This is a genomic window from Tropicimonas aquimaris (assembly GCF_042676185.1).
GTDB classification, from domain to species: domain Bacteria; phylum Pseudomonadota; class Alphaproteobacteria; order Rhodobacterales; family Rhodobacteraceae; genus Tropicimonas; species Tropicimonas aquimaris.
In genome coordinates, this window is sequence record NZ_JBHTJT010000031.1 from 1 (window position 1) to 110,374 (window position 110,374).

General features: G+C 65.7%; 112 protein-coding genes, 1 tRNA gene and 1 riboswitch (1 of these 114 cut by a window edge). Of the genes, 65 read left to right on the forward strand and 48 right to left on the reverse strand.

The genetic code is table 11. The features are described 5' to 3' along the window. Positions 1-621 precede the first annotated feature (621 nt). From ACFQ2S_RS14635 to ACFQ2S_RS14660, 6 genes are all read left to right on the forward strand, one after another. Positions 622-1,053 carry a methylglyoxal synthase gene (locus ACFQ2S_RS14635; RefSeq protein ID WP_386075537.1) on the forward strand — a complete coding sequence of 144 codons (432 nt, stop codon included), beginning with the start codon at positions 622-624 and terminating at the stop codon, positions 1,051-1,053. A 91-nt stretch (positions 1,054-1,144) separates the two neighbouring features. Continuing rightward, positions 1,145-2,431 (forward strand): lipoprotein-releasing ABC transporter permease subunit, encoded by a 1,287-nt coding sequence (locus tag ACFQ2S_RS14640; RefSeq protein WP_386075539.1) that lies wholly within the window; start codon positions 1,145-1,147, stop codon positions 2,429-2,431. Beyond that, positions 2,424-3,107, forward strand: a complete 684-nt coding sequence (locus ACFQ2S_RS14645) for an ABC transporter ATP-binding protein (RefSeq protein WP_386075540.1) — start codon at positions 2,424-2,426, stop codon at positions 3,105-3,107. The genes ACFQ2S_RS14640 and ACFQ2S_RS14645 overlap by 8 nt, the downstream gene beginning before the upstream one ends. A gap of 19 nt (positions 3,108-3,126) precedes the next feature. Beyond that, positions 3,127-3,600 (forward strand): c-type cytochrome, encoded by a 474-nt coding sequence (locus ACFQ2S_RS14650; protein ID WP_386075542.1) that lies wholly within the window; start codon positions 3,127-3,129, stop codon positions 3,598-3,600. Next, on the forward strand, positions 3,597-4,007 hold the full coding sequence (locus ACFQ2S_RS14655; RefSeq protein ID WP_386075544.1) for a c-type cytochrome: 411 nt from the start codon (positions 3,597-3,599) through the stop codon (positions 4,005-4,007). Before ACFQ2S_RS14650 ends, ACFQ2S_RS14655 begins: the two co-directional genes overlap by 4 nt. Before the next feature lie 137 nt (positions 4,008-4,144). Beyond that, entirely contained in the window at positions 4,145-5,005 is an 861-nt protein-coding gene (locus ACFQ2S_RS14660; RefSeq protein WP_386075546.1) for a MipA/OmpV family protein, read from the forward strand. A 59-nt stretch (positions 5,006-5,064) separates the two neighbouring features. Here ACFQ2S_RS14660 and ACFQ2S_RS14665 read toward each other — a convergent pair whose 3' ends face one another. Further along, positions 5,065-5,772 carry a DUF1194 domain-containing protein gene (locus ACFQ2S_RS14665; protein WP_386075548.1) on the reverse strand — a complete coding sequence of 236 codons (708 nt, stop codon included), beginning with the start codon at positions 5,770-5,772 and terminating at the stop codon, positions 5,065-5,067. A 206-nt stretch (positions 5,773-5,978) separates the two neighbouring features. Between ACFQ2S_RS14665 and ACFQ2S_RS14670 the strand changes: the two genes are divergently transcribed. Then, a complete protein-coding gene (locus tag ACFQ2S_RS14670; RefSeq protein WP_386075550.1) occupies positions 5,979-6,908 on the forward strand; it encodes a hypothetical protein in 930 nt (309 codons plus the stop codon). 397 nt (positions 6,909-7,305) lie between these two features. On the opposite strand, the gene ACFQ2S_RS14675 is transcribed toward ACFQ2S_RS14670, so the two are convergent. Beyond that, a complete protein-coding gene (locus tag ACFQ2S_RS14675) occupies positions 7,306-7,731 on the reverse strand; it encodes a hypothetical protein (protein WP_386075551.1) in 426 nt (141 codons plus the stop codon). Between the two features lie 13 nt (positions 7,732-7,744). After that, complete coding sequence (gene parE / locus ACFQ2S_RS14680) at positions 7,745-9,706, reverse strand: DNA topoisomerase IV subunit B (RefSeq protein ID WP_386075553.1); 1,962 nt, start codon at positions 9,704-9,706, stop codon at positions 7,745-7,747. Between the two features lie 100 nt (positions 9,707-9,806). Between parE and ACFQ2S_RS14685 the strand changes: the two genes are divergently transcribed. Both ACFQ2S_RS14685 and ACFQ2S_RS14690 read left to right on the forward strand, forming a co-directional pair. Next, on the forward strand, positions 9,807-10,442 hold the full coding sequence (locus ACFQ2S_RS14685; protein WP_386075554.1) for an SAM-dependent methyltransferase: 636 nt from the start codon (positions 9,807-9,809) through the stop codon (positions 10,440-10,442). 67 nt (positions 10,443-10,509) lie between these two features. Further along, a complete protein-coding gene (locus ACFQ2S_RS14690; RefSeq protein ID WP_386075556.1) occupies positions 10,510-11,877 on the forward strand; it encodes an MATE family efflux transporter in 1,368 nt (455 codons plus the stop codon). Between the two features lie 10 nt (positions 11,878-11,887). Here the strand turns inward: ACFQ2S_RS14690 and ACFQ2S_RS14695 are convergent, their stop codons facing one another. The 3 genes from ACFQ2S_RS14695 to ACFQ2S_RS14705 all read right to left on the reverse strand — a co-directional run bounded on the left by ACFQ2S_RS14695 (position 11,888) and on the right by ACFQ2S_RS14705 (position 14,645). Further along, a complete protein-coding gene (locus ACFQ2S_RS14695; RefSeq protein ID WP_386075557.1) occupies positions 11,888-12,832 on the reverse strand; it encodes a hypothetical protein in 945 nt (314 codons plus the stop codon). Between the two features lie 45 nt (positions 12,833-12,877). Further along, the gene (locus ACFQ2S_RS14700; protein WP_386075558.1) at positions 12,878-13,288 is read right to left on the reverse strand and encodes a hypothetical protein; all 411 of its coding nucleotides are present in this window, start codon (positions 13,286-13,288) and stop codon (positions 12,878-12,880) included. 154 nt (positions 13,289-13,442) lie between these two features. Then, positions 13,443-14,645, reverse strand: a complete 1,203-nt coding sequence (locus ACFQ2S_RS14705; RefSeq protein ID WP_386075560.1) for a pyridoxal phosphate-dependent aminotransferase — start codon at positions 14,643-14,645, stop codon at positions 13,443-13,445. Between the two features lie 98 nt (positions 14,646-14,743). On the opposite strand from ACFQ2S_RS14705, the gene ACFQ2S_RS14710 reads away from it, so the two are divergent. The 3 genes from ACFQ2S_RS14710 (at position 14,744) to ACFQ2S_RS14720 (ending at position 16,002) form a co-directional block, all read left to right on the forward strand. Next, complete coding sequence (locus tag ACFQ2S_RS14710; RefSeq protein ID WP_386075562.1) at positions 14,744-15,145, forward strand: helix-turn-helix domain-containing protein; 402 nt, start codon at positions 14,744-14,746, stop codon at positions 15,143-15,145. Beyond that, complete coding sequence (locus tag ACFQ2S_RS14715; protein ID WP_386075563.1) at positions 15,142-15,417, forward strand: succinate dehydrogenase assembly factor 2; 276 nt, start codon at positions 15,142-15,144, stop codon at positions 15,415-15,417. The genes ACFQ2S_RS14710 and ACFQ2S_RS14715 overlap by 4 nt, the downstream gene beginning before the upstream one ends. 87 nt (positions 15,418-15,504) lie before the next feature. Continuing rightward, complete coding sequence (locus tag ACFQ2S_RS14720) at positions 15,505-16,002, forward strand: MarR family winged helix-turn-helix transcriptional regulator (RefSeq protein WP_089234315.1); 498 nt, start codon at positions 15,505-15,507, stop codon at positions 16,000-16,002. Positions 16,003-16,022: 20 nt separating this feature from the next. Here the strand turns inward: ACFQ2S_RS14720 and ACFQ2S_RS14725 are convergent, their stop codons facing one another. The 4 genes from ACFQ2S_RS14725 to ACFQ2S_RS14740 form a co-directional block, all read right to left on the reverse strand. Then, entirely contained in the window at positions 16,023-16,733 is a 711-nt protein-coding gene (locus ACFQ2S_RS14725; RefSeq protein WP_386075566.1) for a DUF1194 domain-containing protein, read from the reverse strand. 13 nt (positions 16,734-16,746) lie between these two features. Beyond that, positions 16,747-17,175 carry a VOC family protein gene (locus ACFQ2S_RS14730; protein WP_386075567.1) on the reverse strand — a complete coding sequence of 143 codons (429 nt, stop codon included), beginning with the start codon at positions 17,173-17,175 and terminating at the stop codon, positions 16,747-16,749. Positions 17,176-17,261: 86 nt separating this feature from the next. Next, the gene (locus tag ACFQ2S_RS14735; protein WP_386075569.1) at positions 17,262-18,668 is read right to left on the reverse strand and encodes a surface lipoprotein assembly modifier; all 1,407 of its coding nucleotides are present in this window, start codon (positions 18,666-18,668) and stop codon (positions 17,262-17,264) included. A gap of 6 nt (positions 18,669-18,674) precedes the next feature. Continuing rightward, positions 18,675-19,745: a hypothetical protein gene (locus ACFQ2S_RS14740; RefSeq protein ID WP_386075570.1), complete on the reverse strand. Its 1,071-nt coding sequence runs from the start codon at positions 19,743-19,745 to the stop codon at positions 18,675-18,677. Between the two features lie 218 nt (positions 19,746-19,963). Here ACFQ2S_RS14740 and thyX point away from each other — a divergent pair, with 218 nt between their 5' ends. Beyond that, positions 19,964-20,869, forward strand: coding sequence for an FAD-dependent thymidylate synthase (thyX, locus tag ACFQ2S_RS14745; protein WP_386075572.1), 906 nt, complete (start codon positions 19,964-19,966; stop codon positions 20,867-20,869). A gap of 834 nt (positions 20,870-21,703) precedes the next feature. On the opposite strand, the gene ACFQ2S_RS14750 is transcribed toward thyX, so the two are convergent. Further along, positions 21,704-22,336 (reverse strand): acyl-homoserine-lactone synthase, encoded by a 633-nt coding sequence (locus tag ACFQ2S_RS14750; protein WP_386075574.1) that lies wholly within the window; start codon positions 22,334-22,336, stop codon positions 21,704-21,706. A 375-nt stretch (positions 22,337-22,711) separates the two neighbouring features. On the opposite strand from ACFQ2S_RS14750, the gene ACFQ2S_RS14755 reads away from it, so the two are divergent. From ACFQ2S_RS14755 to ACFQ2S_RS14765, 3 genes are all read left to right on the forward strand, one after another. After that, a complete protein-coding gene (locus ACFQ2S_RS14755; protein WP_386075575.1) occupies positions 22,712-22,999 on the forward strand; it encodes a hypothetical protein in 288 nt (95 codons plus the stop codon). Then, positions 22,996-23,412 (forward strand): hypothetical protein, encoded by a 417-nt coding sequence (locus ACFQ2S_RS14760; protein WP_386075577.1) that lies wholly within the window; start codon positions 22,996-22,998, stop codon positions 23,410-23,412. Before ACFQ2S_RS14755 ends, ACFQ2S_RS14760 begins: the two co-directional genes overlap by 4 nt. 680 nt (positions 23,413-24,092) lie before the next feature. Next, the gene (locus tag ACFQ2S_RS14765) at positions 24,093-24,479 is read left to right on the forward strand and encodes a hypothetical protein (RefSeq protein ID WP_386075579.1); all 387 of its coding nucleotides are present in this window, start codon (positions 24,093-24,095) and stop codon (positions 24,477-24,479) included. Between the two features lie 188 nt (positions 24,480-24,667). Here ACFQ2S_RS14765 and ACFQ2S_RS14770 read toward each other — a convergent pair whose 3' ends face one another. Beyond that, a complete protein-coding gene (locus ACFQ2S_RS14770) occupies positions 24,668-25,309 on the reverse strand; it encodes a helix-turn-helix transcriptional regulator (protein ID WP_386075581.1) in 642 nt (213 codons plus the stop codon). Between the two features lie 111 nt (positions 25,310-25,420). Here ACFQ2S_RS14770 and ACFQ2S_RS14775 point away from each other — a divergent pair, with 111 nt between their 5' ends. The 4 genes from ACFQ2S_RS14775 (at position 25,421) to ACFQ2S_RS14790 (ending at position 29,589) form a co-directional block, all read left to right on the forward strand. After that, positions 25,421-25,912: an autoinducer binding domain-containing protein gene (locus tag ACFQ2S_RS14775; RefSeq protein ID WP_386075583.1), complete on the forward strand. Its 492-nt coding sequence runs from the start codon at positions 25,421-25,423 to the stop codon at positions 25,910-25,912. A gap of 124 nt (positions 25,913-26,036) precedes the next feature. After that, on the forward strand, positions 26,037-26,690 hold the full coding sequence (locus tag ACFQ2S_RS14780; protein ID WP_386075584.1) for a protein-L-isoaspartate O-methyltransferase family protein: 654 nt from the start codon (positions 26,037-26,039) through the stop codon (positions 26,688-26,690). A 61-nt stretch (positions 26,691-26,751) separates the two neighbouring features. After that, a complete protein-coding gene (locus ACFQ2S_RS14785) occupies positions 26,752-28,155 on the forward strand; it encodes a TolC family outer membrane protein (protein WP_386075586.1) in 1,404 nt (467 codons plus the stop codon). A gap of 123 nt (positions 28,156-28,278) precedes the next feature. Next, the gene (locus ACFQ2S_RS14790; protein ID WP_386075588.1) at positions 28,279-29,589 is read left to right on the forward strand and encodes a hypothetical protein; all 1,311 of its coding nucleotides are present in this window, start codon (positions 28,279-28,281) and stop codon (positions 29,587-29,589) included. 443 nt (positions 29,590-30,032) lie between these two features. Here ACFQ2S_RS14790 and ACFQ2S_RS14795 read toward each other — a convergent pair whose 3' ends face one another. After that, positions 30,033-30,353, reverse strand: a complete 321-nt coding sequence (locus tag ACFQ2S_RS14795; protein ID WP_089234303.1) for a DUF6280 family protein — start codon at positions 30,351-30,353, stop codon at positions 30,033-30,035. A gap of 215 nt (positions 30,354-30,568) precedes the next feature. Between ACFQ2S_RS14795 and efp the strand changes: the two genes are divergently transcribed. Beyond that, positions 30,569-31,132, forward strand: a complete 564-nt coding sequence (gene efp / locus ACFQ2S_RS14800; RefSeq protein WP_386075590.1) for an elongation factor P — start codon at positions 30,569-30,571, stop codon at positions 31,130-31,132. Positions 31,133-31,198: 66 nt separating this feature from the next. Here the strand turns inward: efp and ACFQ2S_RS14805 are convergent, their stop codons facing one another. From ACFQ2S_RS14805 to ACFQ2S_RS14820, 4 genes are all read right to left on the reverse strand, one after another. Further along, on the reverse strand, positions 31,199-32,014 hold the full coding sequence (locus ACFQ2S_RS14805; RefSeq protein WP_386075592.1) for a fructosamine kinase family protein: 816 nt from the start codon (positions 32,012-32,014) through the stop codon (positions 31,199-31,201). Beyond that, the gene (gene ygfZ / locus ACFQ2S_RS14810) at positions 32,002-32,757 is read right to left on the reverse strand and encodes a CAF17-like 4Fe-4S cluster assembly/insertion protein YgfZ (RefSeq protein WP_386075593.1); all 756 of its coding nucleotides are present in this window, start codon (positions 32,755-32,757) and stop codon (positions 32,002-32,004) included. The genes ACFQ2S_RS14805 and ygfZ overlap by 13 nt, the downstream gene beginning before the upstream one ends. A 116-nt stretch (positions 32,758-32,873) precedes the next feature. Further along, the gene (locus ACFQ2S_RS14815; RefSeq protein ID WP_386075595.1) at positions 32,874-34,679 is read right to left on the reverse strand and encodes an ABC transporter ATP-binding protein; all 1,806 of its coding nucleotides are present in this window, start codon (positions 34,677-34,679) and stop codon (positions 32,874-32,876) included. Then, positions 34,676-35,371 carry a tyrosine-protein phosphatase gene (locus tag ACFQ2S_RS14820; protein WP_386075597.1) on the reverse strand — a complete coding sequence of 232 codons (696 nt, stop codon included), beginning with the start codon at positions 35,369-35,371 and terminating at the stop codon, positions 34,676-34,678. The genes ACFQ2S_RS14815 and ACFQ2S_RS14820 overlap by 4 nt, the downstream gene beginning before the upstream one ends. 159 nt (positions 35,372-35,530) lie before the next feature. On the opposite strand from ACFQ2S_RS14820, the gene ACFQ2S_RS14825 reads away from it, so the two are divergent. Continuing rightward, on the forward strand, positions 35,531-36,727 hold the full coding sequence (locus ACFQ2S_RS14825) for a pyridoxal-phosphate-dependent aminotransferase family protein (RefSeq protein ID WP_386075599.1): 1,197 nt from the start codon (positions 35,531-35,533) through the stop codon (positions 36,725-36,727). Between the two features lie 4 nt (positions 36,728-36,731). Here the strand turns inward: ACFQ2S_RS14825 and ACFQ2S_RS14830 are convergent, their stop codons facing one another. Continuing rightward, positions 36,732-36,917 (reverse strand): hypothetical protein, encoded by a 186-nt coding sequence (locus ACFQ2S_RS14830; protein WP_386075600.1) that lies wholly within the window; start codon positions 36,915-36,917, stop codon positions 36,732-36,734. Positions 36,918-36,995: 78 nt separating this feature from the next. Then, positions 36,996-38,102 (reverse strand): pyridoxal phosphate-dependent aminotransferase, encoded by a 1,107-nt coding sequence (locus ACFQ2S_RS14835; protein WP_386075601.1) that lies wholly within the window; start codon positions 38,100-38,102, stop codon positions 36,996-36,998. Between the two features lie 99 nt (positions 38,103-38,201). Between ACFQ2S_RS14835 and ACFQ2S_RS14840 the strand changes: the two genes are divergently transcribed. The 4 genes from ACFQ2S_RS14840 to ACFQ2S_RS14855 all read left to right on the forward strand — a co-directional run bounded on the left by ACFQ2S_RS14840 (position 38,202) and on the right by ACFQ2S_RS14855 (position 42,313). Continuing rightward, positions 38,202-38,966 (forward strand): alpha/beta fold hydrolase, encoded by a 765-nt coding sequence (locus tag ACFQ2S_RS14840; protein ID WP_386075602.1) that lies wholly within the window; start codon positions 38,202-38,204, stop codon positions 38,964-38,966. Continuing rightward, positions 38,963-39,940, forward strand: coding sequence for an alpha/beta hydrolase (locus ACFQ2S_RS14845; RefSeq protein ID WP_386075603.1), 978 nt, complete (start codon positions 38,963-38,965; stop codon positions 39,938-39,940). Before ACFQ2S_RS14840 ends, ACFQ2S_RS14845 begins: the two co-directional genes overlap by 4 nt. A gap of 131 nt (positions 39,941-40,071) precedes the next feature. Further along, on the forward strand, positions 40,072-40,785 hold the full coding sequence (locus ACFQ2S_RS14850) for an alpha/beta fold hydrolase (RefSeq protein WP_386075605.1): 714 nt from the start codon (positions 40,072-40,074) through the stop codon (positions 40,783-40,785). Between the two features lie 73 nt (positions 40,786-40,858). Further along, complete coding sequence (locus tag ACFQ2S_RS14855; RefSeq protein ID WP_386075607.1) at positions 40,859-42,313, forward strand: aldehyde dehydrogenase family protein; 1,455 nt, start codon at positions 40,859-40,861, stop codon at positions 42,311-42,313. Between the two features lie 9 nt (positions 42,314-42,322). On the opposite strand, the gene ACFQ2S_RS14860 is transcribed toward ACFQ2S_RS14855, so the two are convergent. After that, positions 42,323-43,309, reverse strand: coding sequence for an aldo/keto reductase (locus ACFQ2S_RS14860; protein WP_386075608.1), 987 nt, complete (start codon positions 43,307-43,309; stop codon positions 42,323-42,325). Positions 43,310-43,354: 45 nt separating this feature from the next. Here ACFQ2S_RS14860 and ACFQ2S_RS14865 point away from each other — a divergent pair, with 45 nt between their 5' ends. The 3 genes from ACFQ2S_RS14865 to ACFQ2S_RS14875 are packed head-to-tail and all read left to right on the forward strand — an operon-like array spanning position 43,355 to position 45,741. After that, positions 43,355-44,095 carry a glucose 1-dehydrogenase gene (locus ACFQ2S_RS14865; RefSeq protein WP_386075609.1) on the forward strand — a complete coding sequence of 247 codons (741 nt, stop codon included), beginning with the start codon at positions 43,355-43,357 and terminating at the stop codon, positions 44,093-44,095. A gap of 17 nt (positions 44,096-44,112) precedes the next feature. Next, positions 44,113-45,114 carry a P1 family peptidase gene (locus tag ACFQ2S_RS14870; protein WP_386075610.1) on the forward strand — a complete coding sequence of 334 codons (1,002 nt, stop codon included), beginning with the start codon at positions 44,113-44,115 and terminating at the stop codon, positions 45,112-45,114. A gap of 57 nt (positions 45,115-45,171) precedes the next feature. Then, positions 45,172-45,741, forward strand: coding sequence for a hypothetical protein (locus ACFQ2S_RS14875; RefSeq protein ID WP_386075612.1), 570 nt, complete (start codon positions 45,172-45,174; stop codon positions 45,739-45,741). A 109-nt stretch (positions 45,742-45,850) separates the two neighbouring features. Here the strand turns inward: ACFQ2S_RS14875 and ACFQ2S_RS14880 are convergent, their stop codons facing one another. From ACFQ2S_RS14880 to ACFQ2S_RS14920, 9 genes are all read right to left on the reverse strand, one after another. Beyond that, positions 45,851-46,660: an alpha/beta hydrolase gene (locus ACFQ2S_RS14880; protein WP_386075614.1), complete on the reverse strand. Its 810-nt coding sequence runs from the start codon at positions 46,658-46,660 to the stop codon at positions 45,851-45,853. A 65-nt stretch (positions 46,661-46,725) separates the two neighbouring features. Next, a complete protein-coding gene (locus ACFQ2S_RS14885; protein ID WP_386075616.1) occupies positions 46,726-47,661 on the reverse strand; it encodes a 2-hydroxyacid dehydrogenase in 936 nt (311 codons plus the stop codon). Further along, entirely contained in the window at positions 47,658-48,806 is a 1,149-nt protein-coding gene (rodA, locus tag ACFQ2S_RS14890) for a rod shape-determining protein RodA (RefSeq protein ID WP_386075617.1), read from the reverse strand. Before rodA ends, ACFQ2S_RS14885 begins: the two co-directional genes overlap by 4 nt. Then, complete coding sequence (gene mrdA / locus ACFQ2S_RS14895; RefSeq protein WP_386075619.1) at positions 48,803-50,722, reverse strand: penicillin-binding protein 2; 1,920 nt, start codon at positions 50,720-50,722, stop codon at positions 48,803-48,805. Before mrdA ends, rodA begins: the two co-directional genes overlap by 4 nt. Continuing rightward, the gene (locus tag ACFQ2S_RS14900; RefSeq protein ID WP_386075620.1) at positions 50,719-51,258 is read right to left on the reverse strand and encodes a rod shape-determining protein MreD; all 540 of its coding nucleotides are present in this window, start codon (positions 51,256-51,258) and stop codon (positions 50,719-50,721) included. Before ACFQ2S_RS14900 ends, mrdA begins: the two co-directional genes overlap by 4 nt. Continuing rightward, positions 51,251-52,183 (reverse strand): rod shape-determining protein MreC, encoded by a 933-nt coding sequence (mreC, locus tag ACFQ2S_RS14905; protein WP_386075622.1) that lies wholly within the window; start codon positions 52,181-52,183, stop codon positions 51,251-51,253. The genes ACFQ2S_RS14900 and mreC overlap by 8 nt, the downstream gene beginning before the upstream one ends. A gap of 44 nt (positions 52,184-52,227) precedes the next feature. Next, the gene (locus ACFQ2S_RS14910) at positions 52,228-53,265 is read right to left on the reverse strand and encodes a rod shape-determining protein (RefSeq protein WP_386075623.1); all 1,038 of its coding nucleotides are present in this window, start codon (positions 53,263-53,265) and stop codon (positions 52,228-52,230) included. A gap of 194 nt (positions 53,266-53,459) precedes the next feature. After that, positions 53,460-54,362: a helix-turn-helix domain-containing protein gene (locus ACFQ2S_RS14915; protein ID WP_386075624.1), complete on the reverse strand. Its 903-nt coding sequence runs from the start codon at positions 54,360-54,362 to the stop codon at positions 53,460-53,462. A 346-nt stretch (positions 54,363-54,708) separates the two neighbouring features. Continuing rightward, a complete protein-coding gene (locus ACFQ2S_RS14920; protein WP_386075626.1) occupies positions 54,709-56,274 on the reverse strand; it encodes a 2-isopropylmalate synthase in 1,566 nt (521 codons plus the stop codon). 675 nt (positions 56,275-56,949) lie between these two features. Here ACFQ2S_RS14920 and ACFQ2S_RS14925 point away from each other — a divergent pair. Further along, positions 56,950-57,291, forward strand: a complete 342-nt coding sequence (locus ACFQ2S_RS14925; protein ID WP_386075627.1) for a hypothetical protein — start codon at positions 56,950-56,952, stop codon at positions 57,289-57,291. Positions 57,292-57,624: 333 nt separating this feature from the next. On the opposite strand, the gene ACFQ2S_RS14930 is transcribed toward ACFQ2S_RS14925, so the two are convergent. After that, a complete protein-coding gene (locus ACFQ2S_RS14930) occupies positions 57,625-59,070 on the reverse strand; it encodes an MORN repeat-containing protein (RefSeq protein WP_386075723.1) in 1,446 nt (481 codons plus the stop codon). Positions 59,071-59,278: 208 nt separating this feature from the next. On the opposite strand from ACFQ2S_RS14930, the gene ACFQ2S_RS14935 reads away from it, so the two are divergent. After that, a complete protein-coding gene (locus ACFQ2S_RS14935; RefSeq protein WP_386075629.1) occupies positions 59,279-60,952 on the forward strand; it encodes an NAD+ synthase in 1,674 nt (557 codons plus the stop codon). 36 nt (positions 60,953-60,988) lie between these two features. On the opposite strand, the gene ACFQ2S_RS14940 is transcribed toward ACFQ2S_RS14935, so the two are convergent. Next, a complete protein-coding gene (locus ACFQ2S_RS14940) occupies positions 60,989-61,318 on the reverse strand; it encodes a 5-aminolevulinate synthase (RefSeq protein WP_386075630.1) in 330 nt (109 codons plus the stop codon). Positions 61,319-61,626: 308 nt separating this feature from the next. Here ACFQ2S_RS14940 and ACFQ2S_RS14945 point away from each other — a divergent pair, with 308 nt between their 5' ends. Continuing rightward, positions 61,627-62,526, forward strand: coding sequence for an HD domain-containing protein (locus ACFQ2S_RS14945; RefSeq protein ID WP_386075632.1), 900 nt, complete (start codon positions 61,627-61,629; stop codon positions 62,524-62,526). A 213-nt stretch (positions 62,527-62,739) separates the two neighbouring features. After that, positions 62,740-63,015, forward strand: coding sequence for a hypothetical protein (locus ACFQ2S_RS14950; RefSeq protein ID WP_386075633.1), 276 nt, complete (start codon positions 62,740-62,742; stop codon positions 63,013-63,015). A gap of 90 nt (positions 63,016-63,105) precedes the next feature. On the opposite strand, the gene arsC is transcribed toward ACFQ2S_RS14950, so the two are convergent. The 4 genes from arsC to ACFQ2S_RS14970 all read right to left on the reverse strand — a co-directional run bounded on the left by arsC (position 63,106) and on the right by ACFQ2S_RS14970 (position 66,260). Then, complete coding sequence (arsC, locus tag ACFQ2S_RS14955; protein WP_386075635.1) at positions 63,106-63,570, reverse strand: arsenate reductase (glutaredoxin); 465 nt, start codon at positions 63,568-63,570, stop codon at positions 63,106-63,108. Beyond that, a complete protein-coding gene (locus ACFQ2S_RS14960; protein WP_386075637.1) occupies positions 63,549-64,496 on the reverse strand; it encodes a 1-phosphofructokinase family hexose kinase in 948 nt (315 codons plus the stop codon). Before ACFQ2S_RS14960 ends, arsC begins: the two co-directional genes overlap by 22 nt. Positions 64,497-64,777: 281 nt before the next feature. After that, positions 64,778-65,698, reverse strand: a complete 921-nt coding sequence (locus tag ACFQ2S_RS14965) for an MBL fold metallo-hydrolase (RefSeq protein WP_386075639.1) — start codon at positions 65,696-65,698, stop codon at positions 64,778-64,780. 157 nt (positions 65,699-65,855) lie between these two features. After that, on the reverse strand, positions 65,856-66,260 hold the full coding sequence (locus ACFQ2S_RS14970) for a metallopeptidase family protein (RefSeq protein ID WP_386075641.1): 405 nt from the start codon (positions 66,258-66,260) through the stop codon (positions 65,856-65,858). Positions 66,261-66,341: 81 nt separating this feature from the next. Here ACFQ2S_RS14970 and gltX point away from each other — a divergent pair, with 81 nt between their 5' ends. Together gltX and ACFQ2S_RS14980 are read left to right on the forward strand one after the other, a co-directional pair. After that, positions 66,342-67,661, forward strand: coding sequence for a glutamate--tRNA ligase (gene gltX / locus ACFQ2S_RS14975; RefSeq protein ID WP_386075642.1), 1,320 nt, complete (start codon positions 66,342-66,344; stop codon positions 67,659-67,661). Between the two features lie 538 nt (positions 67,662-68,199). Further along, complete coding sequence (locus ACFQ2S_RS14980; protein ID WP_386075643.1) at positions 68,200-69,714, forward strand: malonate--CoA ligase; 1,515 nt, start codon at positions 68,200-68,202, stop codon at positions 69,712-69,714. 92 nt (positions 69,715-69,806) lie between these two features. Here ACFQ2S_RS14980 and ACFQ2S_RS14985 read toward each other — a convergent pair whose 3' ends face one another. Next, positions 69,807-70,916, reverse strand: coding sequence for a CaiB/BaiF CoA transferase family protein (locus ACFQ2S_RS14985; protein WP_386075645.1), 1,110 nt, complete (start codon positions 70,914-70,916; stop codon positions 69,807-69,809). Positions 70,917-71,067: 151 nt separating this feature from the next. Between ACFQ2S_RS14985 and ACFQ2S_RS14990 the strand changes: the two genes are divergently transcribed. The 17 genes from ACFQ2S_RS14990 to urtE all read left to right on the forward strand — a co-directional run bounded on the left by ACFQ2S_RS14990 (position 71,068) and on the right by urtE (position 85,997). Beyond that, positions 71,068-71,721 carry a 3-oxoacid CoA-transferase subunit A gene (locus ACFQ2S_RS14990; protein WP_386075646.1) on the forward strand — a complete coding sequence of 218 codons (654 nt, stop codon included), beginning with the start codon at positions 71,068-71,070 and terminating at the stop codon, positions 71,719-71,721. Position 71,722: 1 nt separating this feature from the next. Then, a complete protein-coding gene (locus tag ACFQ2S_RS14995) occupies positions 71,723-72,376 on the forward strand; it encodes a 3-oxoacid CoA-transferase subunit B (RefSeq protein ID WP_386075647.1) in 654 nt (217 codons plus the stop codon). 65 nt (positions 72,377-72,441) lie between these two features. Beyond that, a riboswitch (TPP riboswitch) is annotated at positions 72,442-72,536 on the forward strand. Positions 72,537-72,582: 46 nt separating this feature from the next. After that, positions 72,583-73,371 carry a hydroxyethylthiazole kinase gene (gene thiM / locus ACFQ2S_RS15000; protein WP_386075649.1) on the forward strand — a complete coding sequence of 263 codons (789 nt, stop codon included), beginning with the start codon at positions 72,583-72,585 and terminating at the stop codon, positions 73,369-73,371. Continuing rightward, the gene (gene thiE, locus ACFQ2S_RS15005; protein ID WP_386075651.1) at positions 73,368-74,006 is read left to right on the forward strand and encodes a thiamine phosphate synthase; all 639 of its coding nucleotides are present in this window, start codon (positions 73,368-73,370) and stop codon (positions 74,004-74,006) included. The genes thiM and thiE overlap by 4 nt, the downstream gene beginning before the upstream one ends. Beyond that, the gene (gene thiD, locus ACFQ2S_RS15010; RefSeq protein ID WP_386075653.1) at positions 74,003-74,818 is read left to right on the forward strand and encodes a bifunctional hydroxymethylpyrimidine kinase/phosphomethylpyrimidine kinase; all 816 of its coding nucleotides are present in this window, start codon (positions 74,003-74,005) and stop codon (positions 74,816-74,818) included. Before thiE ends, thiD begins: the two co-directional genes overlap by 4 nt. 18 nt (positions 74,819-74,836) lie before the next feature. Next, positions 74,837-75,772: an ABC transporter substrate-binding protein gene (locus tag ACFQ2S_RS15015; RefSeq protein WP_386075655.1), complete on the forward strand. Its 936-nt coding sequence runs from the start codon at positions 74,837-74,839 to the stop codon at positions 75,770-75,772. Further along, positions 75,769-76,494: an ABC transporter ATP-binding protein gene (locus ACFQ2S_RS15020; protein WP_386075657.1), complete on the forward strand. Its 726-nt coding sequence runs from the start codon at positions 75,769-75,771 to the stop codon at positions 76,492-76,494. Before ACFQ2S_RS15015 ends, ACFQ2S_RS15020 begins: the two co-directional genes overlap by 4 nt. Next, a complete protein-coding gene (locus ACFQ2S_RS15025) occupies positions 76,494-77,231 on the forward strand; it encodes an ABC transporter permease (protein WP_386075725.1) in 738 nt (245 codons plus the stop codon). The genes ACFQ2S_RS15020 and ACFQ2S_RS15025 overlap by 1 nt, the downstream gene beginning before the upstream one ends. A 101-nt stretch (positions 77,232-77,332) precedes the next feature. Next, positions 77,333-77,572 carry a hypothetical protein gene (locus ACFQ2S_RS15030; RefSeq protein ID WP_386075660.1) on the forward strand — a complete coding sequence of 80 codons (240 nt, stop codon included), beginning with the start codon at positions 77,333-77,335 and terminating at the stop codon, positions 77,570-77,572. 29 nt (positions 77,573-77,601) lie between these two features. Further along, a complete protein-coding gene (locus tag ACFQ2S_RS15035) occupies positions 77,602-78,735 on the forward strand; it encodes an AI-2E family transporter (RefSeq protein WP_386075662.1) in 1,134 nt (377 codons plus the stop codon). 3 nt (positions 78,736-78,738) lie between these two features. After that, complete coding sequence (locus ACFQ2S_RS15040) at positions 78,739-79,044, forward strand: hypothetical protein (protein WP_386075664.1); 306 nt, start codon at positions 78,739-78,741, stop codon at positions 79,042-79,044. Between the two features lie 13 nt (positions 79,045-79,057). Beyond that, on the forward strand, positions 79,058-79,519 hold the full coding sequence (locus ACFQ2S_RS15045) for a phage holin family protein (RefSeq protein ID WP_386075666.1): 462 nt from the start codon (positions 79,058-79,060) through the stop codon (positions 79,517-79,519). Positions 79,520-79,907: 388 nt separating this feature from the next. Continuing rightward, positions 79,908-81,182: an urea ABC transporter substrate-binding protein gene (gene urtA, locus ACFQ2S_RS15050; RefSeq protein WP_386075667.1), complete on the forward strand. Its 1,275-nt coding sequence runs from the start codon at positions 79,908-79,910 to the stop codon at positions 81,180-81,182. 73 nt (positions 81,183-81,255) lie between these two features. After that, positions 81,256-83,238 (forward strand): urea ABC transporter permease subunit UrtB, encoded by a 1,983-nt coding sequence (gene urtB / locus ACFQ2S_RS15055; RefSeq protein ID WP_386075668.1) that lies wholly within the window; start codon positions 81,256-81,258, stop codon positions 83,236-83,238. Positions 83,239-83,329: 91 nt separating this feature from the next. Then, on the forward strand, positions 83,330-84,562 hold the full coding sequence (gene urtC / locus ACFQ2S_RS15060) for an urea ABC transporter permease subunit UrtC (protein WP_386075670.1): 1,233 nt from the start codon (positions 83,330-83,332) through the stop codon (positions 84,560-84,562). Beyond that, a complete protein-coding gene (gene urtD, locus ACFQ2S_RS15065) occupies positions 84,559-85,299 on the forward strand; it encodes an urea ABC transporter ATP-binding protein UrtD (RefSeq protein ID WP_386075672.1) in 741 nt (246 codons plus the stop codon). The genes urtC and urtD overlap by 4 nt, the downstream gene beginning before the upstream one ends. Positions 85,300-85,301: 2 nt before the next feature. Continuing rightward, positions 85,302-85,997, forward strand: a complete 696-nt coding sequence (gene urtE, locus ACFQ2S_RS15070; RefSeq protein WP_386075674.1) for an urea ABC transporter ATP-binding subunit UrtE — start codon at positions 85,302-85,304, stop codon at positions 85,995-85,997. Between the two features lie 10 nt (positions 85,998-86,007). Here the strand turns inward: urtE and ACFQ2S_RS15075 are convergent, their stop codons facing one another. Together ACFQ2S_RS15075 and ACFQ2S_RS15080 are read right to left on the reverse strand one after the other, a co-directional pair. Beyond that, positions 86,008-87,003, reverse strand: a complete 996-nt coding sequence (locus tag ACFQ2S_RS15075; RefSeq protein ID WP_386075676.1) for an aldo/keto reductase — start codon at positions 87,001-87,003, stop codon at positions 86,008-86,010. 46 nt (positions 87,004-87,049) lie between these two features. Continuing rightward, a complete protein-coding gene (locus tag ACFQ2S_RS15080; RefSeq protein ID WP_386075677.1) occupies positions 87,050-87,754 on the reverse strand; it encodes a GntR family transcriptional regulator in 705 nt (234 codons plus the stop codon). Positions 87,755-87,854: 100 nt separating this feature from the next. On the opposite strand from ACFQ2S_RS15080, the gene uxaC reads away from it, so the two are divergent. From uxaC to galK, 5 genes are all read left to right on the forward strand, one after another. Then, complete coding sequence (gene uxaC, locus ACFQ2S_RS15085) at positions 87,855-89,261, forward strand: glucuronate isomerase (protein WP_386075678.1); 1,407 nt, start codon at positions 87,855-87,857, stop codon at positions 89,259-89,261. Positions 89,262-89,354: 93 nt separating this feature from the next. Further along, positions 89,355-90,179, forward strand: a complete 825-nt coding sequence (gene kduI, locus ACFQ2S_RS15090) for a 5-dehydro-4-deoxy-D-glucuronate isomerase (RefSeq protein ID WP_386075679.1) — start codon at positions 89,355-89,357, stop codon at positions 90,177-90,179. Beyond that, on the forward strand, positions 90,176-90,907 hold the full coding sequence (gene kduD, locus ACFQ2S_RS15095; protein ID WP_386075681.1) for a 2-dehydro-3-deoxy-D-gluconate 5-dehydrogenase KduD: 732 nt from the start codon (positions 90,176-90,178) through the stop codon (positions 90,905-90,907). Before kduI ends, kduD begins: the two co-directional genes overlap by 4 nt. Continuing rightward, positions 90,897-92,321 carry a mannitol dehydrogenase family protein gene (locus ACFQ2S_RS15100; RefSeq protein ID WP_386075683.1) on the forward strand — a complete coding sequence of 475 codons (1,425 nt, stop codon included), beginning with the start codon at positions 90,897-90,899 and terminating at the stop codon, positions 92,319-92,321. Before kduD ends, ACFQ2S_RS15100 begins: the two co-directional genes overlap by 11 nt. 159 nt (positions 92,322-92,480) lie before the next feature. Beyond that, positions 92,481-93,596, forward strand: a complete 1,116-nt coding sequence (gene galK, locus ACFQ2S_RS15105) for a galactokinase (RefSeq protein ID WP_386075685.1) — start codon at positions 92,481-92,483, stop codon at positions 93,594-93,596. Between the two features lie 10 nt (positions 93,597-93,606). Here the strand turns inward: galK and ACFQ2S_RS15110 are convergent, their stop codons facing one another. The 3 genes from ACFQ2S_RS15110 to ACFQ2S_RS15120 are packed head-to-tail and all read right to left on the reverse strand — an operon-like array spanning position 93,607 to position 95,668. Beyond that, the gene (locus ACFQ2S_RS15110) at positions 93,607-94,398 is read right to left on the reverse strand and encodes a metal ABC transporter permease (RefSeq protein WP_386075687.1); all 792 of its coding nucleotides are present in this window, start codon (positions 94,396-94,398) and stop codon (positions 93,607-93,609) included. Next, on the reverse strand, positions 94,398-95,168 hold the full coding sequence (locus ACFQ2S_RS15115) for a metal ABC transporter ATP-binding protein (protein ID WP_089234243.1): 771 nt from the start codon (positions 95,166-95,168) through the stop codon (positions 94,398-94,400). The genes ACFQ2S_RS15110 and ACFQ2S_RS15115 overlap by 1 nt, the downstream gene beginning before the upstream one ends. After that, positions 95,168-95,668: a Fur family transcriptional regulator gene (locus ACFQ2S_RS15120; protein WP_386075688.1), complete on the reverse strand. Its 501-nt coding sequence runs from the start codon at positions 95,666-95,668 to the stop codon at positions 95,168-95,170. Before ACFQ2S_RS15120 ends, ACFQ2S_RS15115 begins: the two co-directional genes overlap by 1 nt. A gap of 74 nt (positions 95,669-95,742) precedes the next feature. Here ACFQ2S_RS15120 and ACFQ2S_RS15125 point away from each other — a divergent pair, with 74 nt between their 5' ends. From ACFQ2S_RS15125 to ACFQ2S_RS15145, 5 genes are all read left to right on the forward strand, one after another. Further along, complete coding sequence (locus ACFQ2S_RS15125; protein WP_386075690.1) at positions 95,743-96,762, forward strand: zinc ABC transporter substrate-binding protein; 1,020 nt, start codon at positions 95,743-95,745, stop codon at positions 96,760-96,762. Between the two features lie 285 nt (positions 96,763-97,047). Beyond that, entirely contained in the window at positions 97,048-98,148 is a 1,101-nt protein-coding gene (locus ACFQ2S_RS15130) for an ABC transporter ATP-binding protein (protein ID WP_386075692.1), read from the forward strand. A 74-nt stretch (positions 98,149-98,222) separates the two neighbouring features. Then, positions 98,223-99,296 (forward strand): ABC transporter substrate-binding protein, encoded by a 1,074-nt coding sequence (locus tag ACFQ2S_RS15135; RefSeq protein WP_386075694.1) that lies wholly within the window; start codon positions 98,223-98,225, stop codon positions 99,294-99,296. A gap of 97 nt (positions 99,297-99,393) precedes the next feature. Next, positions 99,394-100,695 (forward strand): ABC transporter permease, encoded by a 1,302-nt coding sequence (locus ACFQ2S_RS15140; protein ID WP_386075695.1) that lies wholly within the window; start codon positions 99,394-99,396, stop codon positions 100,693-100,695. A gap of 89 nt (positions 100,696-100,784) precedes the next feature. Continuing rightward, complete coding sequence (locus ACFQ2S_RS15145) at positions 100,785-101,696, forward strand: ABC transporter permease (protein WP_386075697.1); 912 nt, start codon at positions 100,785-100,787, stop codon at positions 101,694-101,696. Between the two features lie 67 nt (positions 101,697-101,763). On the opposite strand, the gene ACFQ2S_RS15150 is transcribed toward ACFQ2S_RS15145, so the two are convergent. From ACFQ2S_RS15150 to ACFQ2S_RS15180, 7 genes are read right to left on the reverse strand one after another with little or no spacing between them, the layout of a single operon-like run. Next, the gene (locus tag ACFQ2S_RS15150) at positions 101,764-102,699 is read right to left on the reverse strand and encodes an AEC family transporter (RefSeq protein ID WP_386075699.1); all 936 of its coding nucleotides are present in this window, start codon (positions 102,697-102,699) and stop codon (positions 101,764-101,766) included. Between the two features lie 3 nt (positions 102,700-102,702). Then, positions 102,703-103,500 carry an MBL fold metallo-hydrolase gene (locus tag ACFQ2S_RS15155; protein WP_386075701.1) on the reverse strand — a complete coding sequence of 266 codons (798 nt, stop codon included), beginning with the start codon at positions 103,498-103,500 and terminating at the stop codon, positions 102,703-102,705. Beyond that, positions 103,500-104,303, reverse strand: a complete 804-nt coding sequence (locus tag ACFQ2S_RS15160) for a TatD family hydrolase (RefSeq protein WP_386075703.1) — start codon at positions 104,301-104,303, stop codon at positions 103,500-103,502. Before ACFQ2S_RS15160 ends, ACFQ2S_RS15155 begins: the two co-directional genes overlap by 1 nt. 10 nt (positions 104,304-104,313) lie before the next feature. Further along, positions 104,314-105,456, reverse strand: a complete 1,143-nt coding sequence (locus ACFQ2S_RS15165; RefSeq protein WP_386075705.1) for a DNA polymerase III subunit delta' — start codon at positions 105,454-105,456, stop codon at positions 104,314-104,316. Then, the gene (gene tmk / locus ACFQ2S_RS15170) at positions 105,456-106,109 is read right to left on the reverse strand and encodes a dTMP kinase (RefSeq protein WP_386075707.1); all 654 of its coding nucleotides are present in this window, start codon (positions 106,107-106,109) and stop codon (positions 105,456-105,458) included. Before tmk ends, ACFQ2S_RS15165 begins: the two co-directional genes overlap by 1 nt. A 4-nt stretch (positions 106,110-106,113) precedes the next feature. Continuing rightward, positions 106,114-107,271, reverse strand: coding sequence for a D-alanyl-D-alanine carboxypeptidase family protein (locus tag ACFQ2S_RS15175; RefSeq protein ID WP_386075708.1), 1,158 nt, complete (start codon positions 107,269-107,271; stop codon positions 106,114-106,116). Between the two features lie 18 nt (positions 107,272-107,289). Then, positions 107,290-108,222 (reverse strand): SPOR domain-containing protein, encoded by a 933-nt coding sequence (locus ACFQ2S_RS15180; protein ID WP_386075710.1) that lies wholly within the window; start codon positions 108,220-108,222, stop codon positions 107,290-107,292. Between the two features lie 399 nt (positions 108,223-108,621). Between ACFQ2S_RS15180 and ACFQ2S_RS15185 the strand changes: the two genes are divergently transcribed. The 3 genes from ACFQ2S_RS15185 to ACFQ2S_RS15195 all read left to right on the forward strand — a co-directional run. Beyond that, positions 108,622-108,711 (forward strand) — tRNA-Ser (locus ACFQ2S_RS15185). 146 nt (positions 108,712-108,857) lie between these two features. Then, the gene (locus tag ACFQ2S_RS15190) at positions 108,858-110,060 is read left to right on the forward strand and encodes a tyrosine-type recombinase/integrase (protein ID WP_386075712.1); all 1,203 of its coding nucleotides are present in this window, start codon (positions 108,858-108,860) and stop codon (positions 110,058-110,060) included. Continuing rightward, positions 110,050-110,374, forward strand: the beginning of a protein-coding gene (locus ACFQ2S_RS15195; protein WP_386075714.1) for a hypothetical protein. 638 nt of this gene lie beyond the right edge of the window; 325 of the gene's 963 nt are visible here — the first part of the coding sequence; the start codon lies at positions 110,050-110,052; its stop codon lies off the right edge, out of view. The genes ACFQ2S_RS15190 and ACFQ2S_RS15195 overlap by 11 nt, the downstream gene beginning before the upstream one ends.

Below are 110,374 nucleotides of genomic sequence, written 5' to 3' on the forward strand. Positions count from 1 at the left end.
TGTCGCCATAGACCTCGTCCAGCGAGAAACTCAGCGAAATCGTCGCGGACTTCAGCTCGAGGGCCTTGCGGTGGGAGATGTCCATATAGTCGCCGGACACCCCGGAGTACTGGCGGTCGTACATGCGAGACAGAACGGGGGTTGCCCCGGAGGGAAGGGAGGTCGTGGTCATGTCGCGGCCTTCGTTTCGATCCTGTTGGCGCCCCCCGGCCGAACCGAATTCGCATCGAAAAGCGGAGAAAATATGGCAGCATGTGTGCCACTTGGGTTGGCGGTGTTGAATGGCTTGCCAGGTAAATAGAAGCGATTTCAGTGGCTTGAGGGCTAATGCCTGTGGTGGTTCGACAGGTCCGGTCGTTTGGCGGGGGCAAGCCTTTGGTAGCGGATCACGGAAGAAATCGCCCTTGGGGGTGGGACTGTTGATGGAGGGGAAACCTGCGGCCAAGGCGCGACGCGCGGATTCGGAGGCTGCCTCGGGCGGGCGGTGCTGTCGCAGTGAATGGCGTCGAATGGCGGTTGCGCGGGCCATGATGACGGGGCGATATGGCGCTGCACCGTGCACACCTTGAACGGCGCGGGCCGCCGGGTACTCCGGCAGGACAGTTGGCAAAGGAAGATCCGATGACCCGAATGGCAGCGCGCAAGCGGATTGCGCTGGTGGCCCACGATGCGATGAAGCCGGCCCTCGTGGCCTGGGCTGCTCGCAACCGCGAGATCTTGGCGAAACACGACCTCTGGGGGACCGGGACGACCGGTGGCCGGGTGAGCGAGGGGGCCGGCCTGGCCGTGGCGCGGCTGAAAAGCGGCCCGCTCGGCGGGGACCAGCAGCTTGGTGCGATGATCGCCGACGGCAAGCTCGACATCCTGATCTTCTTCACCGACCCGCTGACCGCGATGCCGCATGACGTGGACGTGAAGGCGCTGCTGCGGATCTCGACCCTGGAGCAGGTGGTGGTCGCCTGCAACGCGGCCACGGCAGATTTCGTGCTGACCTCGGGATTGCTCGACGAGGATTACGGCCCGCAGGCCGACGAGACCGGCAGCGCGGGCTGAGGCCCGTCGCTGCTCGCGCAAAGGTGGGGCAAGGAGTGTTGACGCAACCGCGTAACGCCGCCATGGAGGGCGCAAAACGCGGGAGCAGACCTTGGCCCAGAGCCCACCCCCCTTTGCCTGCTACGAATGGATGATCGCTTGGCGCTACCTGCGCGCCCGTCGCGCAGAGGGCGGCGTGTCGGTGATGACCTGGATCAGCCTCGTCGGCATCACGCTGGCCGTCTTTGCGCTGATCGCCACGCTCTCCGTCCGCTCGGGGTTCCGGGCCGAGTTCGTCGACACGATCCTCGGCGCCAATGCCCATGTGACCGTCTACCAGTCCGTCGCCGTGACCGAGACCGGCCAATCCAGCCGGGTGATCGACGATTACGCCGAAATGGCCGAGCGGCTGAAGGCCGTGCCGGGGGTTACCCGCGTGGCGCCGTTGGTGAAGGGGCAGGTGATGGCCAGCTTCGGCACCCGCAACGCCGGCGTCGAGGTGTTCGGGATCACGGCAAAGGACCTTGCGACGGTGCCCCGGATCGCGACCCCGGAGGATTCGCAGGGCGACCTGGCGCGGTTCGAGGAAGGCATCGCCATCGGCTGGGGCGTGGCGCAGCAGCTCGGCGCGGCGGTGGGCGACCGGATCAAGCTGATCTCGCCTAACGGGGTCAAGACGGCCTTCGGCACATCGCCGCGGGTGAATGCCTACGAGGTCGTCTACGTCTTCCAGGCGGGCCGCTACGACATCGATCGTACGCGCGTATACATGCCCTTCGCGGAGGCGCAGAGCTATTTCAACCGCGAGGGCGTCGCCGACGAACTCGAGGTGATGGTGGCCGACCCCGACGGCGTCGACCAGATGACGACCGCGCTGCTGCGGGCCGGCGGAGAGCGTACGCTGCTCTGGACATGGCGCGATGCGTCGGGAGCCTTCCTGCGGGCGCTCGAGGTGGAGGACAACGTGATGTTCGTGATCCTGTCCATCCTCGTGCTGATCGCGGCGATGAACATCATCTCGGGCCTGATCATGCTGGTGAAGAACAAGGGGCGCGATATCGGCATCCTGCGCACGATGGGGCTGACCGAAGGCTCGGTGATGCGGGTGTTCTTCATTTGCGGCGCATCGGTCGGCACGGTCGGCACGATTGCCGGGGTGATCCTCGGTTGCCTCTTCGCGATCTACATCGACCCGATCTTCAGCTTGGTGAATTACGTCTCGGGGGGCGGGGTCTGGGATCCGTCGATCCGGGGGATCTATGCGCTTCCCGCGAAGCTCGAGGCGGGGGACGTGGTCTCTGCCGTGGCATTGTCGCTCGGACTGTCCTTCATCGTCACGATCTTTCCCGCGCGTAGGGCGGCACAGATGAACCCGGTGGAGGCGCTGCGCTATGAGTGAACCGGTTCTGGAACTCATGGGGATCGAGAAGACCTACAACCCCGGCACCCCGGGGGCGGTTTCCGTGCTCGGTGGCGTCGATCTGCGTGTCGATGCCGGCGAGATCGTGGCCCTTGTGGCGCCCTCGGGGGCGGGCAAGTCGACGCTGCTGCACATCGCCGGCCTGCTCGACACCGCGGATGCCGGGCAGGTGCGGCTCGCGGGGCGGGAGATGACCCGGTCGGGCGACGTGGCGCGCACCACGGCGCGGCGGCGGGAGGTCGGCTTCGTCTACCAGTTCCACCATCTGCTGCCCGAATTCTCGGCGGCCGAGAACATCGTGCTGCCGCAACTCGCCAACGCCGTGCCGGCCGCAGCCGCGCGGGCGCGGGCGGGAGAACTGCTGGAGTCGGTCGGCCTGACCGCGCGCGCCGGTCACCGGCCTGCGCAGCTTTCGGGCGGCGAGCAGCAACGCGTGGCCTTCTGCCGGGCGCTTGCCAATGCCCCGCGTCTGCTGCTCGCCGACGAGCCGACCGGCAACCTCGACCCGGCCACCTCCGACACCGTTTTCGCCGCCCTGATGCGGCTGGTCCGCGAGACGGGGCTGGCGGCGCTGGTGGCCACGCACAACCTCGAACTGGCCGGAAGAATGGATCGCGTGGTAAGGCTGGAGGGTGGCCGGATTGTCGCCGGCTGACGGCGGTCGTCCGGGACTCATGACCCAGATCAATGACATCGGGGTTGGTCAGGCGGAGGATCCCGTTGTCGGATCGGAGCCTGCGATGAACCCTCTCTTTACCGCCTTTGTCTCTGCTTGTGTCCTGCTCGTTCCTGGAAGCGGGCGCGCCGAGGAGGCTGTCCCTCCGCCGGAAAGTTATGTGGACGCCTGCCTGGGCTGTCACGGCGCGGACGCGCGCGGCAACGGGCCGAATGCCGGATTGCTGACCGCAACCGTCCCGGACCTCACCACCTTCGCGCAGCGCAACGACGGCGTCTTCGATGCGGCGCGGGTCGTCCGGCTGATCGACGGACGCGAGGGGCTGGCCGCGCATGGCGGGCCGATGCCGATGTTCGGCGGCCTGCTCGCCGGCGCCTCGGTGGTGATCGACGGGCCGCAAGGCAGCCCCGTCACCACCACCCGGCCGATCCTCGAGATCGCCGAGTGGCTCGAGACGGTGCAGGTCCAATGACGCTGCGCGGGATCATGGTTCTTGGCTGCCTGCTGGGCTCCCTGGCAGGGGCGGCGGCGCAGGAGGCTGTCGATACATCCTCGGGAGAGGCGCTTTACGCCCGCTACTGCGCGACCTGTCACGGCCCCACGGCCGGCGGCGACGGCCCCACGGCCGCCTTCCTGACGGTCCAGCCACCCGACCTCTCTGCCTTGTCGGAGGCCAACATGGGGAAATTCCCCGTGTCCCGGCTGATCCGGCGGATCGACGGCCGGGAGACCGTCGTGGCCCACGGCAGCCCGATGCCGATCTATGGCGCCTTCTTCGACGGCAGCCCGGAGACGATGGTCGACACCGAGTCCGGGCAGGATTCGGTGAGCCTTCCGGTACTCGAGATCGTCGAATATCTCAGAACCTTGCAAAGGTGAGCGCAAATCGCGGGAAACACGTGTCAAATCTATGACATCCGGGGAAAAGCGGTGCCACCGGGGGTTGCAGTAAAACGGCCTCGGTTTAGGTTGATTCTGGAACTAGCTCGGCACTGCCGATTCGGGGGAAGAACGAAATGCACAAGCGAGCCCTTGCTGCCACGGGTTTCGCGGCCATCTGGCTGGCGACCGCGGCAATGGGTCAGGATCTCGGCACGACAGACGTGTCCGATGTGCCTGCTGCGCCGATCACGGCCGGCGAGCCGACGCCGCTTGCACGGATCGACCCCAACAAGAACGTCGTCCTGAAGTTCGACGTCCGCGCCGGCGTGACGACGCGGCCGGCGTACTTCGGGTCCGATGAGTATACCGTCGGGCCGGATTTCGCGGTCAAGTTCGACTACGCCAAGATCCGGGGGCTGGGCGACTACGGCAGCCTCGACGGCAGCGCCCCGCCGAGCGCCTTCGGTATCCGCGGCTCGCTGCGCTTCATCGGCAAGCGCGACGATGAAGATTACGATGAGCTGGACGGGCTGGAGGATATCGACCCCTCGCTGGAACTGGGCCTCGGCCTCGTCTACCGAGAGCGCAACTTCGAGGCCTTCGGCGACGTGCGCTACGGCGTGATCGGCCACCAGAATTTCGTCGGCGAACTCGGCATGGATGCCATCGCCTATCCCACCGACAACTGGGAATTCCGCGTCGGTCCGCGCTTCTCCTTTGCGGACGGCGATTTCGCCGATCTCTACTTCGGGGTAGACGACTCCGAAGCTGCGGCCAGCGGGCTGAGCACCTTCAAAGCCGATGGCGGGCTGCTGGGGGCGGGCATCGAGGCGACGGCACGCTACAGGTTCAACGACCTCTGGGGCCTCGAAGCCGCGATCCGTGCCGACCGGCTGCTGAACGACGCGGCGGATTCGCCGATAACCGAGGCCGGCAGCGAAGACCAGTTCCGCTTCCGCATCGGCATCACCCGGGAACTGGTGCTCCAGTTCTGATCTGACGAACATCGGGACGACAGGGGCGGCCAGGGGCCGCCCTTTCCATGTCCGGGGGGCTAGCGGGCGGCGAACGTCTCGCCCGGCATCTGGCCGGAAATCTCAAGCACCAGCTTGCGCCGGATCGCGTCCGCGAGGTCGGTATCGCTCTCGGCGGTCACCACGAAGGCGCCCATGCCGCCGATGATCCGTTCCTCGTAGATCGCCCCTAGGTCCGGGTAGCGCGTGGGCGTGTCGCAGAACCGGCAGAGGATCGGCAGGCCGTTGATGGTGATCCCGGCGGCTATCACTTCGGCGCGGGCGGCTTCGATCGTGGGGCCGTTGTAGCTGTTGGGGCTGTCGCCGGAGATGTCGATCACCTTGCGCCAGCCCTCGTGGGCGTTGGTCTCGATCAGGTCCTTGCCGAAGAGCAGCGCCGAGCCGATGGCGTTGCGCCCGAAGGCGCGTCGCGGGGGCAGGGGGAGCGCCGCGGCAAAGGCGGCGGCGCTGGCCTCGTCGTGGATCACCGTCCACGGCACCACCACGTCCTCCTCGCCGGCGGAGGCCCACTCGACATAGGTCACGGCAATACGGCCGTAAGCCGAGGTCCGGATCGCCTCGAGTACCTGCGGATGGGTCACCGCTTCGGCATAGCCCTGCCGCTGGAACCGGATCTCCTCCGGACTGATCGATCCCGAGGCATCGGCCAGCAGAACCAGTTCCACCGAGACCTCCTCGGCAGGGGCGGGGAGGGCGAGACTGGCGAGAAAGGCTGTGAGGATGCGCATGAAGCGAGCCTAGCGCATCTGCGGATTTGAGCAACGACCGCGCCGCGCCGGCCGATCACAATGCTTTCACCTGCCTCGATCGTGCGCATTTGACGCCGCTCGCGTGATGGACTTCGCAGGGCATAGCCGAAACAATCCGATCGGCCGGGCATGCCCGCGCCCCAACACTTCCTCGGTTTGACCGGAACGCCAGCGAGGGTGCGAGTATGAGAGCGAAGGTCCATATCGGAACGCAAAAGACCGGGACCACCACGTTGCAGGATTTCCTGCAGGTGAATCGTGCGGCGCTCCAGGGGCAGGGGTTCCTGTTCCGTCGGTATGGACGGCAGGGCAATCAGCCGGAACTGACCGTCGCCACCTTCGACCGATTGGAAGAGCTGCTGGGCGACGATGTTCTAAAAGTGGCGCTCGGCATTCGCGATCTCGAAAGCCAGACGGCGTTCGCACGGAGGTTCGACGCGGAGATCAGGCGCGACACGGCCCGCCACCCGGACGCGACGGCCCTGTTTTCCTGTGAACTGCTGGGTGCGCCCCGGCGCAATGCGAATTTCGTGGAAGCCTTTCAGAACTGGGCGCGCGGGCATTTCGAGGACGTCGAGATCATCGTCTATATCCGCAGGCAGGATCGCTACGCGGAGAGCTGTTACTCCCAGTATCTTCGCGGCGGCGGGAGCAAGCCTTTCGACCGGTACTTGGCCGATTTCCAGGCGCCCAACTACAACCGGCTGGTGCGGCTCTGGGAGACCCAGTTTGGCGAGGACCGCGTGACCGTCAGACGCCTTCAACGGAAGGATATGGTCGGCGGCGATCTGATCGAGGATTACTGCTCCGTCGTGGGCATCGACGCCGCGGGGCTGGAGCGTCCGAAATCCCTCAACCAATCCTTCACGCTGGCCCAAGCCGACTGGCTGCGAAAGGCGAACGCCCGGATTCCGGTAGTCCTTCAGCGCGGGCAGGCCGACCGCGCGGTGCGATGGGCGATCCGATCCCTCGCGGGCGTCGTGCCGCCCTCAGGGGGCCCCGCGCTGCGCATGAGCGACAAGGCCCGGAACGATTTGATGGGCCGTGTCGCGGCGTCCAACGAGCAATTGCGGCAACGGCGCTTCCCGGAGGATGAAACGCTGTTCGAGGAGTGAGCGCAGGGGATTTCGCGTCCAGCTCAACACTAGCTCGCGTCCGCCGCCGTTCCGGGCACCACGCCGATCACACGGTGGCCCAGGCGACCAGCCCGGGCCGCGCCCGACCCTCCCCCCGGGAGGGCGCGTTGGCGATGTCGGAAGCTATTTGGACGTGGTTTGGGGCTTCAAGATAAATCGTTTGGAACTGGCGTTGCGAGGCGCCGACCCTGGTTCGGGCGCGGCCCTCCGTTACACATCTGTTTGTTTGGCCCGGCAGTGAAAAGCGGCACAAAACCTTTAGCTTTTTCTGGCGGCCTAGAGGCCTAACCAACAAGCGACACCATTTGGGAAAAAAACTGCGAAGAATCCGATCGTCAGGGCCGGAGCGAAAAAAACACAAAACTCCCGCATGAGATCAAAAAACTTCAATCCAGGCCTGTCTTTTCCTTTGATAGCTATCGCTTTTTTCGCGCGCTTCGGAGGCTTCGATCCACCAATCGTCCGGCTCCAAACCTTCCGTTGCAGGATCGAATGAATCGATCTCCTGAGCAACCTTGCCTAAGGAATCTGCTCTGTTTCTCAGTGCCCTTGATCGGATCTCGGTGCCATGAGAAAGGTAGAACTCTAAGGTGAACCAAGAAAAAACATAAAGAAAATATCCGGTCACAACCCTTAGTAGCACAACGACATTTTCCTGCGAGGCTTGAATTTCAAGGCCTAGGAAGTCGAGTGCGCCGCCGGAGATCTCCAGGGATGCAAAGAAAACCGTTAAAGTTGACGAGATCAATAATGCCCTTCGGGCAGCTTTTGGGGATTGGTGTTCTAGAAATATCGACAGCATGGCTCAAACCGCCTCAAACATCCAACTCCTCCACGAACCTCGCATTCTCCTGGATGTACTGGAACCGCATTTCCGGCTTCTTGCCCATCAGGCGCTCCACGAGGTCGCCGGTCTCCCCCGGTTCGTCCTCGTCGATGCTGACGCGGATCAGCTTGCGGGTGGCGGGGTTCATGGTCGTGTCCTTCAGGTCCTTGGCGTCCATCTCGCCCAAGCCCTTGAAGCGGGAGACGTCGATCTTGCCCTTGCCGCCGAGGCCCTTGGCGAGCCAAATATCGCGCTCCGCCTCGTCGAGGCAGTAGACGCGTTTCGCCCCTTGCGTCAGCCGGTAGAGCGGCGGGCAAGCCAGGTACAGGTGGCCCGCGTCGATCATCGGGCGCATCTGGGCGAAGAAGAAGGTCATCAGCAGCGAGGCGATATGCGCGCCGTCCACGTCGGCGTCGGTCATGATGATGACCTTGTCGTAGCGCAGGTCGTCGAGCACGAACCTGGTGCCCATGCCGGTGCCGAGCGCCTGGGTGAGGTCGCTGATCTCCTGGTTCTGGCCGAGCTTGGAGGAGGCGGCGCCGAGCACGTTGAGGATCTTGCCCCGGAGCGGCAGCAGCGCCTGGGTCTTGCGGTCCCGCGCCATCTTGGCCGAGCCGCCGGCCGAGTCGCCCTCGACGATGAAGAGCTCGGTGCCCTCGCGGCTGGTCGCCGAGCAATCCACCAGCTTGCCGGGCAGGCGCAGCTTCTTGGTGGCGGTCTTGCGGGCGGTTTCCTTTTCCTGCCGGCGCTTGAGCCGCTCCTCGGCGCGCAGCACCAGGAAATCGAGGATCGCGCCGGCGGCCTTGGTGTCGGCGGCGAGCCAGTTGTCGAAGTGGTCGCGCACGGCGTTCTCGGTCATCCGGGCCGCGGCCTCGGTGGAGAGCCGGTCCTTGGTCTGGCCGACAAAGGCAGGCTCGCGGATGAAGCAGGAGACCAGCGCACAGCCGCCGGAGATCAGGTCATCCCGGGTGATCTGGGCCGCCTTGCGGTTGCTGGCCAGCTCGCCATAGGCGCGGATGCCCTTGAGGATCGCGTTCCAGAAGCCCTGCACGTGGGTTCCGCCCTCGGGCGTGGGCACGGTGTTACAGTAGGACTGGATGAACCCGTCGCGCACCGGCGTCCAGTTGATCGCCCATTCCACGGATCCCGGCTCGCCGAACTTTTCCTGAAAATCCACCTTCCCGGCGAAAGGCGAGGGGGAGTAGGTGCTGGCTGTGCCGAGGGTTTCCTTGAGGTAGTCGGCTAGCCCGCCCGGGAAGTGGAAGGTGGCCTCCTGCGGCGTCTCGCCGTCGTCGATCTCGGACTTCCAGCGGATCTCGACGCCGGAAAAGAGATAGGCCTTGGAGCGGATCGATTTGAAGAGCCTTGCCGGCTTGAAGCGGTGCGAGCCGAAGATCTCCTCGTCGGCGTGAAAGGTCACCGTGGTACCGCGCCGGTTGGGGGCGTTGCCCACCACCTCGACAGGCCCCAGCGGCTTGCCGCGGGAGAAGCGCTGCTCCCAGAGCTGCCGGTCACGGGCGACCTGCACCACCATGGAATCGGAGAGCGCGTTGACCACCGAGGCGCCGACGCCGTGCAGACCGCCCGAGGTCTGGTAGGCCTTGCCGGAGAACTTGCCGCCCGCGTGCAGCGTGCAGAGGATCACCTCCAGCGCCGACTTGTCGGGGAACTTCGGGTGTGGATCGACCGGGATGCCGCGGCCGTTGTCGCGGATGGTGATCGCGTAATCGGCGTGCAGTTCCACCTCGATCCGGTTGGCGTGGCCGGCCACCGCCTCGTCCATCGAGTTGTCGAGCACCTCTGCCACGAGGTGGTGCAGCGCCCGCTCGTCGGTGCCACCGATATACATGCCGGGCCGCTTGCGGACAGGCTCCAGCCCCTCCAGCACTTCGATGGAGGAGGCATCATAGGTCTGGGACTGCGCGCCCCCGGACAGGAGATCTTCGGGCATGGGACTGCTCATGGCGTGGTGTTCTTTTCGGTTGCCGGGTATTCTGTCAGGATTGCGCGGTAGGGGGAAGGGACTTTGCCCCCGCGGCTTCGCACCCGGCATGACCGGTGGCGCTCTGGGAGGAGCAATACACAAGATGTGGAACGCGCGATACGACCGCGAGGATTACCTGTTCGGCACCGAGCCCGCGGGCTTCCTGGAGGCCCATGCCCACGTGCTGGCGCCCCGCTCCCGGGTTCTGTGCGTGGCGGACGGTGAGGGGCGCAACTCCGTCTACCTCGCGGGGCGCGGCCACCACGTGACGGCGTTCGACGCCTCGCACGTGGGGATCGCCAAGGCCCGCAAACTGGCCGCTCAGAGGGGCGTCACGGTCGATTTTCGCGAGGCGCGGGTGGAGGAATGGGAATGGACGCCGGGTGCCTGGGACGCGGTGGTCGCTGTCTTCATCCAGTTCTCGCCGCCCGATGTTCGGCGGAAGGTCTTTGAGGGGATCGCCTCCACGCTGAGGCCCGGCGGGCAGCTCCTGATGCACGGCTACGCCCCGCGCCAGGTGGAATACGGCACCGGCGGCCCGCCCCAGGCTGGGAACATGTACACGCTCCCGCTGCTCGAGGAGGCCTTCCCCGGCTGGCATGTGCTCGACAAGGCCGATTACGACGCCGAGATCGAGGAGGGTGAGGGCCATGCCGGCCTGTCCGCGCTGGTGGATTTCGTCGCGCTGAAACCCGCGCGCTGATGACGCCCGCGCGGGCGTCATCACGCGCTGGCTTGCCCCGCCTCGCGCGCCGGACTAAGCGGCGTGCATGACACCGCTTTCCCCCTACGCGTCGCACCTGCGGTCCCTGCTGGTGCTCGGCCTGCCGCTGATCGGCGGGCACCTGGCACAATTCGCGATCCAGGTGACCGACACGATCATGCTCGGCTGGTACGACGTGGAGGCACTCGCGGCTCTGGTTCTGGGCAGTTCGTTCTTCTACGTGCTCTTCCTGATGGGCGCGGGTTTCGGATTCGCGGTGATGCCGCTCGTCGCGGCCGAGGTGGATAACGCAGACGGGGATACCCAGATCCGCCGCGTCACCCGCATGGGGATCTGGCTGTCGATGCTGGTCGGCCTGGGCTCGCTGGTGCCGCTGCTGCTGGCCGAACCGATCCTGCTGGCCTTCGGTCAGGAACCGGCGCTGGCCGGGCAGGCGGCGGTCTATCTCGGGATCGCCGGCTGGGGCATCGTGCCGGCCCTCGGCGTGATGGTGTTGAAGTCCTACCTCGCGGCGATGGAACGGGTCCAGGTCGTGCTCTGGGTCACCATTCTCGCGGCAGCGATGAATGGCGGCATGAACTACCTGCTGATCTTCGGCAAGTTCGGCTTCCCCGAACTCGGGATCCGCGGGGCCGCCATCGCCTCGGTTGGGGTTCACGTGATCTCGCTCATCGGCCTCGTGATCTATGCGTTCCGCCAATTCCCCGAGCACGAGCTCTTCGTCCGGCTCTGGCGGCCGGACTGGTCCGCCTTCTTCCAGGTGTTCCGACTTGGCTGGCCGATCGGCCTGACCAACCTGTCCGAAGTCAGCCTCTTCGCGGCCTCCGCGGTCATGGTGGGCTGGCTCGGGACGATCCCGCTCGCCGCCCACGGGATCGCGATCCAGCTGGCGACCGCGACCTTCCTCGTGCACCTCGGGCTCTCCAACGCCGCCACCATCCGCGCCGGGCGCGCCCTGGGGCGTCGGGACGGGCCGAACCTGCGCCGCGGCGCGCTGGTCGCGGTGACGGCTTCGGTGCTCTTTGCAATGGTCACCATCGCGATCTTCCTCACCTGGCCCGAGGCGCTGATGAGCCTCTTCCTCGACCCCGACGACCCGAGAAAGCCCGAGATCATCGCGATCGGTGTCGGCCTGGTGGCGATTGCGGCGCTGTTCCAGATGGCCGACGGCGGCCAGGTCATGGCCCACGGGCTGCTGCGTGGGGTGCAGGATACCCGGGTGCCGCTGGTGATCTCGGCGGTGGCCTACTGGCTCGTGGGTGTCTTGTCCGGCTACGTCTTCGGCTTCGTTCTGGGTCACGGAGCCATGGGCGTGTGGAGCGGGCTGGTGCTGGGGCTTGGCGTGGCCGTCGCGGCCCTTATGTGGCGTTTCTGGCGCAAGGCTCTGCCAAGGGCCGTGCCGGCTACCAGCTGACCCGCTCGGCCTAGCCGCGCTGCCGCGCGATGTAGGTGTCGAGTAGTTCGGCCATCGCATCGGCCTGCGGATCGAGGCTCTCGCTTTCCGGCAGTTCCGCCGGATCCTGCAGTTTCAGCCCGAGCTTTTCCAGAACTTCCCTGCGGGCCTCCGCGTAGCGCGAGATATCCTCGGGTCGGAAACCGGCCACCTGGTATTTCGGCCCTTCCAGCCCGATCAGACGCTGCATCAGTGCCTCCGGCCGGTCGGCGGAGCCGAACGGGAACAGCCGGTTGTACGCGTAGAGCGCCCGCACCGCGTTGGCCGAGATCCCCTCGTTGGCGCGGATCTCCTCCAGCCCCAGCGAGGCAAGCGTCGGACAGCCGAGCTGCTTCAGAAAGCTGTTGCAGATCCCGTCGACGATAGCGTCCTCGAAGCGGAGGAAGACGGAATTGTCGGCCCCGAATACCTCGCCGATCCGAAGCGGCATGGCGGTCACACGTTCGATCGCGATTGAAAACGGCGTGGGCCCCGAATTGCGACCGGCCTTGGCCATCTGCTGCGAATCCGAGGCGATCCAGGACAGCATTTCCCGGTAAAAATACACGGCTACGACCCGCCCGTGCCGCCCGAACCAGTCCCGCATGTCGGCCATCTCGGCGACCGACAACTTGGACAGATACTCGCTCGAAACGATCACCCTGTCATTTCGCGAATGGCGTATGCTGCGGTCGAGCTGGTCCAGCGTTTCTGCATCTCGCGCGCGGATCTCTTCCTCGCTGAGGCCGTTGTGCCGGTTGTAGATGAAGTCGCTCTTGCGATGGAGAAAGGCCGAATAGAGATGCGGATAGGGCCGGCCCGGCCCGAGAAAGGTCGCTCCGGCCTCGTTGAGCGGCTTGCGGAAGGCAGCGAGAGACTTCTGCAGCGTGGTCGAGCCGGTCTTGTGCGTGCCCATGTGGAGCAGGATCGTCTTCATGCCGATCTTATCCTTCTGCCTGCCGTTGCCGCGCTCGTCGCCGAGTCACTCCTGCGGCTGACCCTTCGTGATGCGATCGGCCTTTTTGCGCACCAGCATCGACCGCAGGTCATGCATTGCCATCAGCAGCGCGTCGGTCACTTCCTCGAGCTGCTCGTCGGTCGCCTTGGACTGCACCCATTGCGTGGTGATATTGAGATAGTCGATGGCGCGGAAGAGGTCGTCGATGTCGCGACGGGCCAGCACCGCGCGGCGCTCTTCCATCCAGTCCTGGATCGCTGCCATGTCGGCCTCGCTCAACTCCTTTGAGCCCTGCGGCTTGATCTCTCCGTTGCGGATGTTGAGCACGGCGATCTGGTCCATCTCGATCCGCCGGTTGCGGGTCTCGCTGTCGACCCGGAACACCGCCGCGCCGTTCTCGCGCACACGGAAATAATACTCGGGAAGCTCGGCCATCTCGTTGGATCCAGTCGCATCGGGTCGCGACACCCTAGGAATCGGCGCGCATACTGTCAAAGGGCGGATCGGCCGCATCTGCGCGCCACCCGCCCCTTCACCTGTCCGGAAATATCCCTGGGGGTCCGGGGGCCAGCGGCCCCCGGCTTCCGCCTCAGGAGAGGCTGGCGCAGAACTGCTGGATCCGCTCACAGGCCTTCTTGAGGTTTTCGTCCGAGGTCGCATAGCTGACCCGGAAGCAGGGCGAGAGTCCGAAGGCCGCTCCGAACACCACGGCGACGCCGGTTTCCTCCAGCAGAGCCTTGGCGAAGACCTCGTCATTCTCGATCAGGGCGCCGCCGGCGCTGGTCTTGCCGATGCAGCCTTCGATCGACGGATAGACGTAGAATGCCCCCTCCGGCGTCGGGCAGGTGATGCCCTCTGCGGCGTTCAGCATTTCCACCACCATGTCGCGGCGGCGCTTGAAGACTTCATTGTTGGCCGGGATGAATTCCTGCGTACCGTTCAGCGCCTCGACCGCGGCCCACTGGCTGACCGAGCAGGGGTTGGAGGTCGATTGCGACTGGATCTTCCGCATCGCCGCGATCAGCGGCTGCGGCCCGGCCGCATAGCCGATCCGCCAGCCGGTCATCGCGTAGGCCTTGGAGACGCCGTTGCAGGTCAGCGTGCGCTCGTAGAGTCCGGGCTCGACCTCTGCGGGGGTGCAAAACTCGAAATCGTCGTAGACGAGGTGCTCGTACATGTCGTCCGACATCACCCAGACATGCGGGTGCTTCATCAGCACATCAGTCAGGGCCTTGAGTTCGGCGCGGCTGTAGGCCGCACCGGTCGGGTTCGACGGCGAGTTGAAGATGAACCACTTGGTCTTGGGCGTGATCGCCGCCTCGAGCGCTTCGGGCGTCAGCTTGTAGGCGGTGTCGGCGCCGGCTTCGGCTATGACGGGCTCGCCGCCGGCCAGAAGCACCATGTCGGGGTAGCTCACCCAGTAGGGTGCCGGAATCACCACCTCGTCACCGGGGTTCAGCGTCGCCATCAGCGCGTTGTAGAGGATCTGCTTGCCGCCCGTGCCCACGCTCACCTGCGCCGGGGTGTAATCCAGGCCGTTGTCGCGCTTGAATTTCTCGCAGATCGCCTTCTTCAGCTCGGGAATGCCGTCGGGCGCGGTGTACTTCGTTTTGCCGGCGTCGATCGCGGCCTTCGCCGCGGCCTTGATGTTCTCGGGCGTGTCGAAATCGGGCTCGCCGGCGCCGAGGCCGATGACGTCCTTTCCGGCGGCCTTCAACTCGTTCGCCAGGGTTGTGACGGCGATGGTGGGCGACGGTTTCACCCGGTCGAGGGTCGCGGAGAGAAAGGACATGAACGGCCTCCGATGGCTGATTGTGACATAAGGTCCGCGCGCTTCTTAGGCTTGCGCATGGGGCCGTTCAAGGATTAACCGACCCCATGGAGGCCACCATGAATGACACGTCCGATTGGTTCAGCGCCGAGACAGCGACGTTCGGAGACCGCGTCGCGGGCGCCCGCGAAGCCCTCGGCATGAGCCAGCCCGATCTCGCCAAGCGACTTGGCGTCAAGGTCAAGACCGTTCGGGGCTGGGAAAACGACATCAGCGAGCCGCGCGCCAACAAGCTGCAGATGCTGTCGGGCGTGCTCGGCGTGTCGCTGATGTGGCTGCTCAACGGAGAGGGCGACGGGCTGGACGGCCCAGCCGAGGACCGCGAGGCCCCGGTGCCGGAGATCCGTTCGTTGCTGCTGGAAATCCGCCAGATCCGCTCCGAGATCGACGATGCGGCCGACCGGCTCGCTCGCGTGGAGAAACGGCTGCGGGCCTCATTGCTGGAGACTGGGACCGAATGATCGAATCGAACGAAGACCGCCTGAAACGCCTGCGCATGCGCTCCTGGCGCCGCGGGATCAAGGAGATGGATCTGGTGCTCGGCCGTTTCTCGGACGACCAGCTGGCGTCGCTCTCCGAGGCGGATCTGGAGACCTACGACGCGCTGCTGCACGAGAACGACCAGGACATGCTGCGCTGGATCACTGGCCAAGACCCGGTGCCGGAGCGCTTTGCGGAGCTCTTCGGTCGCATCTCCCAGCATGCCCATTCGCGCGGAACGGCGGAAAGCTGAGGAATTCCCACGAATTCGACTCGGTTTAACCGCTTGTTTGGACATTTCGCCTTAGCTCTTCCCCAAGTTGCCAAGGCGGAGGTCTGCATGAGTATCCACAGCAATCTGCTCGCCGGTCAGGAACGCGGGTTCATGACCGGTTATCTCGAGACGCTTGCGCTGGTGGAGCGTCTGCACCGCCTTCTGCTCGACGTGATCAAGGACGAGTTCGAACGGGTGGGGATCCTGGACATCAACGCCGTGCAGGCGCTGCTGCTGTTCAATATCGGTGACAACGAGGTCACGGCGGGGGAGCTGAAGTCCAGGGGCTACTACCAGGGGTCGAACGTCTCCTACAATCTCAAGAAACTGGTGGAGACGGGCTACATGCACCACCAGCGCTGCGAGATCGACCGCCGGGCGGTGCGCGTCCGGCTGACCGAGAAGGGGCGCAATATCCGCACCGTGGTGAACGACCTGTTCGAACGACATGCCAGGGGCCTGCTGGACCGGGAGGTCATCGGTTTCGAGGGGCTGGAGGACATCACCTCCTCGCTGCGCCGCATGGAGCGCTACTGGACAGACCAGATCCGCTACATCTACTGAGGTTTGCGCCCGGCCTGCCTCTAGGGTCGCACGGCGTGGCCGAGCACCACCACATCGAGTTCCCGCAGGAGTTTGCGCCGCATCGCCCGGGCGTAATCCTCGTAACCCTCGGCGGGCTCCACGAAGGCGCCGGGGCCGGAGATCACCTCTTGCCGGAAATATCGCAGGAGATTCTCGTGCTCCCGCCCCATTGCGCCGATGGCGTTGCCCCGCGGCGGGCCGATGACCAGGGCGTTGACCTGCACGTTCCCAAGCTCCTGGCGCACGTCCTGCGGGCGGTGGCCGTCGTTGTTGCGCCCGTCGCCGGAGATATCGATCACCTGGCGGGCACAGGCAGGGGGGGTGGCGAAGCGGGCCTTGCCGAACGCCAGAGCGGCGCCGACGGCCGTGCTCACCGGCGCGTCACGCCGCGTCGTGCTGCGCAATTGCCCGGCGACGGCGGCAACGTCCGCTTCCGACAGCATCGGCCACCAGTCGAGGATTACCCTCTGATGGTCGCGCCCGCTCCATTCGAAGATCGACAGCACGACCGGTGCGGAGGGCATCGCGATCAGCGCCGCGAGGACGTCCGGCTGCTCCAGCGCCCAGGCGATCCCGTCCATCTGGAGCCGGTATTCGCGGCCGTCGACGGAGCCGGAGATGTCGAGCGCCAGCTGAAGTGCGAGCCGGCACGAGCCCTGCGCTGCCGCGGACAGCGTCCAGAGATTGGCCGCGACGAAGGCCGCGGCCAACCCGGGTCCGATCCTACCAGTGACCGGTGTTCTCCATGCTGGTCCAGGGCTCGGCCGGTTCCAGCGCGTCGCCCATCTGCAGCAGTTCGATGGAGATGTTGTCCGGCGAGCGGACAAAGGCCATGCGACCGTCGCGCGGCGGACGGTTGATGGTCACGCCGTTGTCCATCAGGTGCTGGCACATGTCGTAGATGTTCTCGACCGCATAGGCGAGGTGGCCGAAGTGCCGGCTGTCGGAGGGCAGCCCCTCGTCGCCGTCCCAGTTGTAGGTCAGTTCCACCGGGCATTCCGGCTGGCCCGGCGGCGCCATGAAGACGAGCGTGAACCGTCCGCCCTCGCTTTCGGTGCGCCGGGTCTCCTCGAGGCCCAGCAGCTGGTAGAAGGAGATGGATTTCTCCAGGTCCTTCACCCGGACCATGGTGTGCAGATAGCGTGTCTTCATCGGATGCTCCGTCGACGTGACTTCGACATTAACCTAATCCGCCCCGCGCCCGACGCAACCGCTGGTAACGTCGGGGTGTCGCCGGGTCAGAAGGAGGAGCGGAAGCCGAAGTTGAGTCCGGTTTCGACGGTATCGTAGAGATCGAGCGTCGAGGAGGTTTCCTCGTGGCTGAGGGTGATCGTCGGGGAGAAGCCATAGTAGTCGATATCCTCGAACCACAGGCTGACGCCGACGCGCCGGGTCAGGTCCTTGCGTTCGACGTCCATGCTTAGGACAATCGGAAAGTACGTGTAATCCGGCTGTGGGAACTCGTCGTAGACGATCTGCTCCAATCCGGCCTCGAGGGTCACGCGAGCGCCAGCAAACGGCTTGGCAAGCGTGTAGCCGAACTCACCCCGGATTCGGTCGCGTTGCAGCGATCCGGTGTCCGACTGTGTATCGAAAAGCCCGAGGCCGAAGCGGAGCGCGGCGCCGCTGTCCAGTTCATGCAGCAAAACCGCGTTGCCGCTGAGCGTGAACGATTCCGCGTCGTCGGTCAGCCGCTCGAAGCTCTCGGCGCCCGCATCGAGGCGAAGGACGGTGCTCTTGCCGAGAATGAAGGGTTTGGCCACCCCCGCACGGGTATAGCGCGAGTAATCCTCCTGGCCGTACCAGCCGCGCCCGGTCAGCAGCGAGAACTGCACCGGCGTGCTCCAGGCTTCGGGTTCCCATTCGTGGACAAGGCCCACCGCCACGGACGTATAGGCGAAATCGCTGCCCGAGGCGTCCGGGGCAATGTCCTTGGCCTCGTCCGACAGGATGTAGGATTGCCCGAAGAGGTGGAGCCCGACCGAGGTTTCGTGCGTGTCGCTCTGCGAAAAGCGGTAGCGGGTGGTCAGGCTGCCGGAGTAGCTCAGGCCAGAAAGCGGGCGGGATATCCCTACGGGTTCGACGCCCTGCAGGCCGCCGTAGCTTATCCGGTCGTGCGTCGTGCCGTCGTTCACGTTCGACGTGGGCGCGACGGAGAAGCTGAGCTGCGTGTTCCACGGGTTGCGCTTGCGCAGGTAACGGAAATCCCGGACCGCGACGGCGCGGGCTTCGTCGTCGGGCGCGTTCTCGCCGGCGATCCGGAGCCAGGCCTGAGCTCGGGTGCGCGCGCCCTTGGAGGCAAGCGCCTGTGCGCGGACCATCGCGGCCGCGAAGATCTCTGCTTCGGTATCGGCCAGCCTGTAGGCGGTGCGGGCCGCGTCGAGGGCGTCGTCGTATTGCCCGAGGTCGCGCAGCGCCTGGGATTTCAGGATCAACGCGTCCACGTCTTCCGGGTCGCGCTTGAGCAGGGCCTCGGCGAGCGCCAGGCCCTGTCTCGGTTGGCGCGTCTGGAGGCTCATATGCGCCGCCGCCCGCATCTGTTCGGGGGTCAGCGAGACATCTTCGGATGCGACGAGGCCGGCGCTCCCCAGGTAGAGGGAAGCGCCGACCATCGCACAGAGCCAGTGACGAGTGCGTCGATTCATCAGGCGTTATCGGCTGAGGATAAAGCCGCCGGTCTCGCGAACCGTCACGTCCTCGAAGCGCGGATCGTCGCCTTCGACCACGATCACGCCGACGATCTCTTCGGCATCGTCGCCGGAGATGACCGCGTAGTAGTTGCCGGATTCGAATTCCTCGAGGGCCCCGCCGTTGTTGGGCTTGTAGGAGTTGAGTTCGCCGGAGAGTTCGCCATTGGAATCCTTGTGGCCCGGTCCGACCTTGAAGATCAGCGTCGGCAGCGCGCTCACGTTGACGCCGGACTCGGCCGTCAAGCCGTCGAGGATGTCCTGCGTGATGTCGTTGCCCGCCGTATCGAACACGACCCGGTTGGTGACGTAGCCCTTGACGGCGCCACCGTTCTCGAAGTCTTCGAAATCGATGTCGATCGTCATGTCGCCGGTCGCGTATTCAATGCCGCCGCGCCCGTTGAAGTCGCGAAGGGCAGCGTAGTCGCCCGAATAGGCGGCCTGGCCGGTGGTGGGCAGGACGACCTTGCCGTCACGCTCGTAGATATAGCCACCGTAGCCATAATTGACGTAGGCGCCGGTGCGGATGATCGAGAAGCGCGTGTCGCCGGACTTGCTGACGCCATAGATCGCCTTGTGCGGGAACTGCTCGATCACGGTGCCGGTGAGCGGGTCGACCACCTTGTCGACGGCTTCGTATACCGCGAAAGGCCCGAGGCTGCCGACGTCAACGCCGCGCGTGTAGGGCGTTTCCGAGGTGCCGTCGAAGCCGAGGTTCTTGACGTAGAAGGTGTCGCTCGCCGCGTCATAGGAGACGTTCGTTGCGAAGCCGTTGCCGGATTCCACGTCATAGGCCTCGTAGCGGGTGATCCCCCGCTTGGCGGACGGGCTGTCGGTGCCGGGCGGCAGGTCGCTATCGCCGTCGATGCTGCCATCGGTGTCGTCACCGTCTTCGCCGTCCGTGCCGTCGCCGGTGTCGCCGTCGTCTGCGTCTTCGGTTTCGTCGCCGTTGAATACGGGATTGCTGCCGCTGCCGTCACTGCATGCCGCAAGCATGCCGAGCAGCGCCAGAATTAGCGCCAGGTTCTTTGTCATTGGACTGCTCTGCCTTGGTTCGTCTTGGTTTATCTTGTTTTCTTTTGGTCAATGGTGCGCAAGCGGGGGCTTGGAAGTCAACTGTCAAGGGCGGCGCCGCAATTGAAACCGACTACCTGTGACCGTTCTGCGCGAAACACCCGATATCGAGGTTTCGCGCGGCGTGCTCCATAGATATGGTGTGCGCGACGTCTCCGCGGGAAAGAAGGGAATCGCCCATGCCGCTCACCGAAGACCAGATTGCGGAAATTGCCGAGCTGAGAAGCACTTCGCAGCCGACGATGCGGGCGACCGCTCCCGGCATGGAGCAGCATCTTTACACTGCCCACGAGGTGCTGGATCACGGTTTCGTTCGGGTCATCGACTACATGGGCGACGATGCGGCCATCGTTCAGGCAGCCCGGGTCTCCTATGGCGCCGGCACCCGGAAGTCCCGGGATGACAGCGGGTTGATCCGCTACCTCATGCGGCATTGGCATTCCACGCCCTTCGAAATGTGCGAGATCAAGCTGCACGTGAAGTTGCCGGTCTTCGTCGCTCGCCAGTGGATCCGGCACCGCACCGCGAACGTGAACGAGTATTCCGCCCGGTATTCGATCCTCGATCGGGAGTTCTACATCCCGGCGCCGGAGCATCTTGCGGCTCAGTCGACGGTGAACAACCAGGGCCGTGGCGAGGTGCTGACGGGCGATGAGGCTGCACGGGTGCTGGAATTCCTCAAAGCAGATGCCGGCCGGGCCTACGACCATTACGAGCAGATGTTGAGCCAGGAAGGCCAGCAGGGCCTCGCCCGCGAACTCGCTCGCATGAACCTGCCGGCGAACATCTACACCCAGTGGTACTGGAAGGTGGACCTGCACAACCTGTTCCATTTCCTGCGTCTGCGCGCCGACGAACATGCGCAATACGAGATCCGCGTCTATGCGGAGACCATCTGCCGGATTGTCGCCGACTGGGTTCCCGCGGCCTATTCGGCCTTCGAGGACTACCGGCTCGGCGGGGCGAACCTGTCGGGCAAGGCGCTCGACTGCGTCCGGCGCATGGTCAAGGGCGAACAGGTCACGCAGGAGACCTCCGGCATGTCGAAGGGCGAGTGGCGGGAGTTCGAGGCGCTTCTGTCTTAGGGGCTGTCGGCCCTGTTGAACCTCGTCTCGCGGACAATCGCGGGACGATGCGTCAATTGTCGTGAACCGACGAGCCCGGTTGCACCTTTGCACATGGTGTCATTGGCGTCGAAATTTCCGATCCTCTGGTTGTGGGGGTAACGATTACGATGTTGGAGTGAGTGCCGGATATGGACGAACCTGGAATATTCGGTTTGTTTCTGTGTTTCGGTTTTTTGGTTCTGCCGAATATTCTGTCCAGATCCCGGCACTTGCTCTATTCTTGCGTAACGTCACGTGCTCGCTGCTGCCTTGGGTCATACCCACCGGAGACGCACCCAGTTCCGTCGCGGTCCTTCTGCGGACGGTGGGACATCTGATCCGGAGACGGGCCGCCGCGGAGTGGACGGATGGCGGCAGACACGGATTCTCCCATCGACGGACAAAGGGGATCCGTAGTTCTGCCTTTATGTTGGTGAAGACTCGTTCTCGAAACAAACGGGGAGACGAGGCAAGGTGCGTAATAGTGTTGAGTTCATCGGTGCGGACGATCTGTTCTGTCTCGTCCCGTCCGCCAATCTGAACCGCTCGCTTGCTGGCTCCGTAAGGTCGGGGCGCGGAAGATCCGGAACGCGGCTGCGATTGGACTACATGGTCGGAGACGATTGGCTTCAGGAGCCGTTCATGCCGAGCGTGACCGTGCTCGAAGGCAAGGCGGCACAGACCATCGGGGACTCGGTTCCCTGCTTTCCCGGACAGGAAACCGGCCGGGTGTGAGCCCGACCGGTTAATCCGCTTTCAGCTGCTATATGCAAATCCGGTGTGCCCCATGGCTCTTCGCCCGGGGCGTTCCGTTCAGGACACGGCGCGCAGCGGTGGCTTTCTCTCGTTGCGAGCTTGGGCCGAGGTCATCGCGGGCATGCTGAGAAGGGCGTAGGAACGGCCATCCCCATCGGCGCGGTAAATCCGTCCGATCCTGGTGACGTCGTGGCCAAGCCGACGCAGCGCCCGCAGGAGCGGCGGCGGGGAAAGCGAGACCAGTGTCGTCGCCCCATGGGCCGATGCCGTGCGGGCCAGCCCGTCGACGATCAGATCGAGGCATTCGGTGCGGTCCTTGGCCGTTGTCACCGATTCCGCAATCGACAGCCGCGTGCATTCCCAACTCGACCTGGCATCGAACTCGCCCTCCAACAGATCGGCGGGGATATCTTTCAGGCGGCCATTCATCGCGTCCTGGAACATGCTGGTGTGCGGACCCCAATGCGCGAGCACGGGCGTTGTGCGCGCGCCGCCAATAACCTCGCCGTCCCGGATCACGAGCGAGTAATGGGCGAGAGGATTGTCGTATTGGTCCATTTCCACGTCGTCATTATGTGGAATGTCCCAGTCCAGCGTGTCCACAAACAGGCGTTTGCGGATTCGCAGGAACTCATAGAAGGCATTCCCATGCTTGTGCATGGATGCCATGTCGAAGCAAATATTGTGCATCAGACCCCACCGTCTTTGGGTCGATTAGGACCGAACCGGACGCGAGTGGGAATGATAATCGGCCGGATTGTGTGGATAAGTGTTCCAGAGTGGCAATTTTGCCATTGTGAACAAGTCGCTACGACCCGAAGTTACCACGGTATTGTGGTTCATGCCGGTGCGGGGGGCTGCATCTAGAGGTTGCGCGTCCGGGCTCAATCCTTAGGCGACTTGCGGCGCTGATTGTTGCTTGCTGCTGGCGCAAATGGTCTTACGCATCCCCATTGTGTCGCGACCATAGGTCACTTCAACACCTTCGGCCATGATGCCCAGACCCGTCCGCATGGTTAATCTGAATATGCCTTCGGGTGCTTTGGGTTGTGTGGGTGTTGTGTGATGGTCGAGTTTGCGCCGTTTATCGGGATGCTGGTGTTTTTTGCCTATCTGTTCGTGCTGGATATCGACTTTTCCCGCGCCCGTGCTCGGGGAGGCGCCTGCATTCTCCGCCTGCGCGGACTGGCGGGTCATGCTCGGCGTCACAGGCCCTCCGAGATGGATGTGCCGGAAGTCGGCGACGCGACCGATCCTGTGGTGCAGTTCGAGGTTCTCATTGCCCGGTCGCGTCGGCAAAGGGCGTGTGGCAGGGCGATTGGTGACACGACGATGGAGAAGCCGAGCCAGTGACCGACCTGCCTCCTCTCACGGTTCTGCGAACGGGAGGTCTGATCGATATCCAGGAATACGCGGGTGGCGCGCGCGTGCTGTCTGTCGACCTGTCCCAATCCACATCTGAACAACTCGTGTTCACATATGTCGCCCTCGACGAGAACAAGGGCGGCCTTGTCGTTCGTGCACTGGAGATGGTCCGTGATCAGAACGTGCTGTCACGCGAGGTCCAGGCGTTGCGCTTTGCCGGTATCGGGCCCACCAATGCAGGCGCCGATGATCGCAGGGAAACGGTTCGCCGACACGATCTGATCTGTGTGCATGTGCGGAGTTTTGCCCGGCGGCACGGGATTCACGTCAGGGATGCATATCTCGCGCCGAGGGCCTTCAGTTTTGACACGCTTGTCTTTCTCGAGTGGGGGCGAGGTTAGAGGCGGCTCCCAACGGACGCCCGGAATGATCAGGGGGCGCCGTGCCAATGGCACCGCGCCCCCGGACATTGATCTATGCATTGCCTGCCCGGGCAGCCGAAGCGCGCCATTCGGCAGTAATATCACTCTTTACTTTCAGCAGGGCCGGAACTTTTTACCAGGGAGCTCCCAAGAGAAGCGACACAAAACATGGCTCCTGCTGGGTCCGAGAATGACAGAATCCGCGGCACCACTCACCATGGTCGAAGGTGCAAATCGAGCGAGTTGAACCGAAACAATCAGCGCCCCGTTGCCTCTATGTTTGCCGAACTGCCAAATTGACATGATATCGCCATATATTCGCCCATTTTTCGCCACGAGCGGCAAGTTGGACATCGGCGTCGACCTGGCCTGCCAGGGTCGCTTGCGCTGCGTCGGGGCCAGTGGGGAGGCGATCAATCAGCGTGGCGCTATCCCGGTGATTCCGGGTCGTTCGATATTGGCCTCATGCCGCTCTCTGCCAGTGATTCCAACCGGGACTTCTTTTTCGGAATCAAAGGGAAGAAGCGATTTCGCTTCTGCTGGTGGACAGTCTGGCGGGATACCGAAAACTGTTCCGCCGAAAGGACTTGTTAAGCACTTTTGGACATGGTGATTGGCGTCGGAGAACGCGCGATAGTAAACAGGAAGTTAAGTGCTGGGTGGCGGCGCGTTCGACTGTAAGGTGTACGATGAGTGTTGTAGAGAGTCTGTTGGCTGCTGCGGAATCCTTTGATGCTGTTCCCGCAGAGGCGAGAATTCTTAGAAAGTCCAAGATTCATGTCGGGCCGGGCGGCGCCTGGAGGGCGGGCGTCTGGTACATTGGGTTCCGTCGCCTTCGTGCGGTGGTCATCCCGGTCGGCAGCGGCCTTCCCGTTGCGCTCACGCCCGTCTTTGCGAGCGCCCAGACGGCGGCGGAGATTGCCGAAGCCCATGCTGCAATGGCGGCGGAACTCTCAGGCAGCGCCGTCATCACGACAGAGGATGATTTGGTGACCTCTGATACGTTCCTGGAAGACCGCGTGGCGCTGAACCGGCAGCTTCCGTAAACGCCAGCGCTGCACGCCAGCGGAGCGCGCACCTTGGACCGCGCGCTCAGGCTGCCCGCAGCCCACACTGCCTTGCTCAGAAATACAATAACGCGCCCTGTTCCCGGGGCGCGCTGAATCGACCGCGACCTTCAAAGCAAGCCTTGATGAAGGCGCATCCTGCAGCCTGGACTTCGAGCCTCAAGATGTCAGATATCGCTCATTCGGAACAGGCCGCGCCTTTCGGCCAGAGTGACGGCATGCGTCGTGGTTCTCGCCTTGAGCTTGGACTTGGCGCTGCGCAGCCTCTGCTTGACGGCGCTCTCGCTGATATCGAGCTCGTAGGCGATTTCCTTGGTCAGAAGACCATCCCTGATCATATGGAGAGCCTCGATCTCTGCCGGTGTCAGAACGAGGGCAATCGGCTCCTGATGATGGAGGCTGGTCAGATGGTCGATCAGGGTTTCCATCTCTGGGGCACGGAACTCGCGATCCGATCTCGCGAAGGAGCCGTAAGTACGGATCCCGGGTTCGTTGTCGTCCATCACGCAGACAGCCACGCCGAAGGTCAGGTCATGCTGCGCGGCGAGGGCCAGAACCCCCTTGGGGTCGTCACCGCCGATCTCGGACCAGCGGATACAGCCGACGTTCTCGTAAACCCAACGGGTGACAGGATCGTAGAGCATCAGCGCTTCCCGGGTGTAGCGATGCACCCAACCAAGGGGGAGGGTGCTCCACTCGTATTCGGGAAAGGCGAAACCGACCCGGACGGCCAGATGAAAACCGGCAGGCGCCAGATGCGCGAGCATGGCCTTGTCGGTTTCGTGTCCGTTTTGGCCGTTCAACTTCACTGCTACGCCATCTCCGGGTGTCCAATGTCGCGGACATCTGTTATTGGTCAATTAAATTAAGCCCGTTGCTGAACGGGGTGCCCCATGCATAGGCTTCAACAAAGGCCAAAAATGGACGACACACGTGAAATTCGTGACATTCTGGCGGAGATACAGGGCCGTTGCAATGCAGGTTTTGCCGTAGCGTTGCACGTCCACTACACGACTCCGCGATTTCTGTTCCAGACCTACGAGCCCGCATGGGCCAGGGTCTATTCCGAGCGGGGGCTGGTGCTCAGGGACCCGACCGTCAGGTGGGGGCTCGAGAACGAGGGCATGATCGACTGGAGCGCTCTGGAGCATGACGATCCGGCTGGTGTGCTCAAGCTCGCGCGGGAACATGGCATTCACTATGGCTTCACGCACGCGATCGCCGATGGCGGGTCCCGGAGCGTTGGCAGTTTCGCCCGCAAGGAGACGGACTTCTCCGAGGAGGATCGCGAGGTTCTCTCCGCGATGTTCCTAAAGCTCCATCGCGGCACTCAAGTGTCCGACGGAGAGGAGGGTGCGATCGCGGAAATGCTGCGCAAGCTATCGGTGGAGTTGACCCACACCTGGAAATGATCCGGCACGGAGTCCGTAATCAGCTCCGGCACGGGGCAGGCGGAATGCGGCGCGGCTGCATGTTGCCAGGTCTTTGCGATTGTGCGACAGGATCACGACGCTTCAAGACCGATCGGGGTTTCACATGAGCAGCTTTGCATCCCTTCGCAGGACGATGGTCGACACGCAGGTCCGGCCGTCCGATGTCACCAAGTATCCGATCATCGATGCAATGCTCGAGGTGCCTCGCGAGCTCTATGTGCCCGACACCTATCGCGACGTCGCCTATGCGGGCCGCAATGTGCCACTGCAGAAGGGGCGGGTCGTTCTGGAGCCGCGCACCCTTGCCAAGATGCTGGACGCGCTGAACATTCAGCCCGATCAGCTGGTCCTCGATGTGGCCGCCGGGCTTGGCTACGCCAGCGCGGTTGCCGCCCGGCTGGCTCAGGCCGTCGTCGCTTTGGAAGAGGACGAGGCGATGGCGGCGGAGGCGGAATCCACTCTGGCAGCGCAATCCGTGGACAACGCCGTCGTCATTCAGGGCGCCCTCACGGAGGGTGCGGCGCAGCACGGGCCGTATGATGTCATTGTGATTCAGGGAGCTGTTGTGAATTTGCCACAAGCTCTCACAGCGCAATTGAAGGAAGGCGGGCGTATTGCCTGCCTGTTTATGGATGGTGAATGTGGTGCCGTGCGTATCGGCTACAAGATAGACGGTGTCGTCAACTGGCGCTTCTCGTTCAACGCGGGTGCGCCGGTCTTGCCCGGCTTCGAAGGCAAAAAGGCTTTCGCGCTGTAAACGGCGAATCGACCCTGCTATACTTGCCGAAAAGGCAGGCACATTAGAAGGAGCAGGTCCCGTGGGGATTATTGGCAAGCGCCTCCGGCGCAATCTGTGTAGTGCGGCGGCAATTATCGTGGGTCTTGGTCCGCTGGCGGTGTCCGCTGAGACGCTGACAGACACCCTCATCGACGCGTACCGGAATTCCAATCTGCTAGAGCAGAACCGCGCGCTGCTGCGTGTGGCGGACGACAACGTCGCGGTCGCACTTTCGGAAGTCCTGCCATCGCTGGATTTCGTCACCTCCTATGGCGGATACGCGAACCATCGTGAAGTCTACGGCAGCAACTTCGAGTCCAACGACAACCTGATCGCGACCTTCGCGTTGCAGGCGAGCATGACGCTCTATGCCGGGGGGCGGAACCGCCTGGCGATCGAGAGCGAGAAAGAGACCGTGCTGGCGACTCGCGAGGCGCTGCGTGCCGTTGAGCAAAACGTGCTCCTGCAAGCCGTGTCCGCCTATATGGGGGTGCTTCGGGCCGAGGCTTTCGTCAACCTGCGTGAGAACAACGTGCGCGTTCTGACCCAGGAAAAGCAGGCGACCGAGGACCGTTTCGAGGTCGGGGAAGTGACCCGGACCGACGTCGCGCTGGCGGAAAGCCGACTGGCCGCGGCGGTCAGCCTGCTCGAGGCGGCCCGCGGCGACTACGAAGTCGCCCGCGAGACCTTCAAGACCGCGGTCGGCCGCTATCCCGGCGATCTTGCCTTCCCGGGCGGACTGCCCGCCACGGCGGCGAGCGTCCAGGAAGCTGTCAACGTCGGCGTCCGGATCCACCCGACCATTCGTCAGGCCCAGCGTGAAGTGACCGTGGCCGAACTCGGCATGAAAATCGCCACGGCCGGCTACCTGCCGTCCATTACGGCAACCGTGGACTCCGAGACGAACTCGAACGACCAGGTCGAGGAGCACTCGCTTTTCTTCAATCTTCGGCAGCCGATCTATCAGGGCGGACGCCTTGCGGCGCTGGAGCGGCAATCGATCGCGCAACGGGACGCATCGCGCTCCAACCTGCTTCAGGTGACGCTGGGCATCGAAGAAGACGTTGCCACCGCCTGGGCGCGGCTCGACGTGGCCAAGGCTCAGATCCAGGCGACGGAACTCCAGATCGAGGCCGCTCAGATCGCCTTTGACGGAACCCGTGAGGAAGCGACCCTCGGAGCGCGGACAACGCTCGATGTGCTGGATGCGGAACAGGAACTGCTGGATGCACGGGCATCCCGGATCGACGCGATCGCGACGCAATACGTAGCAGTTTATTCACTTCTGTCTGCGATGGGTCTCCTGACAGTCGACCATCTGAACCTGGGCATCCAGACCTATGATCCTGCGGGCTACTACAATGCGGTCAAGAGCGCGCCTGCGCGGCTTTCGCCCCGTGGCCAGCAGCTTGACCGCGTGCTGCGCAAGATCGGTCAGCAATAAGCGGCTGACGCCCCGCAGCTATGTGGCATCTCTGGCCCTTCCGGCGACGGCAGGGCAGGAGGTGGATTGTATGACGATGGTCTCGGCGGTAGCCTGTGATGAACCGGAATCGCGAGGATCATGATGTCGGAGCGAGTAGCCAACGCGGAAATCGAAGACGTCCTGCTGTCGATCCGACGCCTTGTACAGGGTGATTCCGGAGGGTCGGTGGGCGAAGGCGGTTTGGCGCGGCAAGACTCGCCATCCTTCGCCGATCAAGAAGCGCCGGCTGCGGACGACCGTCAGGAAGGTCGCCTGGAGGAGGTCTTCAGTGAACCTGCGAGGCCGAAACCCGGTGCGGAGGCGCTGGTTCTCACGCCCGCATTGCGTGTGGATGACGGAAACGCGCGACCAGTGTCCGGGACGCCGCGCCCCAATGATGAACTCCGTTTCGAGCCGGAAGACCCGCCGCTTGACTCGCCTCCTGCAGGGGCGCGGCTGCATTTCGAACTCCCGGATGAAGAAGATCTCGACGATTTCTCGGATGACGAATGGGCTGACGATCCTGAGGCCGGGTCTGGGTTTTCGAGCAAGGATCCAACTTTCGCCAGAAAGGACGCGGCTGCTGATGGCGCTCCGGACGACACGGGCGGCGTCCCCAGCTTCGTGCGGGCCGTCGTCGGGGATCTGAACCATCTTCGCGAGGCGCAGGAAAAGGGCAGTGAACCTGACAGAGGCGGCCCGGATCCCGAGACCGGTGAACATTCTGCGACTGAACTAGATGATGCCGAAGCGGCGCCGTTGGTAGAAGAGCCCGCCGCGCCAAGGTCGGGGTTTCGCTTCGGCCAGGCCGAAGAGACCGGTGTTCGCAACCTCGTCTCGCTGCATGACGGAGACGATGATCTTCAGGCGAAACTCCCGGATGCGAGCGGCTCCGCGACCGTCGTTGGCCTGTCCGACGAAAAGGACGATTTCGGCGAGGTGGATGATCTTCAGGAGAGTCGCGCCGATAACGATCTTCTTTCGTCCATCGTGAGCACCTTCGACGCGATGGAGAAGAGTTTCACGGAAGAGAAAACCGCCGAATTCGTTGATGACTGGCAGGGCGAAACCGAGGAAAAAGTAGAGGCTCTGGATCCCGAGGCGTTGGAAGAGGACGCCTACTTTGTCGAGGCCGAGGATGACTCGGCCTTGTCCAACGAGCAGATCGACGATCTGTCGGAAGCCGCAAGTATCGCCCCGGTTGACGTGACGCCGGAAACAGAAATCTCTGACCCGGAGGTGCCCTCCGAGGCAGCGGGATTCGTGCTGGATGAAGCGCTCCTATCGGAACTGATCGCGGATTGCGTGCATCGCGAGTTGCAGGGCGAGTTGGGTGAGCGGATCACCCGCAACGTGCGCAAGCTGGTGCGCAGGGAGATTCACCGCGCCCTGGCGATGCGGGATTTCGACTGAACGGTTGACGAATACGCTCCCGGCGGGCGTCGCCGTGGTTACTGAGCGGCGCCACCGGTCATGGAATTGTGCTGTGTGCTCCGATCACCCTGATCAATGGAACTGGTCCGAAAGAGCCGAAGCTGCGCCACGGAAGACGTGGAGAGAACGGGGTTCTGGCCCCCAGCCCTGGATGTTTCTGTCCGCCATCGACCAACCACCGTCGCGACAGGGAGGCTTCGGTGCCGCATCGAAGGCAGTCAGGGGGCCGCATCGGGCCTGGCATCTTCGGAGATAAATACCCCAATGGCCATACCTAAGTTAATGGCCATACCTACGTTTCCTTGTGTCGGCCGAGGGTTGCTTCGGCTGCACATTGCGAAATAGAGACAGGGTGCGCTGTTGCTGCGCACCCTGTCTCTGATCCAGATAAAACAATTAGCGGAGAATCGGGTGACCGATCCTCAAGCGGCTTCTGCCTGCTCGGCAGCCTGACGCCGCTCGCTTTCCTCACGCGACAGCGCGACGGAAGTCCGGACACCGTTCGAAACGAACTGCATCAGGCCCGACACGACACGTTCGTTCGGGTCGATTCCGGCACAGCTCAGAACTTCGCGGCCATCGCGCGAACGAGCCCATCGGGCAATCTGTTCGGGACCATTGCCATATTTCTTGTCGTCGGCAATAGCATCATCCAGCGCGGCCAGAACAACGGCGGCAAAGAGCTTGCGAGCTCTCTGGCCTTGCTCATAGTTGAAAGCCGTGCCGTCAACGAAATCAGTCATCTCGTCGTCCTTTGTTATTCTTGCTCTTGTCTTTTCGGCGTGGGGCCGAATATGACGTTTTTGCGGCGATTCGGTATTTCCGTTTCGGAATGTCTCCTATGCGGAAATCGCATAGCTCAAACGGGGCACTCGCCATATCTGGTCTGCTTGCCAGCGGCCAGAGACCAAGATATAGACACCGGACATTCTGGTTCAAGCGCCTCTAGGGTCACTTCATGCCTAAAATAAACGGAAACGAAATCCGTCCAGGAAATGTCCTGGAGCACAACGGCGGCCTCTGGGCTGCGGTCAAGGTGGACCATGTGAAGCCCGGAAAGGGTGGCGCCTTCGCGCAGGTCGAACTGCGCAACCTTCGCAACGGTTCAAAGCTGAACGAACGTTTCCGGAGCGCCGACAAGGTGGAACGGGTGCGTCTGGAGCAGAAGGATCAGCAGTTCCTCTACGAGAACGACGGCATGTTGGTGTTCATGGACGCAGACACCTTCGAACAGATCGAACTGCCCGCCGAGATCCTCGGCGAGCGCCGTCCGTTCCTGCAGGACGGGATGACGATCCAGATCGAGTACTACGAGAGCGAGGCTCTGAACGCGACGCTGCCGCAGAAGGTCGTTTGCAAGATCGTCGAAACCGAGCCTGTCGTGAAGGGCCAGACTGCGGCAAACTCCTTCAAGCCGGCGCTTCTCGACAACGGCGTCAAGGTTATGGTCCCGCCCTTCGTGGGGCAGGATGAGGACATCGTCGTCAATACCGAGACCATGGAATACGCCGAACGCGCCTGAGTCAGGCTCTCGCACATCTGACTGGAACGGGCTCCATCGCGGGCCCGTTTTGCATTCCCGGAGGGCTCACACACGAAGCGCGTCCAGAAAACGCTCGACCATTACCCGGTATCCCGCGCCGAACAGACGCATGTGAACCAGCGCTGGCCAGAGTTGGTAGATCGGGCGACGCTGGAGGGCGCCGGGGGGCGGCGCTCCATAGGCCTCGGACAAACCGGGGCCCGGGCGTCCAAAGAGGTTCAGCATGGCGAGGTCGACTTCCGCGTCCCCGTGGTAACTCGCGGGATCGATGAGCCAGGCCCGGTCACCGGGGCCGAACAGAACGTTGCCCGACCAAAGATCGCCGTGCAGGAGCGACGGTGCGGGGTGTTGCGGCAGCAGGTCTGGCAGGCGGCGGCATAGTCTCTCGACGCGTCTGAAAAGTTCGGACGGCAGTAGCCGGGCCGTCGGAAGCAGGCGCCGTTCTGCCCAGAAAGCCGGCCAGTCCGACATGGGATGGTTGGCGATTCTGACCTCGCCGAAGGCGTAGTCCTCCGACCAGCCATAGGACGCTGCAGTGTGATCGTGCAATCGTCGCAGCCCCAGGCCGAGTGCGCGCCAAGCGGCCCCGGATTCGGGCGCGCTCGGAATGGCCCTGAGAATCACGATCGTGCCAAAGGTGCCGAGAACCTCTGGCGCGGGGACGCCGGTGGCCCGGATGGCGGCGAGCATCCGGGCTTCCTGCGCCACGAGCGGTCCACGCTTGGCGATCGCCTCGGTCCCGTCCGGCCATTGCAGCCGAAACACCGCCGAGATATCTCCGCCGTGGACGGACCGGATGCAGGCCGGGGCAGAGCCGAAAACCTCGGTCGCCGCCTGCCGGAGCTCCTCTAGCTCTCCCATGTGACGACGGCGGAGCCGGCGCGCATGGGACCCTCTGCCCGGTCGAACCGCAGGAAGGCGATGCCGCGGCCGCCGGACTGGGTGAAGAGGCGCCCTGCCGGGCGGTCGTTCTGCGTAATCTCGGTGCCGACCGGAGCCTCGCCCTCGACGCCCACGGTCACCAGCCCCTTTCGCAGCTCGGTCTTGTGCTTCATCCGGGCGGTCACTTCCTGCCCGACATAGCACCCCTTGCGGAAATCGACGCCGTGCAGGCGTTCAAAACCGCTTTCGAGGATGTAGCTGTCGTTCGGCAGCAGCTCGATTCCGGTCTCGGGAATGCAGGCGGCGACGCGGATTGCATCCCAGTCGATCTCGGCCGGCGCGCCGGCTTCCTCGGTATAGCGTCGCCATCCAAGCGTTTCGTGACGAGGGTCCGGGAATGCACCCTGCGGCGCGGGGCCGAGGCCGCGCAGTACGTTGATCTCCACCGGCCCGATCAAGACCTCGGCGCGCAGCCTGTATATCGTCAGGCGCTTGAGCAGATCCGCGGCGAGGGGCTCGGCCACGTCGAGAAGGACGCGTTCGCCATCTGGCACCAGGAAGAAATCGGCCAGATACTTGCCCTGTGGCGACAGTAGGGCGGCATAGATCATGCCTTCGGAGAGGCGGGAAATATCATTGGTCACAATGCCTTGCAGGAAGTGCTCCCGATCCCTTCCGCCAATTTCAAAGACCTTGCGGCCCGCGGTGCGTTCACCCGCCATCTGTCTGCTCCTTCTCGCGCGTCTCTCTCATATAGGAGAAGGCCGGCGCACTCGACAGTCCCGACCGCGAACGCGCCGGATGGGTTTGGGTTCGGAAAGCAGGATCGGCCACAAGATCAGGCGGCGGATTCGTCCTCGTCCTCGTCGCGCTCGTTGAACTGCAGCCGGTAGAGTTCCGCATAGGCGCCGTTACGGGCCAGCAGGTCGTCGTGCGAGCCTTCCTCGACCACCCGGCCCGCGTCCATCACCACGATCTTGTGGGCACTGCGGACGGTCGAGAGGCGGTGGGCGATCACCAGCGTGGTGCGGCCTTCGGACAAACGTTCCAGCGCGGCCTGCACGATGGCTTCGGATTGCGCGTCGAGCGCCGAGGTGGCCTCGTCCAGCAGCAGGATCGGTGTGTCCCGCAGCAGGGCGCGGGCGATGGCGACGCGCTGTCTCTGGCCACCGGAAAGCGAAGAGCCGCGCGGCCCGGCAGGGCTGTCGAGCCCGGCGGGGAGCGCGTCGATGAAGTCGGAGATATGGGCGGCGTCCATCACTTCGCGCAGGCGCTCCTCCGAGACGTCGGTCCGGCCGAGCAGGATGTTCTCGCGCACGGATTCATCGAACAGGAGGGCATCCTGCGTGACCATGGAATATTGCCCGCGCAGATCGGCGATGTCGAACTTGCGGATGTCGGTGCCGCTCATGGTGACCAATCCGCCGTCGATCTCGACGAGCCTTGTAAGTACGTTGAAGACGGTAGACTTGCCGGCGCCGGAGAGACCGACCAGCGCAGTTGTCTGCCCTGCCTTCGCGACGAAGCTGGTGCCTCGCAGGACCGGCAAGTCGCCGTAGGCGAGCGAGACGTTGTCGAGACGGATGTCGCCCTGCGCCTCGGGCAGGCGCACCGGGTTGATCGCGTTGACCAGTCGCGGGCGGGTGTCGAACAGCGTCCTCAGGCGGTGCAGGCTGACCGCTGTGGCCTGCCACACGCCGCTCACCCCGCCGAGCCGCCGTAGCGGTTCGAAGGTCAGTGCCATGGCCGCAAAGAAGCTCATGAACTCGCCCAGCGTCTTTTCGCCGGAGATGATCTCGCCGCCGCCGTAGAGCAGCACGGCGAGGAACCCGATGCCGCTCATGATGTCAATCATCGCGGGGATGAGTGCCTTGCCGAAGGTAGCGCGGGTCTCGGTCTCGATCTGCTCGTCGGCGAGGTCCCGGAAGCGGCCGGCCTGGTAGGCTTCGAGCGCATTGAGCTTGATCGGCGTGATGCCGTGGAAGATCTCGTCGAGCCGGGTGACCATCTTGCCGGCGTTTATCCGGTTTCTCAACGCCATCTGGCGCACGAAGCGTTGCACCAGCAGCGATGGCAGCACCAGGAGCGGTGCGCCGATCAGGGCGATCAGCGTCCAGCGCCAGTCGATCCACAGCACCACCGCCAGCAGCGACACAAGCGACATCACATCGCGTCCTACGCCGGTGATTATGACGTTGGCGACGTTCTTGATCGCGCCGGTATCGCCGCGAATGCGCTCCATCAGCGCTCCGGGCGGGTTGGCCTGGTGGAACAGCGTGTCGAGCTTCATCACGTGCTGGAGCAGCCGCGTCTGGAGTTCGAACACGATCTTCGACGAGGCACGGGTGATCAGCACCCTCTGGGCAACGTTGGCGATGGCCCGGACGATGAAGATCATCATGATCGTCGCGCCGACCCAGACCATGGCATCGGCATTGCCGCCGACGAAGATCTCGTCGAACATCGGCTTCATCATGTAGCTGAGCACGCCCAGCATCCCGCCCTCGATCGACATGAGGATGCCGGCGATGACCACGACAACGATATGCTTGCGCATGTAGTCGCGCCACAGCCAGCCGAACAGCTTGCCCTGCTCGCGCCAGCCGAGATCGTCGACGTTCTCGTCCGCAAGGTACTTGCTCATCGCTTTCGCCCTCCGGCTCGCATGTCGGCGAAGCTGGCTGCGGCCTCCTTGTGATCGTATTCGGTCCGGAACCAGGTCTCCATGTCGATCGGGTCCCGGGTGTTGCGCTCTTCGTACATGTCAATGATGTGGTCCACGATACCGGTGTCGGTCCAGTCCGTGTGGACATATTTCAACGACAGATGCTTGCGCGCCTCATCGAGCGGAGCGCCCTCGATGATCGCCTTGTAGAGCACCGCGGCGAGTCCCGCGCGGTCCGCGCCGGACTTGCAATGCATCACGAAGGGCTTCTCCATCTCCCGCATGGTGTCGATCAGATGGACGATTTCCTTCCGCTTGGCCGGCTTGCGGGCATAGATCTTGGCGGTGCGCAGCTCGATGCCGAGTTCTTCACAGGCTTCCTTCTCGAACAGCCACGGGCTGCGTCCATCCTCGCCGCGGAGGTTGAGGATCGAGCGGATGCCCATTTCCTTGTACTTCAGCACCCGCGCCGGCCCGGGCTGGTTGGAGCGGTAGACCCCCTCGGCGACCTTGTCGAAATTGGTCCAGGGCACGCGCAGGAAGGCGTGGTCGAACAGTTGGAAGTGCCACCAGGCGAGGCGCCGCTTCTCCGGTATCGTGATGTCGTGGCCGATCGATTTTCTGAGCCGGCGTTCGAGGTTCGCAAACCAGGTCTCGATGCGCTTGAACATTTGACTGGCAGATCCCCGGCCCGTGCACCGATACATGCGGCGTCGCGGGGACTTAACGCGAAAGGGGCTGCGGGGCAAGTCAGGCGGGGTCGGGGTGGATTGACCCCGGGCGGCGGCCGTCCTAGCACCGGGCGTCGGAATTTCCTGGAGTCCTTCGGTATGAGTCTTTCGCGCGGCAGCCATTACCTCGCAATTCCCGGCCCGTCGGTCATGCCTGAAGAGGTGCTGCGGGCGATGCACCGCCCGGCGCCCAACATCTACACTGGAGAGCTGCACGAGATCGTCGACACGATCCTGCCGGACCTGAAGCGCGTGGCCCAGACCGAGGGCGATGTAGCGGTCTACATCTGCAATGGCCACGGTGCCTGGGAGGCCGCCCTCAGCAACGTTCTGAGCCGGGGCGACAAGGCGCTGGCGCTGGCCACCGGGATCTTCACCCACGGCTGGGCCACGGTGGCCGAGCGGCTCGGGGTGCACGTGGAGCGCCGTGACTTCGGGCGCAACTCGCCGATCGATCCGGAGGTCGTGGAGGCCGCGCTGAGGGCCGACACGAAGCACGGGATCAGGGCTGTGCTAGCCGCGCATGTCGACACCGCGACTTCGGTGCGCAACGACATCGCGGCGCTGCGGGCGGCGATGGACCGGGCCGGGCATCCGGCGTTGCTGATGGTCGATTGCATCGCCAGCCTTGCGGTCGACACGTTCCGGATGGACGAGTGGGGCGTCGACGTGATGGTCGCGGCCAGCCAGAAGGGCCTGATGACCCCGCCGGGGGTCGCCTTCGTATTCTTCAACCAGAAGGCGGCGGAGGCGCGGGCGCAAGCCGATCTGGCGACGCATTACTGGGACTGGAAGCCGCGTGTCGCGGCCGAGGAATTCTACCAGTATTTCTGCGGCACCGCGCCGACCCATCATCTTTATGGCCTGCGGGCGGCGCTGGATCTGCTCCACGACGAGGGGATGGAGGCCGCCTGGGCGCGGCATGCGGCGCTTGCCGGTGCAGTCTGGGCGGCGTTCGATGCTTGGGGGGCAGCTGGTCCGCTGCGGCTCAACGTGGCCGATCCCGCCCACCGGAGCCACGCGGTCACCACCGTTCAAGCCGGTCGCGACAACGGCACGCGGCTCCGCAACTGGGTGAGCCAGCATGCCGGGGTGACGCTGGGGATCGGCCTGGGCATGGCGACCGAAGAGGATCCGGCGGCCGACGGCCATTTCCGGCTCGGTCACATGGGGTATGTGAACGCGCAGATGGTGATGGGGGCGCTCGGCACCGTGGACGCCGGGTTGAAGGCGCTCGGCATTCCGCACGGGGCCGGGGCCCTGGAGGAGGCCAGCGCGGTGCTTGCCCGGGCCTGAGCGCTCAGCGGGCGTTGCGCCGGCGGGCGAGGCGGTCGATCAGGTGGTTGATCGCCAGCGCCGCGAGGATCACCGCCAACCAGCCGAGCGTCATCCGCAGCGCCGTCAGCAGGCAGAACAGGTTGACCCCCAGGGTCACCAGTGCAGCAATGGTATAATCCGGCGCGCGGCCGACAGAGTGCTGTTTCATTCGCACCGTCCTCGCTGAACTTGCGTCGAGGTTAGCGCGTACGCCGCTGCTGGACAGTGACAATCCCGCGATTGCGGTTCAGCCGGCGGCCTTCAGCGCAGCCGGCAACGCCTTTTCAAGAAGATCGAGCGACTCATCAGGGCCGCAGGAGACCCGGATGCAACGATCCTGCGGCGCAACGAAAGGCATCCGCACAAAGACGTCCCGCTCGATCAGCCCGCCGAGGACGCGGCGGGCAAAGGCGCCGTCCCGGCCGCAGTCTATGGCGACGAAATTGGTGGCCGAAGGCAGCGCGGCGAGCCCGTTCGCGGCCGCGATTTCGCCGATCCGCAACCGGGCGGCAGCGACGCGGTCAATGGTCTCGGGCAGATGCTCGGGGTCGCGCAGGCTTGCCAGCGCGGCGGCCTGGGCCACGCGGCACATGCCGAAATGGTTGCGCACCTTGTTGAACGCCGCGATCAACTCCGGGTGACCGATCGCATAGCCCACGCGCATTCCGGCCAGCCCGTGCGCCTTGGAAAAGGTCCGCATCCGGATGACCCGGCGGTCGGTCGGGTCGAGCGGCGACGCGGTGCCCTCGGGGGCGAATTCCACATAGGCCTCGTCGAGCACCAGCAGGCAGCCGTCCGGAACCGCCTCGATGGTCTCCGAGATCGCCGCAGCGCCGTGCCAGCTGCCCATCGGGTTGTCCGGATTGGCGAGGTAGACGAGCTTCGCGTCGGTCTTACTCGCGGCGGCGACGAGCGCGGCGGGGTCCTCGTGGTCCCCCCGGTAGGGCACCTCGTGCAGCGTGCCGCCAAAGCCCGCGACGTGGTAGTTGAAGGTCGGGTAGGCGCCGCGCGAGGTGACGACGGTGTCGCCGGGGCCGACCATGAGGCGCACCAGGTAGCCCAGCAGCGCGTCGATCCCCTCGCCGACGACGATCGCCTCCGCCGGCACGTCCAGTTCCGTGGCCAGCGCCTGCTTGAGATCGTGGTTCTCGGGGTCGCCGTACATCCATGCTTCGCTCGCTGCGGCGGCCATCGCGCTGACGGCGGCCGGCGAGGGGCCGAAGCCCATCTCGTTGGCGCCGAGCCGCGCGGCAAAGAGGCGGCCGCGGATGCGTTCCTGCGCCTCCGGGCCGACGAAAGGCACGGTGGCGGGCAGGCTGGCGGCGAGCGGGGTCAGGCGGGGTCCGGGTTTCATGCCGTCAGTTAGTCGGAACCGGGCGGCGCCGGCAAGACTTGCGGTGAGGCGGCACATGGCTAGTCTTGCGCCAAAGATCGACGGCGGAGGAGAGGCACGATGACGACGAGCGACCCGGAGTTCCTGACCACCCGCCAGGGCCGCAAGATCGCCTTCCGGCGGATCGCCGGCACCGGACCGGTGGTGGTGTTCCTGCACGGCCTGCGCTCCGACATGGAAGGGACTAAGGCGCTCCATCTCGAGCAATGGGCCCGCGATACCGGCCGCGCCTTCCTGCGGTTCGACTGCTCCGGCCACGGTCTCAGCGGCGGTACCTTCGAGGAGGGCTGCATCGGAGACTGGGCCGAGGATGCCGCCGAGGTGCTCGCGGAGCTGACCGAGGGGCCGCTGGTGCTGGTGGGCTCGTCCATGGGGGGCTGGCTGTCGCTGCTGATGGCCCGTGCCATGCCCGAGCGGATGGCCGGCCTTGTGACCATCGCTGCCGCGCCAGATTTCACCGAAGACGGCTTCTGGGCCGGCTTCACCGACGCGCAAAAGGCCGCGCTCGAGACCGATGGACAGGTGGCGCTGCCATCGGACTACGGCGATCCGCTGATCGTGACCCGGCGCATGATCGAGGATGGGCGCGACCGGCTGGTGCTGCGTACGCCGCTTCCGCTGCCCTTCCCGACGCGTTTCCTGCAGGGCACGGCCGATCTCGATGTCGACATGTCCGTCGCGTTGCGGCTGCTCGACCATGCCGAGGGCGATGACATGCGGCTGACGCTGTTGAAGGGGGCGGACCATCGCTTCTCCGAACCTTCGGATCTCGCGCTGATCGCCAGCACGGTCGAAGAGGTGATCGCGGCCGGAGATGCGGCGTGAAGACGGTGCTGCTCCTTTCGCTCGTGCTTGTCGCCTGTGTCGGCGGGCTGCTGCTTTGGGGGCCGCGCGAGCGGGTGGAGCCGCCGCGCGGCTTCGACGAGGCGCAATTGCCGGAGGCGCCGGCCGACCTCGATGCGTGGCTTGCCGAGCGCGAGGCCGGAGTACCGGCGCTGCGGCCTGACAGCGCCAAGCGGATCGTCTGGGCGGGCGAAGCGGGGCAGGTGACGCCGCTTTCCGTCGTCTACCTGCACGGCTTCTCGGCCTCCTCCGAAGAAATTCGCCCGGTGCCCGACGCGGTGGCGGAGGCCCTTGGCGCCAATCTATATTTCGGCCGGCTCTCGGGTCATGGCCGCGACGGTGCTGCGATGGCCGAGCCTGGTGCCGGCGACTGGATCGAGGACACGGCGGAGGCGCTGGCCATCGGGCGGCGGATCGGTGAGCGCGTCCTGGTGATCGGCACCTCGACCGGCGGCACGCTTGCCACCATTGCCGCGGCCGATCCCGCGATGTCGGAGCGGATGGCCGGGGTCGTCCTGGTGTCGCCGCTCTACCGTATTGCCGACCCGGCTGCCGGGCTGCTGACGCTGCCCTTTGCCCGCCACTGGGCGCCTCTGATCGCCGGTGCCGAGCGAAGCTTCTCGCCGGTGAACGCGGCCCATGCGGCGCATTGGACCTCCAGCTATCCCACGGTCGCGGTCGTGCCGCTGGCGGCGCTGGTCTCCCACGTCGCGAAGATCGACGTCGGGACCATCGACGTCCCGGCGCTCTTCATCTATTCGCGCGCAGACACCGTGGTTTCGGCCGAGGCGACCGATGTGGCGCATGATGCCTGGGGGGCACCGGCAAGCCGGCTGCTGATCGAGGCCGACGGTGCGGGCGACCCCGCCAACCATGTGATCGTCGGCGATATCCTGAGCCCGGAACGGACCGACGCCGTGAGCGGGCAGATCGCCGATTGGGCTTCCGGCCTGTGATCCCCCCCGATTGTCCGGGCAGGTTCTCCGCCTTCGGCGGGTTCCCGCCGGGGCCGCTTCCATCGTCTTGGCATGACGCCGAGGCAGTGCGATTCGGCATTTGAAAGACTGTTCCCGAGGATCTGCGTGCGATGAAAGAACCCCTGGTGTTCCTGCCGGACATGATGTGCGACGCGCGGCTCTACTGGCCGCAACTGATGAGTTTCGGGCGCACGCGCTCGGTGACGATCGCGCCCGTGGGCAATGCCTCTTCGATGGGGGCGATCGCGGCGGCGGTGATGGATGGCGCGCCGCGCCGCTTCGCGCTGGTCGGACAGGGGATGGGCGGCATGGTCGCGATGGAGATCCTGCGCCGCGCCCCGGAACGGGTGACCCGCATCAGCCTGATCGGCACCAGCCCGCTGCCGGAAACGCCCCAGATGGCCGCCGAACGCGAGCCGCGCATCATCGCGGCCCAGACAGGCAAGCTGGCCGAGGCGGTCAAGACTGAGCTGAAGCTGCCCTCTGCGCTGGCGCCGGGACCGGGCCGCATGGAGGTGCAGTCGCTGGTGCTCGACATGGCCGACACCCTCGGACCGGAGGCGTTCATCTCCCAGTCCCGCGCCCTGCAGCGCCGTCCCGACCAGCAGAAGACCATGCGCACGACGAAGGTGCCGGCTTTGGTGATCTGCGGCGAGCACGACACTCTGTTCCCGGTGAAGCGTCAGGAATTCATGGCCGAGCTGATCCCCGTGGCCCGGCTGGTGATCGTCCCGGACGCGGGGCATTTCCCGACGCTGGAGCAGCCCGAGGTCACGACGGAGATCCTCACGGACTGGCTCGCTGCGCCGATGGTCTTACGCTGAGGAAACGGACGTCGCGGACATCTTGTCTCTCGCGCCAGAGGTGCCAAAGTGGCGGCGATCGACGGAGGAGCAAATGACCAAGGCAACCGCAGGATGGTTCGATAGCCGGGAGATATTCATCGGCGGCGCATGGCGACAGCCGGCCGGGGGCCTGATGCCCGTGGAGGACCCGTCGAGCGGCCTCGAGATCGGCGAGATCGCCCGTGGCGGCGCGTCCGATATCGACGCGGCCGTCGCGGCGGCGCGGGCGGCGCTGGACGGAGAGTGGGGCCGGGCGACCGCGCTGGAACGCGGACGGGTGCTGACCCGGATCGGGCAGCTCGTGCTGGAGCGGGTCGAGGATCTCGCCCGGCTGGAGGCGAGGGACGTCGGCAAACCGCTCGCGCAGGCCCGCAACGACGCCATAGCGCTCGCCCGCTACATGGAATTCTACGGCGGTGCCGTCGACAAGGTGATGGGTCAGACGATCCCCTACCTTGACGGCTACACCGTCTACACCCTGCGCGAGCCGCACGGGGTGACCGGCCACATCGTGCCCTGGAACTACCCGATGCAGATCATCGGCCGCTCCGTCGGGGGCGCGCTGGCGATGGGGAATGCGGCCGTGCTGAAGCCGGCGGAAGAGGCCTGCCTGACCGCGCTGGCCTTTGCCCGGCTGGTGGAAGAGGCGGGTCTGCCCGCCGGTGCGCTCAACGTCGTGCCGGGGCTGGGAGAGGAAGCCGGCGCGGCGCTGTCCGGCCATCCGGGCATCGACCACATCTCCTTCACCGGCTCCTACCCGGTCGGCCAGCTGGTGCAGAAGGCCGCGGCCGACAACGTGGTGCCGGTGACGCTCGAACTCGGCGGCAAGTCGCCCCAGGTGGTCTTTGCCGATGCCGATCTCGATGCGGCGCTGCCCTTCCTCGTCAACGCGGGCATCCAGAACGCGGGCCAGACCTGCTCGGCCGCCTCCCGGATCCTGGTGGATCGCGCGCTCTTCGACGAGGTCGCGGCCCGGATGGCCGAGCGCTATGCCGCGCTCAGGGTCGGGCCCGCGATGGCGGACCTCGATGTCGGCCCGCTGATCTCGGCCCGCCAGAAGGAGATCGTGGAGGGCTACCTCCGGCTCGGTGCCGATCTGGAATGCCTGGCAAAGGGCAGCATCATTGCAGACGCCCCGGCCGGAGGGCACTACGTCGCGCCGCACCTGCTGTCAGGTGCTGCACCCGATCACAGGCTCGCCCAGGAAGAGATCTTCGGCCCGGCGCAGGTGCTTCTGCCCTTCGATGGCGAGGAGGAGGCGGTTGCCATTGCCAACGGCACCGGGCTGGGGCTCGTCGCCGCGGTCTGGACGGAGAACGGCGGTCGGCAGATGCGCATGGCCAAGCGGCTGCGGGCGGGGCAGGTGTTCGTCAACAACTACGGCGCGGGAGGCGGCGTGGAACTGCCCTTCGGCGGCGTCGGCAAGTCCGGCCACGGCCGCGAGAAGGGTTTCGAAGCGCTCTTTGCCTTCTCGCAGGTCAAGACGGTGGCGACCCGGCACGGCTGAGAGAGCAAGTCACCGGGCTCGTGCAGCCCCTTCGGGCGGGCGGGTCACCAGCCGCTCGATTTCTTCCATCACGCCGGCGGGCAGGGGGCCTTTCTCCAGCGCGCCGGCATTCTCCACTGCCTGGGCGACCGTTCGGAAACCCGGGATCGGGCAGGTGTAGGGCGAGGTCGCCCAGATCCAGCCGAGCGCGCCCTGCGCCACGCTGCGCCCGCCGCTCTGCAATAGCTCCCTCACCGCTTCCAGCATCGCCAGCACTTCGGGCACGACCTGTCCGCCCCGAAAATACTCCATCCAGTCGAAGCTGTTGGTGCGGATGTCGGAGGGCTGCAATCGGCTGTCGGCGGTGTACTTGCCCGAAAAGACGCCCATGGCGAGCGGCATCCGGTTGACCGATAGCAACCCGTGCCGCGCGATCTGCGCGCGCACCTTGCTGGCCGGGAACCACAGGTTCATCGTGTGTTGCACGGCGGTGAAACCGGGCAGGTGACCCGTGGCGGCCACCGAATCCGGGAAGTCCGTGCTCCAGCCGAAGGCCCCGATCTTGCCGGCCTGTCGCGCGGCTTCCATCGCCGCGAAGATCGGCGCTGCGTTCTCGGGCGGCATCTCGTTGAGATGCAGGAACACCATGTCCACATGATCGCGCCCCAGCCGCTTCAGGCAGCCGTCGATCTCCGCCTCGGCCTGCTCCGCCGTGTCGACGGTACCCCGGACCTGGCGGCTGACCGGGTCGAACAGGACGCCGATCTTGGTCGAGACCACCACGTCCTTCCGCCCGGCAAGTGCCTGCCCCAGAACGATTTCCGAATGTCCTGCGCCATAGACCGAGGCGGTGTCGAAATAGCGCGCACCGGCATCGAGCGCGGCATGGATCGCGCGGGTGGATTCCGCGTCGTCCACCTCGCCCCAGCCGAGCGGGGTGTCTCCCTCCCAGAACGGGCCGCCAATCGCCCAGCATCCCATGCCGAGGCGCGGATTGTGGTTGAGGTCCAGCGTCATGGAGTGTCTCCTGCATCCGTTCACGCCGATTATGGGAGGGCATCAATGCGTCTTGAAGGAAAATCCGCCATCGTGACGGGGGGCGGCTCGGGCTTTGGCGCCGGGATCGCCCGCAAGTTCGCGGCCGAAGGGGCCCGGGTGATGGTGGCCGACATCAACCTGGATGGCGCCAGTGCGGTGGCGGACGAGATCGGCGGCACCGCCCAACGGACCGACGTCGCGAACGGCGAGAGCGTCAGGGAGATGGCCGCGGCCGCCCTTGCCGCCTTCGGAACGGTCGACATCCTGGTCAACAACGCCGGCGTCACCCATATGCCCGCCCTGATGGAAGACGTTTCGGAGGAGGATTTCGACCGGGTGCTCGCGGTCAATGCCAAGTCGGTCTACCTGACGGCGAAACACCTCGTCCCGCATATGAAGGCCAACGGGCGCGGGGCGATTCTGAACGTCGCCTCCACCGCGGGCGTCTCGCCCCGCCCGAAACTGAACTGGTACAATGCCTCCAAGGGCTGGATGATCACGGCCTCCCGCGCCATGGCGGTCGAACTCGCGCCATTCGGCGTCCGGGTCAACGCCCTCGCCCCGGTCGCCGGGGAAACGCCCCTGCTGGCCTCCTTCCTCGGAGTGGACACGCCCGAGATGCGGGCGAAGTTCCTCGCCACCATCCCGATCGGTCGGTTTTCCACGCCCGAGGACATGGGCAACGCCGCCTGCTATCTCTGCTCCGACGAGGCCAGCATGATCACCGGCACGGTGCTCGAGGTCGACGGCGGGCGCTGCATCTGATCGCGGGGAGAGAGCCGATGCGTCCGGGAACCCGCAACCTGATCACCGACGTGCCCGGCCTCCGCGTCGGCAACGCCAGCGACGCGACGCTGAAATCCGGCGTCTCCGTGCTCCTCGGCGACGCGCCATTCACCGCGGCCGTCCATGTCATGGGCGGCGCGCCGGGGACGCGGGAGACGGATCTGCTCGCCCCGGACAAGCTGGTGCAGACGGTGGATGCGCTGGTGCTCTCCGGCGGCTCGGCCTTCGGGCTCGACGCGGCCTCGGGGGTGGCAGACGGGCTGCGCGAGGCGGGCCGGGGCTTCGCGGTGGGGGACCAGCGGGTGCCCATCGTGCCCGGCGCGATCCTGTTCGACCTGCTCAACGGTGGCGACAAGTCCTGGACCGCGAACCCCTACAAAGCCCTCGGTCGCGCGGCGCTGGACGCCGCGGCCGAGAATTTCGCGCTCGGCACTGCCGGGGCCGGAACCGGCGCCACCACCCGCAGCCTCAAGGGCGGGCTCGGCTCCGCCTCCGTGGTGCTGAGTTCGGGCGTGACGGTTGGTGCGCTCGTCGCGGTCAATGCGCTCGGAGACGTGATCGGCGACGGGCCGGAGTTCTGGGCCGGGCCTTGGGAGGTCGACGGGGAATTCGGCGGGCTCGGACCGGTGCGTCGCCACGATCCGCTTGCCGAACCGGGGCTCAAGAAGGGCCAGGCGACGACCATCGCCATCGTCGCGACCGATGCTGAGCTGACCCAGGCGGAGGCGGCCCGGATGGCCACCGCCGCCCATGACGGCATGGCGCGGGCAATCGTGCCCTCCCACACCCCGCTCGACGGCGATCTCGTCTTTGCCGCGGCCACCGGCGCGCGGCCGCCAAAGGACCCGCTGCTCGACGCGATGGCGCTCGGCCACGCCGCCGCGACCTGCCTTGCCCGCGCCATCGCTCGCGGCGTCTGGCTCGCCGAACCGGCGGATGGCGATCCCGTGCCCTGCTGGCGCGAGAAATTCCCCGACGCCCGGCACGCCAGCGATTGAGGCGGCCGTCGCGCTCGTCTAGCATCCGGGTGACACGGGTCTCCGGGAGCCTCGAACGTGCGCCAGCCTCTCCTTTTCTCAGTTGCCAGCCTGCTACTGGTGCTTTCCCTTCCGGTCACCGCCCGGGCGGACGACGTGCTCGACGCGATCGATGCCGCCCGCGCGGCCTACGAGGCCGGCAACATCCAGGATACGATCGACGAGTTGGGCAACGCCCAGCAACTGGTTGCCACGATGAAGGCGGCCGGTCTCCTCGGCTTTCTCCCCGAGGCGCCCGACGGCTGGACCCGCGAGGTGCGAACGGACATGGGCACGGCGTTGTCGCTGTTCGGTGGCGGCGTCGGCGCGGCGGCCTCCTATGCCAGGGGCGGCGATACCTTCACCGTCACTCTGATGGCCGACAACGCCATGGTCGAGGCCTTCGCCGATCTACTCGGGAACCTCGGGGCGCTGGCCAGCGGTAGCCAGGTCGCCCTCGGCGGCGAAGCCTTCCTCGACCAGGGCGGCGAACTTACCGGCCTCATCGACAAGCGCATCCTGGTGCAGGCCTCGGGCGCGCCTGTCGAGGTCATGACGCCGCTTCTAGAGACCATCGACTTCGCCGGGATCAAGGCGTTCGGGAGCTAGCTTGGACCACCCGGGGGCGGTCAGCCCCCGCGCCGCGCCAGCGGCGCCCGGCCCCAAGGGGCCGAGACGCGCAAGCGTCGAGGTCCGAGGGGAATGCCCCGGTCCGGTCTCAGCCTCGCGCCATCCGAAGTGCCCGTTGCACCATGTCGCTTTGCGGATCGGCCAGCGGGTCGAGAATGTCGAAATGATGCCGTCCCGGAGTGATCGTGAGGTCGGACTTAAGCCAGGCATCCGCAAGCCGGATCGCCTGATCGACAAAGCTCGGCCGTTCGGCGCCGCCCACCTCCAGCTGCACCCCGCAGTCGGGCTCCGGATGAAGGATCGGACTTTCGCTCTCCGCCTCGGCAGCGTCGATCCGCAGGAACTCGTTCATCGGCAGCATGACCAGCGGGTTCAGGTCCGCAAGCGGCGAGATCGGCAGCACGCCGCGGATCCGGCGTCGCAGTGCTTCCGGCAGGTGGACGTCGGGGCAGACCATGCGCAGCGAGAGGTGCCCACCGGCCGAATGCCCGCCGACCAGCACCGGCCCGGGGAGTTCGGTGGCGATCACCGGCAGCGCGCGGGCGATCGCCTGGGTGATCTCGGCGATATGGACCTCGGGCGCCAGCGGATAGGAGGGGATCGCCACGGCCCAGTTGTTGCCCAGGAACCCCTGCGCCAGGTGGGACCAGTCCTTGCGACCGCTCATCCGCCAGAAACCGCCATGAAGGAAGACGAACAGCCCCTGGGGCGCCGCCTCTGCGTCGGGAAGAAACAGGTCGTATTTCTCCCGCTCACCGGGCCCGTAGGGGGTGTCGAGCCGCTGAAGCGAGGCCGGGTGGTGCGACCGGAACGCTTCCGCCGCGGCCGCCCAGCGATCGAAATAGCTGTGTCCGTCCGGGATGAAATCGGCGTTGTCGTAGGAGGTCGGGTCGATCATGGGATTGGGCCTCTCGTGTCCGCTTGATCGGACAGATAATGCCGCGGGTCCCGCTGCGCCAGACGTCAGTACCCGAGGTCGCGGTCCACGAGGTGCAGCAGCGGCAGCCTGGCCTCGCATCGCCGGATATTCTCCACGATCACCTCGCTCGCCGTCTCGGCGCGTGTCTCGGAGGCGATATGCGGCGTCACGGTTACCTTCGGATGGGCCCAGAACGGATGCTCGGGCGGCAGCGGTTCGGTGCGGAACACGTCGAGCGTGGCGTGGCCCAGGTCTCCGCGATCGAGCGCCGCAAGCAGCGCCTCGTCGTCGATCAGCGGCCCGCGGCCGGGGTTGATGACGACCGCGCCCGACGGCAACTGGTCGAGATGGGCGGCGTTCAGCAGGCTGTCGGTGCCCGGTGTCAGCGGCAGGAGCAGAACGAGGATCTCGGCCCGCGCCAGCGCCTGCTCCAACCCCTCCGGCCCCGACAGGCAGGTCACACCCTCGACGTCGCGCGGGGTCCGGCTCCAGCCGGCGACGACGAAGCCGAGCTCGGCCAGGGCCTGCGCGCAGGCTGCGCCGAGCACCCCGAGCCCCAGCACGGTCACATGGCGATGCCGCGCCAGCGGCGGCACGTGGCGCACCCAGTCACCGGACTGGTGGGCCAGCGCATGGTCAATGTTCAGGTGATGCCGCAGCACGTGCCCGGCGACATATTCCACCATCCCCTCGGTCAGCCCGCTGTCGACCATCCGTGTGAGCGGCACGCGAAGCGTCGTATTGCCCACCACGTCCTCGACCCCCGCCCAGAGGCTCAGCACCGCCTTCAGGCGGGTGAAGGGGGTGAAATCCTGCACATCGGAGTCCGGGGCGTAGACAACGTAGTCCACCTCCTCCGGCGGCCCGAGGTCAGGCGAAAGCTCCGCGGTGATCCCGGCGGCGGCGAGGTTGTGCCGCAAATGGCCTTCGTACTCGTGCCACTTGGCCTCGGAGGCGGAGAACAGGATGCGGGGGCTCATGAGCGGTCTCGCGGTCGGTGGACATGCGCCGATTGCACCAGCCCGAAGGCGGCGAGCAGCACCAGCATGGCCGAGCCGCCGTAGCTGACCAGCGGCAGCGGCACACCGACCACGGGCGCCAGCCCCATTACCATGGACATGTTCACGGAGAAGAACAGGAAGAAGGTGGCGGCGATCCCGATCGTCAGGAGCGAGGCGAACCGATCCTTGTTGGTGAAGGCGGATGCGAGGCAGAAGACGATGATCAGCGCGTAGAGCGTCAGCAGCGAGGCCGCGCCGATCAGCCCGAACTCCTCGGCCAGCGTGGTGAAGATGAAGTCGGTGTGCTTCTCGGGCAGGAAGTTCAGCCGCGACTGCGTGCCTTGCATGAAGCCGCGCCCGGTGATGCCGCCGGAGCCGAGCGCGATCTTTGACTGCGTGATGTGATAACCCGCCCCCAACGGGTCGGAATCGGGATCGAGGAAGGTGTCGATGCGGCGGAACTGGTAGTCCTTGATCAATTGCCAGGATGTGCCGCGGGATTTCAGCACCGCCGTGACCAGCCCGACCCCGGCGGCGCCGACGACCGCGAAATAGGCCCAGTGGACGCCCGCCGCGAACATGATGATCCCGCCGCCTGCGACCAGCAGGATCGCGGTCCCGAGGTCTGGTTGTTTCAGCACGAGGAAAGTCGGCAGCAGGATGATGAATACGGGCAGGATCACCCAGAAGATCCGGCTCACCTTGCGGATGTCGAGCCAGTCGTAATAGGCGGCGAGAAACATCACCAGGGTGATCTTGGTCAGTTCCGACGGCTGCAGGCGCATGAAGCCAATGTCGATCCAGCGTTGCGCCCCCATGCCCGTGGTGCCGAACAGTTCCACCGCGACAAGCAGCAGCACCGAGATTCCATAGGCGACCGCCGCGATGTTACGCCAGATGTAGATCGGCACCATGGCGATCAGGAACATCGCCACCATGCCGACGGCGAAACGCTTCATCTGCGGCTCGGCCCAGGGCTGCAACGACCCGCCGGCCACCGAATAGAGCATCAGGAAGCCCACCGCCGCGACCGCCGTCAGCAGCAGGATCAGGCCCCAGTTCAGATAGAGGATCTTGCGCAGACCGGTCGGCACGGTCTGGACGCGATACTCCAGGTAACTCATGCGCGGTCGCTCCGGCCGGTCTTGCCGTCCTTGCGGCGCAAGGGCATCGAATCCCAGATCTCGGCGATGCCGTCGCGTTCGCCGGATGGGAAGACATCGAGCGGCGGCAGGTCGCCCCACAGCGCGCGGGCGACGATGTCCCGCGCCACGGGTGCTGCCGCCGTGGAGCCGCCGCCGCCGTGCTCCACCACGACCGAGACCGCGATCCGCGGGTTGTCGTAGGGCGCGAAGCAGACGAAGAGCGCGTGGTCGCGCTGCTCCCAGGGCACGTTCTTGTTGTCGACGACCACCGAGCGCACCTGGCTGGTACCGGTCTTGCCGGCAAGCTTCATGTCCTCGGGGAGCAGGCGCGAACGGTAGGCCGTGCCCTGGCGGGAGTTGGAGACCGAGAACATCGCCTTGCGCACCTGCGACAGGGTCGTTGGGCTGAGCCCGAGCGGTCCGTCGGACAGAATGGGCTGCTCCTCGGTGTCGATCGACTTGACCAGGCGCGGCCGGATGGCCTCGCCGGTGGCGATCCGGGCCGTCATCACGCAGAGCTGCAGCGGCGAGGCGAGCACGAAGCCCTGGCCGATGGAGGCGTTCAGGCTGTCGCCGACCATCCAGCTTTCCTGCCGGTTGCCCTGTTTCCAGGCCTTCGTCGGCGCCAGCCCCTCGGCGACGGCGGACATCGGAAGATCGTGACGCACGCCGATGCCGAGCCGCGTCGCCATCTCGGAGATCCTGTCGATGCCCACGCGTTCGGCCAGCTCATAATAATAGACATCGCAGGAGCGCATCAGGCTGTCGTGGAGGTCGACATAGCCGTGGCCGCCCCGCTTCCAGCAATGAAACCGGCGTGTGCCGAGCTGCTTGTAGCCCGGGCAGTAGATCGTCTCCCCGGCCGTCACCACGCCCGCCTCGTGCGCCGCAAGCGCAGTGACCATCTTGAAGGTCGAGCCGGGCGGGTAGGTGCCCTGAACCGACTTGTTGGCGAGCGGGCGGTGATCGTTCTCGGTGAGCGCCTTGTAATCCTTGACCGAAATGCCGCGGACAAAGAGGTTGGGGTCGAAGCTCGGCGCCGAGGCAATGGCCAGGACGTCGCCGCTGCGCACATCCATCACGACGGCGGCGGCGCTTTCCCCCACCAACCGTGCGTTGATGAAGTTCTGCAGGCCGTGATCGACCGTCAGTTGCAGGTCGGCGCCCTTCTTCCCTTCCTGCCGGGAAAGCTCGCGCATCACCCGGCCGCCGGCGTTGACCTCGATCCGCTTGGTGCCGGCGGAGCCGCGCAGCAGGTCTTCCTGCCGGGCCTCCAGCCCGACCTTGCCGATCTGGAACTTCGGGATCTGGAGCAGCGGGTCCGGATCCTCCAGCTTGGAGAGGTCGTAGTCGGAAACCGGTCCGACATAGCCCACGACATGGGCGAAATCCTCTTCCAGCGGGTAATGTCGGGTGAGGCCGACCTCGGGCGTGACGCCCGGCAGGGCAGGGGCGTTGACTGCCACCTCGGCCACGTCCTCCCACGCCAGCTGGTCGGCAATGGTGACAGGCACGAAAGGGCTGCGGCGGCGGATCTCGCGCATCGCGCGTTCCACGTCGTCATCGGTGAGCGGCACCAACTCGCGCAGCTTGGCGAAGGTCTCGTCGAGATCGCCTGCATCCTCGCGGACGATGACGATCCGGTAGTTCTGGGTGTTCTCGGCGATCGGCACGCCGGTGCGGTCGAAGATCAGGCCGCGCGCGGGCGGGATCAGGCGGATGTTGATCCGGTTTTCCTCTGCCAGCAGGCGGAACTGCTCGGCCTGATCGATCTGCATGTAGCGCATCCGTGTGCCCAGCACGCCCATGAAGCCCAGCATCGAGCCGCCAAGCACCAGCCCGCGGCGGGTGATACGGCGGGCACTTTCCTCGGTATCCTTTGGCGGACGTCTCACAGGCGGCTCCCCAATGCGTCGGCTTCGTTCGGGTCCGCTGCGGAGACCCTGAACCCATAATGCGACAAGGCGACCACAAAGGGATAGACCCCCGCGGTAAACAATGCGCGCAGAAGGGCGAGGCCCAGCGGTGGCCGGTCGGTCATCGCGACCGTCAGCACGATCTGGTTGAGCCCGACCAGCGCGACCATGACGCCGGTCACGAACACCCATTCCACAGGGAAGGGCAGGTCGCGCGAGACGCCCTTTCGGGAGCGCAGAACTTCGGTCCCGAGCACCGCAAGCGCCGTTCCGAGGCCGGGTGGCTGCTGCAGCAATAGGTCGAGGAACATGAAGAGCGCGGCGACAAGCAGCACCGGCACATAGGAGGGGCGACGCAATACCCACGCAAATGTCACCGCAAGCGCCAGGTCCGGCCCCGGAAGATTGCTCGCGGCGATCCCGATGGGCAGCAACTGGATGAAGGCGATGACGAGAATTACGGCCGTGTAAAGCAGGCGGTAGCCCCAGGTGCGTGTGGTGATCGGATCAACCATCGGCGCCCGCCTGCGTTTCACCTTCTGCCGGCGCCTCGGTGGCCTCGGCTTCCGGGTCCGGTTGCGGCGGCACGATCAGCCCGGAGGCGTCGGTGATGACCTCGCCGTTGTGGCTGCGCAGGACACGCAGGAATTCGAGCTGCTGGTAATCGGCGGCAAGCCACACCCGGTATCGACCGTCCGGACCAAGGGCGAGTTGGCCGACCAGAAGCCCGGAAGGAAAGACCCCGCCATCGCCGGAACTCACCACCCGGTCGCCGGGTTCGATGGCGTCGAGGTCTTCGAGAAAATCGAGCGTCGGTGCGGCGGTGTTGTCGCCAGCCAGGATCGCGCGCTGGCCTGAGGGCTGGATGGTGACGGGCAGGCGGCTCGCCGCGTCGGTGAGCAGGATCACCCGGCTGGTGGTGTTTCCGACGCCGGAGATGCGCCCGACCAGCCCGAGCCCGTCCATCGTCGCCCAGCCGTCGCGGACGCCGTCACGGGCGCCCACGTTGAGCAGCACCGACTGGCGGAAGGGAGAGCCGGAATCGGCGATCACGAGGCCCGAGACCGAGGTGAGCTTGGGGTCTAGACGCACGTTGTTGAGGGCGAGCAGCTTGGCGTTCTGCTGCTCGAGCTGCACCGCGGCCTCCTTCCAGGCCTTCATCTGCTGGAGTTCGCGGCGCAGGTCCTGGTTCTGCTGGTAGATCCGCTGATAGGACTGGAAATCCTCGATCATCCCGGCGAAACGCGCCATCGGAACCGAGGCCCATTCGAAGCTGGGAACGACCCGATCGATCAGGTTGGCGCGGAAACGTTCGACGCGCGGGCTGTCGATCCGCCAGAGCAGGAAGATGCCGAGGCAAATCGCGATGAGCCCGATGACGACGATACGCCTTACGGGGCGGACATAGTCCACGTCTGATCCGTTACGGTTGCGTGCCACGCGGCCTCACGTTCTGCCGACCAGGCGCCTGCCGGTCGCGGGGGTCAGCTTTCGTAATCTATCGCATGCCGGAGCTGTTTTTCATACTCCAGCGCCTTGCCCGTGCCGAGGGCCACGCAATTCAGGGATTCGTCGGCGACGGAGATCGCGAGGCCGGTCTGCTCGCGCAGGGCCAGGTCCAGCTCGCCCAGCAGCGCGCCGCCGCCGGTGAGCATCACGCCGCGATCGACGATGTCGGCGGCGAGGTCCGGGGGGGTGGCTTCGAGCGCGGTCATCACCGCCTCGCAGATCGCCTGAACCGGCTCCGAAAGGGCCTCGGCCACCTGGGCCTGATTGATTTCGGTCTCTTTCGGCACGCCGTTTAGCAGGTCGCGGCCCCGGATCTGCATCGAGGCGCCGCGCCCGTCGTCGGGCATGCGGGCGGTGCCGATAGAGGTCTTGATCCGTTCGGCGGTCGAATCGCCCACGAGGATGTTCTGCTGGCGGCGCAGGTAGGAGACGATTGCGTCGTCCATCCGGTCGCCTCCAATCCGCACCGAACGGGCGTAGACGATGTCACCCAGCGACAGCACGGCCACCTCGGTGGTGCCGCCGCCGATGTCGACGACCATCGAACCCGTCGGGTCGGTGATGGGCATGCCGGCGCCTATGGCGGCCGCGATCGGCTCCGCGATCAGTCCGGCGCGGCGGGCGCCCGCGGACAGGACCGACTGCCGGATCGCCCGCTTTTCGACAGGGGTGGCGCCGTGCGGCACGCAGACGATGATCTTGGGTTTGGTGAAGGTCGTGCGCTTGTGCACCTTGCGGATGAAATGCTTGATCATTTCCTCCGCGGTGTCGAAATCCGCAATCACGCCTTCCCGCATCGGCCGGATCGCCTCGATTGAGCCGGGCGTCCGCCCCAGCATCATCTTGGCATCCTCCCCGACGGCGAGAACTTCCTTGCGGCCGTTCTTGGTGTGATAGGCAACGACCGACGGCTCGTTCAGCACGATACCCTTGCCCTTGACATAGACCAGCGTGTTGGCCGTCCCGAGGTCGATTGCCATGTCGGAAGAAAACAACCCACCAAACAGCGCCATGTCCTGTCCTGCTCTTGTTATGTTCGTTAACCTAAGAGCCCCTGCGACTCCCCTCGCCGCGGGACGGATGCCTTATAGGCGTCCGTGCCACCATACGAAAGGGCGAATGAGAATGCCATCGGCGTTCGTTCGCCGGCCCGGGCTTCTTGCGAGGCTCGAGTTGGGAGAACATGACGGCGAGCGTCGAAGCAGCGTCAACCCGGCCGCCCAAAGGCGGCGCGATACCTTGCGCCCAATCCGGGGCTGCGCCGGCCGATCAGCGACGCGGGCACGGATGCGCCGGGCAACGCCCAGACACCGAAGCCCGGCTGGAGCCGATGCCCTCCGAGGTGGTCCATTCCGAGATCGCCGCAGAACTGCTCGCCTTCCGCAGAGACCGTAATCGCGCCGATGGCAGAGACGAACACTTCGCGCTCGGCCAGCTCCTCGAGAAACCGCAGGAACGAGGACAGCATCATCGGTGCAATCGCCTCGTGGCCGGGCAGGATCGCCACGACCGGACAATAGCCGAAGTAGAGCCCAGGCATGATCGGCCGTCGCAGGCGATCCGCATCCAGATCGGATTCGAGCAGGCGCCGCGCGTAGAAACGGTCGGTGTCCTCCTGGTTCAGGAACTGCAAACCCCAATGCCCGACCAGTTCCGTGCCGTCGTAGACACAGCATCCGTGATGGCGGAAGCGGGTGATGATCGGATCCCAGCGGTCTGCCTCGGGCCCGAAGTCGTCGGAGATGTCCGGGATCACCTGCGCGAAAAGGCGGTGGATGGCATGAGAGACCCGGGTCATGTCGCCGTCAAAGACCTCGTCGAGCATAGCATCGTCGAGCTGGCGATAGCGGCTTTTTCGGGTGTGAAGGTGAAACGCGTCCCAATCCAGCCGGCACTCCGTCACCTCCGCGGCGCTCCACCCGAGCACTTCGATCAGCCGGTGTTCCAGATCGCCCCGGATGAACGACAGCGACCGCTCGTACTTCCCGATGGCATCGACGCTGACACCGATCAGATCGGCGAGTTGCTCCTGTGTCATCCGTCCATGAACGCCGCCGGACACCCTAAACTCGCGCAGCCTGCGCGCAAAAAGGGAATATCGGTCGGTCACCGCAAAGTCCTCCGATCCGGTGTGATGCCGGAATTGTCCTCTATCCGGCCGCGGATACCAAGACAGTTACGGATGACGTACGTGTCCGTCCGGGGGCGCGGGTCACGTCGGTGGGACGGCGCGGGGCTTCGGAGCAGCATCGGCCAATAGAGGAAAGGAACGCCAATGACCCGCAGGATCTGCCCGTTTGCCAACCCCTTCGACTTTCTGATCCCGCAGCCCGGGATCGAGCCGCCCAAACACCTCGGTGTGCCGGAAACAGCGGACGAGCCGCGACCGAAACGCACGCGGCGCAAGGCGGGATGGTCCGCCTTGCGCCGCAGGTTTCACCCGGATCGGTAGGCCGTCAGCTCACCGCGTCACGGTAGGAGATTTCCTTCTGGTCGGTTCCCGTCTTGGCGCGGCGCACGATCAGCCGGTTGAGCGCCGAGACATAGGCCTTGGCGGAGGCCACGACGGTGTCGGTATCGGCCGATTGACCGGTGACGATCCGGCCGTCCTCCTCCAGGCGCACGGTGACCGTGGCCTGCGCATCCGTGCCGCGCGTGACCGCGTGGACCTGGTAGAGTTTCAGATGCGCGTTGTGGGGGAAGATCAGCTTCACCGCGTTGAAGGTGGCGTCGACCGGGCCGTCGCCGCTGGCGGAGACCATGTGGTCCACGCCGTCGACGGTCATCACGAGGTCCGCCGATTGCGGCGCCTGGGTGCCGCAGATCACGCGCAGGAACTTCACCTTCAGCGTGTCGTCGACCTCCGAACCGGCATCGCGCATCAGCGCGATCAGGTCGTCGTCGTAGACCTCCTTCTTGCGGTCGGCCAGTTCCTTGAACCGCACGAAGACGTCCTTGAGCTGGTTGTCGCCCAGGTCGTAGCCCAGATCCCGCAGCTTGGCGCGCAGCGCTGCGCGGCCGGAATGCTTGCCCATCACCAGGTTGGTGGCGGAGAGGCCCACGTCCTCGGGACGCATGATCTCGAAGTTCTGTGGGTTTTTCAGCATCCCGTCCTGGTGGATGCCGCTCTCGTGCGCGAAGGCGTTCTTGCCCACCACGGCCTTGTTGAACTGCACCTGGAAGCCCGACACGTCGGCCACCCGGCGGGAGATGTTCATGATCTTCCGGGTGTCGATGCCAGTGGTGTAGGGCATGATGTCATGGCGCACCTTGAGCGCCATCACGACCTCCTCCAGCGCCGTGTTGCCGGCACGCTCGCCCAGCCCGTTGATCGTGCATTCGATCTGCCGCGCCCCGGCCTCGACGGCGGCCAGCGCGTTGGCCGTCGCCATGCCGAGGTCGTTGTGGCAATGCGTGGCAAAGACGATCTCGTCGGCGCCGGGGACCCGCTCCAACAGCATCCGGATCAGGTCCGCGCTTTCGCGCGGGGCGGTGTAGCCCACGGTGTCGGGAATGTTGATCGTGGTGGCGCCGGCCTTGATGGCGATCTCGACGACGCGGCACAGGTAGTCGTGCTCGGTCCGGGTGGCGTCCATCGGCGACCACTGGACGTTGTCGCAGAGGTTGCGGGCGTGGGTGACCGTCTCGTGGATCCGGTCGGCCATCTCGTCCATCGTCAGGTTCGGAATCGCGCGGTGCAGCTCCGACGTGCCGATGAACGTGTGGATGCGCGGCCGCTCGGAATGGCGCACGGCCTCCCAGCAGCGGTCGATGTCCTTGAAATTGGCGCGCGCCAGGCCGCAGATCACGGCGTTCTTCGTCACTTCGGCGATGTCGCGCACGGCTTCGAAATCGCCTTCCGAGGCGATCGGAAAGCCGGCCTCGATGATGTCGACGCCCATCTCGTCGAGCATCTGGGCGATCTCCAGCTTCTCGTCGTGGGTCATCGTGGCGCCGGGGCTCTGCTCGCCGTCGCGCAGGGTCGTGTCGAAGATCAACACGCGGTTCTGGGTATCGGTCATTGGTCTGGTTCCTTGGTGTCCTTCAATCCTTTGGCGCGCTGCGCATAGCCCTCTGAGCGGACGCGCCGGACGGCACGCTCAGAGGCGGCTAAGGAGAAGGAGGAGGCCGGCAAGGGGCAGCGCCCGCGCGGAGGCGGGCGCGGAAAGGATATGCCGGTTCGTCATCATGCGGGCAGAATACCGAGGCCGGCACGGATTGAAAGAGCGAATCTGCGCACCTCGGCGATCCGGGGGGGGGCCGATGCGCGGGTTTCGGTCAATTCCACCGGTACGGTCTGGAAAACGCCCGAAAGTCCGGTCATTTCAAGCCATTTTGGACGAGTAAGCCGCCGCTGCGCCGCGCCGGGCGGCCCGCGACCTCGCTTCCGGTCGTTTCGTCGCCGAAAATGACCGTTTCGGGCTGTCGGCACGCGGCTCGGTCGCGGCAAGTCGGGACGTATCGCGCCGGATCATGGCGCCGCATGACGTGCCACATCTGACAGCCGGATCATTCATCCGCGGAGTCCGGGCCGGTATCGGAGGGCCCCGAGGTCGGAGGCGCGTCCCCGGCATCCGCCATTCGATTCCGAAAATACATCAAATCGAATCCGCCGGGATGTGGTATTCTCCTTTCGCCGGAGAATCGGACAATCTCTGGAACTTTCAAATAAATTCAAGATTTTGAGGAGTGCTTCCATGCGCAGGTTTTCCTGTATTTTCGGCGTCCTTGTCGGGATTGGCTTGACGGCAGGCGCGGGTATCTCTCAGGCCGAAGGATTGCAGGACATTCTGAGTGGCAAGACGTTGACTTCCCCGAAAGGCAGGACTGTCTATGTGCTCGGCTCAGACGGACGTCTGAGTGGGACGATCGCCAAGGAAGCCGTCGTTGGCATATGGGACATCCGCAACGGTCAGTGGTGCCGATCGATCAGCGAACCCGCAGTGCACGCCGGCGATGCATGCCGGACGGTGGCGGTCGACGGACAAAACGTGACATTGATCAGCAGCGAACAGGCGGTCGTCTACACGATGAAGTGACGCGCGCCCCTAGCTTCCCGGCTTGGCAGGAACGGTCGGGTGATGCTGACGTCGGGCAGCAGGATCCGGAGCCGCGGTCGTGGCATGGGAGTGTCTGTGGCGGGCGCCGGGGATTGCGTCGAAGCGGTGCGCCAGTCGGGTCATGACCCGCTGCGCAAGCGGAGCGGCCGGGGATTTGCCAATCGGTGCAGTCCTGGGCATTGCTGCGCGGAGGCGCCGATGATCCTGCGTCCGGGCGGTCGTTCTGAGTCTGCGCTTGCGGGCAGGGCCCCCGAGCCACGACCTGTCTGCGCGTCGACCGCAGAGGCAGCGCTTGCGCGCTGCCGCGTTGCGTTACTGGCTGGCCTCTGCCGCTTCGGGCTCCGCCGTCTCGCCGGTGGCTTCGGTTTCGGCGGGGGGCGTGACATTGGCGTCGGGGCGGATCAGGTCGCCTTCGTTCCATTCTCCGGCGCGCACCTCGCCCGAGGCGTAGTGCATCCGGCCTTCGCCTTGGGGCATGCCGGCCGAGAAGTTGCCCTCGTAGACATCGCCGTTCAGGTAGGTGGCGATCCCCTTGCCCTGCATCTCGCCGTCGACCCATTCGCCGGTATAGGTGAAGCCGCTCGGCGCAACGAGCGTGCCCTGTCCGGTCCGCTGGCCGTCCTTGAAGTCGCCTTCATAGATGCTGCCGTCGGTGTAGGTGGCCTTGCCCTTGCCATGCCGGGTGCCGTCGACCCAGTCTCCCTCGTAGCGGTAGCCGTCAGGGTAGGTCATTACGCCCTTGCCGTGGTAGCGCGCGTCCTTGAACTCGCCCTCGTAGACCTGGCCATCGGCATAGCGGGCGATGCCGGTGCCCTCGATGACGCTGTCGACCCAGTCGCCCTCGTAGGTGTTGCCGTCGGGATAGGTGATCTTGCCCTTGCCGTGCGGCTGGTCGTCCTTGAACGCGCCCTCGTAGACCGAGCCATCGGGATAGACGACCTTGCCCACGCCCTCGATGCGGCCTTCGATCCACGCGCCGGTATAGACATACCCGTCGGTCCCGGTGAAGGTGCCCTGGCCGTGGCGGCGATCGGCCTGGAAGTCGCCCTCGTATACATCGCCATTGGCATAGGTGACCTTGCCGCGGCCCTCGCGCTGGCCGTTCGCGAGAAGCCCTTCATAGATGTCGCCGTTGGATTGCTTGAGCCGGCCGAGGCCGTTGATCTGTCCGTCCTTCCAGGCGCCCTCGTATTCCAGCCCGTCGGGCATGGTGAGCTTGCCCTGCCCGGACCGCAGACCGCGGCTAAGATTTCCTTCGTAGACGGCGCCGTTGGGGTAGGTGATCGTGCCCTTGCCCTCCTTGACGCCGGCCACCCATTCGCCCTCGTAGCGATAGCCGGTAGGTGCTGTCATAGTGCCGACGCCGTCGTGCAGGGCGTTCACGAAGTCACCCTCGTAGCGCACGCCATTCGCGTAGTTGGCGACGCCCTTGCCGGTCATCTCGTTTTCGACCCACTCGCCCTCGTATGTGCCGCCATCGGCAAAGGTGATCTTGCCGATGCCGTGCGGCTTGCCCTTGGCGAACTGCCCTTCATAGACGGAGCCGTCGGGGAAGCGGGCGATGCCCTGGCCCAGGATCTCGCCCTCGACCCAGTCGCCGGTGTATTCGTAGCCGTTCGGCAACCGGTAGGTGCCGGTGCCGTGCTGGAGCCCGTCCTTGAACGTGCCCTCGTAGACGCCGCCGTTGTCGTATTGCTTGGTCTGCACATCCGTGGACTGCGCCGTCGCCGGCCAGGCCGAGGCCAGAAAAATGGCCATCTGTGCTGTCAGAAATGCGGTTTTCACCTGTCGGATCATGCTTTCTCCCCTCGGCCGCGCCGGGGTCTTGAATCGAGACTTCGGTGCGCAACCCTAGTTGTCACCCCGAAGATGGGCAACGCCTTTTGCCTCCGGCGGCTTCCATGCGCGCGTCAGTCTGCTAAGAGGGCCGGGGCCCGTGCCGGGGCCTGCCCGAAGGAGCGCGCCGATGAACCGATTACGACTGACGCTGGCACAGCTGGACCCCACCGTGGGCGACCTGCGCGGCAACGCCGCCAAGGCCAGGGCCGCATGGGAACAGGCGAAAGCCGCCGGCGCCGACATGGTCGCGCTGCCGGAGATGTTCCTGGCCGGCTACCAGGCCCAGGACCTGGTGATGAAGCCGGCCTTCGTGATCGATTGCCAGGTCGTGCTGGAAGAGCTCGCGGCGGACTGCACCGACGGGCCGGCGCTGGGGATCGGTCTGCCCTGGTTCGAGGGCGCGGAGCTTTTCAACATCTATGTCGTGCTCAAGGACGGCAAGGTCGCGGCGCAGATCGTCAAGCACCACCTGCCCAACTTCAACGTCTTCGACGAGGAGAGGTATTTCTCCTCCGGTGACGTGAACGGCCCGATCGGGCTCGGCCCGTTGCGGCTCGGCATCCCGATCTGCGAGGATGCCTGGCACCCGGATGTCTGCGAGACGCTCGCCGAAACCGGCGCCGAGCTGTTGCTGGTGCCGAACGGATCGCCCTATTTCCGCGGCAAGCGGGAGATGCGGCTGACCCACATGGTCTCGCGCGTGATCGAGACCGGCCTGCCGCTGGTTTATCTCAACATGGTGGGCGGGCAGGACGACCAGGTGTTCGACGGCGGCTCCTTCGTGCTCAACCCGCACGGAAAGCTGGTAGTGCAGCTGCCGGTTTTCGAAGAGGCGGTCGCCCATGTCGATTTCGTCGAGGGCGACGACGGCTGGCGGGCCGAGGCCGGAGAGATGGCACACCTGCCCGACGACTGGGAGCAGGATTATCACCTGATGGTTCTGTCCCTGCGGGATTACCTGCGAAAGTCGGGCTTCTCCAAGGTGCTGCTCGGGCTGTCGGGCGGCATCGATTCGGCGCTCGTCGCCACCATCGCCGCCGATGCCATCGGCCCGGAGAACGTGCGCTGCGTGATGCTGCCGTCGGAATACACATCCACCCACTCGCTGGAGGATGCCGAAGCCGTGGCGCGCAACCTCGGCTGCCGGCTCGATACCGTGCCGATTGCCGGGCCGCGTGCCGCCGTGACAGAGGCGCTGGCGCCGCTCTTCGAGGGCACGAGTCCGGACACGACGGAAGAAAACATCCAGTCCCGCCTGCGCGGGCTGATGCTCATGGCGCTCTCCAACAAGTTCGGCGAGATGCTTCTGACCACCGGCAACAAGTCCGAGGTCGCGGTCGGCTATGCAACGATCTATGGAGACATGGCGGGCGGCTACAACCCGATCAAGGATCTATACAAGATGCGGGTCTTCGAGACCTGCCGCTGGCGCAACGCCAATCACCGCGATTGGATGCTGGCGCCCGCGGGCGAGGTGATTCCGCCGCGCGTGATCGACAAGCCGCCCTCTGCCGAGCTGCGCGAGGACCAGAAGGACGAGGACAGCCTGCCGCCCTATCCGGTGCTCGACCGCATCCTCGAGATGCTGGTCGACGAGGAAGCCTCTTTCGAGGAGATCCTCGCCGAAGGCTTCGCCATCGCGGATGTTCGCCGGGTGGAGCACCTGCTCTACCTGTCGGAATACAAGCGCTTCCAGTCCGCCCCCGGCGCGCGGCTGACCCGTAGCGCCTTCTGGCTCGACCGGCGCTACCCGATCGTCAACCGCTGGCGCGATCCGATCGGCAGGCGCAACACCGAGTAGCGGCTCGCGCCGTGCCGGGCATGAGCGCTGCAGCCGTCAGAAGCTGACGAGCACGGCGCCGGTGACGACCAGCGCGGCGCCGGCCATTTCGCGCAGGCTCAGCGTCTCGCCGATCAGCAAGGCGAAGAGCAGCACGAGGATTGATTCGGTCGCGATGATGGCGACGTAGGCAAGGCCGAGGTCGACCTGTCGGAGCAGATGAACCTCGGCGATCACCGTCAGGGCAAGCACGAAGGCAACGGCCCCGATCAGCAAAGTGTCCGTCGTATCCGCCATGTATTTCATGATGATCGTCGCGATCGTGTAGCCAAGAGCCGCGCCGAGCGCCAGCAGGGTTCGTCCCGACAAGAATTCGAAACTGGTCATTACAATAGTGTCCTCGCTCAAATATCCGCCACTCTAACACAGTTCCGTGAATCTACCGATTGTCGAAATGTAGATCGGCAAGGCCCGCACGCTGGCCCGGTCCCGCATTTGATGAGGTTGGTGGCGCGCACGCGCTGATCCGCAGCGTCGTGCGCGCCCGAAACTCGATCCGGCGGTCACAACCGGGAACATTGGCGACACCTCAAACGACATCTTCGGGGGTCTGATCTTTTTTTCCATCTCCCCGATGTTCTATCTCTGAACTTCGGGTCGCCGCCCGCGCTGCCTCGCACAAGACAGGAGTTCCCATGTCGGACGACATCCTTGCCCTTTCCCGCGCGCTCGTTTTCGCGGCCGAGGCGCATCGCAACCAGCGGCGCAAGGGCGCGGCGCAGGAACCCTATGTCAATCACCTGATCGAGGTGATGGACCTGGTGGCCCGCGCGACGGGCGGGCAGGACGTCGAGCAGATGATCGCGGCACTGCTGCACGACACGATCGAAGATGCCGGGGTGACGGCGGAGGATCTGGAGCAGCGCTTCGGGACGCGGGTGGCGCGCATGGTGGTCGATAACACCGACGACATGACGCTTTCCAAGCCCGAGCGAAAGGCTCGGCGGCTGGCGGCGATGCCCTCGAAGCCCGCCGACTCCCGCGCGGTCAAGACGGCCGATGTAATCTCCAACCTGCGCGCCCTGGTGGTCTCGGCCCCGGCGGGATGGGACATCGAGCGCAAGCTTGGTTATCTCGACGGCTGCCGCAAGCTGATCGCGGCCGGAAGCGGCGCCAATGACGCGCTGGAGCGTCTGTTCGAGGAGACCGCCGCCGAGGCGGAGAAGGCGATCCGAGACGATGTGCCGATGAACGTCGAGGGCCGGAAAGAGGCGCTGCGCCATCTCGAGGTGGAGATCGGCCAGCATGTCCACCTCGTCTACCTGCCCAACACCCAGATGCGCTGGCTGACGGGCGCCGATATCCAGAAACTTGCGCAGGAGGCGGCGATCTTCTTCCCATCCGCGGCGATTCACGAAGCACACGCCACGTTCGACGGCACCCTGCGCAAGATCCTTTTGGCCCGCATCCGAACCGACGACAGCGATGCGGTGGTCGCCTTCGGGCAGCGGCTTTGCCGGGCTTTCGAGCAGGATTTCGTCGGTATCGAGGTCGCGGGACGCTACTTGCGGGTCTATGCGGACGACACCGACTGACGGCCGGACAGGTGCCTTCTCGGGGGGGCAGGCTAGCCGACTCAGGGGGATCTGTGTTACCTTGCGTCACCCGGCGATTGGCGTCGGGCTCCTCTGCGACCGCATTAGCCGCGCGACCATTTCCGGCGGTCGGATCAGATGATCCGGCCGACCCACGGAAGTACTTTGTTTGAGACCTACGCGGCGAGGCCAGGGGGATCTTGGGAGGATACCATGACCTATGCTCGCCTTGGCTGCGTCTGCGCAGCCATGTTCAGCTTCGCCTTGCCTGTTTCGAGCGGAGAGCTGGACTACGCCATGCCTTCGACATTCTATGACGGAATGAACGCCAAACTCATCGGCCGAGGCTACCGAGAGGTGCGGGTGCTCGATCCGCAGGAGGGCATTCTCAGTGCCTACGACGCTCAGGGAAGCGAGGTCAGGATCAATGTCGATCCGACGGGCGGGCAGATCATCTCAACCAACTACGTTCACCCCGCAGACGGGTAAATCCAACTCATTGTGCGCAAGCGAGGGGGCCCGGGGTGGGCGTTCGCGCGTGCGAGGGTCGTCGGCCTCAGCGTCGGCGACCCGTTCTCCTCACTCGCCGGGGACCGGCAGGCCCTGCGCGTCGATCAGCATCCTGCCGTTCGCCTTGGCAAAGGGGGCATCGGGCCAGCGTTCGAGCAGGTCGAGCACCTTGCCCACCGGCCGGCACAGCCGCGTGCCGCGCTCGGTCCTCACGATAGGGCGCTCCACGAGAACGGGACGCTCGAGCATCGCCTCGAAGATCTCGGCATCCGTGACCCCCTCCTCGAGAAGCCCCATGTCGGCCGCGGGCCCGCGCTGCTTGCGCAGCGCCTGTCTCGGCGTCAGGCCGGCTTCGCGCAACAGGGTTTCGAGCTGCTCACGCTCCCAGCCGGTTTCGACATACTCGACAACCTCCGGCTTGTAGCCGGAGGCCTCGATCACCCGAAGCGCCTCGCGCGATTTGCTGCAGGCGGGATTATGAAAGATCGTGACGTCCATCGGTCCGTGGCCGGTCAGAGCTCGATCAGTTTGCATTGCGGCAGCAGCCGCTCCACGTCCTCGCCCCGGCAGAGCTGGGTCGCTTCGGTGGTGACGGCCGCCGAGGCGGCGGCTGCCCCATAGCGGGCGGCCTCCTGCAACGTGCTTCCCCGCGACAGGCTCAGGGCGAAGCCGCCGACATAGCTGTCGCCCGCACCGACCTTGGAGACGACCTCCACCTTGGCGGCGGTGGCGAGCCAGGAGCCTTCGGGCGTGGTCAGCACGGAGCCTTCGGAGCCACGGGCAAAGATGATGTTCTGCGCCACGCCCTTTTCGATGAGCCCGCGCGAGAATGCGGCGGTGTCGGCCGGCGTCGCCAGCTTGTGCCCGGCGAGGCCGTCGGCCTCCTCGTCGTCCGATCGCAGCAGGAACGGCGGCGAATTGTGGTCCTCGACGATCCGGCGCAGCGCCGGCCCGGAGGTGTCGACGATCAGCCGCGCGCCGGCATGGCTGATCGCGGCAGACAGCGATTCCTCGAAATCGAGCGGCACGCCCGGGGGCTGGCTGCCGGAAAGGATGATCAGACCGCCTTTCGGGGCGTTCTGCACCGTCGTCGTGATTGCGAGACGAACGTGGTTTTCTTCCCATGGAGGCCCGGGCAGGACATAGCGATACTGCAGCCCGGTTTCCTTGCAGTTCACCACCACGCTGGCCCGGGTCTCGCCAGGAGAGGGGATTGTGATTGTGGGGATGCCTTCTGCCGCCAGCAGGTCGAGCAGGCGGTTGCCGTTGTGGCCGCCCGCGGCGACGATCGCTGTAGCAGCGCCGCCCATGTGCCGGATGGCCCGCGCCACGTTGATCCCGCCACCGCCGGGGTCCACTTGCGGTTCGGTGCAGCGCAGCTTCACATCAGGCACGACCTTGTCGGTCTCGGTGTTGATGTCGAGCGCTGGATTCAGGGTGATCGTGAGGATATCCGACACGGTGGCCTCTCCCTTCGGCGCAATGTTTGCGCCCACACTGCGCATTCAGCGCAATGATGCAACCGCATAAGTGTCGCTTAGCCCGACCCTCATGCAGATCGGCTATACCTTGTGCACATTGATGTCCGACGACTCAGCCGCGCTGCGCAGATGCACTCGGGGGCGTGGGTATGTGCTTGGTTTTTATGCGCGAGGCGCCTGAGCACCGGTGAGAGGCGCCGGGATTAGAAGGCCGCGGCCCGTCCGCATATTCGAGGCAGACGGGCCGAAGCAAAGTACGATCAGCCCAGCTGGTAGCTGACCGGGACGTAATGGAAGCCGTCGCCGCGGGTCTCGACAAAACCGGCTGCCGGGAACGGCATGTGGTAGCCCACGACCGGGATGCGGTCGGTGGCAGCCATCCCGAGCACACGGCGGCGCGTTTCGGCGGCCATCGCCTTGTCCGCGTCGAACCGCACTTCCCAGTCGGGATAGGCGAGCGACCAGACGTAGTGGTTCGCGAGGTCCGCCATGAGCAACATCTGGCTACCGCCGCTCTCGAGCATGTACGCCATGTGGCCCGGCGTGTGACCGGCGGCCGCGACCGCAGTGATGCCGGAGGCCACGGAATCGCCGTCGGCGAGGAAGCTCATCTTTTCGGAGAGCGGTTTGACCTTGGTGTCGAAACCTTCGTTGCCGGCCGCGGCCCAGTGGTCGTATTCCGCCTGACCGGTGATGTAGGCGGCGTTGGCGAAGGTCTCCTTGCCGTCTTCCATCAGGCCACCGATGTGGTCGCCATGCATGTGGGTCAGGACGACATGGGTCACGTCCTCCGGCGCCACCCCGGTTTCACCCAGAGCGCCGGTGATTCCGGCGGGGTTAAGCCCGGTGTCGAAAAGGATGACGTTCTCGCCGGTCCGGACGAGAGTCGGCGTGAAGTAGAACTGCGTGGCATTGGTGGGGATGAAGTTCTCCTGGCTGACCTTCTCGAACTCCGTTGCATCGACGTTCAGGCCAAAAATCGTGTGCGGTTCTTCCCGCAACGCGCTGCCGGACAGCAGCGTGGTCACCTGCATGTCACCAATGCGGAAGCCGCGGGCACGGCTCATGGCCAGCGGCGCCGCTTCGGCCTGCTGGGCCGCGACCTTGAGTGGGGCTGCGATCGCTACCGGAGCGGCGAGCGTCGAAAGAATGGCGGTGCGGCGTGTAAGCTTTGCAGTCATGTGGGAAACTCCTGTTCTGCGCGTCCTGGCAGCATTACGTTCAGGAGCCCGGTATGGATCAACAGCGATCTGGCCGTGAAACATCAAGTCTGCGTGGGCTTTGGTAATACTTCGGACGCCCGGGCAGCGACGCCGTCGCTCCCGTCGCTCCGACGGGCTATTCCCACCAGTGGTCGATCCGGGCGATGTCCTTGTCGGACCATCCGAAGTGGTGCGCGAATTCGTGCACCACGATGTGGCTGACCAGTTCTGCCAGAGGCACGTTCCCGCGCTCGATCCATTCCTCGAGGATCGCGCGGCGGAACAGCCAGATCATGTCTGGTTGCGTGGGCTGGTCCATGACTGACCGTTCGGTCATCGGGATGCCGTCGTAGAGTCCGGTCAGCTCGAAGGGGTCGTCGATCTCCAGGTCATCGAGCAGTTCGTCGTCGGCAAGTTCCTCGACCTGGATCACAACCGAGCGGGCGGGGAAGTCGAACGGTTGCGGAAAGGCCTTGCGCGTCTCCTCCGCAAGGGCCGCAATATCCTCGATGCTTGGCGCGTTTGCGATGGTCCAGTCCATGCCTCTTCCCCATCTTCCGATGCCTCCGGTATGGACAAGAACTCTCCCCTGTGGAAGAGGGCGCGCAACAGGAGAGAGAGAATGACCGTCACACGCTTCGCCCCGTCGCCCACCGGATATCTGCACGTGGGCAACCTGCGCACTGCATTGTTCAACTGGCTGATCGCGCGCAAGGCCGGCGGAACGTTTATCCTGCGGCTCGATGATACCGACCCGGAGCGGTCCAAGCAGGAATATGCGGACGGCATCCGCGAGGACCTCGAATGGCTCGGCTTGACCTGGGACCGCGAGGAGACCCAGTCGGCCCGCCTCGACCGCTACGCCGCCGCCGCCGACGAGCTGCGCGAGAGAAAGCGGTTCTACGAGTGTTTCGAGACCCCGACCGAGCTCGACCTGAAGCGCAAGAAGCAGCTCAACATGGGCAAGCCCCCGGTCTACGACCGTGCGGCGCTGTCGCTGAGCGAAGACGAGAAGGCCGCGCTCCGTGCGGAGCGGCCCGGGCACTGGCGCTTCCTGCTCGACCAGGAGCGGATCGAGTGGAACGACGGCATCCTCGGCGACATCTCCATTGATGCGGCCTCGGTTTCCGACCCCGTGCTGATCCGCGGAGACGGGCAGGTGCTTTACACGCTGGCCTCGGTGGTCGACGACACGGAGATGGGCATCACCCACGTGGTGCGCGGCTCCGACCACGTCACCAACACCGCGACCCAGATCCAGATCATCGAAGCTCTCGGCGGCACGGTTCCGGCCTTCGCGCACCATTCGCTGCTGACCGGGCCGCAGGGAGAGGCACTGAGCAAACGGCTCGGCACGCTGGCGCTGCGAGACTTGCGCGATCGGGGCGTGGAGCCGCTGGCGCTGCTGTCGCTGATGGCGCGCCTCGGCTCCTCCGACCCGGTGGAACTGCGCAGCAGCCATCAGGAACTGATCGACGGGTTCGATCTGTCGCATTTCGGTGCCGCGCCGACCAAGTTCGATGTCGAGGACGTCTGGCCGCTGACCGCGCGCTACTTGCATGGCCTGCCGATGGCAGAGGTCGCGAGCGAGATCGCGGCGCTCGGCGTGCCCGGCGACATTGCAGAGCGCTTCTGGAATGTCGTGCGTGAAAACATCGGGACGCGCGCCGAAATGGCCGCTTGGTGGGAGATCCTTTCCAACGGTGCGGAAGCGCAGGTCGAGGCCGAGGATGCGGAGTTCGTGCGCACCGCGCTGGATCTGCTCCCGCCGTTGCCCTTCGACGACACCACCTGGTCGAACTGGACCGCCGAGGTGAAGGCGGCGACCGGGCGCAAGGGCAAGGGCCTGTTCATGCCACTGCGCAAGGCGCTCACCGGTCGTTCGCGTGGCCCGGAGATGGCGGACTTCCTGCCTCTGATGCAGGCATTGCCGCGTCTCTAGGCGGATTTTCTGATGCGCACGGATGTCCCGTTGCGCATCAGCAACATGCTGCGTCGCAGCGCCGTAAGGTCCTTGAGCGCGGAATTGCCTCCACAAAGTTATCCACACGACTCGCATAGACCCTGAAGGGTGCTTTTGGCATTCCCGGGTGACCGGATGTCGCAGAGTGAGCGCTATCTGCTTTGGCTTTTCGTGTTATTTTTGTTTTAATTCAGTTTCTTATGGTCTGACCGATTCAGCTCTTGGGATGAACTTCCTGAATGTGTTCTCCACGCATTGACCTTGCGTCATATGATGGCGGCCCGCTGAGAATTTGGTCAAATTAGTTATCAACACCCGCCGGTTGCCCAGGCCTCGGGGTCGTTCGTTGCGCTGGCCGCCCCCGTTACGCAATGGTCGAACTTCGCCACCGCGGGGTTTCCCTGATGGGGGCTGGGCGCGGCGAAGCGACCCGGTTGGGAGCGCATTCCGCCGCCTTGCCCTTTGAGGCGGGCCGGGGGTAGGTGTCGGGCATCTCCAGTCACCCAAAGGCCCGCCGATGCCCAATCCGCTGCACGACGCCCTTCTTGCGCCTCATATCGACAGGGACACGCCCTTCCTGATCCTCGGCGATGGAACAGTCCTGACGCACCGTGGATTCCTCTCCACCGCCGCCCGGTACGCTCATGCCCTTGTGTCTGCCGGACTGAAGCCCGGAGACCGGCTGGCCGTGCAGGTGGACAAGTCTCCCGAGGCGCTGGGCGTCTACGCCGCCTGCATCATGGCGGGCGTCGTGTTCCTGCCGCTGAACACCGGATATACCCCGCACGAGGTCTGCAATTTCGTCGAGAATTCCGGCGCCGCGATGATGCTCGGCCGGTCGGATGCGCGCGACGAGTTACGCCACCATTGCGACCGCATTGCAGTTCGCTATGAGACGTTGGAGGCCGACGGAAGCGGCAGTTTCCCGGATCTTGCAGTGGGGCTGCCCGGGCATTTCGACCCCTGCGACCGCAGCGACGACGATCTGGCAGCACTGCTCTATTCGTCGGGCACGACCGGCCTCTCCAAGGGGGTGATGCTGAGTCAGCGCAACCTGCTGTCCAACGCCCGGGTGCTCAAGGATTACTGGCGCTTCACCGCCGAGGACGTGCTGATCCACGCGCTGCCGATCTTTCACGGCAACGGGCTTTTCGTCGCCGCCAACGTCATGCTGCTGGCCGGCGGGGCCATGATTTTTCTGCCGCGGTTCGATCTGAACGCGGTGCTCGAGGCCCTGCCGCAGGCCACGAGCCTGATGGGGGTGCCGACCTTCTACACGCGGCTGCTGGACCACCCCGGCTTTACCCGGGAGCGCTGCGCCAACATGCGGCTGTTCATTACGGGCTCCAGGCCGATGCTGCCCGAGACGCACCGCGCGTTCGAGGAACGCACGGGGCATCGGATCATCCAGCGCTATGGGACGACCGAGACCAACGTGAACACGTCCAACCCCTACGAGGGAGAGCGCCGTGCCGGGACGGTGGGCTTGCCGCTGCCCGGGGTGGAACTGCGCATCACCGATCCCGACAGCGGCGACACGCTGCCCGTGGGCGAGGCCGGCATGATCGAGGTGCGGGGGGCGAACGTCTTCCAGGGCTACTGGCGGATGCCGGAGAAAACCGCCGAGGAATTGCGGCCCGACGGGTTCTTCCTCACCGGCGATCTCGGTGTGCAGGGCGACGACGGTTACGTGACGATCGTCGGCCGCGGCAAGGACCTGATCATTTCCGGCGGTTTCAATGTCTATCCGGTGGACGTGGAGCAGGTGCTGGACGAGCAGCCGGGGGTGCTGGAGAGCGCGGTGATCGGCGCGCCGCATCCCGACCTGGGCGAGAGCGTCGTGGCGGTGCTGGTGCCGGAGGCCGGCGCCAAGCTCGACGTGCTCGATATCGAGGCGGAGATCGGCGGCAAGTTGGCGCGGTTCAAGCAGCCGCGGCACTACGTGATCGTGGATGAGTTGCCGCGCAACTCCATGGGCAAGGTGCAGAAGAAGCTGCTGCGCCAGACCTACGAGGATGTGTTCCGCGGCTGAGACGCCCGGCCGCGCGTTCGCGTCGGGTTCGGGAGCCTCCGGCGGGGATATTTCGGGACAGCAGAAGACGGACGACGCGCGCGGCTCCGGCGTCAATCCGGTTGGGGCAGCGTCGGTGCGGTGCGGTCCAGGGCGAGGTCGGCCTCGGAGAAGTTCCACGGGCCGCGCACGCCGGGGATGCCTTCGGGGGTGATCCGGAGGCCACGGGCGATGACCTGCGGGTCCTCGAAGACGGCGGCCATGTCGTTGATCGGCCCTGCGGGGACGGTGGCGGCCTCCAGCGCCGCGAGCAGGTCCGCGCCGGGGCGGGCTGCCGTGAGGGGCTCGAGGAAGGCGGTGAGCGCTTCGCGGTTGGCGACACGGGCCGGGTTGGTGGCGTAATGCGGATGCTCGGCGAGCGCCGGCTGACCGAGGACCTCGCAGAAGCGGCGGAACTGGCCGTCGTTGCCGACCGCCACGATGATATGGCCGTCGGAGGTCGGGAAGACCTGGTAGGGCACGATGTTGGGATGCGCGTTGCCGCGGCGCTCGGGGGCGATGCCGGTGGCGAGGCAGTTCATCGCCTGATTGGCCATCATCGCTGTGGCGCAATCGAGAAGGGCGAGGTCGATGTGCTGGCCGCGCCCGGTGCTGTGACGCTGTTCGATGGCCGCGAGGATTCCGATCGCGCCGTAGAGTCCGGTGACGATGTCGGTCACCGCAACGCCCACCTTCTGCGGCTGCCGGTCGGGCTCTCCGGTGACCGACATCAGGCCGGACATGCCCTGGATCAGGAAATCGTAGCCGGCGCGGCTGGCGTAGGGGCCGGTCTGGCCGAAGCCGGTGATCGAGCAATAGACGAGGCGCGGGTTCAGGTTGCGCAGGTTCGCATAGTCGAGCCCGTACTTGGCAAGGCCGCCGACCTTGAAGTTCTCGATCAGAATGTCGGCGTCCCGCACCAGCGCGCGGACCTTTTCCTGGCCTTCCGGGGTGCGGAAATCGGCGGTGACGGAGCGCTTCCCGCGGTTGGCGGCGTAGAAGTAGGCGGCGGACCGGTCGCCGTCGCGCTCGATGAAGGGCGGGCCCCAGCGGCGGGTGTCGTCTCCCTCCGGCGCCTCGACCTTGATCACCTCGGCGCCGAGGTCCGCCAGTGCCTGGCCGATCCAGGGGCCGGCGAGGATGCGGGCGAGTTCGACGACTTTCAGGCCGTGGAGCGGTGTCATGGCGGTCCTCGTGCTGCTGTTCGACCGGTTCTGGAGCATCGTCCGGCCGCCCGCAAGTTGCGACATGCTGTCTATGACACGGCAGGGTCATCTCGGACCATTATCGGCGGAGCGACTGCCGGCATGCGGCCGGACCCCAGAGGAGCAGGTGATGAAGACAGCCACGAAGGTCGAGGCGGCCGCGGAGCTGATCCCTGAGGGATCGACACTCCTGATCGGCGGATTCATGGGCGTGGGCAGCCCGCATCGTCTGATCGACGCGCTGGTGGCGCGAGGCGTCGGCGGGTTCACTGTGGTCGCCAACGACACTGCCATGCCCGGCACCGGGATCGGCAAGTTGGTGACGGCGGGACTGATCGCGCGGGCCATCGTCAGCCACATCGGGCTGAACCCCGAGACCCAGGCCAAGATGATCTCCGGCGAGATCGACGTCGACCTGGTGCCACAGGGGACGCTGGTCGAGCGGATCCGCGCGGGCGGCGTCGGGCTGGGCGGGGTGCTGACGGCGACGGGTCTCGGCACGTCGGTCGAGGAGGGCAAACGGGTGGTCGAGGTCGAGGGCAAGCGTTTCCTGCTGGAGACGCCGATCCGCGGCGACTTCGCCCTGATCGCGGCGAAATCGGCCGACTACAAAGGAAACCTCGAATATTCGCTGACCGCCCATAACTTCAACCCGGTGATGGCTCTCGCCGCCGATACGGTGATTGCAGAGCCGCACACGATCCTGCCGGTCGGTGCCATTCCACCGGATGCCGTCAAGACGCCCGGCGTGCTGGTCGATCATCTTCTGGAACGGGAGCACTGAGATGGACGCCAAGGAGATCATTGCCCGCCGGGTCGCGCTCGAGGTGAAGGACGGCATGCTGGTGAACCTCGGGATCGGGCTGCCCTCGATGGTAGCCAATTTCCTGCCGGACGATGTGGATGTGTTCTTTCAGGCCGAGAACGGAGTGATTGGCCTTGGGGCGCGGCCCCCGGAGGGAATGGAGGATGCCGACCTCACCGATGCCGGCGGTGCCTTCGTGACCGCGGTGCCCGGCGCGGCGTCGATCGATTCGGCGATGTCCTTCGGGCTGATCCGCGGTGGCCACCTCGACATGACGGTCCTCGGCGGGCTGCAGGTGGACGAGCGCGGCTACCTCGCCAACTGGATGGTTCCGGGCAAGATGGTGCCGGGCATGGGCGGCGCGATGGATCTCGTGTCCGGCGCCAAGCGCGTTGTCGTGGCGATGGTCCACACCCAGAAGGGCAAGCCCAAGATCGTGCCGGAATGCACGCTGCCGCTGACGGCGCTGCGCCGGATCAGCCTGATCGTGACCGAGATGGCGGTGATCCAGCCCACCGAGGAGGGCCTCGTGCTTCGCGAGACCGGCCCCGGCGTGACCGTGGAACAGGTGCAGGAGGCGACCTCCGCCAAACTCATCGTGCGCGATGCGATCCAGGAGATGAAGCTCGCCTGACGGCCCGCCGCCGGAAATGCGTCGATTGCCCCGTGACAACCGCGGGGCAATCTGTTCTTGTCCGGCACCATCGACAGGGGCGTCCGCGCGAGCGGTCTGAGAAGCACCCTTTGAACCTGAACCAGATGATGCTGGCGGAGGGAGTCGGGAGCGGACAGGCGTAGACCATCCCTTTCCCGCTTTGCCTCCGCCCGAGGAGGCAAAAGATGACATCCCCGTCCCGATCGCTCGAGGCCATGCGCGCCGGCGCGCCACTGGTGCAGTGCATCACCAACTATGTCGCGATGAACTTCGCCGCCAACGTGCTGCTCGCCGCCGGCGCGGCGCCGGCGATGGTGCACGACGCCGAGGAATCGGGGGAGTTCGCGGCGGTTGCCGGGGCGCTGACGGTGAACATCGGCACGCTGAGCCCGCGATGGGTTGCGGGCATGGTCGAGGCGATTGACGGTGCGACGGGGGCGGGCAAGCCCTGGGTGCTTGATCCGGTGGCCTGTTTCGCAACCGGTCTGCGCCGCGAGACGACTACGAAGCTGATGCAACTGCGGCCGACGATCGTGCGCGGCAACGCCTCGGAGATCCTGGCGATCGCCGGAGAGAGCAGCAGCGGGCAGGGGGTCGATGCCGGCGACAGCGTGCAGGCGGCAGAGGCGGCGGCGCGCAAGGTGGCGCAGGAGGCCGGATCGGTCGTCGCCGTGACCGGCGCGGTCGACTTTGTGACCGACGGGGCGCGCGGGGTCTGGATCACCGGCGGCTCGCCAATGATGCCGCGCGTGACGGCGACCGGATGTGCGCTGACCTGCCTCGTCGGCGCCTATGCGGCGGTGGTGGAGGATCCGCTGGACGCCACCGTGGGCGCGCTGGCGCATTTCGCGGCGGCCGGGGAGATGGCGGGCGACGGAGTGTCCGGACCCGGCAGCTTTTCTGTGGCTTTCCTCGATGCCCTGATGGCTGTCGGTCCCGAGAGCCTCGGCGCGGCGCGGGTACGCGCGGCATGAGGCGCGCGCTCGATCTTTCAGTCTATCTCGTGCTGGACCCGGACCTCTGCGGTGCGACCGGTATGGTCGAGACGGCACGGGCGGCGGTGGCCGGCGGTGTGCGAACGGTCCAGCTGCGCCACAAGGTGGCGACGACAGCGGAGCGGATCGCGCTTTGCCGCGAGCTTCAGGCGGCGCTTGCCGGCAGCGGCGCGCATCTTGTGGTAAACGACGACGTCGAGGCCGCAGTCGCGCTCGGTGCCGACGGGCTGCACGTGGGGCAGGGCGATCTTGCCCCCGCGGCTGCGCGCGCCGCCATCGGGCCGGACATGGTGCTGGGGCTTTCGGTCGAGACCGAGGCCCACGTCCGCGCCGTCGACCCCGTGCTGGTGGATTACCTCGGCGCCGGGCCGGTCTTCGGCACGGCGACCAAGCCCGATCACGCCGAGCCCATCGGGTTTGACGGGCTGGCGCGAATGGTGGCGCTGTCGGCGGTGCCGGCCGTCGCCATCGGCGGGCTGGAAGCACGCCACGCGGCCGAGGTTCTGCGGGCCGGAGCGGCTGGGCTGGCCGTGGTCTCCGCGATCTGCGGCAAGCCCGACCCGAAAGACGCGGCGCGCGGGCTGCTCGCGGCCGTGAACGAGGGCATGGCATGAGCGTTGCAACGGCTCTGAGCATCGCCGGTTCCGACCCGTCGGGCGGCGCCGGCATCCAGGCGGATCTCAAGGCGTTCTCGGCGCGCGGTGTCTACGGCATGGCCGCCCTCACCGCGTTGACGGCCCAGAACACGACCGGCGTCAGCGGGGTGCACCTCGTGCCGCCGGGTTTCGTGGCGCAGCAGATCGCCGCCATCTTCGAAGACATCCGCGTCGATGCGATCAAGATCGGCATGATCGCGAGCGCGGAGATCGCCGAGGCCGTGGCCGACGCCATCGCGGGGTTCGCAGGGCCGGTGGTGCTCGACCCGGTGATGGTGGCAAAGGGCGGACACCCGCTCTTGCCGGAAGATGCGGTGGGCAGCCTGCGGTCCCGGCTTCTGCCGCGGGCCACCCTGCTCACCCCCAACCTGCCGGAAGCGGCGGCGCTGCTCGGCTGCGATGTGGCCGATACCCGCGCCGAGATGGAGCGCCAGGTCAAGGCGCTGCTTGGGCTCGGCCCCGAGGCGGTGTTGCTCAAGGGCGGTCATCTCGGGGGCGGAGCGAGCCCGGACCTGCTCGCCTCGGGCAACGAAACCATCTGGCTCGAAGGGCCGAGGGTGCCCACGGCCAACACGCACGGAACCGGCTGCACGCTCTCTTCCGCGCTCGCCGCGGAGCTGGCGAAGCGACGTGAGCTCCCGGAGGCCGCCGTGACCGTCAAGGCATGGCTGACCGGCGCAATTGCCGGCGCCGACGACCTCGACGTCGGGCATGGCCATGGACCGACCCACCATTTCCACGCACTCTGGCCGCTGGCCGGAGACCTCTGATCTTCAGGGAGACGCAAGATGCGCAAGCTTTCCTTCGTTCTCGCGCTGATGGCGGCCGGACCGGCCGCGGCGGCCGACAAGATGACCGTCGTGCTCGACTGGTTCATCAATCCGGACCACGGGCCGATCATCGTCGCCCAGGAAAAGGGGTTCTTTGCCGCGCAGGACCTGGAGGTCGAGATCATCGCGCCTTCCGATCCCTCGGAGCCGCCCAAGATGGCCGCGGCGGGCCGCGCCGACATCGCCATCGACTACCAGTACCAGCTGCACCTCGCCGTCGCCAACGGCCTGCCGCTGCGCCGGGTCGGCACGCTGATCGGCACGCCGCTGAACTGCCTGCTGGTGCTGGAGGACGGCCCGGTCGCGGAAATCGCCGACCTGAAGGGCCGCAAGATCGGGTATTCCGTGGCCGGGGTCGAGGAGGCGCTGCTCGGCAAGATCCTCGGCAATGCCGGGCTGACGCTCGACGACGTGGAACTGGTCAACGTCAACTGGTCGCTCTCGCCCGCGCTGATGGCCGGGCAGGTCGACGCGGTGATCGGGGCTTTCCGCAACTTCGAGCTCAACCAGATGGAGATCGAGGAGGTGCCCGGTCGTTGCTTCTACCTCGAGGAAGAGGGGCTGCCGCCCTATGACGAGCTGATCTACGTCGCCAATCCGGAACTGATGGACAAGGACAAGGTGTTGCGTTTCCTCGAAGCCACCGAACAGGCGACCCATTTCATCGTGAACCACCCCGAGGAGGCATGGGAGGTGTTCTCCGGCACCGCGAAGGAACTCAGGGACGAGCTGAACGAGAAGGCCTGGGCCGATACCTGGCCGCGCTTCTCGCTGGCGCCCGCCGGGCTCGACGCGGGGCGTTATGCCCGGTTCGAGGCGTTCCTTCAGGAAACCGGCATGGTCGAGGGGCGGCGGCTCGTCTCCGAGATCGCGGTCGATCTCGGGGCCGAATGACGCCGGAGCCCGGGATCACGCTTGTCGGTGGCGCCAGCTTCGGCGCGGCGCCGCTCTTTCCGCCGGTCCATCTGGAGATCGACGCCGGCTCGTGGTCCTGTCTGCTGGGCCCCTCGGGCTGCGGGAAGACCACCATCCTGCGGCTGATCGCGGGGCTCGAGACCGGCGTCGATTTCGACGGGCAGGTGCGGGCCAGCGACGGCCGTCCGATCGCCGGGCGCGTGGCCTACATGGCGCAGACCGACCTGCTGCTGCCCTGGCTCGACGTGCTGGGCAACGTGACGCTCGGGGCGCGGCTGCGCGGACAGGTGCCGGAAACCGAGGCGGCGACGGCCTTGGTGGAGCGGTTGGGCCTAGCGGCGCATGCCTACAAGCGGCCCGGGCAGCTTTCGGGTGGGCAGCGGCAGCGCGTGGCGCTGGCGCGGACGCTGATGGAGGACAGGCCGGTCGTGCTGCTCGACGAGCCGTTTTCGGCGCTCGACGCACGGACACGGGCCGAGATGCAGGATCTTGCCGCCGAGACGCTGGAAGGCCGCACCGTGCTTCTCGTCACCCATGATCCGGGGGAGGCGGCTCGGCTGGGCGACCGGGTGTTCCTGATGGGAGCGAAGGGGATGGTCGAGGCTGTGCCGCCGGCGCTGCCCGCGATCCGTCCTGCGGTGGACCCGGAGACGCTCGCGTTCCAGGGGCGCCTGCTGGCGGCGCTCCGGAAGCCCGCATGATGGCCGGGCTGGTACGGGGCCTCGCGGCGGGGGCCGTCTTCGTCTTTCTCTGGCAGGCGCTGGTGACGTTGGCCGACATGCCGCCCTTCATCCTTCCGGGGCCCGCGCGGGTGCTCGAGGCCCTGTGGAGCAACCTCGGCCTGATAGGCTGGCACGCCGGGATCACCCTCACCGAGGTGCTTGCCGGGCTGGCGCTTGGCGCGGGGCTTGGCGCGGCAACGGCAATCGGGCTCGCGGTCTCGCCGGCGGCGCGCTACCTCGTGCGCCCGGCGCTGGTGGCGACCCAATCCCTCCCGGTTTTCGCGCTGGCGCCAATCCTGACGCTCTGGATGGGCTACGGCATCTGGTCGAAGGTCGTGATGACGGTGCTCATCATCTACTTCCCTGTCGCCTCCGCCTTCTTCGACGGTCTGATGCGGACCCCGCCCGGCTGGCTCGACCTTGGCCGGACAATGGGCGCAACGCCGGCGCGGCTGCTCTGGCGTATCCAAGTGCCGGCGGCGATCCCGTCGCTCGCGTCGGGGCTGCGGTTGGCGGCGGTCTATGCTCCGATCGGGGCTGTGATCGGCGAATGGGTCGGCGCGTCCGGCGGTCTTGGCTACCTGATGCTGCTGGCCAACGGCCGGGTGAAGACCGATCTGATGTTCGCCGCACTGCTGGTGCTGGCGGTGATGGCGCTGCTGCTGCATCGCGGGGTCGGCTGGGCCTGTGACCGGCTGGAGGCGCGGCTCGACTGAAATGCCGTGCGCTTGACTCGCAACAGGCGATTTCCGACCCTCCCGTCTGGTGTTCGCCGGGGAACTGCATATCTGTTCCTCATGGGAGAAAGGAGTTCGCCATGGCTGATCTCGACAAGCTGAAGGAAGATCTCAGACGCGCACGCGACGAGATGCGGTTGCAGTTGCACCTCGCGAGCAAGGAAGCCGAGGATGAATGGGCGGAGCTGACCGGCGAGTGGGACAAGTTCCTGAGCCGGTCGCAGTTCGACCGTTCTACAGACGAGGTCGGGGAGGCGGCCCGGCAACTCGGCCTGCGCATGAAGGATGCCTATGACCGCATGAAGAAGGCGGTCGACTGATCCTCATGGCGGAGGATCGCCCCGCCTCCGTGGACAGTACCCTCCGCCGCAGCGCCGGCACGCTGGAATTCTGGCGCGACCTGCTGCTCGTCATGGTGCTTGCGATCTATGGCCTCGTGAAGGGGGCGGCCTTCCTGTTGCCGCTGACCTTCGCGGTGCTGGTGTTCGTCCTGCTGGTGGCGGTGATCGACCGGATCGCCGCCATCCGCATCGGCCCGGTGCAGGTGCCGATCTGGATCGCCCATCTCGCCGGGGTGATGGTTGTACTCTCCGGCTTCCTCGTCATCGGGTTGATCCTGTCGAGCCAGGGGGAGCAGGTTTCGGAGGCGATCCCGCGATATGCCGAGAGGTTCGACGGCCTTGCTTCCGGCATCGTGTCACTGATCGGCGACGAGAACGCCGAGTCCCTGCGCGAGGCATTGGCGGAGATCGACATGGGCGGCTGGGCCGTGAGCGCGCTTTCTTCGGCGCAGGGGTTCCTCGCCGGGCTCTTCCTCGTGGTCCTCTACGTGCCCTTCATGCTGGCCGAACGCGGTCCGATGAAGCGCAAGTTCCCCATCGCCGCGCCGGACCGCAAGACGGGGCTCGAAGTGCGCTCCGTCGTCCAGTCGATCTCGGTCGGCCTGCAACGCTATCTCATCGTCAAGACTTTCGTCTCTGTCCTCACCGGGCTGTTCAGCTATGCGATCTTCAAGCCGATGGGGCTCGATTTCGCCGAGACCTGGGCGGTTCTGGCCTTTGCGCTGAACTTCATTCCCTCGATCGGCTCGATCCTCGGCGTGGTGCTGCCCGCGCTGGTGGCGCTGGTGCAGTTCGACACCATCACGCCCTTCCTGGTGATCGCGATCGGTTGTGGGACGATCCAGTTCTCGATCGGCAACATCCTCGAGCCGTCGATCACCGGTCGCTCGCTCAACCTCTCACCCTTCCTGGTCATTCTCTCGCTGACATTCTGGACGACGATCTGGGGTGTGGCAGGGGCGCTCTTGTCGGTGCCGATCATGGTTGGCATGCTGATCGTGTTCGCCCATGTGCCGGGACTGCGATGGCTGGCCGTGCTCATGTCGCGCGACGGGCAACTGGCCGTGAACACCAGGGCGGAAGCGGTTTCGGAGGGGATGCGGTCGACACAGGCCCTGCCCGACGAGGCGATGGGGGAGTGAGACATGCCGACAAGAACCGAACTGGTCGCGGAACTCGAGGCGCTGCGGCGCGAACTGGCCGAAGCGCGGGCACAGGCCGGTCAGCCGGAGCCTGAACACGCCGGCACGCCGGACGAAAGCCCCGAAGAGGAAACCGGGGAGGCCCACGCCTCGCCGCTCTCCTGGGCGATGTCGCAACTGGAAGACACCGAGCTCGACACGCTGGCAAAACAGTTCATCGCGGAACTGGAGGACCTGCACCATGACAAGCCGCTGGTGACCGTCTTCGCGGCGTTCGTGCTCGGCTATGTTCTGGGCCGGGCCCGCTGAAGGAGAGCCGCACATGAGCCGTATCACGCGCAACGCAGCCATCGCCATCCGGATGGAAAAGCTCATCGCCCGTCGGGAGATGGCCGCGGTCGGTCGCCAGATCGGCATGACCGCCGCCGCGGGTATCCTTGGAGCCGTCGGGCTGATCATGTTGAACGTCGCGGGTTATCTTGCGCTTGCGGCCCGGCTGGAGCCCTGGCTCGCCGCGCTGATCGTGGCCATCGTCAACATTGCGCTTGCGGCCCTGTTGTTGCTGGTGGCCCGGAACGTCAGTGCCGACGGGGATGTCGAGGCCGCCCGTGAAGTGCGGGACATGGCCCTGGCCGATCTGGAGGGCGAGGTCGTCGACGTTGCGGCCGAGGTCCAGGGGCTGGCGAGCGACCTGAGGACCGTCGCACGCAATCCGCTGAGCGCGGCCGGGCTGACGGCGCTGGTGCCGCTGCTGACCCTCATTCTGAAGAATCTGAAAAAGTAGCCCGCGCCGGGGCCGGCCGTGGCGAGGCCCAGTCGGGCGTGCCGGCGGCTCCGAATTCCTGGCTATTTGACTCTCTTTTGCTCGCAAATTGATCACGGCTCCGTGAAATCAGCGTTCAAATTGCGCATTTTCCGGCGTTCGGCGTCCTGTGGTCGGATTAATGTGCCTAACATTTGCGCAACGCACGGCGGTTGCCTCTTATCTCCTCCAGCCGCGGCTCACAGCCAGACGCGGCAGATCAGATGGGTCCAGGGGGGGGCAACTCTCTGCGATCTCAACAACAGGAAACCGGTGGTGCGGTCCGGCAGGAACGACGCTCGGCGCCTCTTTGCGCCGACCGAAAAGGGTGCCGTCCTCACACCGAAAAGCGACAGGGATTCCGTTCATCATGAAACTTCGTATGACCTCCGCGCTGGTTGGCGCTCTGGCCTTTGCGACCAGCGCCATGGCCCAGGACGATACCATCAAGATCGGCGTGCTGCACTCGCTGTCCGGCACGATGGCGATCTCGGAGACGACGCTGAAGGACACGATGCTGATGCTGATCGACGAGCAGAACGCCAAGGGCGGCGTGCTCGGCAAGCAGCTCGAAGCCGTGGTCGTCGATCCGGCCTCCGACTGGCCGCTGTTCGCCGAGAAGGCGCGCGAGCTGATCACCGTCGAAGGCGTCGACGTGATGTTCGGCTGCTGGACCTCGGTGTCGCGCAAGTCGGTCCTGCCGGTCATCGAGGAGCTGAACGGCCTGCTGTTCTACCCCGTGCAGTACGAGGGTGAGGAAAGCTCCAAGAACGTGTTCTACACGGGCGCCGCTCCCAACCAGCAGGCGATCCCGGCAACCGACTACTTCCTCGAGGAACTGGGCGTCGAGAAATTCGCGCTGCTCGGCACCGACTACGTGTACCCGCGCACGACCAACAACATTCTGGAATCCTATCTCAAGGACAAGGGGATCGCCGAAGAGGATATCTTCGTTAACTACACCCCCTTCGGCCATTCCGACTGGTCCAAGATCGTCTCCGATGTCGTGGCGCTCGGCGCCGACGGCAAGAAGGTCGGCGTGATCTCGACCATCAACGGCGATGCCAACATCGGTTTCTACAAGGAACTGGCCGCCCAGGGCGTCTCCGCCGACGACATCCCCGTCGTGGCCTTCTCCGTGGGTGAGGAAGAGCTCTCCGGTCTCGACACCTCCAACCTCGTCGGCCACCTGGCCGCCTGGAACTACTTCCAGTCCGCCGAATCCGAGCTGAACGACGAGTTCATCTCCGCCTGGAAGGCGCGCATGGGCGAGGACCGTGTGACCAACGACCCGATGGAAGCCCACTTCATCGGCTTCAACATGTGGGTCAACGCCGTCGAAGAGGCCGGCACCACCGACGTCGACGCCGTCTCCGCCGCGATGATCGGCCAGGAATACCCGAACCTGACCGGCTCCACCGCCACCATGCTGCCGAACCACCATCTGACCAAGCCGGTCCTGATCGGCGAGATCCTCGAAGACGGCCAGTTCGACATCATCTCCGCGACCGACCCGGTCCCGGGCGACGCCTGGACCGACTTCCTGCCGGAATCGGCGGTGCTCAAGTCCGACTGGGCGGATCTCGGCTGCGGCATGTACAACACCGAGACCGAGACCTGCGTGCAGATGAAGTCCAACTACTGATCCGCCGCAGATCAGATCGACAGACGGGAAGGGCGTTCGCGCCCTTCCACTTCCTCTCCGGGCGCAGGCAGCGATGATACGATACCTACTGGCAGCATTTGCTGCCCTGATGCTCTGTGCCGGCGTGTCGGCCGCGCAGGAAAGCCAGGACGGCTCAGCACAGGTCAGTCCGATCCAGGCACTGCTCCAGGAGCACGCCGCGCTGATCGAGAAGGCGTCCCGCCGGACCATCGAGCCCGCGATCGCCGCGCTTCGTGACAGCGGATTGCCCGAAGCCCGCGCCGTCCTCGAGAACTGGCAGGCCAAGGAACTCTGGCAACGCAAGGAGGACGGCCTGTTCTTCTTTGCCGAGGAGATCGGCCGCTCGACCTATCGCCTGATCGAGATCGACGGCGGCGCCCCAGTGGGGGAATACGCGAAATCCGACATCGACCAGCTCAAGCCCAACTCGGGCGTCCGCGGCCTGATCGCAGCGGCGCTGGTGCAGTTTCAGCTGATGGACCCGAACCCGGCCAAGCGGGCCGAAGCGCTCGACGCGATCCAGCGCGATCCCGAGCCGGACCACCTGCCGGCCCTGCTGGGCGCGCTGGAAACCGAGACCGATCCCGGCATCCGCGCCCGCGAGGAGCGCCTCGTCCGCCTGCTGACCATCACCTACGGGGATGACGAGGCCGCCCGCGTCGACGCGATCAACAGTTTCGCCGGCGATCTCGGGGTCGATGCCCGCGCCGCGCTGAACCCGCTTCTCGCCACCCGCCGGGAAGCCGTGGCAGGGGACCTCCCCACGGATCTGAACATCGCGCGCGAGCTGAAGCCCGGAAGCGAGGAGCTCAGCGAAGCCGCCGCCTATTCCCTGCTCGTCGACAACGACCTCGCGCCCGCGCGCATCAGCGCGGCCGACAGGCGTGCCGCACTGGAAACCAATATCGAGGGCGGCCGTGTCGGCGGCGTCCCGGTGGGCCAACTCGACACCGAGGAGGCGCGCGACCGTGCCTATGCCGCGCTGGCGCAGGCCGGGATCGTTCCGCCGACAGCGACCGCGGTGGATTTGACCGCCGCGCTCGACGCCCATGTCTTCTTCGACCGGTATCTCGAACCCTCGACCGCCATCACGGATGCCGCCGAGGCCGCGCTCGCCCGGATGAACCTGCGCGTCGGTCTAAACCAGGCGATCGACCTGGCGCTCGACGCGCTCTCGCTCGCCTCAATCTACTTCCTCGCCGCAATCGGCCTCGCCATCACATTCGGCGTAATGGGCGTGATCAACATGGCCCATGGCGAATTCATCATGATGGGGGCTTATACCGGCTACGTCGTGCAGCAGATCGTGCCGAACTACACGGTCTCGATCCTCGTCGCCCTGCCGCTGGCCTTCGCGGTTACCTTCGCCGCCGGTGTCGCGATGGAGCGGCTTGTGATACGCTGGCTCTACAACCGCCCTCTTGAGACCCTTCTGGCCACCTTCGGCATCTCGATCGCGTTGCAGCAGCTCGCCAAGAACATCTTTGGCACCCAGGCCCGTCCGCTCACCTCGCCCGGCTGGCTCGACGGCGCGCTGGTGCTGAACGATGTCGTCTCGATCAGCTATATCCGCATCGCGATCTTCGTGCTCGCCCTGCTGTTCCTCGGTGTGTTCCTCTTCATCATGCGCCGCACGCGGCTCGGGCTCGAGGTCCGCGCGGTCACCCAGAACCCGCGTATGGCGGCCTCGATGGGCATCAACCCGGACCGCATCAACATGCTAACCTTCGGGCTTGGCTCCGGGATCGCCGGCATCGCCGGTGTCGCCATCGGGCTCTACGCCAAGGTCACCTCCGAGCTCGGCTCCGACTACATCGTACAGAGCTTCATGACCGTCGTCGTCGGCGGCGTCGGCAACATCTGGGGCACGCTGCTCGGCGCCACCATGATCGGCTTCCTGCAGAAGGGCATCGAATGGCTCAACCCGTCGAACACGCTCGCGGCCCAGACCTACATGATCATTTTCATCATCATCTTCATCCAGTTCCGGCCGCGCGGGATCATCGCGCTCAAGGGCCGGGCGGCGGGAGACTGATCATGCGAAACCAGACCGTCACTTCTTCTGTCCGTAAATATCCCGGGGGGTGCGGGGGGCTGGCCCCTCGCGTCACCGGCGGAGGCCGCCCATGACCGGAACCTTCCTCACGCGGAACCCCTCGGTCCCGATCTTCCTTGCCTGCCTGGCGCTCTTCACCCTCGCGGTGACAATGACAAGCGAAGCCGCCGGGACCGGTGCGCTCTCCACTTCCTTCCTCAAGACGCTGGGCAAAACGCTCTGCCTCTGCCTCGTCGCGCTCGCGATGGACCTGGTCTGGGGCTACACCGGCATCCTCAGCCTCGGACACATGGCGTTCTTCGGCATCGGTGGCTACATGATCGGCATGTGGCTGATGTATGCCCGCACCGAGGATATCGTCATCGCCTCGATGGCCAATTCGACGATCCCCCCGACGGAACAGGAGGTCGTCGATGCCATCGGCACGCAGATTTTCGGCGTCGTAGGCTCGGCCGAGTTCCCGCCGATCTGGGCCTTCGCCGACAGCCTCTGGATCCAGCTCGCGCTGGTGGTGCTGGTTCCCGGTCTCCTGGCGCTGGTCTTCGGCTGGCTGGCCTTCCGCAGCCGGGTGACCGGCGTCTACCTGTCGATCCTGACCCAGGCGATGACGCTGGCGCTGGCGCTCTACCTCTTCCAGAACGATTCCGGCCTGCGCGGCAACAACGGTCTGTCAGGCCTGCAGAACATCCCCGGCCTCACCGCCGTGCCGCAATCCCAGCTTTCGCTGTGGTTTTTCTGGGCCTCGGCGGTCGCGCTTGGCGCGGGCTACCTGCTCTGCGCCTGGGTGGTTTCGGGCAAGTTCGGCTCGGTGATCCGCGGCATCCGCGACGACGAGGCGCGCGTGCGCTTCCTCGGCTACTCGGTGGAGGGCTACAAGCTTTTCGTCTTCACCCTGACGGCGGTGATCGCTGGCATCGCGGGCGCGCTCTACTATCCGCAGGCGGGCATCATCAACCCGGCCGAGATCGCGCCCATCGCCTCGATCTACCTTGCGGTCTGGGTTGCCATCGGCGGGCGCGGCCGGCTCTATGGCGCAGTGATCGGCGCGGCCTTCGTCTCGCTCCTGTCGACCATGTTCACCGGCGGCCAGGTGCCCAGCATTCCGCTGGGGTTCTACACGATCAACTGGGTCGACTGGTGGCAGGTGCTGCTTGGGCTGTCCTTCGTGCTGGTGACGCTTTTCGCGCCCAAGGGCATCGGCGGCCTCTTCGACCTGATCAGCGGCCGCCGCGCACCCGACCGCCACGGCGCCGACCTCGGCCCGGACAAGGGCAGCTTCCGCGAGCAGGAGGCCGAGCAATGAGCCAGCTCCTCGAGGTCTCCGGCGTGTCCGTCACCTTCGACGGCTTCCGCGCGATCAACAACCTCAGCTTCTCCATCGGCCCTGCCGAACTGCGCGCGATCATCGGCCCGAACGGCGCGGGCAAGACCACCTTCATGGACATCGTGACCGGCAAGACCCGCCCGGACGAGGGCCACGTGCTCTGGGGGGAGATGAACCAGTCGCTCCTGAAGATGTCCGAAAGCCGGATCGCGCAGGCCGGGATCGGGCGCAAGTTCCAGCGCCCGACGGTGTTCGAGGACCAGAGCGTCCGCGACAACCTGATGATGGCGCTGAAGAAGAACCGCAGCCCCTGGAGCGTGCTGACTTTCCGGCCCTCCTCGGCGGACATGGCGCGGATCGAGGAACTGGCCGAGGAGATCGGCCTGGCCGATCAGCTTGGCCGCAAGTCGGGCGAGCTGTCGCACGGGCAGAAGCAATGGCTGGAGATCGGCATGTTGCTGGCGCAGGAGCCGAAGCTGCTGCTGGTGGACGAACCCGCCGCCGGCATGACGCTGGCCGAGCGCGAACACACCACCGACCTGCTGAAACAGGCCGCAAAGACCCGCGCCGTGGTGGTCGTAGAGCATGACATGGAGTTCGTCCGGAGGCTCGACTGCAAGGTCACGGTGCTGCACGAGGGCTCGGTTCTCGCCGAGGGCAGCCTCGATCACGTGACGCAAAACAAGGACGTCATCGACGTCTACCTGGGGCGCTAGAGATGCTGAAAACCGAAGGCCTGACCCTGCATTACGGCGGCAGCCAGATCCTCCACGGAATCGACATCGAGGCCGCGGCCGGCGAGGTGACCTGCGTGATGGGCACCAACGGCGTCGGCAAGACCTCGCTGCTCAAGGCGATCTCCGGCACCCATCCGCGGTCCGGCGGGCGGATGGAGCTTGCCGGCGAGCAGATCGGCCGCGTCCCGGCGCAGGCGCTGGCCCGCAAGGGCGTGGGCTACGTGCCGCAGGGGCGGATGATCTTCCCGCTGCTGACGGTCAAGGAGAACATGGAGACCGCCTATGCCTGCCTGCCGCGCGACGAGCATTTCATCCCCGACGAGATCTACGAGCTGTTCCCGATCCTGAAGGAGTTCCTCGGGCGTCGCGGCGGGGACCTCTCCGGCGGGCAGCAACAGCAGCTCGCCATCGCCCGCGCCATGCTGACCAAGCCGAAGCTCCTGCTGCTCGACGAGCCGACCGAGGGCATCCAGCCCAACATCATCCAGCAGATCGGCCGGGTCATCGAATACCTGCGCGACAGGGGCGACATGGCGATCATCCTGGTCGAGCAGTATTTCGAGTTTGCCTATGGGCTGGCCGACCGCTTCGTCGTGATGAAGCGGGGCTCCGTGTCGATGGCCGGAAGCCGCGAGGAGCTGTCCAAGGAAGAGCTGAAGCAGGCGGTCTCGGTTTGACCGACCGGTCTCAGATGCCTGCGAGGCAGCGCCCCGCGGCCACGTCGATCTCGGCGAGATCCGCCTCCGACAGCCGCAGCCGCCCGGCACCGGCGTTCTCGCGGGCCTGATCCGGGTTGCGCGCGCCGCAGAGGGCAAAGGTGATGCCCTGCTGCGCCAGCGTCCAGGCGATCACGATTTGCGCGATTGTTGCCCCATGCCCCTCGGCTATCGGCGCGATGGCCGCGGCGAAATCCGCGGTCTTCTGGCGGGTCTCCACCGAGAAGCGCGGGTTGCCGTGTCGCAGGTCGTCTTCGGGGAAGCGTCGTTCCGGTCCGATCTTGCCGGTCAGCAGGCCGAGAGCGAGGGAGGAATAGCTCATCACCGAGACGCCGTTCTCGCGGCAGATCGGCAGCAGGGTGTCGGAAAGCTCGCGGTCGAGCATGTTGAACTTTTCCTGCACCGCGTCCAGCGGCCCGGCGGCGAGGTACTCCCGCACCAGCTCGGGCGTCACGTTGGAGGCGCCGATGGAGAGGATCTTGCCCTGCGCCTTGAGGCGCATCAGCGCCTCAGTCGTTTCCTCCACCGGGGTCGTCACGTCGGGCCAGTGGGTGATGTAATGGTCGATCCGGTCGGTGCCGAGCCGGCGCAGGCTTTGCTCGACCTCGTGGACGATCGAATCCGCGCCGAGATACTGGTAAACGGTCCTGCCGTCCTGTTCGAACTTCCGGGTTCCCTTGTCGGTGTGCCAGACAAGCCCGCATTTGGTGGAGAGCACCACCTCGTCGCGCCGCCCAGCGATGGCGCGGCCCACGATCTCCTCGGAGCGGCCGAGCCCGTAGGCAGGCGCGGTGTCGATCAGGCTGATGCCTTCGTCGATCGAGGCGCGGATCGCGTCGATCGCCGCGGCCTCGTCGGTGCCGCCCCATCGCCAGCCGCCGATGGCCCAGGTGCCGAGGCCCACGGCCGACCCCCTGACGCCGGACGTGCCGAGTTCGCGGCTAAGCTGCTCTGTGCTTGATGTCATGAAAGGCTCCGGAATTCCTGGCAGGGGGATGGGCGGCCGGGGTGCCTCATCCCTCGTCTTCGTCGGCGAAATATTGCGGGTGTTCGGCGCGGATGCGCCCGAGCTGGTCGTGGATCCGCCCGAGATGCGCACGGATCAGCGCTTCGGTCTCCGCCTGGTCGCTGGCCTGGAGCGCGGCAAGCAGCTTGACGTGGTCCTCCAGCGCGCCGTGCGAGCCGAAGGACAGCGACAGCAGACGGACCCGGTCCATATGCGCCTTGCTCTCGCGAATGATCCGCCAGGCGAAGGGATGGCCGATCAGCTCGCAGATCGTCTGGTGGAAGACGTCGTCGAGCTTGTGAAAGCCGGACCGGTCATTTGCCGCGACGGCTTCCTTCTGCTGGCGGAGGTTGTCCTCCAGCTCGTCGAAGTCCTCGGGCGTGAGCGTGTCGCAGGCGTGGCGCAGCACCTCGACCTCGAGCGCGGTGCGCACGAATGTCGCTTCCCGGACTGCGCGGATCGAGATCTGGCTGACGGTCGTCGCCCTTTGCGGCCGGATCACCAGGAACCCCAGCTTGGAGAGGCGGAAAAAGGCATCGCGAACCGGTTGCCGCGACACATCGAGCGCACGGGCGACCTCGATTTCCGACAGCCGCGTTTCGGGCGGCAACTCCAGCCAGACGATCTGCTCGTAGAGCGTGTCGAAGACCTGATCCGCGACGGACGGCCGAGGAATGGGCTCCAGTGACGTGATTTTCGATATGCCTGCCATGCCTGTTCCGCCCCGTTGACTTGTCAAGCATTCTAGCATATCAGTCTGCCAGAAAGCAATGGCTACCCGGCCAAGACTTTGAAATACAGGGGGAGGGAAGATGAGCCAACTGGATGATGATCGGCTTTTCCCGGTCGAGGGGCGTTCCCGCGATCTGGCGCGCACGCTCTACGGCTCCGTCAAGGATCTTCCTATCGTCAGCCCGCACGGACACACCGATCCGCGCTGGTACGCCGAGAACGAGCCCTTCCCCGATCCGGCGCAGCTCTTCGTCACCCCGGACCATTACGTCTTCCGCATGCTGTTCTCGCAGGGCGTCTCGCTCGATGACCTCGGAGTGCCGCGGGCGGATGGCGCGCGGGCGGAGATAGACGGCCGCAAGATCTGGCGGCTCTTTGCCGAGCATTACTACCTGTTCCGCGGCACGCCCTCGCGGCTCTGGCTCGACCATTCCTTCGAGCATGTCTTCGGCCTGACCGACCGGTTCGGCCCCGAGTCGGCCGATGCCTTCTACGATCATATCTCCGACTGCCTCGGCAGGCCCGAGTTTCGTCCCCGGGCGCTCTTCGAGCGTTTCGGGATCGAGGTGATCGCCACCACCGAAAGCCCGCTGGACGATCTGCGCTGGCACCGGATGATCCGCGAGAGCGGCTGGGGCGGGCGGGTCGTGACGGCCTATCGCCCCGATCCGGTGGTGGATCCGGAGTTCGAGGGCTTTGCAGAGAATGTCGCACGGTTCGGCGAGATGGCCGGCACCGACGCAACCACCTGGGACGGATACCTTGAAGCGCATCGCAATCGCCGTGCGTATTTCAAGGAGTTCGGCGCCACCTCCTCGGATCACGGCCACGCGACAGCGCGGACCGAATGCCTTCCCCGATCCGAGGCGGTGGCGCTGTTCGAAAAGGCGCTGAAAGGCACCTGCACAGCAGAAGAGGCAGACGCCTTCCGTGGCCACATGCTGACCGAGATGGCGCGGATGAGCCTCGACGACGGGCTGGTGCTGCAGATCCATCCGGGCTCGCGGCGCAACCACTCGGCGCCCATGATGGCGCAATACGGCCGCGACAAGGGTTTCGACATTCCCGGACGGACCGACTACGTGACCGCGCTCAAGCCGCTGCTGGACGAGGTCGGGACGGACCCGCGCCTGAGCGTGATCCTCTTTACCCTCGACGAGACCGTCTATGCCCGCGAACTCGCACCGCTGGCCGGCGTCTACCCGTCGCTCAAGCTCGGACCCGCCTGGTGGTTCCACGACAGCGCCGAGGGGATGCACCGGTTCCGTGAGATGACCACCGAGACCGCCGGTTTCTACAACACCGTGGGCTTCAACGACGACACCCGCGCCTTCTGCTCTATCCCCGCCCGGCACGACGTCGCGCGCAGGGTCGACTGCGCCTTCCTCTCGACGCTCGTCAACACCGGGCGGCTGGCCGAGGACGAGGCCTTCGACGTGGCGCAGGAGCTCGCATACCGGCTCGTCAAGAAGGCCTACCGCCTCTGACCTGCATGCCGACGCACGCCTGCGACCGGCAGGCGGGACCAATTGCCGACATCGTCGCGCCCGGCGCGGCGTCCAATTGAAAGGACTCACCAGATGCTCACTGTCAAGACACTCTACGCCACCGATCCGGAGGCCGCGAAGCGGTACGACACCGCCGAACTGCGCGAGAAGTTCCACGTCCCTGCCATGTTCGCCGAAGGCGAGATCCGCCTGACCTATACCCACTACGATCGCATGATCGTGGGCGGTGCGGTGCCCGCCGGCAAGGATCTGACGCTCGACGCGGTTGCCGAATGCGGCACCGACACCTGGCTCGCTCGCCGCGAGGCCGGCATCCTGAACATCGGCGAGACCTGCAGCGTTGCGGTCGGCGGCGAGACCTACGAGCTGGCCAACGGCGATGTGCTCTACATCGGCATGGGTGCGGGCCCGGTGACCTTTTCCGGCGCGGGACGGTTCTATATCGTCTCCACCCCGGCGCATCAGACTTACCCGACCACGCTGGCCAGGCCCGCGGATGCCAACGAGGTGAAGCTCGGCTCCGCCGAGACCTCGAACGACCGCACGATCTACCAGTTCATCCACGAAAACGGCGTGAAATCCTGCCAGCTCGTGATGGGCTACACCAAGCTGCACGGCGGCTCGGTCTGGAACACGATGCCGGCCCACACCCATGACCGCCGGATGGAGGCCTATCTCTATTACGACGTGGCCGAGGGCCAGTGCGTGTTCCACTTCATGGGCCAACCGCAGGAAACCCGGCACCTGGTCATGCACAGCGAAGAGATCGTCATGTCACCGCCCTGGTCGATCCACTCCGGCGCCGGCACCGGCTCCTACACCTTCTGCTGGGCCATGGCAGGCGACAACATGGCCTTCACCGACATGGACATGATCCCCGTGGAGGAGCTCAAATGATCTCGTTCTCGCTCGAAGGAAAAACCGCGCTGGTGACCGGCGCCAACACCGGTATCGGCCAGGGCATCGCGCTCGGGCTGGCGGGCGCCGGGGCCAAGGTGATCTGTGCCGGTGTCGTGCCGGCGACAGAGACCCTGGAGAAGCTCGGCAGCACCGACGAGGTGCTCGTCAACCTGATCGAGGATCCCAAGGCGCTGACCTCGATCTTCGCCGAACGTCAAATCGACATCCTGGTCAACAATGCCGGGATTATCCGGCGCGACGACACGGTCGACTTCTCCGAGGCCGATTGGGATGACGTGATGACGATCAACCTGAAGGCGGTCTTCCTGAACTGCCAGGCCTTCGCCAAGGCGGCGCTGGCGGCCGAGAGGCCGGGCAAGATCATCAATATCGCCTCGATGCTCTCGTTCCAGGGCGGCATCCGCGTGCCGTCCTACACCGCCTCCAAGAGCGGCGTGGCGGGACTGACCAAGCTGATGGCCAACGAATGGGCCGCGAAGGGCATCAACGTGAACGCCATCGCGCCGGGCTACATCGCCACCGACAACACCGCCGCCCTGCGCGCCGATCCTGCCCGCAGCGCCGAGATCCTCGGCCGCATTCCCGCGGGCCGCTGGGGCACGCCCGAGGACATCGCCGGTACGGCGGTCTTCCTGGCTGCGCCCGCCTCGGACTACGTGAACGGGGCTGTCTACAACGTTGACGGAGGCTGGCTTGCCCGCTGAACGACTAACCCGCAAGAACGCGGAAGAGGCCCGGATCGGCATCGTCCATCTGGGCCTCGGCGCCTTTTTCCGCGCCTTCGGCGCTCCCTGGATCGCGGAAGCAGTCCGGGCGGGCGGCGGCGACTGGGACATTCTGGGGGTCTCGCTCCGCTCCCCCGCGGTGCGCGATGCCCTGAAGCCGCAGGGCTACGCCTATACCGCCGTGGAGCTGGCGCCGCAGGGCGAGCGCTTCAACGTGGTGGAGAACGTGCGCGACATGCTGGTCGCGCCGGAAGACCCCGAGGCTCTGCTCGCGGCGATGGCGCATCCCGATGTTCGCATCGTCTCGCTGACCATCACCGAGAAGGGCTATTGCCACAACCCGGCGACGGGCGAACTCGACCCGAAACACCCCGACATCGTCTACGATTGCACCGGCGAACTGCCGAAATCGGCGCCGGGCTTCATCGTCCGGGCGCTGCAACGGCGCAAGGAGGTCGGCCGGCCGCCCTTCACCGTCATGAGCTGCGACAACCTTCCCAACAACGGCAAGGTGGCGCGGGGCGTGGTGATCGACCTTGCGCGGCTGATCGACCCGGAGCTGGCCGACTGGATCGAGGCGGAGGGGCGTTTCCCTTCCACGATGGTCGACCGGATCGTGCCGGCGACCAAACCGGAGGACATCGCCCGCGTTGAGGAGGCCGTAGGCTACCATGATGCCGCCCCGGTGATGCACGAGCCGTTCCGGCAATGGGTGATCGAGGACGAGTTCGTCGGCGGCGAGCGCCCGGACTTCGCGGCGGTCGGCGTACAGATGGTCGAGGACGTCACGCCCTTCGAGCATATGAAGCTGCGGATGCTGAACGGGGCGCATTCCTCGCTGGCCTACCTCGGCTACCTTGCCGGCCATGAGACCATTGCCGACACGACCGCAGACGCGGCCTTCGCGGGCTTCGTGGAGAAGCTCTGGGGTGAGGAAATCATCCCGGCGCTCACGCCGCCCGAGGGTGTCGATCTCGCCGCCTATGCCGGCATGTTGCTGGACCGGTTCCGCAACCCGTCGATCCGGCACCGCACTTGGCAGATCGCCATGGACGGCAGCCAGAAGCTGCCGCAGCGGATCCTCTCCACGCTGCAGGAGAACCTCGACAACGACCGTACCTCCCCGCGGCTCTTGCTCGCGGTGTCCGCATGGATGCGCTACGTCGCCGGTACCGATGAAAAGGGCGCGGCGATCGACGTTCAGGACCCTCTGGCCGAGCGGCTGCAGACCCTGACCGACGAGGCGCCGGAGAACGGCGATGTGCACGCGTTGCTGACGGTCCGCGAGGTCTTCCCCGCAGACCTGGCGGAACGGCTCGAACCACTTCTGCAGCCGGTCCATGCGGCGCTGGTGGCCAAGGGCGCACGCGCCTCGGTGGAAGCGCTCGGCTGACGCGCGGGCCAGACGCCCGACACGGATTCCGACCCGCGCGGCGCCACCCGGCCCCGCGCGGGTTTTCATTTTGGCGGCCATGGACGCCGGCACCGCCCCCGCCTATCGTGAACGCCGCGCGCCCCGATAGCCGGTGCGCCGCATCGGGGAGGGCAGGGGGTGCAGCGGGTAAGCAACGTGACCGACGAGGAACTGCTCGTCCAGGTGTCCAATGCTTTCGAAGCGGCATTCGGATGCCAACCCGGAGCCGTCGCCTTTGCGCCCGGGCGGGTCAACCTGCTCGGCGAGCACACGGACTACACCGGCGGACTCGCGATGCCGATGCCGCTCAACCTCGGGGTCGCGGTGGCGGTCGGGCCGGGCAGCGAGCCCGGACTCGTCGAATTCGTGAGCGAAACGCTCTCCGAGACCGATCGTCGCCGAGCTGACGATCCGCCGGCCGGTCGATGGTCGGATTACATGCTCGGCTGTCTTCAGGCTGTCGCCAGCGAAGAGATCGCGCGCGACGGCTGCCACTGCGCGGTCTCCGCGACGCTGCCGGTGGGGGCCGGGCTCTCCAGCTCGGCGGCCGTCGAGGTGGCGACGCTGCGGGCGGCGAATGCGCTTCTCGGCCGCGAGGACGAGCCCGGCGAACTGGCGCGGATCGCGCTGAAGGTCGAGAACGACTATGTCGGCGTGCCCTGCGGGATCATGGACCAGGTGGCGGCATCGGCCGGGGTGCCCGGGCTCGCGCTGCTGCTCGATACCCGCACGCTCGACGTCTCGCCGATCCGACTGCCCTACAACCATCATTTCGTCGTGGTCCATTCCGGTGTCAGCCACCGTTTGGCGCTCGACGCCTATTCCGAGCGTGTCGCCGAATGCGCACGGGCAGCCAGCGAACTTGGGGTGGCCGATCTCGGGGAGCTGTCGCTCGAAGATCTCGGCCGCGCCATCGGGCTGGCCGAACCGCTCGGCCGCCGGGTGCGCCACGTGGTGACCGAGAACGAACGGGTCCGCGCCGGGGTTGCGGACCTGGAAGCCGGGGCGGCCGCGGCCTTTGGCCGGCGCATGATCGAGAGCCACCTCTCGCAGCGCGACGATTTCGAGGTGTCGATTGCCCGCGTCGACGCGCTGGTCGATGGCGCCATGCGCTCGGGCGCGCTCGGGGCGCGGCTGACCGGCGGCGGCTTTGGCGGGGCCATCGTGGCGCTGGTCCGCGATGTGCATCTGGATGCCTTCTGCGCCTCGATCCGGGCCGGGTTTCCCGAAGCGCGGGTGCTGGCGGTCGCCTGACGCGCCTCGTTCAGGCTTCCCGTACGCTGCGCAACAGGGTCGAGAGCACGAACAGCGTGGCCGCGACACAGACGATGGTCGGGCCGGTGGGCGTGTCGAACTGGAAGGAGGCCCAGAGGCCGCCGAGCGCCGACAGGCTCCCCAGGCCGGCGGCCGTAAGGGCCATGGCCTCCGGACTGCTGGCGAGGCCGCGCGCGGTCGCTCCGGGGATCACCAGCAGGGCAGCGATCAGCAGAACCCCCACGACCTTGATCGCCACCGCGACGGTCAGGGCGAGGCAGAGCGTCAAAACCATCTGCTCCCGGCGCGGATCGATGCCGCTCGCCCGTGCGAGATCCGGACCGACCGTGGCGATGAGCAGGTCCGACCACCGCCAGGCGATCAGCGCCGAGACCATGGCCGCACCGGCCCAGATGACCGCAAGGTCCCCCTTGCTGACGGCGAGGATGTCCCCAAGCAGGTAGCCCATGAGGTCGACCGGAACGCCCGACAGGAACGAGACAGCGACAAGGCCGAAGGCCAGGGCCGAATGCGCGAGCACGCCCAGCAGCGTGTCGGCGGCCAGCCCCTTGCCGGAGAGGGTGCTGACGGTGAGACCCATGGCGAGCGCCGCGGGGAGCACGCCGCCGAAGACCGGGACCTGGAAGGTCAGCGCCAGCGCGACGCCCAGCATGGCCGCATGGGCTGTCGCATCGCCGAAATAGGCCATGCGGCGCCAGACCACGAAGCATCCCAGGGGCGCGGCCGCGGCCGCGGTGCCGACGCCGGCAAGCGCCGCCCGGATCATGAAATCGTCGAGCATCAGATCGCGTGGTCCTCGTGGTGATGGTCTGGCTGCGGATGGTCGTGATCGTGCCCGTGGTCGTGGGTGTGCCGATAAAGCGCCAGCGCGCCCTTTGTGCCGGTGCCGAACAGAGCGCGGTATTCCGGCGCCGAGGCCACGACCTCGGGCGTGCCGTGGCAGCAGACGTGGCCGTTGAGGCAGATTACCCGGTCGGAGGCGCTCATCACCACGTGCAGCTCGTGGCTGACCATCAGGATCGCGCAGCCGAGCCGCGCCCGGACCTCCTCGATCTGCTGGTAGAAGGCGGCCGAGCCCTGCTGGTCGAGCCCTTGCGTCGGTTCGTCCAGCAGCAGCAGGTCGGGCTTTTCGAGCAGCGCCCGGGCGAGCAGCACCCGTTGGAACTGGCCGCCGGACAGGGCCGACATCGGACGCTTCTGCAGGTCCGGCAGGCCGGCGGTGTGCAGCGCCTCGGCGATGTCGGCGGCGGGGCGCCGGGTGGGCAGGTTGAGAAACCGCGCCACGTTGATCGGCAGCGTCGGGTCGATCTGCAGCTTCTGCGGCACGTAGCCCAGCCGGACGCCGGGCCGCAGCGTGACCGTGCCCGCGCGCGGCTCGATCGCTCCGATGATCGCGCGCAGCAGGGTCGACTTGCCGGAGCCGTTCGGCCCGACGATTGTCACGATCTCGCCTGCGGCGATGTCGAGATCCACGTTGCGTAGCACGTCGTGGGGGCCGAGCCGGATCGCCAGGCCGCGAACCGACACCAGGGGCGCTTGGGGGCTTTTCATCAGGTTTCCTTGCTCCGGCAGGTGGCACAGGTGCCCTCTGCCTCCACGAGGATCTTTGCAATCGCGAAATCCGCCTCCGCGGCCGCGGTATCGAAGAACTCCCGGGCAGGTATCGTGACGGTCTCCGCGACCCGGTTGCAGGAGGTGCAGATCAGGAAGGCGGGCAGGTGGTCGCTGCCCGGGCAAACGCAGGCAACAAAGGCATTGAGGCGTTCGATCCGGTGGGCGAAGCCATGGCTGACCAGGAAGTCGAGCGCCCGATAGGCCGCCGGCGGCTGCGCGCCCAGACCTTCCTTTTGCAGCCGCTCCAGCACCTCGTAGGCGCCCATGGCCTGGTGACGTTCCAGCAGGATCTCGAGCGCGCGGCGCCGGACCGGCGTAAACCGCAAGCCCTCCTCGGCGCAGCGCGCTTCAGCTGACGCCATGGCGGTGGTGACGCATCCGCCATGGTCATGGCGCGCGAATCCCAACGTCTCCTGATGTCTGTGCAGGTCCGACATGGCCCCTCCGAATTGGACTTGTTTTGTTATAACATATCATCTAGGGAGCCGCCATCGAGAACTGGAGGCCGGGAATGCAAAGCCGTATCGCAAAATCGTTCATAGTCGCAATGCTGTTCGCCACGACCGCGACCGCGGAGGTGCCCAGCGTGGCTGTCGACATCGCGCCGGTGCATTCGCTGGTGGCTCAGGTCATGGGCGATCTCGGCGCGCCGACGCTGATCGTGCCGCAAGGGGCCTCGCCGCACAGCCACGCGATGCGGCCTTCGGAGGCGCGTGCGCTTGCGGAAGCCGGGCTGGTCGTCTGGGTGGGCGAGGACCTGGAACCCTGGCTCGAGACCCCCATTCGGAACCTCGGGCAGAGCGCCAGGGTGCTGACGCTCTCGGAGGTGCCCGGCACGGTGCAGTTCGAGATGCGCGAGGACGCCGTATTTTCGATCGAGGAGGACGCGGACCACCATGACGGCGACACCGATCATGATGGGCATGACGACCATGCTGAACAAGACAATCACGACGATCACGACGATCATGCGGATCACGTCGACCACGAAGCGCATGACGATCACGAAGGTCACGTCCACGAGGGTGCGGACCCGCATCTTTGGCTCGATCCGGAGAACGGCCGGGTCTGGCTCGCGGCCATCGCCGAGGCGCTGGCGGAAACCGACCCCGACAACGCTGACGTCTATCGCGAGAACGCGGAGGCGGGGATCGTCGCACTCGTGGCGCTGGAAGCCCGGATCGTCGCCGATCTCTCATCGATTCAGGACATGCGATTCGTCGTTCTGCACGACGCCTACCGCTATTTCGAGGAACGGTTCGACCTGAACGCGCTTGGAGCCATTTCCAAGAGCGATGCGAGCGATCCGAGCGCGGCCCGCGTGGCGGCATTGCGGGACGAAATGCGCAACGAGGGCGTTACCTGCATCCTGTCGCAACCGCAGTTCAACGCCTCGCTCATCGATGCCGTGACGGAGGGCGAGGACGTGGGGCTGGCCGTGCTCGACCCGCTCGGCGTCGGCCTGGAACTTGGGCCTGACCTCTACGGCACGATGCTGCAGGGCCTCGCCGACGGGCTGCGCAACTGCTAGTAGATCCAGCGAAATTGCGTGCTGTCGGGCGTTGAATCGCTCCGCCGATCGTTTCAGCTGAAGTGCCTGCGCTTCAGAGTTATTGCCATTCGAAAACACAGCGTGTTCCTGCCGGATCCTACGGCAGACCACGCGGAAGGGGTGCTCAAACACAGGGCATCTGTCGTTTTCGACAGCATTTGATCCGCTGTTGGGCATTGCCAAGTGGGAATTGGGTTGCTTTAGTTGGACGCAATCAATTGCGTCACCATCAATGAACGCAAGACTTGTCCAACAGGAGCTGCCTTGACTGAGCCAGCTAATCGACCCTTTGTCGAGTTCGACAGGGTCCAGAAGAGCTATGACGGCGAGACTCTTGTCGTCAAGGATCTCAACCTCCAGATGCCGAAAGGCGAGTTTCTGACGATGCTCGGGCCGTCGGGATCCGGAAAGACCACCTGCCTCATGATGCTCGCCGGGTTCGAGACCGCGACCCACGGCGAAATCAACCTCGACGGCAATTCGATCAACAACATCCCGCCGCACAAGCGCGGGATCGGGATGGTGTTCCAGAACTACGCCCTGTTCCCGCACATGACGGTGGCCGAGAACCTCGCCTTCCCGCTGGAAGTGCGCGGCCTGGACAAGTCGGAGCGCGAGGCCAAGGTGAAGCGCGCCCTGGAAATGGTGCAGATGGGGGCCTTTGGGTCGCGGCGTCCGGCCCAACTCTCCGGCGGCCAGAAGCAACGAATTGCGCTTGCGCGCGCACTGGTGTTCGAACCCGAACTTGTCCTGATGGACGAACCGCTCGGTGCGCTCGACAAGCAGTTGCGCGAGCACATGCAGTTCGAGATCAAGCACCTGCACGAAAGTCTCGGGATCACGGTGGTCTACGTGACCCACGACCAGACAGAGGCGCTGACCATGTCGGATCGCGTGGCGGTGTTCAACGATGGCGTGATCCAGCAGCTCGCCCCGCCGGACGAGCTCTACGAGCGGCCGCAAAACAGCTTCGTCGCCGGTTTCATCGGCGAGAACAACCGGCTCGAAGGCACGATCGAGAGCATCGAAGGATCCAAGGCGACCGTGCGCCTGAAGACCGGAGAACTGATCGATGCTACCCCGGTGAATATCACCAAGGTCGGCCAGAAGACGCTGGTGTCGATCCGCCCCGAACGGGTCGAGTTCAAGCCCGAAAACTTTGACCCCGGCGCCCATACGATTGAGGCCGAAGTGCTGGAGTTCATCTACATGGGCGACAGCTTCCGCACCCGCCTTCGGGTCGCCGGCCACGACGATTTCATCATGAAGTGCCGCAACATGCTCGGCCAGGAGCGCCTCACACCGTGCCGCAAGCTTCCGATCAGCTGGCATATGCAGGACGCGCGGGCGCTCGACCCGATGTGATCCGGAGCCATATCAAACGGCGCGGGCACAAAGCCCGTCCGAACAAAACAAGAGTGTCCAACAGGGAGACAAACATGAAGAAGACACTGATCCTGACCACGGCCCTGACGGCTATGGCCTTCGGCGCCTCGGCGCAGGAGATCACGGTGATGAGCTGGGGCGGCGCCTACGGCAAATCCCAGATCGAGGCCTACCACAAGCCTTTCACCGAGAAGACCGGCATCAAGGTGGTTTCGGTTGATGCCGACAATCCCGCGACCCCGATCAAGGCCCAGGTCGAGGCCGGCAACGTCACCATCGACGTGGCCGACGTGGAATATGCCGACGCCGTGCGTCTCTGCGACGAGGGTCTGCTGGAAGAGATCGATCCTTCGATCCTGCCCGACGGTGCGGACGGCACCCCGGCGATGGACGATTTCCTGCCGGGTGCGGTCACCGACTGCCTGGTGACAACGATCGTCTTCTCGACCATCTTCGCCTATGATTCCAGCGTATTCGCCGACAACCCGCCGACCACGATCGCGGATTTCTTCGACCTGGAGAACTTTCCGGGCAAGCGCGGCCTTCGCAAGGGCGCCAAGGCAAACCTCGAAATGGCGCTGATGGCCGACGGCGTGGCCCCGGAAGAGGTCTATGACATGCTCGAGACCGACGAGGGCGTCGACCGCGCCTTCGACAAGCTGGAAACCATCAAGGACAGCGTCGTCTGGTGGGAAGCCGGCGCGCAGCCGCCGCAGCTGCTGGCCGACGGCGAGGTCGCGATGACCACCGCCTACAACGGCCGCATCTTCAACGCCGCCGTCGGCGAGGGCCAGCCCTTCGTCACGATCTTCGACGGCCAGGTCTACGAATATGACGGCTACGTGATCCCGAAGGGCGCTCCGAACCTCGAGGCCGCGCTGGACTTCGTGGTCTTCGCGACCGAGACCGAGCAGCTCGCCGAGCAGGCCAAGTGGATCAGCTACGGTCCGGCCCGCAAGTCCTCCGGCCCGCTCGTCGGCCTCTACCAGGACGGCAAGACAGAGATGGGTCCGCACATGCCGACCGCGGCGGAAAACCTCCAGAAGGCGCTGCCGTCGAACTTCGAGTTCTGGGCTGACCGCGACACCGAGCTGAACGAGCGCTTCAACGCCTGGCTCGCCGGCTGATCCGGCCCGATGCGAAATCGTCCGCCCCGGATTGCCCGGGGCGGACACCGGCAAGACCCGGGCCGCACGCCGCGGCCCCTATCCAGCGGGAGAGCGGATGTCCGACGCAGTTGCCGCCACGTCCACGACGGAAAAGCTGACCACGGCCGATGGCAAGCCGCTGAAGTCGGCACTGGCCCGGTCTCAGGCCCGCAACCGCCGCCGAGCCTTTTACCTCGTCTTGCCACTGCTGCTTTTCGTGGTGGTGACGTTCCTGATCCCGATCGGGCAGATGCTGTCGATGTCTGTTACCAACACCGGCTTCTATTTCTGGAAGGACAGGGACACCGGAGAGACCGTTCCGCTGATGGTCGAGCTGCGAGAGTGGTTCGACGCGAACCCGGCCGGCACCGAGCCGGACGAGGCTGCCTATGCCGCGCTGGCCGCCGGCCTCGCCCATGCACGCGACACCAAATCGATTGGCCAGATCGGCACCCGGATCAACTACGAGGTCTCTGGCTCCCGCTCGATGTTCACCTCGACCGCGCGCAAGGCCGAGAGGATGGAGCCGCCCTTCAAGGACGCGATCCTGGACGCCGACGAGGAATGGGCCGATCCAAAGCTGTGGGCGGCGATGCGCAACGCCTCCAAGTCGGTGACGATGGACTTCTACCTCGCCGCGCTCGACCGGACCCGGGATGCCGACGGCAATATCGTCAAGGTCGAGGAAGAGCGCGCTGTCTACGTGCTGCTGTTCCAGCGCACCCTTATCCTTTCGGCGCTGATCACCTTCCTGACGCTGGTTCTGGGCTTTCCGATAGCCCATCTGCTGGCGACCCTGCCGCTGAGCAAGTCGAACCTGCTCATGATCTTTGTCCTGCTGCCGTTCTGGACATCGCTTCTGGTGCGAACAACTTCCTGGATCGTGCTTCTGCAGAGCCAGGGGGTGGTCAACGACATCGGCGTCGCGGCGGGCCTGATCGCGGACGAGAACCGCATCCAGATGATCTATAACCAGACCGGCACGATCATCGCGATGACGCATATTCTGCTGCCGTTCATGGTGCTGCCGCTCTATTCGGTGATGCGTCCGATCGACCCGTCCTACGTGCGCGCTGCGCGCTCGCTCGGGGCCACTTCCTGGACGGCGTTCCGCAGGGTCTATATGCCTCAGACGGTGCCCGGCATCGGTGCCGGCGGCTTGCTCGTGTTCATCCTCGCCGTGGGCTACTACATCACCCCGGCGCTGGTCGGCGGCTCCTCGGGGCAGCTCATCTCCAACCTGATCGCCTTCCACATGCAGAAGTCGCTAAACTGGTCGCTGGCCGCGGCGCTCGCCTCGCTGCTGCTTGCCGGGGTGCTGCTGCTCTACTGGCTCTACGACCGGCTGGTCGGGATCGACAACCTCAAGCTGGGATAGGAGAGACCGCCGATGCTTCTTCTGTCCGGAAATATCCTGGGGGGTCTGGGGGGCTAGCCCCCCAGACCCAGCCGAAAGGACGATACGTTATGGCCCTGCCGACCTATGCCTCACCGCTCGAGAAGATCTGGCACTACGCCTACCTGGTGATCTGCGGGCTGATCTTCCTGTTCCTGATCGCTCCGATCCTGATCGTGATCCCGCTCAGCTTCAACGCCGAGCCGTATTTCACCTTTACCGAGAAGATGCTCAGTTTCGATCCGACGGGATATTCGACGCGCTGGTACGACATGCTGCTCACCTTCGGCATGACCAATCCGGAAGCGCCGCGCGATGGCTCCTGGTGGGCCGATGCCTGGTCGAATGCGGCCTGGATCAACGCGGCCAAGAACTCCGTCATCATCGGCTTCTTCTCGACGGTGCTGGCGACCTGCCTCGGCACCCTTGCGGCGCTCGGCCTGTCGCGGCCGGAGATGCCGTTCCGGCGGACGATCATGGCGGTCCTGATCTCGCCGATGATCGTGCCGATCATCATCACCGCGACCGGCCTGTTCTTCTTCTACTCGGCCACCGGTCTCGCCAATACCTACATCGGGATCATCATGGCGCATGCCACGCTCGGCATCCCCTTCGTCATCATCACGGTGACGGCGACGTTGGTGGGCTTCGACCATTCGCTGACACGGGCGGCAGCGTCGCTCGGCGCAGACCCGACGACGACGTTCTTCAAGATCACCATGCCGTTGATCCTGCCCGGCGTGATCTCGGGCGCGCTCTTTGCCTTTGTGACCTCGTTCGACGAGGTGGTGGTGGTGCTCTTCGTGGCGGCGCATGACCAGCAGACGATCCCGCGCCAGATGTGGAATGGCATCCGCGAGCAGATCTCTCCGGCGATCCTGTCGGTTGCGACGATCCTCGTCGTGATCTCCATCGCCCTGCTGACGACGGTCGAGCTGCTGCGGCGGCGTTCGGAGAGGCTGCGCGGCGTCTCGCCCAGCTAAGGCCGCAGGACCGGGGGCGCTGCCTCCGGACCCCCGGGAAATTTACCGACAGAAGAAACCTGCACGCTCAGTGCAGGAACGCGAGCCAGACCCAGGTTGTGAACAGCGAGACCGCCGTGCCGATGAGCACGGCGGAGGCGACAACCCGGCGGGCCACCCCGTACATGTTGGCGAAAAGATAGGTGTTCACCCCCGGCGCCATAGCCGCCATCGTCACGGCGGAGCGGAAGCCGGGTTCGGGCAGCGACGTCGCGGAGCCGATGAGCCATGTCACCGTCGGGTGGACGACGAGCGAGGCGAGCACGATCCAGGCGATGGTGCGCAGGTCGCCCTCGGGGCGGTAGAAGCAGAGCACACCGCCAAGGCCGAACAGGGCCGCCGGCAGGGCGGCGCGGGCCATCATGTCGAGCGCCTCGGTGAAAAAGGCGGGCAGGGCGACGCCGGAGATGTTGACCAGCAGCCCGGCACCGATCCCGATGATCAGCGAGTTGCGGAACATCGCACGCAGCACCCGCATCGGCATCTGGGCCAGCGAACCGCCGCTGGAGCGGGCGCGGGCGATCTCCATCGCGGTAATGCCGATGCCGTAGCAGTAGAGCGAGTTGACCGAGATGATGACGAAGTTCGACTCCGTTGCCTCTGGGCCGAAGGCCTGTTCGGTGACCGGCACGCCGAGAAGCAGGCCGTTGGCCAGCAAGCCGCAGAAGCCGATGGCGATGCTGTCTTCCCAGGGGCGCTCGAATAACAGCCGGGCCCCCAGCAGGCAGAGCAGGAAGGAAACGGTTGCGCCGCCATAGTAGCTGAGGAACAGGGCCGGGTGGAACGCCTCGCCGAGTTCGAGCGTGGACATGGCGCGGAATAGCAGTGCGGGGATCGCGAAGTTCTGCGCGAACATCATCAAGCCATCGACACCCTGATCGGGGAACAGCTTGTTGCGCACCGCGATGTAGCCGAAACCAACCAAGAGGAAGACCGGCAGGATCGAGATCAGGATGCCGAGCATGGGCTAGACTTCGCAGGCGAGGACCATGCCGTCATGGGCCGGGACGACGTGGTCCGGGGTTTCCCCGATGACGGTGTCGTGGTCCATGTCGATATGGAGGTTCGTGAGCACGGCGCTGCGCGGGGCGGCGCGGGCGATCCAGTCAAGCGCCATGTCGAGATGGGCATGGCTGGGGTGCGGAGTGTAGCGCAGGGCGTCGATGATCCAGCAGTCCAGATCGGCGAGGTGCTCCCACGCTTCCTCGGGGATCTCGTTCACGTCCGGCATGTAGGCCAGCTTGCCGATCCGGAAGCCGAGCGCATCGATGCCGCCGTGACGGACGTGGATCGGTGCGAACTCGATCGCACCCCCGGCGCCCTCGATGGCGAAGGGCTTGTTGATCGTGTGCATGTCGAGGATCGGCGGGTAGTTGGACCCTTCGGGCTGCACGAAAGCGTAGCCGAACCGGAGCAGCAGCGCGTTCTGGGTGGCCGGATCGGCCCAGACCGGCAGCCGGGATTGCCGATTGAAGACCACCATGCGCAGGTCGTCGATGCCGTGCGTATGGTCGGCGTGGTCGTGGGTATAGACCACGGCGTCCAGTGTGCCGACCTCGGCGGCGAGCAGTTGCTCGCGCATGTCCGGCGTGGTGTCGATCAGAACCCGCGTGACGCTGTCGCCTTCGAACCGCTCGACCAGGAGTGAACAGCGCAGTCGGCGGTTCTTCGGGTTCTTCGGGTCGCAGGCGCCCCATATCCCGCCGACACGGGGCACGCCGCCGGACGAGCCGCAGCCGAGGATGGTGAAGCGCAGCTCGGCCATCAGGCGGCCTTGGCCCAGGCGGCGGCCTTGGAGAACAGGCGGTCGAAATTGGCCGTGGTCCGTGCGGCGAACTCGGCGTAGTCGAGGCCGAAGACCTCGGCGCCGACCCTTGCCGTGTGTGCGGTGTAGGCGGGCTCGTTGCGCTTGCCGCGATAGGGGGGCGGGGCGAGGTAGGGAGCGTCGGTCTCCACGAGGATCCTGTCGACCGGTGCGGCGGCGAAGATCTCGCGCAGCTCCTTGCTGCGGGGGAAGGCGGCGATGCCGGACATCGAGAGGTAGAACCCCAGCTCCAGCGCGGCCTGCGCAAGCCCGGCGCCAGAGCTGAAGCAATGCATGACGCAGGTATAGGCACCCGCGGCGTGCTCTTCGGAGAGGATCCGGGCCATGTCCTCGTCGGCGTCGCGAGAATGGATGATCAGCGGCAGGCCGGTGCGGCGGCAGGCCTCGATATGGATGCGCAGGCTTTCCTGCTGCACCGCCGCGCTTTCGGCGGTGTAGTGATAGTCGAGCCCGGTCTCGCCGATCCCCACGTACTTGGGGTGGGCGGCCAGCGCGACGAGTTCCTCAGCCGTGGCGAGCGGCTCGTCGGCGGCGCTCATCGGGTGGGTGCCGGCGGCGTAGAAAACCGGATCGTGCGCTTCGGCGATCGCCCGGACCTGGGGCTCCAGTCTCAGCCTGGTGCAGATCGTCACCATCCGGGTCACCCCGGCTTCGGCCGCGCGGGCGACGATCTCGGAATGCTGGCCTTCGAAATCGGGGAAATCGAGGTGGCAGTGGCTGTCGACGATCTCGGGTAGGGGCATCTTGCTCGGCTCAATCTGGCGCTGGCGATCCCTCCTGGGCCGCCGCGTTCATCTTGAGCACCGTATCAAGCAGCAGCGCGGCGGGGTCAAGGTTGACGGCGACGCCATGCCTCGTCCGTTCGCTGACGGCCTGTTGCAGCGTCGCCCATTGGCGCGCCGCGCCTGAATGCGGGCAGAGGCGGGACATCAGCGCAGCCTCTCCAGGGGCCGCCTCCGGGGCGGGCGGACCAAAAACGCCGGCGCGGGCGAGGCGGGACAGGAACAGGTCCAGCATCTGCAGGACCTGGTCGATGGTCACCTCGCTGCCGCGAGCGCCGACCATGTCGCAGAAGGCAAGGGCGCGTTCCCGGTCGATCCGGGGCGCTCCCTCGAACAGCCGCACGATGGCGGCATAGAGCGCGAGCCCGTCCTCGGTGAGAAGCTGGTGCGCGAGCCCGACCGATCCACCAGAGAGAGCGCCGAGCGGGGCGGGATCTTCTGGCATAGGCGCGCCGGCGGCTTCGAGCGCGCGGGCCATCTCTTCGGCTTCGAGCGGCTGGCACCGCAGGGTCCGGCAGCGCGAGCGGATGGTTGGCAGAAGCCTCGAGGGCTGGTGCGAAATCAGCAGCAGAACGGCGCGGGCAGGGGGCTCCTCCAGGAGCTTCAGCACTGAGTTGGCCGCGGCGGTGTTCATCTCGTCGGCCGCGTCGACGATCACTACGCGACGACCGCCATCCGCAGCGGACATCGAGAAGAAGCCCTTGAGCTTGCGCGCCTCGTCGACCGTGATCTCCTGGCGCAGGCGCTTGGCCTTGGGGTCCCAGGGGCGACGCAGCAGGAAGAGCCGCGGCTCGGAGAGCGCCTGCATCCGGCGAGAGACCGGGTTCTCCGGATCGACGTCGAGCGACGTCGGGGGCGGCGGGGCTCCGAAGAGGCTGTCTTCGCCGCCGGGGTCGGGGGCGGTAAGCAGGAAACGGGCGATCCGCCAGGCGAGCGTGGCCTTGCCAACCCCGCGCGGTCCGGTGATCAGCCAGGCATGGTGCAGCCTGCCGGAGGTGAACGCTTCGAGAAAAGCAGCCTCCGCCTCCCCCTGTCCGATGAGTTCCCTCGCATCGCGTGGGTGGGGGGCGCCGGCAAGCCGGTCCGGCTCAGGGATGTCGTCGGCGTCGCTCATCAGCCCGCGACGGGCCGGGGAAGGCGGGCCGTCGCCCGGTCGAGCACGTCGTCGGCCACCGCATCGGGGCAGCGCGCACCGTCGATCACGATGAAACGCTCGGGATGCGCGCGTGCGAGGTCGAGAAAGCCGTCGCGCATCTGCCGCTGCAGACCCTCGCCGAAATCCTCGAACCGCTCCTCGGCGGTCTGCCGCCCCTTGGCGCGGCTGAGGCCGGTGGCTGGGTCGAGGTCGATGACAAAGGTGATGTCGGGCTCGGTTCCGATCATCATCTCGTGCAGCCGGTCCACCTGCTGGCGCAGGCCGGGGCCGCGCAAACCCTGATAAAGCCGGGTGCTGTCGGCAAACCGGTCGCAGATGACGATCCGTCCCGCGTCCAGCGCGGGCCATATACGCTTTTCCAGATGGTCTCGCCGCGCCGCGGTGAACAGCAGAATCTCGGTTTCAGCAGACCAGCGGTCCGGGTCGCCTTCGAGAACCAGGCTGCGGATCTGTTCCGCGCCCTCGGAGCCGCCGGGCTCGCGGGTCAGGTCTACCGCGAAACCTTGCGCCGCCAGGGCCTCGTAAAGGCGCCGCGCCTGGGTCGACTTACCGGAGCCGTCGATTCCTTCAAAGGTGATGAAGACCCCGCGGCGGGCCTCGGGGGCTGGCATCAGCTCAGAGCCCCGCGGCCTGTCCGGTAACTTGCCGGAAGAGAACGTAGGCGGCGGTGCGGATCCGGGGCAGGAAGCCCCCCCGAGCGACGTCCGTTTCTGCCGTCAGCGGCAGTTCCTGACGGGCCAGATCGGGAAGGTCCACGATCAGCGTGCCGATCTGCTGACCGGCCGCGATCGGCGCGCGCAGCGGCGTCTCGTACGTGATCTCGGCCTCGATCTCGCCGCGCACGACGGCGGGCACCAGCAGTTCGAGATCCTCGGGGACGACCATTCCCACCGTCTGCTTGGATCCCATCCAGACCGGCGCGGTGGCGAGGCGGGTGCCCTTGTCGGCGATCTTCTTCTGGACGAACTGGCGGAACGCCCAGTTCACCACGCTTTCTGCTTCCTCGGCGCGTGCGGTTTCGCTGTCGAGGCCGGAGATCACGAAAACGATCCGGCGGTTGCCCTGAACAGCGGAGCCCACGAGGCCATAGCCGGCCTCGGCGGTATGCCCCGTCTTGAGGCCATCTGCGCCGATGCCGAGAGACAGCAGCGGATTGCGGTTCTGGTGGTTCGAGGGCACGCGTCCGTCGAACGCGAATTCCTCCATCGCAAAATAGCCGTAGTAGGTCGGGAAGTCCTCGATCAGCCGCGTCGCCAGCAGGCCCAGATCCTCCATCGACATGCGATGGTTCGGATGCGGCCAGCCGGAAGAGTTGGCGAAAACCGAGTTGCGCAGACCGATTGCACGACCGCGCTCGTTCATCAGCCGGGCGAAACCTTCCTCGGTGCCGGCAAGCCCCTCCGCGACCACGACGCAGGCGTCGTTGCCCGACTGGACGATGATGCCCTTGATCAGTTCCTCGACCGTCGGCCGGTCCTTCTGAGTGAGGAACATTGAAGATCCGCCCATGGCGGCGGCCTTGTCTGACACGCTGAACCGGGTGTCGAGCGTGACCCGTCCGTCGGCCAGCGCCTCGAACAGCATGTTCAGGGTCATCAGCTTGGACATCGACGCCGGCGGCAGTGGCGCCTGCGCGTTCTTCGACAGAAGAACCGTGCCGGTTGTCTCGTCCAGAACCCAGGCAGAGGTGGCCCGGGTCTCGAAGGCCGCAGACGCCGCAGACGCGGCGAGGCAGGCGGCCAGAATCAGAAGAGCGGTGAACTTTCGCATCATGGCCGTATCTCTAACCCGTCAGCCGTTCACTGGGTAGGCATCGGCGAAGCCGAGCGCCTTCACTTTCTTGAGCAGGCTAGAACGGTCCGACGTGGAGGTCGCGGGGCCGACGACCACGCGCCAGAACGTCTTGCCGCTGCTTTCCTGCTCATAGACCTTCGGAACCACGCCGTTCTGGCGCATCGCTTCCGCGGTGCTGTTGGCGTTCGCCTCGACCGAGAAGATGCCAATCTGCACGTAGGGCTTGTCGATGCTGGCGCCTGCCTTGCGGGCGTCCTGGATCGCCGCAGGCGCGGAGGCGGGTTCGTCGGCAACCGCGGCAAGCGGCTCGCTGGTCAGTGTCTCGGTGGTGGCGAGGGCGACCGCCTCGGCTTCGGACGGGGTGAGCGCGACGGGCGTGACCTCCTCGATCGGCGCCTTCTTGCGGAACGGATTCCAGAACTGCCGTTTCCTGGTCGGTGCGGGTTCGATGGCGGCGACAGCGGCCGCGGAGGCTCCGAGGGCTTCGGTGTCCTGGGAAATGGTCGTTTCGGCAACCTGGGTCTCGTCCGGGAGACTGCCGCCGATGGTGCCGGCCGCGATCGCCTCGCCTGCCGGCTCCGGGGTGGGCAGGGGCGCGGCAGGAGCAGGAGCGGCCGGTTCGGCGACTTCGGCAACCACGGTTTCAGCGGGCGCCGGCGCGCTTTCCGCGGCGGGTTCCTCGCGGCGCAAGGCCGTGACGTTGAGCGGGGTCGGCTGCCCGGCAAGCAGCCCGAGGGCAGAGGCCGCATCGGAAGACACCTGCAGGGTCGGTCCCGGGTTCTCCCGTTCGCGCTTGAACAGGGCGCCAATCACGAACTGGCCGTTGCTCTCGTTGCGGATCACGACCCGCTCCGGTGCGGTCACGTCGGGATGGGCAACCCAGACGCCGCCGAGCGAAGGGCGTCCGTCCCACAGGCCCTGATCGGACACTTGGAATACTTCGGGCGCTTCTACATCGCGTTCGACCAGTCGTGTGGATGCCGGTCGTTCGGAAAAGGCGGTTGCCTCACCGCCCGGCTCCTTGGAAGAGCCGAGACCGCCCTCCATGCAGCCAGAAACTGAGAGAGTGATGAGTGACGCTCCAAGGAACAGAATCCGCCCGTGTCCGCCCATGATTGACCCCTTTTCCGCGCGTTGTTCGCGCTTGTCCGGGGCCGGCCGACGACCCCACTGCTCGATTTCAGGCCGTTTTCGACCCGATTTGCAGAAGTTATACAGGCAGATCGGCCATTGGGGAAGGCCCGAGGCACGGCAGGCGATACATTCGCTGGCAGGCGTTGCACGCCAAGGCTTTCAGAATCGTCGGCCAGCGTCTATCGGGGGGCTGCTGGAGGCGTGGCAGAGTGGTCGAATGCACCGGTCTTGAAAACCGGCGTGCGTCAAAGCGCACCGTGGGTTCGAATCCCACCGCCTCCGCCAATCATGATTTTCTTTTGATTTACCTCGATGCTGGGAAGTGTCTAAAGTAGGACAAAATAAGGGGCCGTGGCTCCCTGTCGGGTTTCGCTGGCTTTCGTTCGGTTTTGTCTGTACGCTTTCATTGTGTGGTATGAATGGTGGTACAGATGACTGCTTTGAGCGGCAAACTGACCAAGAAGCTGGTAGCGAATCTTGGGCCGGGGCGTCACGGCGATGGCTCGGGGCTTTACCTGGTAGTTGACCCGTCCGGGGCGCGGCGCTGGGTGGTTCGTGTAACGGTCAAGGGGCAGAAGAACGCCAAAGGCGCGCCGCTGCGCACCGATTTCGGGCTCGGCGGGGCGGATGTCGTCACCTTGAACCAGGCCCGCGAAAGGGCGCTTGAGTATCGGCGCATGGCGAAGTCCGGCCTTAATCCCCGCTACAATGCAAAGCGCGAGGTTCCATCCTTCGAGGAGTTGGCCGGACAGGTGCATATCGACCGTCTGCCGACCTGGAAGAACCCCAAGCATGGCGCGCAATGGATCAACACGCTGCGCGACTATGCCTTCCCAAAGATTGGACGCATGCCGGTCGATGCCATCGGGCAACCGGAAGTGCTGATGTGCCTTTCTCCGATCTGGACGGAGAAGCACGAAACCGCACGGCGTCTGGCGCAGCGTATCAAGACGGTGCTGGACGTGGCGCGGTCGCGCGGATTTCGCGAGGGAGAGAACCCGGTGACGGCCGTGAAGGAGGCCGGGGTGTTGCCCAAGGTGAAGGCCAAGGTGGAGCACCACGAGGCGATGCCGTGGCGCGATGTCCCTGCCTTCTACGCCGAACTTGATACGCGCAGCGCGACGGCAGCAAAGGCGCTGCAATTCGCCATCCTGACCGCCTGCCGCACTTCCGAGGTGTTGGGCATGACCTGGGAGGAAGTGGATACGGAGGCGCGGCTATGGACGATCCCGGCGGCGCGGATGAAGGGCGGGCTGCAACACCGGGTGCCCCTGACGGACGAGATGGTACGTATCCTGGACACGATGAAGCCGCTGGCGTCCACCTATGTCTTCCAAGGGCAGAAGCGGCACCACCCGTTATCCAACATGTCGATGCTGATGCTCCTGCGGCGCATGGGACGCGGGCAGTTCACTGTGCACGGGTTCCGTAGCACGTTCCGCGATTGGGCCGCGGAGGAAGCGGGCGCACCGCGAGAGGTAGCTGAGGCGGCGCTGTCGCATCAGTTCGGCTCGGATGTGGAGAGGGCTTACGCTAGGTCAGATTTGCTTGAGCGGCGGCGGGAGTTGATGGTTTTGTGGGCGGAGTCAGTGACGCCTTTGTTGGTAGAAACGGAGGGCGAACTTGACCGATAACAAATGGACAAGAGCCAACCGCCTCACCCGCATCTCACACCACAGAATTCACGAGTATGTTGTGGATGAAACCCTGCACCCGGCACGAGGTTTCTTCGATGAGCTCCTGCCTGGCTCCGAGCATTTGGCTCACTTGAAGGCCGGAGACAGTTACTGGAGCTTAAGAACGACCAAAACGACAGGATTGGATTCCAACGCGGTGTCGTTTGCATACTTCGCTTCACGGCAAGAAGCGGAAGAGGCAGCTCGCATCACGCCGATTGGAACAGAGGTCGCCGAAACAGCCGGCAGCTATCCGCGCTTCAAAGAAATTG

Excerpts from the sequence above, each read along its gene's own strand:
- ACFQ2S_RS14660 (WP_386075546.1), top strand. The coding sequence starts at position 4,145 with ATGCACAAGCGAGCCCTTGCTGCCACGGGTTTCGCGGCCATCTGGCTG.
- ACFQ2S_RS14835 (WP_386075601.1), bottom strand. The coding sequence starts at position 38,102 with ATGAAACCCGGACCCCGCCTGACCCCGCTCGCCGCCAGCCTGCCCGCC.
- ACFQ2S_RS14795 (WP_089234303.1), bottom strand. The coding sequence starts at position 30,353 with ATGACTGATTTCGTTGACGGCACGGCTTTCAACTATGAGCAAGGCCAG.
- ACFQ2S_RS14850 (WP_386075605.1), top strand. The coding sequence starts at position 40,072 with ATGAAAGAACCCCTGGTGTTCCTGCCGGACATGATGTGCGACGCGCGG.
- ACFQ2S_RS14880 (WP_386075614.1), bottom strand. The coding sequence starts at position 46,660 with ATGATCGACCCGACCTCCTACGACAACGCCGATTTCATCCCGGACGGA.
- ACFQ2S_RS15040 (WP_386075664.1), top strand. The coding sequence starts at position 78,739 with ATGCCGACAAGAACCGAACTGGTCGCGGAACTCGAGGCGCTGCGGCGC.
- ACFQ2S_RS14870 (WP_386075610.1), top strand. The coding sequence starts at position 44,113 with ATGCGTCCGGGAACCCGCAACCTGATCACCGACGTGCCCGGCCTCCGC.
- ACFQ2S_RS14830 (WP_386075600.1), bottom strand. The coding sequence starts at position 36,917 with ATGAAACAGCACTCTGTCGGCCGCGCGCCGGATTATACCATTGCTGCA.
- ACFQ2S_RS14755 (WP_386075575.1), top strand. The coding sequence starts at position 22,712 with ATGGTCGAGTTTGCGCCGTTTATCGGGATGCTGGTGTTTTTTGCCTAT.
- urtA (WP_386075667.1), top strand. The coding sequence starts at position 79,908 with ATGAAACTTCGTATGACCTCCGCGCTGGTTGGCGCTCTGGCCTTTGCG.
- ACFQ2S_RS15020 (WP_386075657.1), top strand. The coding sequence starts at position 75,769 with ATGACGCCGGAGCCCGGGATCACGCTTGTCGGTGGCGCCAGCTTCGGC.
- thyX (WP_386075572.1), top strand. The coding sequence starts at position 19,964 with ATGCCGCTCACCGAAGACCAGATTGCGGAAATTGCCGAGCTGAGAAGC.
- ACFQ2S_RS15045 (WP_386075666.1), top strand. The coding sequence starts at position 79,058 with ATGAGCCGTATCACGCGCAACGCAGCCATCGCCATCCGGATGGAAAAG.
- ACFQ2S_RS14775 (WP_386075583.1), top strand. The coding sequence starts at position 25,421 with ATGGACGACACACGTGAAATTCGTGACATTCTGGCGGAGATACAGGGC.
- thiM (WP_386075649.1), top strand. The coding sequence starts at position 72,583 with ATGACATCCCCGTCCCGATCGCTCGAGGCCATGCGCGCCGGCGCGCCA.
- efp (WP_386075590.1), top strand. The coding sequence starts at position 30,569 with ATGCCTAAAATAAACGGAAACGAAATCCGTCCAGGAAATGTCCTGGAG.
- ACFQ2S_RS14940 (WP_386075630.1), bottom strand. The coding sequence starts at position 61,318 with ATGACCAGTTTCGAATTCTTGTCGGGACGAACCCTGCTGGCGCTCGGC.
- ACFQ2S_RS15110 (WP_386075687.1), bottom strand. The coding sequence starts at position 94,398 with ATGCTCGACGATTTCATGATCCGGGCGGCGCTTGCCGGCGTCGGCACC.
- ACFQ2S_RS14710 (WP_386075562.1), top strand. The coding sequence starts at position 14,744 with ATGAATGACACGTCCGATTGGTTCAGCGCCGAGACAGCGACGTTCGGA.
- thiD (WP_386075653.1), top strand. The coding sequence starts at position 74,003 with ATGAGCGTTGCAACGGCTCTGAGCATCGCCGGTTCCGACCCGTCGGGC.
- ACFQ2S_RS15155 (WP_386075701.1), bottom strand. The coding sequence starts at position 103,500 with ATGGCCGAGCTGCGCTTCACCATCCTCGGCTGCGGCTCGTCCGGCGGC.
- ACFQ2S_RS14715 (WP_386075563.1), top strand. The coding sequence starts at position 15,142 with ATGATCGAATCGAACGAAGACCGCCTGAAACGCCTGCGCATGCGCTCC.
- ACFQ2S_RS14860 (WP_386075608.1), bottom strand. The coding sequence starts at position 43,309 with ATGACGCTGGACCTCAACCACAATCCGCGCCTCGGCATGGGATGCTGG.
- ACFQ2S_RS14740 (WP_386075570.1), bottom strand. The coding sequence starts at position 19,745 with ATGACAAAGAACCTGGCGCTAATTCTGGCGCTGCTCGGCATGCTTGCG.
- ACFQ2S_RS14750 (WP_386075574.1), bottom strand. The coding sequence starts at position 22,336 with ATGCACAATATTTGCTTCGACATGGCATCCATGCACAAGCATGGGAAT.
- ACFQ2S_RS14900 (WP_386075620.1), bottom strand. The coding sequence starts at position 51,258 with ATGGTTGATCCGATCACCACACGCACCTGGGGCTACCGCCTGCTTTAC.
- gltX (WP_386075642.1), top strand. The coding sequence starts at position 66,342 with ATGACCGTCACACGCTTCGCCCCGTCGCCCACCGGATATCTGCACGTG.
- ACFQ2S_RS15135 (WP_386075694.1), top strand. The coding sequence starts at position 98,223 with ATGAAGAAGACACTGATCCTGACCACGGCCCTGACGGCTATGGCCTTC.
- urtD (WP_386075672.1), top strand. The coding sequence starts at position 84,559 with ATGAGCCAGCTCCTCGAGGTCTCCGGCGTGTCCGTCACCTTCGACGGC.
- ACFQ2S_RS15160 (WP_386075703.1), bottom strand. The coding sequence starts at position 104,303 with ATGCCCCTACCCGAGATCGTCGACAGCCACTGCCACCTCGATTTCCCC.
- tmk (WP_386075707.1), bottom strand. The coding sequence starts at position 106,109 with ATGCCAGCCCCCGAGGCCCGCCGCGGGGTCTTCATCACCTTTGAAGGA.
- ACFQ2S_RS14655 (WP_386075544.1), top strand. The coding sequence starts at position 3,597 with ATGACGCTGCGCGGGATCATGGTTCTTGGCTGCCTGCTGGGCTCCCTG.
- ACFQ2S_RS14925 (WP_386075627.1), top strand. The coding sequence starts at position 56,950 with ATGCGCAGGTTTTCCTGTATTTTCGGCGTCCTTGTCGGGATTGGCTTG.
- ACFQ2S_RS15025 (WP_386075725.1), top strand. The coding sequence starts at position 76,494 with ATGGCCGGGCTGGTACGGGGCCTCGCGGCGGGGGCCGTCTTCGTCTTT.
- ACFQ2S_RS14945 (WP_386075632.1), top strand. The coding sequence starts at position 61,627 with ATGTCGGACGACATCCTTGCCCTTTCCCGCGCGCTCGTTTTCGCGGCC.
- ACFQ2S_RS15175 (WP_386075708.1), bottom strand. The coding sequence starts at position 107,271 with ATGATGCGAAAGTTCACCGCTCTTCTGATTCTGGCCGCCTGCCTCGCC.
- ACFQ2S_RS15075 (WP_386075676.1), bottom strand. The coding sequence starts at position 87,003 with ATGACATCAAGCACAGAGCAGCTTAGCCGCGAACTCGGCACGTCCGGC.
- ACFQ2S_RS14805 (WP_386075592.1), bottom strand. The coding sequence starts at position 32,014 with ATGGGAGAGCTAGAGGAGCTCCGGCAGGCGGCGACCGAGGTTTTCGGC.
- arsC (WP_386075635.1), bottom strand. The coding sequence starts at position 63,570 with ATGCAAACTGATCGAGCTCTGACCGGCCACGGACCGATGGACGTCACG.
- ACFQ2S_RS14990 (WP_386075646.1), top strand. The coding sequence starts at position 71,068 with ATGAAGACAGCCACGAAGGTCGAGGCGGCCGCGGAGCTGATCCCTGAG.
- ACFQ2S_RS15120 (WP_386075688.1), bottom strand. The coding sequence starts at position 95,668 with ATGTCGGACCTGCACAGACATCAGGAGACGTTGGGATTCGCGCGCCAT.
- ACFQ2S_RS15145 (WP_386075697.1), top strand. The coding sequence starts at position 100,785 with ATGGCCCTGCCGACCTATGCCTCACCGCTCGAGAAGATCTGGCACTAC.
- kduD (WP_386075681.1), top strand. The coding sequence starts at position 90,176 with ATGATCTCGTTCTCGCTCGAAGGAAAAACCGCGCTGGTGACCGGCGCC.
- urtC (WP_386075670.1), top strand. The coding sequence starts at position 83,330 with ATGACCGGAACCTTCCTCACGCGGAACCCCTCGGTCCCGATCTTCCTT.
- ACFQ2S_RS14635 (WP_386075537.1), top strand. The coding sequence starts at position 622 with ATGACCCGAATGGCAGCGCGCAAGCGGATTGCGCTGGTGGCCCACGAT.
- ACFQ2S_RS14675 (WP_386075551.1), bottom strand. The coding sequence starts at position 7,731 with ATGCTGTCGATATTTCTAGAACACCAATCCCCAAAAGCTGCCCGAAGG.
- ACFQ2S_RS14650 (WP_386075542.1), top strand. The coding sequence starts at position 3,127 with ATGACCCAGATCAATGACATCGGGGTTGGTCAGGCGGAGGATCCCGTT.
- ACFQ2S_RS15125 (WP_386075690.1), top strand. The coding sequence starts at position 95,743 with ATGCAAAGCCGTATCGCAAAATCGTTCATAGTCGCAATGCTGTTCGCC.
- ACFQ2S_RS14840 (WP_386075602.1), top strand. The coding sequence starts at position 38,202 with ATGACGACGAGCGACCCGGAGTTCCTGACCACCCGCCAGGGCCGCAAG.
- ACFQ2S_RS14935 (WP_386075629.1), top strand. The coding sequence starts at position 59,279 with ATGAACCGATTACGACTGACGCTGGCACAGCTGGACCCCACCGTGGGC.
- ACFQ2S_RS14950 (WP_386075633.1), top strand. The coding sequence starts at position 62,740 with ATGACCTATGCTCGCCTTGGCTGCGTCTGCGCAGCCATGTTCAGCTTC.
- urtE (WP_386075674.1), top strand. The coding sequence starts at position 85,302 with ATGCTGAAAACCGAAGGCCTGACCCTGCATTACGGCGGCAGCCAGATC.
- ACFQ2S_RS15190 (WP_386075712.1), top strand. The coding sequence starts at position 108,858 with ATGACTGCTTTGAGCGGCAAACTGACCAAGAAGCTGGTAGCGAATCTT.
- ACFQ2S_RS14985 (WP_386075645.1), bottom strand. The coding sequence starts at position 70,916 with ATGACACCGCTCCACGGCCTGAAAGTCGTCGAACTCGCCCGCATCCTC.
- ygfZ (WP_386075593.1), bottom strand. The coding sequence starts at position 32,757 with ATGGCGGGTGAACGCACCGCGGGCCGCAAGGTCTTTGAAATTGGCGGA.
- ACFQ2S_RS14965 (WP_386075639.1), bottom strand. The coding sequence starts at position 65,698 with ATGACTGCAAAGCTTACACGCCGCACCGCCATTCTTTCGACGCTCGCC.
- ACFQ2S_RS14995 (WP_386075647.1), top strand. The coding sequence starts at position 71,723 with ATGGACGCCAAGGAGATCATTGCCCGCCGGGTCGCGCTCGAGGTGAAG.
- ACFQ2S_RS14645 (WP_386075540.1), top strand. The coding sequence starts at position 2,424 with ATGAGTGAACCGGTTCTGGAACTCATGGGGATCGAGAAGACCTACAAC.
- ACFQ2S_RS14730 (WP_386075567.1), bottom strand. The coding sequence starts at position 17,175 with ATGAAGACACGCTATCTGCACACCATGGTCCGGGTGAAGGACCTGGAG.
- ACFQ2S_RS15030 (WP_386075660.1), top strand. The coding sequence starts at position 77,333 with ATGGCTGATCTCGACAAGCTGAAGGAAGATCTCAGACGCGCACGCGAC.
- ACFQ2S_RS15165 (WP_386075705.1), bottom strand. The coding sequence starts at position 105,456 with ATGAGCGACGCCGACGACATCCCTGAGCCGGACCGGCTTGCCGGCGCC.
- ACFQ2S_RS14855 (WP_386075607.1), top strand. The coding sequence starts at position 40,859 with ATGACCAAGGCAACCGCAGGATGGTTCGATAGCCGGGAGATATTCATC.
- ACFQ2S_RS15080 (WP_386075677.1), bottom strand. The coding sequence starts at position 87,754 with ATGGCAGGCATATCGAAAATCACGTCACTGGAGCCCATTCCTCGGCCG.
- ACFQ2S_RS14865 (WP_386075609.1), top strand. The coding sequence starts at position 43,355 with ATGCGTCTTGAAGGAAAATCCGCCATCGTGACGGGGGGCGGCTCGGGC.
- ACFQ2S_RS15150 (WP_386075699.1), bottom strand. The coding sequence starts at position 102,699 with ATGCTCGGCATCCTGATCTCGATCCTGCCGGTCTTCCTCTTGGTTGGT.
- ACFQ2S_RS15015 (WP_386075655.1), top strand. The coding sequence starts at position 74,837 with ATGCGCAAGCTTTCCTTCGTTCTCGCGCTGATGGCGGCCGGACCGGCC.
- ACFQ2S_RS14910 (WP_386075623.1), bottom strand. The coding sequence starts at position 53,265 with ATGGCGCTGTTTGGTGGGTTGTTTTCTTCCGACATGGCAATCGACCTC.
- uxaC (WP_386075678.1), top strand. The coding sequence starts at position 87,855 with ATGAGCCAACTGGATGATGATCGGCTTTTCCCGGTCGAGGGGCGTTCC.
- ACFQ2S_RS15115 (WP_089234243.1), bottom strand. The coding sequence starts at position 95,168 with ATGAAAAGCCCCCAAGCGCCCCTGGTGTCGGTTCGCGGCCTGGCGATC.
- thiE (WP_386075651.1), top strand. The coding sequence starts at position 73,368 with ATGAGGCGCGCGCTCGATCTTTCAGTCTATCTCGTGCTGGACCCGGAC.
- ACFQ2S_RS14720 (WP_089234315.1), top strand. The coding sequence starts at position 15,505 with ATGAGTATCCACAGCAATCTGCTCGCCGGTCAGGAACGCGGGTTCATG.
- ACFQ2S_RS14685 (WP_386075554.1), top strand. The coding sequence starts at position 9,807 with ATGACCGGTGGCGCTCTGGGAGGAGCAATACACAAGATGTGGAACGCG.
- ACFQ2S_RS14970 (WP_386075641.1), bottom strand. The coding sequence starts at position 66,260 with ATGGACTGGACCATCGCAAACGCGCCAAGCATCGAGGATATTGCGGCC.
- ACFQ2S_RS14980 (WP_386075643.1), top strand. The coding sequence starts at position 68,200 with ATGCCCAATCCGCTGCACGACGCCCTTCTTGCGCCTCATATCGACAGG.
- ACFQ2S_RS14705 (WP_386075560.1), bottom strand. The coding sequence starts at position 14,645 with ATGTCCTTTCTCTCCGCGACCCTCGACCGGGTGAAACCGTCGCCCACC.
- ACFQ2S_RS14735 (WP_386075569.1), bottom strand. The coding sequence starts at position 18,668 with ATGAATCGACGCACTCGTCACTGGCTCTGTGCGATGGTCGGCGCTTCC.
- ACFQ2S_RS14780 (WP_386075584.1), top strand. The coding sequence starts at position 26,037 with ATGAGCAGCTTTGCATCCCTTCGCAGGACGATGGTCGACACGCAGGTC.
- ACFQ2S_RS14695 (WP_386075557.1), bottom strand. The coding sequence starts at position 12,832 with ATGAAGACGATCCTGCTCCACATGGGCACGCACAAGACCGGCTCGACC.
- parE (WP_386075553.1), bottom strand. The coding sequence starts at position 9,706 with ATGCCCGAAGATCTCCTGTCCGGGGGCGCGCAGTCCCAGACCTATGAT.
- ACFQ2S_RS14930 (WP_386075723.1), bottom strand. The coding sequence starts at position 59,070 with ATGGCCATTTTTCTGGCCTCGGCCTGGCCGGCGACGGCGCAGTCCACG.
- ACFQ2S_RS14885 (WP_386075616.1), bottom strand. The coding sequence starts at position 47,661 with ATGAGCCCCCGCATCCTGTTCTCCGCCTCCGAGGCCAAGTGGCACGAG.
- ACFQ2S_RS14670 (WP_386075550.1), top strand. The coding sequence starts at position 5,979 with ATGAGAGCGAAGGTCCATATCGGAACGCAAAAGACCGGGACCACCACG.
- ACFQ2S_RS14825 (WP_386075599.1), top strand. The coding sequence starts at position 35,531 with ATGAGTCTTTCGCGCGGCAGCCATTACCTCGCAATTCCCGGCCCGTCG.
- ACFQ2S_RS14665 (WP_386075548.1), bottom strand. The coding sequence starts at position 5,772 with ATGCGCATCCTCACAGCCTTTCTCGCCAGTCTCGCCCTCCCCGCCCCT.
- kduI (WP_386075679.1), top strand. The coding sequence starts at position 89,355 with ATGCTCACTGTCAAGACACTCTACGCCACCGATCCGGAGGCCGCGAAG.
- urtB (WP_386075668.1), top strand. The coding sequence starts at position 81,256 with ATGATACGATACCTACTGGCAGCATTTGCTGCCCTGATGCTCTGTGCC.
- ACFQ2S_RS15140 (WP_386075695.1), top strand. The coding sequence starts at position 99,394 with ATGTCCGACGCAGTTGCCGCCACGTCCACGACGGAAAAGCTGACCACG.
- ACFQ2S_RS14920 (WP_386075626.1), bottom strand. The coding sequence starts at position 56,274 with ATGACCGATACCCAGAACCGCGTGTTGATCTTCGACACGACCCTGCGC.
- ACFQ2S_RS14815 (WP_386075595.1), bottom strand. The coding sequence starts at position 34,679 with ATGAGCAAGTACCTTGCGGACGAGAACGTCGACGATCTCGGCTGGCGC.
- ACFQ2S_RS14700 (WP_386075558.1), bottom strand. The coding sequence starts at position 13,288 with ATGGCCGAGCTTCCCGAGTATTATTTCCGTGTGCGCGAGAACGGCGCG.
- ACFQ2S_RS14790 (WP_386075588.1), top strand. The coding sequence starts at position 28,279 with ATGTCGGAGCGAGTAGCCAACGCGGAAATCGAAGACGTCCTGCTGTCG.
- ACFQ2S_RS14820 (WP_386075597.1), bottom strand. The coding sequence starts at position 35,371 with ATGTTCAAGCGCATCGAGACCTGGTTTGCGAACCTCGAACGCCGGCTC.
- ACFQ2S_RS14690 (WP_386075556.1), top strand. The coding sequence starts at position 10,510 with ATGACACCGCTTTCCCCCTACGCGTCGCACCTGCGGTCCCTGCTGGTG.
- rodA (WP_386075617.1), bottom strand. The coding sequence starts at position 48,806 with ATGAGTTACCTGGAGTATCGCGTCCAGACCGTGCCGACCGGTCTGCGC.